Consider the following 115,343-nt stretch of genomic DNA (forward strand, 5'->3'; position numbering starts at 1 on the left):
GCTCCAACCCCAAGGCTGGACCACCCGAAAACACCCCAACGGCGACACCGAATGGATCCCACCCCCACACCTCGACCACGGCCAACCCCGCACCAACACCTACCACCACCCCACCAAACTCCTCCTCAACCCCGACAACGACAAGCCGGCATAACGACTACAGCAGGGTGATATGTTCGGGCTCCGGCTCGGCCGACTCGAGCAGTTGGGGTCCGTTATTGCGCACGCTGTTCACCAGCCGCGACACCTCACGCAACTCGATGCCGCGCACATCCGGAACCTGGGCCAGCAGCTCGGCGTCCAGCGGGGCGTCGGGATTCAACCAGGTGTCCCAGTCGCGCTCGGACAGGATCAACGGCATACGGTCGTGCACCTCGGCCAGCTCGCCGACGGCGTCGGTGGTGATGATCGTGCAACTCAGCAGCGGATCTTCTTCTTTACCGGGCTTCCATACCGACCACAGCCCGGCCATGAACAGCATGTCGCCGTCGTCGCGGTGCATGAAGAACGGTGTCTTGGCGGTCTTCTTGCCCGCGGCGTTGTCCGGATTGGGCCGCCATTCGTACCAGCCGTCCATCGGCACCAGGCAGCGCTTGCTTTTCGCCGAACCGCGGAAAGCCGGTGAGGTAGCCACCTTGTCGGCGCGGGCGTTGATCAGCAGCGGACCCTTTTTGTCCGGAGCACCGTCCGCGTCGGCTTTGACCCAAGGCGGGATCAGTCCCCAGCGCATCATCCGCACCCGGCGAGTCGCCTCGTCGTCCGGCTCGCTGTGGCGGGTCACCACCGTCGCGACCGTGGTCGTGGGGGCCACGTTGTAGTTGGGTTCCGCCGCACGCTCCGAGGTACCGGTAGCTTCGTCGATCGCCTTGATCTTCTCGGCCAGCAGGGCTGGATCCGTCGTGACCGCAAACCGTCCACACATGACTTCCATGGTGCCCGGTACCCACGACACCCGCCGACACGGCAGGATGAAGCCGTGACCACCGAGCCCTGGACGGCCCCCGTCGCGCCGACACCGGTGCACGCGACCGTGACCGTTGCGGGCTCGAAGTCGCAGACCAACCGGGCCCTGGTGCTCGCGGGCCTGTCCAGCGCGCAGGGCCAAGAACCCTCGACGATCAGCGGCGCGCTGCGCAGCCGCGATACCGACCTGATGATCGGCGCGCTCACCGCGCTGGGATTGCGGGTGGACGGGGACGGCTCCGAACTGACGGTCAGCGGCCGCCTCGACCCCGGCCCCGACGCACGTGTGGATTGTGGTCTGGCCGGCACCGTCTTGCGATTCGTGCCGTCGTTGGCGGCGTTGGCCGACGCCGCGGTGGAGTTTGACGGCGACGAACAGGCCCGCGCCCGGCCGATCGCGCCGCTGCTGGACGCACTGCGAGACCTGGGCGTTCCGATCGAGGGAACGGGCCTGCCGTTCCGGGTGCGGGGCGGTGGATCGGTCGCGGGCGGCACCGTGGCCATCGACGCTTCGGCGTCGTCGCAGTTCGTGTCCGGCCTGCTGTTGTGCGGCGCGTCGTTCAGCAATGGCCTGACCGTGCAACACACCGGCACGTCGCTACCGTCGGCGCCGCATATCGCGATGACGACCGTGATGCTGCGCCAAGCCGGTGTCGACATCGATGATTCGGTGCCCAACCGTTGGCAGGTGCACCCCGGCACCGTCGCGGCCCGGCACTGGGACGTCGAACCCGATCTAACCAACGCCGTTCCGTTCCTGGCGGCCGCCGTCGTCAGCGGCGGCAGCGTGCGCATCACCGGCTGGCCGGCGACCAGCGTGCAACCCGCGGGTGACATCCTCGACGTCTTGGGAAAGCTGAATGCCGTTGTCACCCAAATGGATTCATCGCTGGAAGTACAGGGCTCGGCGGGTTACGACGGCTTTGATGTCGACCTACGGGCCGTCGGCGAGCTGACGCCGTCGATGGCGGCGCTGGCGGCACTGGCGACCCCGGGGTCGGTGTCACGCCTGTCCGGCGTCGCCCATCTGCGCGGACACGAGACCGACCGGCTCGCCGCGTTGAGCGCCGAGATCAACCGGCTCGGGGGCAACTGCTCCGAGACGGCCGACGGCCTGGAGATCACCTCGACGCCACTGCATGCCGGGATCTGGCGCGCATATGCCGACCATCGGATGGCGATGGCCGGCGCGATCGTCGGGTTGCGGGTCGCCGGAGTTCAGATCGACGACATCGGCGCTACCTCCAAGACGCTGCCGGAGTTCCCGCAGCTGTGGGCACGCATGCTGGAGTCCAGCGTTTGAGGCCTGGCGACTACGACGAGTCCGACGTCAAAGTCCGATCCGGCCGGGGTTCACGACCCCGGACCAAAACCCGTCCCGAGCACGCCGACGCCGAGGCCGCCATGGTGGTCAGCGTCGACCGGGGCCGCTGGGGGTGCGTGCTGGGTGGCCAACCCGATTGCCGGGTCACCGCCATGCGGGCCCGAGAGCTGGGCCGCACCCCGATCGTGGTCGGCGACGAAGTCGACGTGGTGGGCGATCTGTCCGGCCGGCCGGACACCTTGGCCCGCATCGTGCGGCGTGGACCACGGCGAACAGTGTTGCGGCGCACCGCCGATGACACCGATCCCACCGAGCGGGTGGTTGTCGCCAACGCCGATCAACTGCTCATCGTGGTGGCACTTGCCGACCCGCCGCCACGGACCGGTCTGGTCGACCGGGCGCTGATCGCCGCTTACGCCGGCGGGTTGACGCCGATTCTGTGCCTGACCAAGACCGACCTCGCCCCGCCCGAGCCGTTCGCCAAGCAGTTCGCGGATCTGGACTTGACGGTGGTCACCGCGGGCCGTGACGATCCCCTGCTGGCGGTGGCGGACCTGCTCGCCGGCAAGATCACCGTTCTGCTGGGACATTCCGGTGTCGGCAAGTCGACATTGGTGAATCGTCTTGTGCCAGAGGCTGGCCGGGCCGTCGGAGAGGTCACCGATATCGGCAGGGGCCGGCACACCTCGACGCAGTCGGTGGCGCTGCCCCTGACGCCGAGGGCCGCGGGTTCGGGCTGGGTGATCGACACACCGGGCATCCGCTCGTTCGGACTGGCGCACATCCGGCCCGATGACGTGATGCTGGCCTTCTCGGATCTGGCTGAGACGGTGCAGGATTGCCCGCGCGGCTGCGGCCACATGGGACCACCGGCGGACCCGGAGTGCGCGCTGGACACACTCTCGGGCCCCGCCGTCCGCCGCGTCGAAGCGGCCCGGCGGTTGCTGGCAGCGCTCAGGGAGACTTAGTCAGCCGCATTCCGAGTTCGTCGGGCGGCACCAGATGGCCCTCGGTGCACCGGACTTCGACGCTGGCCTCGGCGCCGCAGTCCAGATGTGTCAGCCGCAGCCTATTGTGGCCCGGCAAATGGTGCCTTCCCCACTCGAAAAGCGCCCAGACTACCGGCATGAAGCCTTTGCCGGCTTCGGTCAGCACGTATTCCTCGCGGCTGCGCTGTCCCGGCTCCTGATAGGGCTGGCGCGCCAATAGGCCTAGGTCGACCAGCTCGACCAGTCGTGCGGACGTGGCCGCCTTGGTGATGCCGACCCGGCGGGCGAAGTCGTCGAACCGGGTGGTGCCGTAGTACGCCTCGCGCATGATCAGCATCGCGGATTTGGTGCCGACCACCGCCATCGCCTTCTCGATCGCACACTCACCGACCGCCGACCATTTCTCCCGGTCCCTAAGGGCACCCTGCAGAAATGTCATCTAAATCACCTCCCATCTGGGTTGATTTTAGTATACCTAGGCGTTTTGCTGGGTATACCGAGACGTACCCAGGACTCAAGGAGGAGTCATGACCGCATTCCAAGGCCGCGACGCGGTGATCGTCGGCGCCGTCCGCACCCCCATCGGCAAGGGCAAGGCCAGCGGCGCGCTGCACGGCGTGCTGCCCGTTGACCTGTTGGCGCACAGCCTGCGCGAACTCGTGGCCCGCACCGGTGTGGACCCGGCACAGATCGACGACGTCATCGCCGGTGCAGTCACGCAGGTCGGCGATCAGGCGGTCAACATCGCGCGCAACGCGTTGCTGGGCGCGGGTTTCCCCGAGTCGGTTCCCGGCGTCACGATCGACCGCCAGTGCGGCAGCAGTCAGCAGGCCATTAGCTTCGCGGCCCAGGGCGTGATCGCGGGTGCCTACGACATCGTGATCGCCGCGGGCGTGGAATCGATGAGCCGCGTACCGATGGGCACCCAGGTATTGCCGGGCAGCGACCCGTTTGGCGAGGGTATGGGTGCCCGCTACCCAGAAGGCCTTGTGCCGCAGGGCATCAGCGCCGAGCTGATCGCCGCGAAGTGGGGTTTCTCGCGCACTCAGCTCGACGAGTTCTCCGCCGGCAGCCACGACAAGGCCGCCCGCGCCACCAAAGACGGGCTGTTCGAGAACGAGCTGACTCCGGTCGCCGGGCTGCACACCGACGAGATCATCCGCCCCGCCACCACCGTGGAAACGCTGGCGACGCTGAAGCCGGCGTTCTACAGCGAGAAGATGGAAACGCGCTTCCCGCAAATCAATTGGGAGATCACGCCGGGTAACTCATCGCCGTTGTCCGACGGCAGCGCCGCGGTGCTGATCACCACCAGTGAGGTCGCCAAGAAGCTAGGCCTGCGTCCGCTGGCCCGCATCCACACCACGACTGTGGTAGGCGACGACCCGCTCTACATGCTGACGGGCGTCATCCCGGCGACCCAGAACGTACTACAGCGGGCCGGCCTGACGTTGGCCGACATCGACCTGTTCGAGGTCAACGAGGCCTTTGCGCCCGTGGTTCTCGCCTGGGCTCATAACACCGGGGCCGATCTGGCCAAGACGAACGTCAACGGTGGGGCCATCGCGATCGGACACCCGTTGGGCGCCAGCGGTGCCCGCATCATGACCACGATGGTCAACGCCTTGGAACAGCGCGGCGGTCGCTACGGTCTGCAGACGATGTGTGAGGGCGGCGGCATGGCCAACGCCACCATCATCGAGCGACTGGGCTAGCATCTTTGCCGCCAAGACTTGCATTGGCTATGGGTACCAGCCTATTTGGCTGACTTCTGCTCGAGATGCGCTATCTCGTTGCCCCACACCGATTGTGCACCCGCATCGCCAATCCGATAGGTCTGGATCATCGTTGCGATGCCCACGGTGATGCTAAGAATTGCGATGGACACGTTGATAACTCGGTGACGCGGTCCGGATCGCCGCTCAACACGACGCAGCGCGAGTAGGCCCGCCGCAACGATCAATAAGGCAACTGTGAAATAGATCATGGTGGAACCCAGTTCGGCGTGCTGACGCAGGACCGCGGAGGGGTTGTGTCTCAAGTCATAGAGCCATCCGCCGGCATTCGTTGTGATCGGCGTCAGGACCACTGTCGCAGCGGCGAGGATGCCGGTGAACCAGACCAGGTGTCCGCGTCTAGCGGCGGGCCACAGAGCGCAGATGATCTCCAGGAGTGCCGTCAACGGCGCAAGCACGACGAGAAAATGCACGAATAGCAAATGCGCTGGCAGGCCATGAATCACCGTCATAGAAATCCTTTTCTGAGGGTGCAACACCGCGAGCCCCGAGGGGCTTGCGCTTCTCTGTTGCACCAGCTGGAACCGGCATCGTGCGACCGGGAGGCCGCGATCATAACGTCCTCCTAACCGGCCGAGGCAAGGCTAACTACAGCCCTGGCCTGCGAGTTTGATGAGGCTTCGCTTGCTGGCGCACCCGACAAATATGCGCTTGGCTGGGCGGCATGAGCGACGACCGACAACGCCCGGTGAAGCCGACTCACGGCGAAGTAGACGCGGCGGCGGCCGGGGAACCGACACACACCGACGAGCCGCACGCCGACCACAGCTCCAGCCGCCTGAATAAGCTGCGCGCTGCAGTGCTGGGTGCCAATGACGGCATCGTCTCGGTTGCCGCCCTCGTGATCGGCGTGGCCGGTACCACCTCACAACGGGGCCCGATCTTCACTGCCGGACTGGCGGCCCTGGTAGGCGGCGCAGTCTCGATGGCACTGGGCGAATTTGTTTCGGTCTCAAGCCAGCGCGACAGCGAAACGGCCCAGCTGCTCATCGAACGCAACGAATTGCAACAGGTACCCGACGCCGAATTGGCTGAGCTAGCCGCTATCTACCAAAGCCGAGGTTTATCAGCTCGAACCGCGGCGCGGGTAGCCGAAGAGCTCACCGCGCACGATCCGCTGACCGCCCACGCTCACGCCGAGCTCAACATTGATCCCGACGATTTGGCCAATCCTTGGCAGGCTGCGGCTGCCTCAGCGGCCTCGTTCATCGTCGGTGCGCTGCTGCCACTCGTCGCTATCCTATTGCCTCCCAACGCATGGCGGGTTCCGGTGACCTTTATCGCCGTGCTCGCCGCGCTGGCGCTCACCGGGGTGCTCAGCGTCCGGATCGGTGGCGGCAACGCATGGCGGGCGGTCCTGCGCGTCGTGCTCGGCGGCGCAGTGGGACTGGGGTTCACCTACGGCATCGGATGTCTTTTCGGCACCGCGGTCCACTAGTGCCGCACCCCTAACAATATTGGTGCCCGGCAACCTCTTTGGCGCTGGCGCGGATCAGCGCCGAGTCGAATCAGAGCCAGCCGGTGCGGGCGGCGGCCGGCTCAGCAGGAGCGGGAGCTAGCTTGCCGTCCCGCACGCCGTCGAGCATCCGTTTGACCGCGGCGACGATCTCCGGTGCCGCCGCAGCGAGTCCCGTGAGATCGGCTTCGGTGACTTCATCGGTGTCGACACCCGCCCGGGCCAGCACGGCGGCCGGGTCGGCCAGCTCACCCGCCAGCCAGGCGACCGGGTCGGCCGACAACTCGGGAACGAAGTTTCGGCGTCCGGGCTCCCAGCCGTTGAACCGAGGGTGGTGATGGGCCTGGTCGAGCGTCCCGGGCGGGCTCCCGGTGGACCCGAATAGATCCACCCGCCACACCGGGCGGTTGAACGCAATCGGGATGCCCGCATAGATCGACCCGTGCGGCTCGGCCTTATCGACCAGGCGGAGTTCCAGCCTGACTCCCCGTTCCGGGGTTTCTTGACCTTCGTTGGAGGTCGGGTCGACGAAAAACATGTCCTCGACGACTACACCCATGGATTCGAATCCGAACACCGCGAGCATCGCGCACCTTTCTTCGTACCTCCTCAAAGGGTACACCTATTCCGTCGCCAGCCGGGACCGGCCAATCGTCGCCCCGGTGTCCGGGACATAGACAGAGTGGGGCGACGACTCGCGCCGAAACCAGCGACCGAATTGCCTGGCACCGCCGACCAACTCGGTATGAACCCGGCAGCGTCGCGGTCCCGGGATTCGACGCGCGGTGCGGCCGCGTTGCTTGACCTTGGTACCCTACGGGGGTACCGTTCGCCGCATGCTCAAAGGTGCAGCCCGCTCTTGAACGGCGACCCCACGCTGCGGTGGATCGTTACCGTACTCTTCGGCGTCAGTGTTGCGACCTACATCTATACCCTTGTCGCGCAACGTGACCGATCAACGAGCACCGTCAGCCACGTATTGCACCTGGCGATGGCGACGGCCATGATCCTGATGGCCTGGAGCATCGACATGGCCGTCCCGGTAATCGTGCCGATGATCTTCTTCGTTTTAACGGGTGCCTGGTTTGTGCGCGCCGCCGGACAAATCTCCTCAACGGTCGGCGTGCGATTGACCAACTCCTACTACGCCGTGATGACGGCGGCGATGGTGTGGATGTACGCGGTGATGAGCGGCTACCTACCACGCCAGACCACTCACCCACCATCGGATTCGCTGGCCATGAACATGCCCGAGATGGAAATGCCCGGACACGAACTATCCAGCGCACCAGCCGGATCCGGGTGGATCACCACCGTCAACTGGATCGCGGCCCTCGGGTTCGCGGTCGTGGCGCTGTTTTGGTCATGCCGTTGCGCAGCCCGGCGGAAGTCCACGCATTTGGAACCGCTCTATCAAGCGTGCGCTGCCGCCGGCACCGCGATGATGCTCTTTGCGCAGTTGTAGGCGTAAGGGCTCAGGCCGCCAGGTCGTCGGCGTCCTTGAGTAGCTGCTCGATTTTCTTCATGGCGCGCTTGTTGTGGCGCCAACCCCGAACGGTCGCGATCGCGGTCTTGAGGCCGCGGCGGCGACCGGTCTCCGGATCAGTACCGGCGAAATCGACGTCCAGTTCGGCGAACATCCGCTCGCTGCGGGTCTCCGGCGCGTCGTCGGCGTTGTCGCGCAAGTACTTGTCGGGCAGCGACAGTTTGGCTATCGTGCGCCACGTCTTGCCGTATTGCACCAGGAATGAGCCTGTGGTGTAAGGCAAGTCGTACTTGTCGCAGACCTGGCGCACCCGCACCGAGATCTCGTGCAGCCGGTTGCTCGGCAGATCGGGGTACAGGTGGTGCTCGATCTGGTGGCACAGGTTGCCGCTCATGAAGCGCAGCAGCCACCCGCCTTCGAAGTTGGCACTGCCCAGCATCTGGCGCAGGTACCACTGGCCCTTCGTCTCGCCGATCATGTCGGTCTTGGTGAATTTCTCTGCGCCATCAGGGAAATGGCCGCAGAAGATCACGGCGTTGGCCCACACATTGCGGATTACGTTGGCAACCGCGTTGGCCTTCAACGTGGACTTGTACGTCGCGCCGGGTGACAACGAGGTCAGCGCCGGGAACGCCACGTAGTCCTTCAGCAGCTGCCTGCTGGCCTTGGCGAAGAACTCCTCGGTTCGCTCCCGAGCTTCGTCCTGATCCATCCGCTTCTTGAAGATCTTGCCGATCTCGACGTGCTGCAAGCCGACGCCCCATTCGAAGCCGATCGCCAGCATCGCGTTGTAGAACACGTTGAAGAGGTTGAAGCGCTTCCAGCGCTGATCGCGGGTGACGCGCAACAGGCCGTAGCCGACATCGTCATCCATCCCGAGGATGTTGGTGTACTTGTGGTGCACGAAGTTGTGGGTGTAGCGCCAGTGCTTGGACGACCCGCTCATGTCCCACTCCCACGTCGAGGAGTGAATCTCCGGGTCGTTCATCCAGTCCCACTGGCCGTGCATGACGTTGTGGCCGATCTCCATGTTCTCGATGATCTTGGCCACGCCCAGGGTCACGGTGCCGGCCCACCACGCAGAGCGCCGCGAACCCGCGGCCAGCAGCACACGGCCGGTTACCTCCAGCGCGCGCTGGGCTGCGATGGTGCGACGGATGTAGCGGGCGTCCTGCGCGCCGCGTGAGTCTTCAACGTCCTGGCGGATAGCATCCAGCTCAACGCCCAGGGCTTCGATATCAGAGTCCGACAGATGTGCGAATACGTCGACGTCTGTGATCGCCATCGTTCTCACCTCCCGGCGGTCGATTCATGGTCCGTACCTACGCTATCGTAACCTACGACTGCGTAGGTTACCAATGAGTAGCATCTAAATGTCGAGCACGCAATCGCCGGACGCGGCGGAAATGCAGGTCTGCACCCGACTACCGGGTTCGTGTTCCTGCCCGGTCCGCAGATCACGCACGTGACCTTCCAGCAGCGGCACCACGCACGACTGGCAGATACCCATCCGGCAGCCGAAGGGCATCTGGATTCCTGCGCCCTCTCCCGCATCCATCAGCGATGTCGCGGCATCGGCGGCCACCGTCCGACCGGCTCGGGCGAAGGTCACCGTTCCGCCGGCTCCGGCGGGTGCAGCCCTGGACACGGCGAATCGTTCGAGGTGCAGCCGGTCGCTAATGCCCGCGGCTGCCCAGACCTTCTCGGCCTGGGTGAGCATGCCCTCCGGCCCGCAGGCCCAGGTTTGACGTTCGCGCCAGTCCGGCACCTCGTCGTCGAGCAAGGCGAGGTCGAGCCTGCCCTGCGCCCGGGTCTCGCGTACCCGCAACCGGTAGCTGGGATGGGTGGACGCCAGGTCTGTCAATTCGGCGCCGAACATCACATCCGATTCTGTCGGCGCCGAATGAACGTGTTGGATGTCGCTAATTTGGTTGCGGCGCACCAATGTTCGCAACATCGACATCACCGGAGTGATTCCCGATCCGGCGGTGAGGAAAAGAATCGACGGCGGGGCAGGGTCGGGCAGCACGAAGTTGCCCTGCGGTGCGGCCAGCCGCACGATCGTCCCTGCCTCGACGCCGGCCACCAGGTGAGTGGACAAGAAGCCCTCCGGCATCGCCTTCACGCTGATCGTGACCGTGCGCTCGGGCCCCGACCCGGACTGCGCGACAGGGCTCGACGTCAGCGAGTACGACCGCCAGCGCCAGCGCCCGTCCACCAGCAATCCGATCCCGATGTACTGGCCAGGCTCATAGTCGAAGCTGAAGCCCCAGCCGGGTTTGATCACCAGGGTCGCCGAGTCCTCCGTCTCCCGGCGGACCTGCAGAATGCGGCCCCGCAACTCCCGCGCCGACCACAGCGGGTTGGCCAGATGTAGATAGTCGTCGGGCAGCAGCGGCGTCGTGATGCGCGCGGCGATCTTGCGCAGCGCGTGCCAGCCGGGATGCCGCTCGGCCCCCACCACCATGGGGCGCTTGGTATCGACGACATGCGCGGTGATCGATTGGTATTTCCGACCCATAGGAAGCTCCTGCTCAGGCTGCGGGCGCTTAGCTTCCGCTCGACTTCTCGGAGGGCATTCGCGCCCGTCACACAAGGCTACGGTACCGTAAGTTACGGTATCCTATCCAGGCTCGCGGCACCGGACTGCGTCACACCGTCGACGCGTCGTGGTGCTCACAACAGGTCCAGCAGAAACGGCAGCTCCTGGTTCGCGTACCAGGCCAATTCGTGGTCTTGTGCGTCGCCGACGATCAAGTCGGCATCCTCATCCCCCAGGTCGGCGGCATCAATGGCCTCAATCGCCTGTGCGACGGCCTCCTCGGCGGCATCGTTGTCGACATAGGCGGCGATCACCCGGTCCAGCGGGACGGGCCCGGCGAGTCTGACCACCGCATCGTCGAGATCGGGACGGAACGTAGCTCCGTCGACTTCGGCCGCCAGCACCGCGCGCCGCGGCCTTACCGTCTGGTCCTCGCCAGCGGCCAGCAGGCGCAGCGAGGCCAGCGCCGCCTCACGCAGCGCCACGTCGGCGAGCTCATCGTCATCGCCCTGGGCATAGGCCTCCCGCAGCGTCGGGGTCACCGCGAACGCGGTGCCGTTGACGGGTAGCAGCGAGCCATCGGCGACGAGCTGCTGCAACATCGCCAGCGTGGCCGGAATGTAAACCTGGATCGAGGCAGCGTCCATCGCTAGCGCTCGACCAAGGTGGCCGCGTAGTCGTCGACGTACTTCGACAGCTCGCGCGCCGGACGCTGGTAGTTACCGGTTATCACCGGCCGTTGCGGCAAGTCGACCTTCGGCTCTTCGACGTCGTGGTAGGAGATGCTGGAAAGCAGGTGGTGGATCATGTTCAGCCGCGCATGTTTCTTGATATCGGATTCCACTACGTACCAAGGACTTACCGGAGTATCGGTGTGCACCATCATCTCGTCTTTGGCGCGCGAATAGTCCTCCCATCGATATACCGATTCCAGGTCCATCGTGGACAGTTTCCAGCGCCGGACAGGGTCGTTGCGGCGCGCCCTGAAACGGCGCAGCTGCTCGGCCTCGGAAACCGAAAACCAGTACTTACGCAGCAGAATCCCCTCGTCGATCAGCATTTGCTCGAATATCGGCGTCTGCCGCAAAAACAGCGCATGCTCTTGCGGCGTGCAGAATCCCATCACCTTCTCGATGCCGGCGCGGTTGTACCACGATCGGTCGAACAGCACGATCTCGCCCTTGGTGGGCAAATGGGCGATGTACCGCTGGTAGTACCACTGTCCGCGTTCCCGATCGGTGGGAACGGGCAACGCGGCGATGTGGGCGGTGCGGGGGCTGAGGTATTCGGTGATCCGCTTGATCGCGCCACCCTTGCCCGCGGCGTCCCGGCCTTCGAAGAGGATCACGATTCGCGCGCCGGAATGCCGTACCCACTCCTGTAACTTCACCAATTCTGTTTGTAGCCGGAACAATTCGGCCTCATAGACGGCATCGGAGATCTTGGCTGCGCCTTGTGCGGACGATTTCTTTTTCTTCGCCTTTGCCGGCGTGCCGTCTTTCGAGGTGCTCACATCAACGAATGGTAGATCCACATACGGCAATTTTCATCGCCGGCAGCTACCGGGACGCTTCGAGAAGTTCCTCAAGTGCTTGGTTCAACAACGCCGGCAGCAGGTTGACGTCGCTCATCGCATCGCGGTCGGCGTTGATTCCGAAATACAGCGTGCCGTTGTAGGACGTCACACCGATGGCCACCGCCTGATTGTGCAGCAGCGGCGGCACCGCGTACGTCTCCAGCAGTTTGGTGCCGGCGACGTACATCTGCGACTGAGCGCCGGGCGCATTCGTGATCAGCAAATTGAACAAGCGCGCCGAGAAGCTGGTGGCGACCCGGATGCCCATGGCATGCAGGGTGGGAGGCGCAAAGCCCGACAACGTGACGATGGTCCTGGCGTCGACCAGGCGGGAGGCGGACGGATTCGATTCGGTGGCGTGCGCGATCTGCGACAGCCGCACCACGGCGTTTCCCTCGCCCACCGGCAGGTCGACCAGGAACGGGCTGACCTGGCTGATCATCTGGCCCGGGCCAGTCGAGTCGTGTTGACCCTCGGCATAGATCGAAAGCGGCGCCATCGCCCGGATAGTCGCGCTCGACGACACCGCTTCCCCGCGCGACATCAGCCAGTTACCCAAGGCGCCGGTCACGACGGCCAGCACCACATCGTTGATGTCGCAGTCGTAGCGCGCGCGCACCGCGCGGTAGTCCTCGAGTCTCCCGCGGGCGACGGTAAACCGTCGATGGCGCGAAACGGTGGCGTTGAGTGGGCTACTGGGCGCGGTCCCACGCGCGACCGTGCGGGCGATGTCGTAGACCCGGCGACCCACGTTGACCAATTCGCCGTAGTTCGTCGCCAATCCGGCCATCGCGGATCCGACGGCCTGCATCTGCGCGCCAGGCCCTACCACCCAGTCGGTGACCGCCCCGACCAGCAGCCGGGTCGAGCCGGGTTCCCGTTCGGGGATCCAGATGTCTTCGGGAAAGGGCGCCGGCTGCCGCGTCCGGTCGGCGATCACGTGGCCGATCTCCAGCGCGGTCATCCCGTTGATCAGTGCCTGGTGCGACTTGGTGTACAGGGCGACGCGGTTCCCGGCGAGGCCCTCGACCAGGTACATCTCCCACAGCGGCCGCGTCTTGTCCAGCGGCCGTGCGGCCAGCCGGGCAATCAGCTCGTGCAGCTGCTCATCGCTGCCCGGCGACGGCAGCGCCGAGCGCCGCACGTGGTAGGTGATGTCGAAATCGCCGTCGTCGATCCACCCCGGCCTGGCCATGCCGACCCGCACTTCGCGGACCTTCTGGCGGTAACGCGGAATTTGCGGCAGCCGCTGTTCGACGGCGGCTAGCAGTGTCTCGTGGCTCAGCCCGGCGCGCGGACGCTGCAGGATGGACAGCGATCCGACGTACATTGGGGTGGCGCTGTTCTCCAGCCGATAGAAGGAAGCGTCCGATGGGGACAACCGGGTCACCATTGCGGGCCTGGCCTCCTAGGTCAATCCTTCGCGTTCCCCATGCTCTCGCCCACGGTAATCGTCCGCTAGGGCGCAACACGGCGCGGGTACACGCGATGTCGAATTATGCGATGATGATTGGCAATTGAAGATCAATTGTCTGTCACTCTCCTGCAGACTGCTCGTTCATCGACGACTTGGAGAGTGCGTGTCGACTATCAGCCCCGAAAGCCCGCCCGCCCGTGATGCTTTCGCCGTCGTGCCCGTCGTCGAGTACGAACCGCCACCCAGCGTCTCCGGGTGCCAGCAGTCGACCGTGTCGCGCCGAACCGGCGCCACGCCGCGCCGCCCCTATAGCGGGCGAGCGGTCAGGCCAGGCGAGCCGACGGCGGCGGCCCGGTCCGCCGCAATGCGCCAGGCCGCGATCTTCGCCGACGCCGCGCTGCGCCGGGTGCTGGAAGTCATCGACCACCGCCGTCCGGTCACCCAGCTCCGGGGACTGCTGGTACCCGGCCTGGTCGACTCAGTGCTGTCGGTCAGCCACTGTGCGTCCGGACGCCAGGGTGCCGCGGTGCTGCGCAGGATGCGGCTGCAACCCGCCGGGCACCGGGTTCCGGAGAACGCGGCAGAGGTGTTCGGCTCGTACAGCCGCGGGGATCGCAGCCATGCCATCGCCGCGCGGGTGGAGAAGCTGCCGCTTAGCGGCGGTACCCGCTGGCAGGTGGTGGCCCTGCACATCGGTTGAGCGCTAAGCCAGCGATCCGGCTCCCACCCGCGGCGGGCCGCCGGAGAATCGGGCCAGTACCGGACCCAGGATCGCCATCACGAACACGTACGCCGTTGCCAGCGCGGCCACCGTGGGGAGCGCGGTGCCGACCAATCCGATGATGATCAAGGAGAATTCACCCCGCGCGACGAGCGCGGTGCCGGCTCGCAACTGCCCGCGCCAGGCCACGCCGTCGCGCCGGGCGGCGACCATTCCGGTGGCTACCTTCGTCGCAGCGGTGACGACGGCGAGGACCAGTGCCGCCGGAAGCATCGGAAGTAGTTCTTTCGGGTCCACCTGCAGACCGATCGCCACGAAGAAAATCGCGGCGAAAAGGTCACGGAGCGGCCCCAGCACCTTGCGCGCCCGCTTCGCGGTGTCACCGGTCAGGGTGAGCCCGACCAGGAATGCGCCGACGGCCGCCGAGGCGTGCAGCGACTCCGCCAGCGCCGCCACCATCAGCGTGATTCCCAGCACCCGCAGCAGCAGCTGCTCGGAGTCGGCGTGTGCCATCAGCCGGCCCATGTGATGACCCCAGTAATACGACGCGAAGAACGCAGCGAAGAGAGCACCGATCGCGACGACCATTCCGGCTACCGCCTCCAGCCCGGTGCCGCCGGCTGCGAGCACGGCGAACAGCGGCAGGTACGCGGCCATCGCGAAGTCCTCGAGTACCAGCACCGAGAGCACGGCCGGCGTTTCGCGGTTACCCAGCCGGTGCAGGTCCTCGAGCAGGCGCGCGATCACACCCGAGGAGGAGATGTAGGTGACGCCGGCCAGCGCCAGGATCGCGACGCCGTTGAACCCGAGCAGCCATCCCACCACCGCCCCGGGCGTGGCGTTGAGCACCACATCGACGCCGGCCGACGGCAGATGGTGGCGCAAGCTGGCGGCGAATTCGGTCGCGGAGAACTCCAGTCCCAGGGTCAGCAGCAGCAGCACGACGCCCAGCGGTGCGCCCGTCATGATGAAGTCGCCGGCGGCGGCCACCGGCCAGATGCCGCCTTTGCCCAGCGAAAGACCCGCCATCAGGTAGACGGGGATCGGCGACAATGCGAATCGTCGCGAGACGGCGCCCATGATCGCCAGCGCGGCCAGGAGAGCGCCGAGCTGAAACAGCAGCGCCCCCGAAACCTGCACTGGCTCAGCCTTTGTCGATGATCTGCTCGACTGCGGCGATGCCTTCGTCGGTGCCAATGACAATCAAAACGTCGCGCTCCCGCAGCATCTCGGCGGGACCCGGTGAGGCAAGCACGTCTTCGTCGCGCACGATCGCGACGATCGACGCCCCGGTCCGGGTGCGAGCCTGGGTGTCACCCAGAGGCCGGTCGACGAACGGGCTGCCCGGCTCGATGTCCACCTGCCCGGCCTCGAGGCCGGGCACTTCGCGGGTCAGCTCGGTGAATCGCTCGGCAATGCGGGGAGCGCCCAGGATCTGGGCCACGGTATCGGCCTCTTCGTCGGTGAGGTGGAACAGCGGCCGGGCCTGGTCGGGATCATCGGAACCATACAGAACGAAGTCGAAGTCGCCGCCGCGCCGCGCGACGATGCCAATCCGGTCGCCCTGGTGGCTGACGAACTCGTATCGCAGACCGACGCCCGGCAGCAACACCTCCTTGACATCCATATCCGCAACATACCGGGAATGCGCAACGAAAATCCGCACGGATCGCGGCGATACAGACCGATCTCATATGCCCCCGCAAGCGGGTGGCCGCATCTGGAACGGATCGCGACGCTGCTCGAGGGTTAGTGCTGACCCGCGGCCGCATTCGGGTGCCTGCGCGTCCCCGGCACCAGCGCCGGCACCTCGGCGCGGTAGGCACGGTATTGATCGCCGAGTGCCTCGACCAGGTCGTGCTCTTCCAGCCGCAAAGCGATCAGGATGTAACCCGTTGTGGCGACGCTGAACAGCAGGTGCCCGACCGTCATCACCGGTGTCGCCCAGAACCCGATCAGGAAACCCAGCATCAGCGGGTGGCGCACCAACCGGTACAGGTACCTAACACGAAAGTCCAAGTTGCGGTACGGCTTTCCACGCCAGGCCAGGTACACCTGGCGCAGCCCGAACAGGTCGAAGTGGCTGACCATGAAAGACGAGAAGAACACTGTGACCCAACCGAGCCAGAACAACACCCATCCCAACACCCGTGCCGCCGGCAGGCTTACGTCCCAAACGATGCCAGGCAGCATCCGCCACTGCCAGTAGAGCAGCAGCAGCGCCGCACTTGCCAGCGCCACGTAGGTGCTGCGCTCGATCGAGACGGGCACAATCCGGGTCCACAATTTCTTGAACGCGGGCCGTGCCATGACGCTGTGCTGAATTGCGAAGACACCAAGCAGCGCAACGTCGATCAGCACCGCCAGGCCCACCGGCGACGAGAGCGCGTGGTCGACACTGCGTGGCACCCAGATGTTGCCCACGAATCCGATCGCGTACCCGAACGACACCAAGAACAGCAGATAGGCTACTGCGCCATAACAGACCGTCAAATATCGACTCATGGGATCGATTGTCCGCCGAATTCCGGGTAAGGGAATGGGGCGATTGCCTCAATTCCCGTCGAGAGCGGTCATGTGATCGACAACCCCTGTTGTAACGCATACATGCTGGCGCCGATGCGATTTGAGACGCCGATCTTCGCGTACGTTCGCTCGACATGGTTGCGGGCGGTCTTCTCGCTGATCACCAGCGTCGCCGCGATCTCCTTGTTGGACGCCCCGCGAGCGACCAGGCAGAGCACCTCGATCTCGCGTGGGGTGAGCCCGTCCGGCCGCGACTTCGGCCTTTGCGCCGACTGTCCCGCCGCATGCAGCACCGCTTCGACGGCGACGGGGTCGAGGTCACCGGCACGGACCCGCTCGTGCAGCCGCTGCGTCGCCGCGCCGGGTGTTAGCTCGCCTCGGTAGGGTCTTGGCTCGCAACCAGATTGGTAGCAGACCGCCGCTGCCAGGATGCGGTCGGGCAGGCTCAGCGCGGTCCCGGCAAGCCCGCGTGGGTATCCCGAACCGTTCAGGCATTCATGGTGGTTGCCGGCGACTTCCGCCAGCCGCCCGAGGCCGCGGACCTGGTTGAGGATCCGCACGGTGAGATAGGGATGCAGCCGCACCCGCTCGAATTCGCCCGCGGTCAACGACCCCGGTTTGGACCAGATTTGATTCGACACACCGATGCGACCCAAGTCATGGACGTGGCCCGCGCGTCGGGTCAGGGCCGCCGAGCCGTCATCGAGGCCGGCCGCGAGAGCCGCGTCGCCGGCAAGCGCGGCCACCGCACGTGAATGCCCAAGGGTGAATGGGCATTTGAGGTCGACGAAGTCTCCGAACGCAACTAGGAGTGCGTCCAGCGCCTTGTCGTCAAGCCGCTGGCGGCGATCGGGTGCCTCCTGCAATGCGGCCGCCCATGCATCGCCGGGGGCCGGGCCGGCCAAGATCGCCTCGGCAGATTGGACGAACGTGTCGACGACCTTCGGGTCGAACTGGCCGGCCCGGCGGCTGCGAGCCATGGCCACGGCACCCTCGACCCCGTATGCGCGGTGGTGCACCTCGATCATCTCGGCGAGCTGAGCGACCCGCATCTGTATCGGGATGTCGCCGCCGTGCGCGCCGGTGGGCAGCCCGCCACCGTCGTAACGCTCGAAAGCGAACGCCAGCGACGCCTGGACGTCGGGGCCCAGCCCGATTCGATCCGCCAGCAGCGCCGCGGAGGTGCAGTGCGAATGGATCAACCGGGACAACTGGCCGCGCGCGTCGGCGAACAGTGTTGCCATCATGACCAGCCGCTGCGTCAACGGCTGACCGCGACCGATGTTGCCCATCAGGAACCGCCAGTACGGCAGCCCCGACCAGTCCACCAGGTACGAGTCATGCCGCACCGCGATGTCGTCGCCGAACCACCGCGCATATTCATGGGAGTCGGCATGACACCCGATCCACATGATCAACGTCGTGTAGTAGACGCAATCCCGTTGCGCGTCGCTAAGTCCCAGTCGATTAGCGAGCCGGGTCGCGATCATTGCCGAGCGCAACATGTGCTCGGCGGGCTGCCCCAGGCCAAGGTCGATTGCCACCGACAGCGCCGCCAGCAGCTCCGCCCGGCTGGGCGCCTCGCCCGCCGCCGACTCGGTGATGTGCGACGCCATCGGCTCATTGTCCCCTTCAGTTGCGTCCGGGTCAGCAAATCGAAATTGTGCGTTCCACGGCGCGATGGCGGCGCGGGTCGAAAGTGTCCAGACGACCACCCCCGACGACGAAAAACCCGCGTTGCGGGGCCCAGAAGTCGCCCAGGCGGGCTTGCATGCCCAGCGGCTCGACTGGGCCGAGGCCCTCGCCGCGCCACACCGCGCGCGACCGGGTGACGGCCCAGAATCGTTTGGGGGCGATCATGAATCGCTGTCCGTTCGGGGCTCTGCCGGATAGCCGAACCCGCCCGGCGCCCAGCATCGGTCCGGCGACCCGCGACAGAGCGCGCAGGGTCGCCCGGTTGGTCCATGTCCGTTCGGGTAGCCGGGACGCGATCCCGCTGATCAACCGTGTTGACGCGGCGGTCCCGAGATCGAGATGCCATTCGAGCAAGCCCTCAATGCCGACGTACAGCAACCACGGGCTAACCCACGCGACGTCGATGTCGCACTGCACCGCGTGGCTTGGCGTGGCAGAGCTGAAGTAGCGGGAGCAACTGAGCTCTCCGGGGCTTGTCGCGTAAAACGTCCACACCCCGGCGGGGTCGCGATGCCACACCGACCGGTAGCCCGGCGCGAACGACGCCGTGGGTATACAGCGCAGCGCGAGGTAGTGCCCGCTGGCAAAGGGAAGCCCCAAAACTCCGAAGCCGGCGAATCTTTCGTCGTCGCCGGGGGGCAACGCGGGATCATGCAGGACGGCCGAAGCAGCATCGGCGGGAGTGTGCAACGTGGTCATGCAGCGATGTTGCGTGGCGGGGCCACGCCGGCGCATGAGGCTTATGCCTCAAATCAACGGCGAGCTAGCGCTTCTTGACCGACTTCGGCGGCTTGGCGCCCCGGCCTTGTTGGCGTGCGGCAGCGCGGCGCTCGCGCCGGCTGGCGCCGGCAGGCACTCCGGCCGGAGTCTTCTGCGTGCCGCCGCCGTTGCGCTGGACTTCCGCCGAACCGTCTTCTGCCGGACCGGAATACGTCAGAGCAGGCGCATCGTTGTCAATGCCTTTGGCACGCAACGTACTTGCAGCCTGCTCGCGCGGCGCGGTGGGCGCAGCTTCCTCCCGCTGTTCATCGGCAGCGGCCGTCGACGTCCCCAATTCCGCTAGCCCGGACGGGGTTTCCACCGGAGCGACCTGGGGAGAAGGCACCGCCTCCACGGTCACGTTGAACAAGAAGCCGACCGACTCCTCCTTCATGCCGTCGAGCATCGCCATGAACATGTCATAGCCCTCGCGCTGGTATTCGACCAGCGGGTCGCGCTGCGCCATCGCGCGCAGCCCGATGCCCTCCTTGAGGTAGTCCATCTCGTAGAGGTGCTCACGCCACTTGCGGTCGATGACATTCAGCAAGACATTGCGTTCCAGCTGCCGCATCGCACCCTCGCCGGCGATTTCCTCCAGCTCGGCTTCCCTTGTGGCATAAGCCTGTTCGGCGTCTTTAACCAGCGCATCGAACAGCTCGTCACGGGTGAGATCGTCATGCTCGGAGTCGGCGTCTCGACGGGTCAGGCTCTCGTGCGCGATCCCGACCGGGTACAGCGTCTTGAGCGCCGACCACAACGCGTCAAGGTCCCAATCCTCGGCGTAGCCTTCGGCGGTCGCGCCGTCGACATACGCGGTGATCACATCGCGGACCATGTCGAACGCCTGCTCCTGCAGATTCTCGCCTTCGAGAATCCGCCGGCGTTCGGCGTAGATCACCATCCGCTGCTGGTTCATTACCTCGTCGTACTTCAGAACGTTCTTGCGGACCTCGAAGTTCTGCTGCTCGACCTGTGTCTGGGCGCTCTTGATGGCGCGGGTGACCATCTTGGCTTCGATCGGCACATCGTCAGGCAGGTTCAGCCGGGTCAGCAGGGACTCCAGCGCCGCACCGTTGAACCGTCGCATCAGCTCGTCGCCCAGCGACAGATAGAAGCGGGATTCGCCAGGGTCGCCCTGCCGGCCGGAGCGGCCGCGCAACTGGTTGTCGATACGCCGCGACTCGTGACGCTCGGTGCCCAGCACGTACAGGCCGCCGGCTTCGATCACTTCCTCGGCCTCTTTGCTGGCCTCTTCCTTGACCCGGGGCAGCTCCTCGTGCCAGGCCGCGTCGTACTCCTCGGGCGTCTCCACCGGATCGAGGCCCTGCTCACGCAGTCGCTGGTCGGCGAGGAAGTCGACGTTGCCGCCCAGCACGATGTCGGTACCGCGGCCGGCCATGTTGGTGGCGACGGTGATGCCGCCCCGGCGGCCGGCCACCGCGATGATGCCGGCTTCCTGCTCGTGGTACTTCGCATTGAGCACGTTGTGCGGGATGCGGCGCTTGGTGAACTGACGCGACAGGTACTCCGAGCGCTCGACGCTGGTAGTACCGATCAGGACCGGCTGGCCCTTCTCGTAACGTTCCGAAACGTCGTCGACGACCGCGATGTACTTGGCTTCCTCGGTCTTGTAGATCAGGTCGGACTGATCCTCGCGGATCATCTCCTTGTTGGTCGGGATGCCGACCACGCCCAGCTTATAGATCTCGTGCAGCTCGGCGGCCTCGGTCTGGGCGGTACCGGTCATGCCCGCGAGCTTGTCGTAGAGCCGGAAGTAGTTCTGCAGCGTGATCGTGGCCAGCGTCTGGTTCTCGGCCTTGATCTCGACGTGCTCCTTGGCCTCGATGGCCTGGTGCATGCCTTCGTTGTAACGACGGCCGACCAGGACGCGACCGGTGAACTCGTCGACGATCAGCACTTCGCCGTCGCGGACGATGTAGTCCTTGTCGCGGTTGAACAGCTCTTTGGCCTTCAGCGCGTTGTTCAGGTAGCTGACCAGCGGCGAGTTCGCGGCCTCGTAGAGGTTGTCGATGCCGAGCTGGTCCTCGACGAACTCCACCCCGAGCTCGTGCACACCGACAGTGCGCTTACGCAGGTCAACCTCGTAGTGGGTGTCCTTGTCCATCAACGGGGCCAACCGGGCGAACTCGAGGTACCAGTTGGACGCACCGTCGGCGGGCCCGGAAATGATCAGCGGCGTGCGGGCCTCGTCGATCAGGATGGAGTCCACCTCGTCGACGATGGCGAAGGTGTGCCCACGCTGCACCAGGTCGTCCAGCGAGTGCGCCATGTTGTCGCGCAGGTAGTCGAAGCCGAACTCGTTGTTGGTGCCGTAGGTGACGTCGGCGTTGTAGGCCACCCGACGCTCGTCGGGTGTCATGTTGGCCAGGATCACCCCGACCTGCAGACCGAGGAAGCGGTGCACCCGGCCCATCCACTCGCTGTCACGTTTGGCCAGGTAATCGTTGACCGTGACGACGTGCACGCCGTTGCCGGCCAGCGCATTGAGGTAGGCGGGCAACACACAGGTCAGGGTCTTTCCCTCACCGGTCTTCATCTCGGCGACGTTGCCCAGGTGCAGGGCCGCGGCACCCATCACCTGCACGTCGAAGGGGCGCTGGTCCAGCACCCGCCAGGCGGCCTCGCGGGCCACCGCGAACGCCTCGGGCAGCAGGTCATCGAGGACTTCGCCGTCCTCGAGGCGCCTGCGGAACTCGTCGGTCTTGGCTCGCAGCTCGGCGTCGGTGAGTTTTTCGACGTCGTCGGACAAGGTGTTGACATAGTCGGCCACCCGCTTGAGGCGCTTGACCATGCGACCTTCACCGAGGCGCAGCAGCTTTTCCAGCACAGCTATGTCCCCTGTTGGTAGGAGTCGTCTTCGTTAAAGCGACTCCCATGGTAGGGGACGACGCCGTGGTGACCGCCGTAGCGGCGATCGCCAGCGCGGCACCGCCGGGTGCAGCGGGTCGCCGTCCGAGGACCCGTCAGGACAGCCGGATCAGTCCGTAGTCATATGCGTGGCGGCGGTAGACCACCGACGGTCGCTCGCTCTGCTTGTCGTAGAACAAGAAGAAGTCATGTCCGACAAGTTCCATCTCGTAGAGCGCGTCGTCAACCGACATCGGGGTGGCCTGGTGTTCTTTGGTGCGCACCACCCGCCCCGGCTGGTGGTCGTCGTCGCCGGTGTCGTGTTGGTGTGCGTCGGCGGACGCGGTGTTACCGAAAGTCTTCTCGCGCGGTGGGACCACCGCGGTGGCCTCGGCCAGTGACACAGGGGTCTTTTCGCCGTAATGGACCTTGCGGCGATCCTTGCCGCGGCGCAGCCGGCTCTCCAGCCGGACCACCGCGGATTCGAGTGCGGCATAGAAGCTGTCGGCGCACGCCTCGCCACGAACTACCGGCCCACGGCCCCGCGCGGTGATCTCCACGCGCTGACAGGACTTACGTTGGCGACGGTTGCGTTCATGCTTGAGTTCGACGTCGAAGAGGTAGATGGTCTTGTCGAATCGTTCCGCACGGGCGAGTTTCTGCGAGACGTAGATGCGGAAGTGATCGGGAATCTCGACATTGCGGCCTTTGAAGACGACCTCGGCGGTGGCTGTCGGTTCCTGCGCGTCGATGCCTACCGGCGGTTCGTCCAGTAGCTGAGTGGAATCCACGGTGAGTCTTGACATACGTGACAACTCATTTCTCTTTTCACGTCGCACGCGCCTGCGTGCCGGATCATTTGAATGAGCGCCGACGGGGTTAGCGCGGTTGCGGCCGCAGGCAGCCCGCCGGTGCAAGGTGTCGAATGCTCACCCCCTCCGCACTTGGCGTCTCAACCTGGGAAATCACGACCCGTGAGTCGGAACCGGTGAGTCCCGAAGAGTTCTTGAACATTGTCCTCGACGTTAGCTCGTGTTCGCCCTGCCGTGCCACCAATTTGATGAACCCGTAGCGAGTTCTTCACGTCTTCTTGGCTATTTCACTGGTTTACGGCGAGATCGGCGATTCAGGCGACGGCGATCGCCAGCACCGCGGTCACCCGGACCCCGGCGGCGGACAGCACCCGGACCGATTCGCGCGCCGTGGCGCCGGTCGTGACGATGTCGTCAACGAGCAGGACCTCGGTGAGCGGCCGCCGGCCCCGCAGCAGCACCCGGCCCGCGACGTTGCGCTCGCGCTCGGCGGTCCCCAGACCCACCGAGTCACGAGTGAGCGCCCGCATGCGTAGGGCCGACACCACGGCGACGTCCGGGTGCCGGGCCATCGCGAGCGTTGCCAACCGGGTGACGGGATCGCCGCCGCGCCGGCGTGCCACCGAACGCCGGGTCGGCGCGGGCACGATCGTCAACGGCGTTGCGACGATCCCCCAGGCCAGCAACCGATGTACGCCGACTGCCAGCGCTTGGGCCAGCGGCGCGACCAGGTCGCCGCGCCCGTGCTCCTTCATCCCGAGGATCGCCTGACGACGGGCACCGGCGTAGCGCCCGAGCGCGAACACCGGTGCTTGCGCGTCGACTCGCGGACTGACCAGGTGCGGTTCGTCGGGCTTGACGACGAACTCCATGGCGCACGCGCCGCACCAGCGGGTCGACGGAGCCCCGCAGCCGCCGCATTCGGTCGGCAGGATCAAATCAAGCACGCCGCCATTGTCGCCACCGGGGCTGACAGCTGACCCGCTAGTGGTTCGCCTTCTCGATGATGGACTGCAGCATCTTGTGCGTGGACCGGGCGCGATTCGCCGACAAGTCGAACTTCTCGCTGATCGCCTGATAGATCCCGTTGGCGCTCGCGCGCAGCCGCTCGCCTTCACGGGTCAGACCGACGATGACACTGCGCTCGTCGTCGGGGCTACGGGTCCGCCGGAGGAACCCGCGCTTTTCGAGTCGCTTCAGCAACGGGGTCATCGTCCCGTAGTCGAGTTGCAGGAGTTCGACCAGCTCGCCGACGGTCCGGTCGTCCTGCTCCCACAATGCCGCCAGCACAAGGTATTGCGGATACGTCAAGCCAAGAGGCTCGAGCAGCGGGCGGTACGTGGCGGTGATCGCCCGCGATGCCGCGTGCAACGCGAAGCAGACCATGTCGTTGAGCCGTACCTCGTCGGTCTTGGGCGATGGTGCGGCGTTCATAGCTGCACATTCTAGCCAAAGTCACTAGGGATTCGAGTGACTCGTAGCCAAGGCTTCTGCGACGGTGTTCCACGCCACATTGCCTGGTATCCAATCCCCTGGTACGCAGGGTATCTGGTGCACTAGTTACTTTCAGGAGCCCCTGTTGGCCCGGCCGCCGGGGGGCTCACCTTGCCCTACTCGGGCGATGACAAATCTGCGGCGGCATCTACAGCGGCGCTGTCGTGATCGTCGGGGATGTCGATCATCACCTGACCGTCGCGCACCACTACAGGGTAGGTTCTGAGCGCGGTGAGGGCGGGAAGGCACAGCGGACGGCCGTCGCGAATATCGAAGCGCGCCTGGTGAAGTGGGCAGACTACCTGGTAGCCCTCGAGTTCGCCATCCTCGCCCAACGACCACTGTTCGTGACTGCAGGAGTCCTGAGTGGCGTAGAACTCACCTGCAACGCGAAAGATCGCGACATTCCGCGCACCAAGCGCCGGTCGGCCGTCACCATCAGCGAGTTCATCTGTGCTGCAGGCTAATACAAGCATGCTTTGCGCCAATCCTCCGTCTGTACCGCGCCTTCAGAGGATGATGCTGATCTTGCCGTGGGGGTCCAACACGTCGTGATCCAGCGTGGCTTTGCGGCGCTGGATCTTGAAACCTTCAGCGGTAGCGGCCAAGACGTAGTGATATCGACCCACATAGCTCACCTCAACGCCACGCTGTATCCGAAAGACGACGAAATTGGCAGCGACGCTCAGCTCGTCGTCAGTACGAGAAATGATGCGCACGTTGGTGATCAGTCGTCGTGTCCTGGAATGCGGGAACTCGGCGTGCGCGGTCGGCTTTCGTAAGCGGATCACCCTTTGCTCGAGCATCGGGCGTAGATCACGGATCAGCGCAAAGCTTTCCTCGAGCGCCTCGTCGGGGCGGTCGGTTGCCGGCACCTCATACACACAGTCCATCGTGAACAGATCCAGCCACTCCCCCAAGCGCCATTCGTCGAGCAGCGCTGCTTCGTGATACAGGAAGTCCTCGACATCTGCGCGGGAGACCAGCGCAAGCGCCACGCTGGTCATCGCACACCGCTTGCCGCGGATCGCTGCTCTACGCCGAGGTAGGAGGTGTCATACCGCGGCCCTTCGGGGCGTGCGGGTTGACCGGTTAGCGCGGTATTCCACTGCCGCCAAAAGGCTCGCATCTGCAATTCGTCGACGACGGTGGGCTCAGCGGCGCCCATTCCCCGCGAAACATCGGACCACTGAACCTCTTTCACCGCAGAGAATCCGCGCTGACACTGCTCGAGTCCTTCGACATCGTCCGGAGTCGCCAGGCCCGCAGGCCCCCAGAAACTCATTGCGTTGTCTAAGCGGTAGGACAACACATCGGCGGGTACATCGGCGGGAATCAATTGCCAGCCGGTGATTTCGGTTCGGTCGGACGCAGTGGGGAACATGGTGCGCACCTGGATGCCGAAGTTTAGGTCGATCACGGCCATGTTCGGAAACACGATCAGGTTTCGGCTGGTATTGAGCATCCGCTTCGTGTGAGATTCGCCCAGCCGGGCGACAAAATCGGCGCGTCGTTGCGAGATGGCGGACAGAATCTTCTCGGACGCGATCGGCATGCCGAGTTCGGGGCCTTCGATCACGGCGTGGCCATTCCCCAGCGACACCGCCCGGCCGTTGCCCTGTTCGGCCGCCAATCCCGGGGTGACCCCCATGCTGAGCATCATTTCGAAATATGTCTGGTGAACACTGAACGCGTGATAGCCGTCGCAACTGTTTTCCATCAGGAGCTTCCAGTTGGCGTTCATCGAATAATAGTGGGTCCCCGACACGATCTGCATACCGGCCAAAGACTGGTCTGCCACCAGATCGAACACGTAACGCGCGTCGGCAAGATAGGTCTGCAGCTCGGGAGCGTCCGGGCCATAGGTGACGAACGTAAAACCACGGTAACTTTCGCAACGGGGGCGGCACAGTCCATGGTCCGCCTTGCGAAAGCCCGCACTGTAGGCATCGTCGCCGGGCACGCTGATCAGTGCACCGGTGTCGTCGTAGGCCCACCCGTGGTAGAAGCAGGTGAAGACCTTCCGGTTGCCCCGAGGTTCGCGACACACTTCGGCGCCGCGATGTCGACAGGTGTTGAGCATGACGCGGATCTGACCGTGTCGGTCGCGGCTGTAGATTACCTCCCTGCCCCCAACCCTGCGGGTCTGAAAATCGTTGGGATGAGGCACTTCTGACTCATGTCCGACATAAAGCCAGCAGCGATTGAAGATCCGATCCTGTTCGAGCTCAACTATCTCCGGGGAGGTGAATACTGAACGATGAACCCGAAATATTCCTTCGCAGAAATCATCGATCACCAAGGGATCGGTTGTGCCGAATGCCGTCTGGTGAACATCAGGGCTGCGCATAATATTCTTCTTTCCGTCACGCAGGATGGCCGCCGGGTGACCGACATCCACACCACGTGTTTAGGGATTGATATCTCGACCAACATTGTTAGCCAACAGGTTTCGATGGGGTGAATATCACCGGCATTGACTCCGGACCAGAAATGAAATTTGTCGGCCGCAAGGGCAATTCGTCCGCACTGGCCAAGCGCAGGTCGGGCAGACGTTGCAACACCCGGCCGAGCATGAGGGACAGTTCCAGGCGCGCCAGTTGATTGCCCAGACAAAAGTGCGTGCCGAATCCGAATGCCAAGTGATTGTTGGGTTTACGGTCGATGCGGAAGTTCTCCGGATCGCCGAAGGTGGTCTCGTCGAAGTTAGCCGACTCGAACAACAGCATGATTTTTTCGCCAGCATGCAACGAAGTGCCATGAAACTCGGTATCCACAGCCATCGTGCGGCACATGTTCTTTATCGGCGTGGTCCAGCGCAACATTTCCTCTATCGCGCCGGGCAACAGTTGTGGGCCCGCGCACAGCTTCTCCCACTGGTCGCGATGCCGCAACAGCTGCTCGGTTCCGCCGGACAAAGTGTGCCGGGTGGTCTCGTCGCCGCCGATCAGAATCAGCAATGACTCGTAAACGATCTCGTCGTCGGACAGCTTGTGCCCGTCGACTTCGGCATTCACTAGGACACTTAACAGGTCATCCGTTGGGCGTGTCCTGCGCTTGGCGACGGTGTCCAATGCGTAGGCCGCGTATCCGGCGAATGCGTCCGCCACCGTTTGTAGTGCCGCCTCGCTGCCGTCCGCACTCGGCCGACCGACCATATCCTCGGACCACTTCAGCAGCGTCTCGTGGTCCTCGGGTAACACGCCCAGCATGTCGCCGATTACCGCCATTGGGAGCGGCGCGGCGATATCACGTACGAAGTCACACTGGCCCGACTCGCAGATCACATCGATCAACTTGTCGCATAGCCGAATGATCGCTGATCCCTTCTCCTGTAGTCGTTTACGGGTGAAGCCTGCGTTGACGAGCTTGCGGCGCAGCAGATGTTCGGGATCATCCATGTCGATCATGTAAGGCATTGGCGCAAGGTTGGGCCGGATTCCGCCGCTATTGGAAAACAGGGCCGGATTACGTTCGGCATCGACAACAGCCTGATACGTCGCCGCGGCCGCCAAGCCATTGCGGTCACGGAAGATAGGCTGGTGCTCGCGCATCCAGCGATAGGCCTGACGTGCGAATCCACCCGCATAGAAGCAACCATCGGCCAGATCGATATCTAAGACTTTGGTCATGCTCTATCCCCCAACCCTGCGCAATTCGCCAGACGGTGTTCGGACTTGATCTCCTGCGCAGCGCGCTCGCCGATGACCACGCACGGCGCCATGGTGTTGCTCGCGGTGATTCTGGGCATCACGGATGCGTCGGCGACGCGCAGGTTTTCCACGCCGTAGACCTTCAGGGTGCCGTCGACCACAGAGAACGCGTCGCGTCCCATCTTGGCAGAGCCGACGTAGTGCCAGTAGGACAGTGCGCCGTCGCGCAGATATGTCAGCAAATCGTCGCCCGCCAGGTCGCCGGGCATCACCTCACGCTTCGTGTGGGGCCGCAGCGGCGCTGAGTTTCCGATTTCCCGCAGCTGCTCAACGCATCTCACGATAAGCCGCAGGTCGTCGGAGTCCGACAGCGCGTTGTGCACGACCTTGACGGCACAGTCGGGATCCGGGCTGATCAATTGGACCCTGCCACGGCTTTGGGGGTGAGTAGGCCCACCGAAAAATCCCCAGCCGGCGTCGGGCAGGCCGAATCGCGCGACACTCTCCGGACTACCGATCGTCAGCGCGCCTTGGCACGCAAAGAGATCGGGCTCCTCGCCGCCGGCCTCACTCGGCCAGAACAGCACCGTGTCGCCGGTGTGGTGGGCAGGGCCACCGTCCGACCGTTGCCACAGGCAGCTGATCGCGACATGGTCGTGAAAGTTGCGGCCCACACCCGGCAGATGCTGTTCGACCGGGATCCCCCAGGGCCGGAGTTGGTGTTGGTCTCCTACCCCCGAAAGCATCAGAGTCTTCGGCGTGTGGATTGCGCCCATTGACAGGACTACCTCTGTGCCTGCGAGGAATTGGCGCAGTTCGTCTTCATAACGGACCTCGACGCCGATGGCTCGCTGGTGTTGGATGATCACGCGCCGGACGCACGCATGCGTCAAGACGGTCAGATTCGGCCGGTCCATATACGGATAGGTGTAAGACTTAAAGACCGATGCGCGCTTGTTCCCGCGAGTACGAAGATCCATGATCGCCGCACCGCCCCTGCCCTCCATCATCTTTCCGTTCGGATTGTCAAAAGTGACCACACCCACCGATCTGGCGGCTTCCAGCACTGCCGGACCGACGGGGTGTGGATCGCGTTTCGGTTCCACGTGGACGGGGCCGCCGCTGCCCCGGCGATCATCGGGGGTGCCCTGCCAATCTTCTATGTGCCGGTAGATGTCCAGGACCGACTCGTAGCCCCAAGCGCTGCAACCCGACGCATCGGCGAAGAAGTCCCAATCCGCCTTGTGGCCGCGTGCCCACGTCATCGCGTTGATGCTCGAGCCCCCACCCAGTACTTTGCCCATGGACAGCAACAGCGAGCGCCCATTGAGATGGTGGTTCGACTCGGCCGGAAAGGCCCAATCCGTCTCGCTGCCGAGGTTCGTCTGCCACAGGCTGACCTCGGTGACGCCGGGCACGTCGTCACTGCCGCCCGCCTCCACCAGCAGCACACTGGCCGCCGGGTCTTCGGCCAAACGCCGAGCAACGACGGATCCCGAAGATCCCGCACCGCATACCACGAAGTCGTAGTGCGGCGCGAGGTCGGCGGTCAGTCGCCGCTGGTTCTCCCGGATCCGCCGGTCCAGGTCATTGTCGACGTCGGTGGCTGACTCAATCGACACCCGTTGCCCCCCTGTCTAATTCACGCGACCCAGTGAGACAGTCGACGGCAGCGTGTTCGCCGGCACGGATTCCGGAAAACACGCAGTCGGCCAGCGACAGCCCGCTGACGTAGGAGTTGGCACAGATACCTACCGCGGTGCGGCCGGCGGCATAGAGCCCGCGAATCGGAGACCCCGACTCGTTCAATACCTGGCCGCTGGCGCCATCCACCCGCAAGCCGCCCAAGGTCATTCCCGGGACGAAATACGCCAGCGAGGGTCGAACCGAGATGTCGAGGCCGTAATAGGGCCCGCATCTCAGCGGACGGCACATTGAGGGTGTCTTGCGCGCCGGGTCTTCGCGGCCGGAGTCCGCCGCATCATTGTAGGCAGCCACGGTGCCCGTCAGCCCTGTCGCCGAAATTCCCAGCGCGGCAGCAAGTTCAGGCAGCGTGGCTGCCTTACGGAATGCGGTAGCGAAGACAGTGCTCATCTGGATTCGTTGCAACGGCGACGTCTGCGTCGACAACTGGGCACGCGCCCGCTTGAACATGACCGAATCGAGAATCAGATATCCGCGCCCACCGAACTTTTGCACCATGATGCCGGCGTGGGTGGCACCGTACAGGTCTTCGCTGGCGATGCGTTCGCCGCTGAGTCCGACGATGATGCCCTCCTGCATCGCCGCGGGCGGGCTCAGGAATCGCCAGGCGGCCACGCTGTGCAGATACCCGGTCGCACCGCCGACCCCCGTCCCGAGCATGATGCCGCTGCCGTCGTCGGTTTCTGTCCCCAGGGGCGATATGCCGGCGAAGGATGGCGCATAGCGAAGCAACATGTCGCGGTTGAATGTGAATCCACCGGCAGCCAAGATCACGTTCGGCGCCACTAGTATCAGCTCACTGGTGCGCTGCCACAATCGCGCCGCGCCCGTGGGAAGCGCGCGGGCAACACTGGGTGCCCAGTTCGTCAGCCAGTCGCGCAGCCGAGTGGTGCGCCAATAGTGCTGCAGTAAAAGCGGATTGCAATCAGTGACGGTATGACAACGCAGCCCCGCTACCCGACCGTCGGCCATCACCAGTTCCTCGGCGCGAGTCATGGGCAAGAACTCCACGCCCAACCCCTCGGCGGATCGGCGCAGCGCCCGATACAGAGCGCGACCAGAACCCATGCCTTTGGCAACCTGCCGGTGCCCGCGTGGAGCCGGTGCGGCGTTCAGACGGTAGGGAAAGGCCCGTTCATTGCCGGAGAAGTAAAGATAGTGCCGATCGGTGGGATAGGACGTCTTGTAGTCACACAACGAGGCGGCGAACCGCGCACCGTGACGCTCGAGCCACGAAAGCCGTTGCACACTCCCGTCACAGAACGTGCGCAAAGTTTCGTCGTCAACCGCGCCGGCCACCTCCTGCCGGAGATAATTGAACATGTTGACGGGGGTATCTTCGAAACCGGCGGCTCGCTGGTAGCGAGTACCGCCGCCCGAATACACCACTCCCCCAGACAAAGCCGTGGCTCCCCCGCCCAGCGACCGGTCTACGACAAGTACCCGGGCACCGCGCTCGGCCGCCGCGATTGCCGCGCATGCGCCGGCCGCGCCGAATCCCACAATTACCACGTCGAATTCGTTGTCCTCAGGAACGATCACCTCGGCTCCGATCCCTCAGTGGCCGGCGCTCATGCCGCCGTCGATGTGGAGGATTTCGCCGGTGACAAAGGAGATTATCTCCAGATACAGCGCACCGTGCACGATGTCGTCGACGGCGCCGGTTCCGCGTGAGGCGCCCGTGCTGATCTCGACGTTCTGGTCACCGGAACCCATAGTCAGTACCTTTCTGCGCAGCGCCCGAAGTATCCGGCGGTCAGCCCGCCAGCTCTTGCACAATGTCGGTGGCCGAACCCGTTCGCACATTGCGGAATTCCGCGCCCGTCCACATGCCGACGCCATGTGGGTCGCCCAGCTTGACCGCGGCCGCCTGGATGGGGCCGGTAATCATGGCGGCCTGAGGAAACCCGAATACCGCATGAGCGTCATGCCTGTCGATGAAGCCATTGCGCAACGCACGTGCATACCGTCCGGTGAACGCTCGCGTCACCACGGTTTCGGTGAATTCCGCGTCGCGCAATGCCGCGCGGTGCACCGGGTTGGTTCCGGCTTCGTCCGCCAGCAAAAACGCGGTGCCGAGCTGGACCGCGGCGGCGCCGATACCGCGCACCCGCCGCACGGCCGCGGCAGTCCCCAGTCCCCCGGCCGCGACGACAGGACAGTCAAAGCAGGCGACCAGCGCCGACACCAGGTCATCGAGAGTATCGCCAGGCGGCGTGGCGAGCGGATCAAACGTGGCCCGATGCCCGCCCGCATCGGGACCCTGCGCTACCACTGCGTCCACACCAAAGCTGACCGCAATCAACGCTTCTCGCACGGTTGTCACCGTGGCCAGCGTCAGGATGCCGGCATCAGTGAGTCGACGGCATGCCGCTTCGGTCGGCGAACCAAAGGTGAAGGAGACCACTTCTGGTCGCAGATCGCACACCACATCGAGCTTCGCCGCATACTCGTCGTCATCATCATGCGGTTCACCTAGCGCCACACCGTAATGTTCAGCCTCGTCCTCGAGCATGGCCGCGAACGCACCCAGCTCCCCGATGGTCGCCACCGGCGCATGGGGCACAAACAAATTCACTCCCAGTGGGCCTGAGGTCAGCCTGCGAGCCGCCAGGATCGAATCGGCCAATTCTTCGGCGGACAGCATGCCCCCCGCAAGAAAGCCCAGGCCGCCGCCGTTGGACACCGCGGCGGCCAATGCGGGTGTCGAAACTCCACCCGCCATCGGCGCACCGAGTACACGAACACTCAAATCCCCCAGCGCAAATCGGTCAAACACCACAAACCTCCCCCATACTTACCTGCCGCACCTGACTAAGAGCGTGACCGTCGACAATGACGATGCTGCTGTCATCCAGACGGATCCACCCGTTGGCCTCGAATCCACGCAACGTCGCGCAGATCGTCTCCGGATCGACGCCGGCAAGATCAGAGAGATCGCCCGCCGTGAGATCGTGCACCACCCGCACGACATCGCCGTCCTGTTGGCCAAATTGTTTCTTCAACAACAACAGCCGACTTGCGACACGGCTCTGTGCGTCGGCGAACGCGAGGTCGAACAAACTGTCGGTCATTGCCTTTAGCCGGCGGGCGAACAGGCGTAGCACCTGATCGCAAACCTCCGGCTGTTCGACCATCCACTGCAGAAGTCGATCGCGGTCAATCGGCACCGCCACAACATCGGTAAGGGTGATCATGCTCATCTCTTGCGGACCCGCATCGAAAAGTGAGTCAGTTCCCAATATTTCGGACGGGCCCAGTAGCTTCAGCACGATCCCGCGACCGTCGGGTCGCTGGTAGAAAACTTTGACTTTTCCGGAGACGATCACGTAAACGTAACGCCCGAAGCTGCTTTGGCTCTCCAAATTCTGTCCCGGTGGGAAGCGCGCGGGCTTCAGCTGCGTGGATAATTCGGTGACCACTTCGGGACTGGTTCTGCTGAATATTCCGGATGCGGCCAGTGCCCGGTGCACCTCGTCATGCTCCGAGAGTTGCAGCGCTGGTGCTGTCTCGGCTTCGGCCGACGCGGCGGCACCGAACGCACTTCCGTTGTCCCGCTTTCTGTCCAGCGTCAGCCCGATCGGGCTTGCCGTCTCCCACCCCAACAGCGCCACCGCCATCAACATGGGCGTAAGAGCAATCGCAGCCGGACTCGTCACACCGTTAACGCTATGTAGGCCAGGGTAAATCGGGTAGCCACCGCACGCGACGTGCTGGACAGATTGCGTACCGAACCCAGCTCAGGCACACACCCGGGCATCAGCCGTGCCCCGCGGCAGCCGCGGACAGGTCCGAGCCATCACACGCAGGATTTAGGCCAAAATACGCAAAAGTGAGAATTGTGCACGTGACCTCTGCTATTGGCGAGCGTAGCCTGGCAATCGGATGACCGATTCACCGAGAGCTGTCGTACCGGATAGCGCCGCATGGATGACTGCGAAAACGCTCGACGAGTTCGCCATCCTGTGTTGCAAAGAACACCCCCACCTCACACTGTTGAGCAACCCGGATTCGTTTGCGCTGACCCAGCGCGCGGGTGGCGTCGGTCCGGTCACCCTTTCCGAACTTGTGGTCAGGTCCGACGTGGCCTTGGATTGCGGTGAGCACTGCAGCGGTTACCGCGTGAATGTGATGCGATCGGGACGTTTTGAGTCGACGCACCGGGGTTCGGCCCAGCACGCGGGTCGGGGCACCGTCGCCGTGTACCGGCCGGAAGGCCACACCGCAGCACGATGGGCGGCCGGCACCCAGATGTTGGGGGTGAAGCTCGACCGCAACGCTGTCGACAATGCGCTGAGCGATGCGCTGGGCCGGCAGGTGACGTCGCAAGTCGACTTCGCACCCAATGTGGCGATGACGACCCCGGCCGGCCGCGGCTGGATCAGCATGCTGTTGCTCTTCTACGAACAAATCTCCCGCCCCGACAGCCTGTTCAATCAACCGCTGGTCGGATTGCCGTTCGCGGACGGCTTGATCCGTGGATTCCTGCTCGCTGCCGACCACCCCGATCGCGAGGCCGTCGCGGCAGCTGCACCGCGACCGGCGCCTCGCACAATTCGCGCCGCCCTCGACATCATCGAGGCGGAGGCGCATCTGCCGCTGACGATATCCGCGCTTGCGACGCGTACCCACGTCAGCGTTCGCTCCCTGCAACAGGGCTTTCGCGACCATCTGGATGTTTCTCCGATGGCGTATCTGCGTGAGGTCCGGCTGCGCCGGGCACACCAGGCCCTGCTCGACTCGGATCCCTCGTCGGTCACCGTCTCCTCAATAGCATTCCGCTGGGGCTTCACCAATCCGGGCCGATTTGCGACTGCGCATGCCGAGCGTTACGGCGAGCCGCCTTCAGAAACACTGCGCCGCAGAGAGTTCCGCGCGTCCAGAGACCGGTATTGACCGTGCGCCCGGCCGTCGCTAAGCACTGCGGCGCAGCGCCTCGGACGGCGATTCCCGATAGCGAGCCGTGTGGGCGGCGGCGAACCTGCCGAGATTGGTGAAACCCCACCTGCACGCGACCGAGGCAACGGTCACCCTGGACGGGTCGGACTCGACCAAGGCCTGGTGCGCACGCCGCAGCCGGACCTCACGCAGATACGCCATCGGTGTGACACCGAGGTGATGGCGGAACCCTTGCTGCAGCGTGCGGACGCTGACGCAACTGCGCTCGGCCAGGAGCGAGACCGTCAACGGCTGATCGGCTTCGGCCTCGATGACGTCGATCGCGGCTCGGATCGCCCGCGGCTCGGGCTCGGCCGCCTCGCCTTCCAACGCCGCGCGGTAGGAGTGGTCGGTGGCCAGCAGCAGACCATGGACCAAGCTCTCGACGAAGGGCATGCCAACCATCGGCTGGTGCACCGGGCTGCCGGGCTGGAACAGCAGTTCGGCAAACAGCGACACCATGCTGATCCAGCTGCGCACGGCTTGAGTCGAGGTCACCATGATGGGGTCGCAGTCGATCTGCGTAGTGACGGAGCGCCCCAGCGCGGCCGCGAGAGCATCCTCTACGGCATGCCGATCGATCATCACGGCCAGCAGCCGGCCGGTGTAGCGAGAGATGGCGGCTTTGCCCTCAGGCCGATACACCACCACCGAATCCGGTTTCGAGACGAAGGAAAGTGCGCTACCTCTTGCGGACAAGGATGTCGCAACCGGCAGGGTGACGTGATAGTGCGGACGAATATCACCGCCATTCACCCACACGTCATTGTGAAAAACTACGTCCAGCAAGGTAATCGGACCGAGTCGACGCACTCGGTGTGTGAATGAAAACGAGTCTGCGTCCTCGATCGGTCCGATGTCGGGCCACCAGCAGGGCGATGACTCCGGCTGGTTTTTGCGCAGCTCGGCGAACTCGTCCAATGAGCGCACGGCGATCCAGGCCCTGTTGTCTGCCGTCACCGTGGTACCTCCTACTCACTACTGAAACGCTGTGTCGAAATTCCTACTAGCTGGGTAACAAGACCTATCGCCGACGAACGATTCTGACGTTGACCCGTTCATCGGCGGTGAAGCGTTGGAATGCCCTGCGGCGCAGGGTCTCCGTCGGCGTCTCGCGGTAGCGCGCGGAGTGGGCCGCGGCGAACCTGCCGAGGTTGGTGAAGCCCCATCGGTACGCAACCGACGCAACGGTCACCGTCGAGGGATCCGACCTCAGCAGCGACTGGTGTGCTCTGCGCAGCCGGACCTCGCGCAGATATGCCATCGGCGAGGTGTCCAGGTGACGCTGAAATCCTTGCTGAAGCGTGCGGACGCTGATGTGCGCACGGGTGGCGATCGAGGTCAACGTCAAGGGCAAATGCGCTTCTTCTTCGATGATTTCGATCGCGGACCGAATCGCACGGGGTGCAAACAGCCGTACGTCCTTGGCGAGGGCTTCGCGATGCGGGTGATCAGCGGCAAGCAGAAAGCCACGCACCAAGCTGTCGACGAACGGAAGTCCCACCAACGGCTGATACAGCACGCTGTCGGGCTGAAAGACTTGATCTTTGAACAGCGCCACCATGTTGATCCAGCTTCGGGTCGCTGAAGCACCGGTTGGCATGACGGGCGTGAAATCGGGCTGGGACATCACCTGCCAGCCGAGTGCATCGCTGAGCGCGTCGTCGACGGCGCAACCATAGATCTTGAAAGAGATCAATCGGCTTCCAGCGCTCCATCGCGCCGCGGCCCGACCCTGTGGGGGGTATACGGCGACAGCGCCGGGCCCGCCCAAGAAAGAAAGACCCCGGTACGCGCCCTCGGAGCGTCCCGAGCACAGCACGATGATTCGATAGGAGCCGCACAGCTCGCCCGCATCCATCGACAGTTCGGACCCGATCGCGATTTCGGACACCGTCGCTGCACCGATTCGCGCCTCCCGATGAGACATTGCGAACGACTCGGGATCGGTCAACATGCTCATGTGACGCCGGCCGCAGCACACCGTGGCAAAGTCGTCAAAACTCTTCGCCGACTTCCAGATGTGCGTATCCGAAGGGTCCGCCGTCGGTGATTCCGTCACTCGGTCGCCTTCCTCCTCCAATCCACTGACACCCCTTACGCCCCCGCGCAACAACAAGCTAACGTTGTGCAGCGTCGTCTCGCCATTCCGTGCTGGTGGCCGTGCGCAAACCGGCTAAACCACTGCGCAATTAGGCTAGCCGAGCCAAAGGCAGATCTTTGCGGTCTAGCGTGGGAGCATGCCGATCGACCCCCTTGCCGAGACTGGAAGCGTGCCGATGATCTGTGCCGAATCTGTTCCTGTTCAGCGCTTTTCGAATCATCAGCTGACCGCGTTGGATGCTCGACTCGACGGTGACATCGTGCACTGTCAGCATCCGGACTATCAGCGAGCGCGCCGCATCTGGAACGCCATGATCGACCGTCACCCCGCGGTGATCGTCCGCTGTCAAACCGATGACGATGTCGTGACCGCAATCGAATTCGCGCGTGAGCACGGCGCTGCGCTGACCGTCAAGGGCGGCGGCCACAGCGTCGCCGGCCACTCCATGATCGACGGCGGCGTGGTCATCGATCTCGGCCCGATGCGCCGGGTCAGCGTCGACCCCGAGGCACGCACGGTACGGGTGGGTGGGGGCTGCCTGCTAGCCGATATGGATCGGGCGACGCAGATCCACGGCCTGGCAACACCGGCCGGCGTGATGTCAGAAACCGGGGTCGCGGGACTGGCACTGGGCGGCGGCGTCGGGTGGCTCACTCGTAAATATGGCCTCACCTGCGATAATCTGCTTTCCGCTCGGGTGGCGTTGGCCGATGGCAGTGTGGTCAACGCCAGCGCGAACGAGAATGCGGACCTGTTTTGGAGTCTGCGCGGCGCGGGAACCAACTTCGGTGTCGTAACCGAGTTCGAATTCACAACACACGTTGTCGCCCAACACCTTCCAGTTGGCACCGCAATGTATCGCCTGGACAATGCGGCCGATGCCATCGCACACTACGACCAGCTGATGCGCCGCGCTCCCGACGACCTGAAGGTTGTGGTCTATCTACGGCGCGCATTCGCCGAGCCGGGAGTGCCAGACGAGCTGGTCGACGCCCCGGTGTGCGTGATGGTAAGCGTGTGGACCGGCGATGCCGAGGATGCGCGATCGGTCAACCAGGAACTTCTGCGCGGTGCGCCGCCGGTGTTCTCGGGCATCCAGGCAATGCCTTTCATCGAGCTGCAGTCGGCCAACGATGCCTTGTTCGGCCCTGGCGCGTGCAACTACACAAAGGGTGGCTATCTCGGTGCGATGACCGATGACTGCATCGATTCGTTGGTCGAATCGGCGCGCCGGCTGCCTTCGGCGATTTCGGTGCTGGAGATCTCTTACCAACACGGCGCCCAGGGCCGGCTAGCCGAGGACGACACCGCGTTTCCGGATCGCCATGCCGACCATTTCCTCAATGTGCTCACCCGATGGCATCCGGATGACGAACGCGGGCCTTATATCGATTGGGCACGAAGGACTTTCGAAACGACATCCGCCTGGCACAGCGGCGGGATCTATTCGAATTTTCTGGCCTATGACGACGAGGCGCGGGTGCCCGAGGCCTACCGCAACGGGAAGTACGAGCGGCTGGCCACGATCAAGGCCAAGTACGACCCGGGTAATATCTTCAACAGCAACCCAAACATACCTCCCGCCAACGTGATTGAACGGAATAGCTGACATGCACTTGGGCATGATTCCGGATGACCCGGCGGAATGGAAGGCGCTGGCCTCACGACAACTACCGTTGCCATTCTTCGAAACCCACTTCGCACTGGGGCTTGCGCGCGCGATCATGGCGGCAACCAAGCTCGGAGTGTTCGAGTCGCTGAGCCGGCAGGCAGCCACACCAGCCGAAATCGCCGAACGGTGCGCCACCGACACCGTCGCAACCCAGAAGCTGCTGGTTGCCCTGACCGGGGCTGACTACCTGCTCTACCGCGATGGCCGGTACGCGTTGACGCCGAACGCGCGCACCTGGCTGCTGACGGGGAGTCCCTCCTCGATCGTCGACGCGGTGCTCTTCGCATTCGATGAATGGGAGCTCATGACGCACGTCGACGAGTATGTGCGCACCGGCATCCCCCTCGAGCTGCACCAGACCATGACCGGCGTGCAGTGGGACCATTACCAGCGATCCATGCGGGCACTAGCCGGCCTGACGGCGCACGAAGTCGCGCAGCTCATCCCGGTGCCGGGCGGCGCTACCGACATGATCGACGTCGGCGGATCGCACGGCCGCTACTCGGTTGCGCTGTGCCGGCGTCATTCCCGGCTGCGTTCGGTGGTCCTGGACTTGACCCCCGCCGTCCGTGTTTCGGCGCCGCTGTTAGCCACCGAGAAGATGGGTGCTCGCGTCGTCCACCTCGAGGCCGACGCGCTGACGCATGATTTCGGAGCCGAGTCCTACGACGTGGTGCTGCTGTGCAATCTTGCACACCACCTCAGTGCGGCAGAGAACGCGCTGTTGTTTCAGCGGCTGGGAAAGGCGCTGCGGCCGCACGGTGTCTTTGCGGTGATCGAACCCATCCGACTCGAAAGTGGTCATGGTGCGAGTCAATTCGCAGCACTGAACGAGCTGTACTTTGGCGTGACCAGCCACTCTGGGACCTGGACCGCGCAGGATACCGCGCAATGGCAGCGGGACGCGGGACTGCGGCCCGCGGCCGAACCGGTCATGCTCAGCGGTGGCGATGTCGGCTTGCAGATCGCGACGAAGATCTAACGTCTAGCCCGGCAGCACCGGAACGGCGCCGCCCACCATCAAGCCCGGCACGTCCGACCACGTCTGCTGGCTTTCGGCGGCAGACGCCGAATACTGCAGCACGCCTTGCGGAGCGGCAACGTAGACGGTCGACGGGTTGGCCGCGATCGCGGTCAGCGGAATCTGCAAACCGTGCGCCGGTGCATCGGAGTTGACCCCGTCGAGGTTCACGTAGGAGACCGGATGAGCGACGTCATTGCGAGTCACCACCATGTCGTCGCCGGTTCGCCAGTACAGGGACACCACCGTGTTGCCGAGTCCAAAACCCAACCGCCGCGGGTAGGTCAGCGCATACTGCCCGGCCTGTGTCTGCTCGATACCGGCGAGGATGACCTCGCCCCCGATCACCATCGCGGCGCGCGTGCCGTCCCGGGACAGTTGAAGGTCGGTGATCGGCCCCGGGAATTTGCTCCCCACCGCCCCGGAATCCACCGGGATGCGTGCGGGTTGCCCGGATGCCGGTTCCTGAATGGCCCGCAGCACGTTATTGCCGTCCACCACCACCCAGACCGCGTCGTCCAGCGACCAGCTGGGTCTCGACAGGCTGTGCCCGTCGGCGGATTGCACCGCCTCGCCGCCCAGATCACCGATCCACAGTGATTCCGCCATGTCCGGGGCGCCACGGTGCAAGGTCACGACGGACGCCACCTGCCGCCCGCTGCGAGACAGCGCGGCCAGCGTCTGATCGCCCATCCGGCCGAACGCACCGGGCACTGTGGCGGACCGCTGTCCGTCCAGGCCCACCAGCGAACCATTGATCAGGGCGTGCATCCCCGCGCCGGCGCCGTCGGCCACGCCGGGGTCGGTGGCCGCGACGTCGGAGGTGGTCCACCCTTCGGCGAACCTGTCATCCAGCGGTGCCCCGTCGGCGTTGATCACGTACGGACCCCGGATGTCGGCTCGGGCCAGCGTCCAAATGATCTGCGCGGCAAGCAATTGCCTACTGTGTGGATCGGTGGTCGAGAGCTTCTGCAAATCGATGCGCGCACCGCCGTAACCGCGCCCGATGCCGTTCTTGCCGCCGTCAGCCCGGGTCACCGGCCCGCGCAGCCGCAGCGGCGGGGCGAGCAGGTTGCGGACCGTATGCGCCATCTCCGGGCGCGGCCCGGCCACCAGCTTGGACATCAGTTCGGTGGCCAGCTGATCGTGGTCGGCGACCGCGACATAGCGCGGGTCGGGCACCACCGTCTTACCGGTCGGGTCCGCGAAATACAACGTGTTGCGCTTGTAGGTCGCCTGAAACTGTTGCCAGTCCAGGAAAACTCCGTTGGGCAGCTTGTCGATTCGCCAGCCGCCGGATGTCTTGACCAACTCGATTGGGCCCGGGTCCGGCAGCACGCCCTCGGCAGTTTCGAACACCCCGATATCGGACAGCGAACCCAGAATGTCTGCCCGCATGGTCGCCGAAACCCGTTCGGCACCACGGGTTTCGACAAACACGACGTGGTCGATCAGCAGTGCGCTACCGGCATCGTCCCAGGCGTTGGATGCCGACTGAGTGAGGAACTGCCGCGCCGCCAAATGCCGGTTGGCCGGATCGGCCGTGGCCTTGAGGAATTCGCGCAGCAACACGTCGGGATCCATGCCCGGGGTCGGCTTGGGCAGATTCGACGGGGCGGGTCGCTCGACGGTGCCGATGGCTTGCGGCGCCGACGACCTGGGTACGCCCGCACAGCCGGCGAGCAGTACCGCCAGCAGCGCGATGAATAGGCGCCTCATCACACGCTCCTGTCGGCGTGTTCGTGCTGGCGCGGACGCTGGATGCCCGATTGCTGGCCGGGCGCACCGGGCGGCGGCGTCGGCTGTGGGATCGGCTTCATCGGCAACGGGCTGGTGGTGACCTTATGGCCGCGGATCAGCGGAAGCGTCAGCCGGAAGCAGGCGCCCTGACCGGGCTCGCCCCACGCCTCCAGTCGGCCCTGGTGCAGGCGTGCATCCTCGACGCTGATCGCCAGACCCAGCCCGGTCCCGCCGGACCGCCGCACCCGTGACGGGTCCGACCGCCAGAACCGGCTGAACACCAGCTTCTCCTCGCCGGGCCGCAGCCCCACGCCGTAGTCGCGAACCGTGACGGCGACGGTGTCCTCGTCGGCACCCATCCGGATCCGCACCGGTTTGTGCTCGGCGTGGTCGATGGCGTTGGCGATCAGGTTGCGCAGGATCCGTTCCACCCGCCGCGGATCGACCTCGGCGATCACCCCTTCGGCGGGCATGTCTACCTGCAGCTCTATGCCGGCGTCCTCGGCCAGGTGGCCGACGTTGCCGAGCGCGCTGCCCACCGTGGTGCGCAAATCGACTGCCTCCACGGACAGCTCGGCGACACCGGCGTCGTGCCGGGAGATCTCCAGCAGGTCGTTGAGCAGCGTCTCGAAGCGGTCCAGCTCGCTGACCATCAGCTCGGTCGATCGCCGCAGCGTCGGGTCCAGGTCGTCGCTGTGGTCGTAGATCAGGTCTGCGGCCATCCGCACCGTAGTCAGCGGGGTGCGCAGCTCGTGGCTGACATCGGACGTGAATCGGCGCTGCAAGTTGCCGAATTCCTCAAGCTGGGTGATCTGCCGGGACAAGCTCTCCGCCATGTCGTTGAACGACAGGGCGAGCCGGGCCATGTCGTCTTCACCACGCACCGGCATGCGTTCGGACAGATGCCCCTCGGAGAAACGTTCGGCGATCCGCGACGCCGACCGCACCGGCACCACCACCTGCCGCGACACCAGCAGCGCGATCCCGGCCAGCAACACCAGCAGCACCGCGCCGCCGGTGATCATCGTGCCGCGCACCAGTGTGATCGTGGCTTGCTCGCTGGTAAGCGGGAAGATCAGGTACAGCTCCAGGTTGGCCACCTGCGACGACGCCGGTGTGCCGACGATCAGCGCCGGCCCCGAAAAGCCTTCGGTGTGCACCGTGGCGTACTGGTAAGCCGCCTGCCCGGCCTTGACGAAGCCCCGCAGCGAGGCAGGCACCTGATCCACCGGTCCGGCGGTAGTCGCGGCGCGCGGGCCGTCGCCCGGCACCATCAACACCACATCGAACGCGCCGGCAAGACCGGGACCGGAAGACGGATCGGTTTTCGAGGTCAACGTGTTGCGGGCGAGCTGCAGGCTGCTGTCCAGCGAGCGCGATTCCTCACCATTGACGATTCCGCCGACAGTGTTGCGCGCCCGTTCGATCTGCTCGATGCCCGCCTTGACCTTGACGTCAAGAACCCGGTTGGTGACCTGGCTGGTCAACACGAAGCCGAGCGCCAAAATCACCGCCAAAGACAGACCCAGAGTCAACGCCACGACCCGCAGCTGCAACGAACGGCGCCAGGCAATGCCGACGGTTCGACTCAACGCACTCATGCCCCGAGTCATGGGGCCGGTGCGTCCCCAGCGGTGACCGTGAATGCGTCGCCGCGACCCCCAGATCAATGGCGGCGCTCCGGATCGTGACGCTCGCCGGCTCTGCCTACGCGCCGCTTCTCCTGATCGCTGCGCTCTGCATCGTCGCCGGCGCGGATCACGGAGGTCCGGCCTTGTAACCCACTCCTCGAACGGTCAACACCACGGTCGGGTTCTCAGGGTCTTTCTCGACCTTGGCCCGCAGACGCTGAACGTGCACATTCACCAAGCGGGTATCCGCCGGGTGCCGGTATCCCCACACCTGTTCGAGCAGCACATCACGAGTAAACACCTGGCGCGGTTTGCGTGCCAGCGCTACCAGCAGGTCGAACTCGAGCGGTGTCAGGGAGATCTGCTCGCCGTTGCGAGTCACCTTGTGCGCGGGCACGTCGATCTCGACATCGGCGATGGAGAGCATCTCGGCGGGCTCGTCGTCGTTGCGCCGCAGCCGCGCCCGCACCCGGGCGACCAGCTCCTTGGGCTTGAACGGCTTCATGATGTAGTCGTCGGCACCCGACTCCAAGCCCAGCACCACATCCACGGTGTCGGTCTTGGCCGTCAACATCACAATCGGAACGCCGGAATCGGCGCGCAATACCCGGCACACGTCGATGCCATTCATGCCGGGCAACATCAGGTCCAGCAGCACCAAATCGGGTCGCAGCTCACGCACCGCGGTCAGAGCCTGCGTGCCATCACCGATGACCGCAGTGTCGAAGCCCTCCCCACGAAGAACGATGGTCAACATCTCCGCAAGCGAAGCGTCGTCGTCGACGACCAAAATCCTTTGCCTCATGGAGTCCATGGTGTCACCAGATCGGGACAAAACTCGGGCGCCACACGGGCGTTTCTTAATCGATAGGGCCAAATCGTGACAATTTTGTGCTAATCGGCCACCAAATCGGCGGCCAGGCGACCCGGATCGACGTCCGCGTCGACCACCAGCCATCGCCCGCCCCAGCCCGCGTCGGCCAGTCCGGCGTACACCGCGCGGGTGCGCTGCTGCAGTCCATCGTCACGTTCGTAGCTGTCGCGCGGCCGGCCCGGATCGGACTCGGCCCGGCGTTTGGCCCGTTCCCCCGCCAGCTCCGCGGGTACCGCGAGCAGCACCTGCCGATCCGGCGCGGGCAGCCCAAGCCGCCGATACTCGAGGGCGTGCACCCAGGCCGCCGCGTCTCCCGCCGCGTCCTGGTGCAGGCGCGCGGCGCTATAGGCCGCGTTGGAGGCGACGTAGCGATCGAGAATCAGCACGTCATGGTTGCCCGACAAGGCTTCGATGTCCGCGATCGCGGCGGCGCGGTCCAGCGCGAAGAGCATCGCCATCGCATACACCGACGACGAGAGGTCCCCGTGCTCACCATGTAGCGCTTCGGCCGCGACGTCAGCGGTCACCGACCGCCCGTAGCGCGGGAAAGCCATGGTGGCGACCGTCTTGCCGGCAGCTTCAAAGGCCTGACGCAGCCCTTCGGTCAGCGTCCGCTTGCCGGAGCCGTCGACACCCTCGATCGCGATCAGCACGCCGCGAGGTCGCGAATCAGTAGCGGTAGTGGTCCGGCTTGAACGGGCCCTCGACGTCGACGCCGAGGTATTCGGCCTGGTCCTTGGTCAGCTTGGTCAGCTGACCGCCGAGCGCCTCGACGTGGATGCGGGCCACCTTCTCGTCGAGGTGCTTGGGCAGTCGGTACACCTCGTTGTCGTACTCGTCGTTCTTTGTCCACAGCTCGATCTGGGCGATCGTCTGGTTGGCGAAGCTGTTGCTCATCACGAACGACGGGTGTCCGGTGGCGTTGCCCAGGTTCAGCAGCCGGCCCTCGGAGAGCACGATGATCGACTTGCCGGAATCCCCGAAGGTCCACAGGTCGACCTGCGGCTTGATGTTGAGCCTCGTCGCTCCCGAGCGCTCCAGCGCGGCCATGTCGATCTCGTTGTCGAAGTGACCGATGTTGCCCAGGATGGCGTGGTCTTTCATCGCCTTCATGTGATCCAGCGAGATGATGTCCTTGTTGCCGGTCGAGGTGATGACGATGTCCGCGTCGCCGATGGCCTGCTCGACGGTCACCACATCGAAGCCCTCCATCAGCGCCTGCAGCGCGTTGATCGGGTCGATCTCGGTGACGGACACCCGCGCGCCCTGGCCCTTGGCAGCCTCGGCGCAGCCCTTGCCGACGTCGCCGTAACCGCAGATCAGCACGGCTTTGCCGCCGATCAGCGCGTCGGTGCCGCGGTTGATGCCGTCGAGCAGCGAGTGCCGGGTGCCGTACTTGTTGTCGAACTTGGACTTGGTCACCGAGTCGTTGACGTTGATCGCCGGGAACGCCAGATCGCCGGCCGCCGCGAACTGGTAGAGGCGCAGCACACCGGTGGTGGTCTCTTCGGTCACGCCCTTGACCGACTCGGAAATCTTGGTCCACTTGGTCTTGTCGGACTCGAAGCGGCTCCGCAGCACGCCCAGGAAGACTTTCCATTCGGCGGAGTCGTCGTCCTCGGCGGGCGGGACCACGCCGGCCTTCTCGTACTGCGCACCGCGCAGCACCATCATGGTGGCGTCACCACCGTCGTCCAGGATCATGTTGGCGGGCTCGCCCTCCCAGGTAAGCATCTGCTCGGCGCACCACCAGTACTCCTCGAGCGACTCGCCCTTCCAGGCGAACACCGGGACACCCTTGGGCTCTTCGGGCGTGCCGTGCTTGCCGACGACGATCGCCGCGGCCGCGTGGTCCTGGGTCGAGAAGATGTTGCACGAAGCCCAGCGCACCTCGGCGCCCAGCGAGGTCAGCGTTTCGATCAGCACCGCGGTCTGCACGGTCATGTGCAGCGAGCCCGAGATACGAGCGCCCTTCAGCGGTTGCACCTCGGCGTACTCGCGGCGTAGCTCCATCAGGCCGGGCATCTCGTACTCGGCAAGGTCGAGCTCCTTGCGGCCGAATTCCGCAAGCGACAGATCGGCGATCTTGAAGTCGATGCCGTTACGAACGTCGGGCGTCAGAGTCATGGCGTGTCTGTTCCTTACTGCGGTTCAAGGGGGCTCAAAGGTATGAGCGACGACCAGGTGGCTTTAGTTAGCATGGGTACGCTCTTCCGCCACTGTAGTCGGCGTCAGAAAGCCCGCCAGGTCAGGGGATGTTGATGACGCCGTGACGCTCCGCAAAAGGCGTCATCAAACGGGCCAAGTCGCGGGCGACATCATGGTCGGCCTCGGGCGGCATTGACACATAACTCAACGCCAGCCGCACGATCGCACGCGCCAGCACACCGGCATCCTCGTCGCTAGTGGCCACCCAGCTGTGGGTGAAGGCCGAGCTCAACCGCTCCGAGGCCCGGGTGATGATCGGCCCGCTGTCGGTGGTGATGATCTGCAGCAGATCGGGCTTGGCGACTCCGCTGAGCAGCGAGATCACCAGCGGGTCGGCCGCAGACTCGGTGAAGAAGGACCGAAACCCCTGCAGAAACGCTTCGTAGATCTGGCCGACGTTGGCCTCGATAGCGGAGTGCACCGCGTCGACCAAACGATCAGCCAGGCGCAGGGCGTATCCGTGCGCCAGACCTTGCCGTGAACCGAACTCGTTGTAGATGGTCTGCCGACTGATGCCGGCCGCCTTGGCCACGTCGGAAAGCGTGATGGCGGACCAGTCCCGGGTCAGCAGCAAGTCGCGCATCGCGTCCAGCACCGAGTCGCGCAGCAGCACGCGCGACGCCTCGGCGTAAGGAATCCGCTTCACAGGCGCGACAATAGCTCCTATCACTGCGCCGCTCCTCCTCATCACTTAGTTCTGCATCGTCGCTGGCGGCTACGGCCGCGCCACTTCCACCATCTCGAAGTCGGATTTTGCGGCGCCGCAGTCCGGGCAGCTCCAGTCGTCGGGGATGTCGTCCCAGCGGGTGCCGGGGGCGATGCCGTCTTCGGGCCAGCCCTTGGCCTCGTCGTACTCGAATCCGCACTGCACGCAGATAAAGAGCTTGAAGTCGTTCACTGGTTCACTCCTATGGTTTCGAAATCAACCTTCTCGAGCACCGCACAATCGGGGCAGCACCAGTCGTCGGGAATGTCACCGAAGGGCGTGCCCGCGGAAAAGCCTTCGCGGGGGCAGCCTTTCGCTTCGTCGTAGGTGTAGTCGCAGCAGGGGCAGCGGTAGGCGGTCATGCCGGCACGCCGTACTTCGCGAGCACTCGCTCGCGCTTGCGCGGGTGGATGTTGACCTTGGTGATGTCGCCGTCGTAGTGCGCCAGCACCCGGTGGTCCATCACCTTGCGCCACACCGGCGGGAAGTAGGTCAGCCCGATCATCGACGCGTACCCGCTGGGCAGGTTAGGCGAGCCCGCCATGCTGCGCAACGTCTGGTAACGCCGGGTGGGGTTGGCGTGGTGATCGCTGTGCCGCTGTAGGTGGTACAGGAACAGGTTGGTGACGATGTGGTCGGAGTTCCAGCTGTGCACCGGGGCACAACGCTCGTAGCGGCCGTTCGCGTTCTTCTGTCGTAGCAGGCCGTAATGCTCGAGGTAGTTGACGGTTTCCAGCAGGGAGAAGCCGAAGATCGCCTGAATGACGATGAACGGAATCACCCCCACGCCGAAGCCGGCGATCAGCGCGCCGAACAGCAGCACCGACATGGCCCAGGCATTGAGCACGTCGTTGGACGCGTACGTCCTGGGGTCCCACGGGCTGCGGCCGAGCCGGCGAATCCGCTGCGCCTCGAGGTGAACCGACGAGCGCAGGCTGCCGAACACGCTGCGGGGTAGGAACTCCCAGAAGGTCTCGCCGAAGCGGGCCGACGCCGGGTCCTCGGGGGTGGAGACGCGCACGTGGTGACCGCGGTTGTGCTCGATGTAGAAGTGACCGTAGGCCGTCTGCGCCAGGGTGATCTTGGACAGCCAGCGCTCCAGCGAGTCCTTCTTATGCCCCATCTCGTGCGCGGTGTTGATGCCGACGCCGCCGAGCACACCGACCGAGAGCGCGACGCCGACCTTGCCGATCCAGCCCAAGCCGCCGTCAAAACCCAGCCATCCCAGGTCCGAAGCGGTGAACAGGTAGGCGCCCACCACCACGGACAGGTACTGGAACGGGATGTAGATGTAAGTGCAGTAGCGGTAGTACTTGTCGTTCTCCAGCCGCTCCATCACCTCATCGGGAGGGTTCTGCCCGTCGGGGCCGAAACGCAGATCCAGGATCGGCAGCAGGACGTACAGCAGGATCGGCCCGATCCACAGCGGCACCTGGGCCGCGCCATGCCAGCCGCCCTGGTTCAGTCCCCAGACGATCGGCAGCATCACGAACAACGCCGTCGGCGGGATCAGGCCCATCAACCACAGGTAACGCTTCTTGTCGCGCCATTCGGTTACCCCGGGCTCTTGGGCCGCCTGGATCTGGATGGTCATATGCCAAACCTCCTTGTGAGTCATACCACGCTGAAGTTGACAATACTGCTATCTGCGTCTTGTGTCTAGACACGGATGGTATCTTTGTAAAGACAATGGTTACACCAGCTGCTCCGCCTGCCGGCGGCCCTGCACCGAGTGGCGGTATCCGTAACCGGCATAAATCGCGGCCCCCGCCAGCAGCCACACCCCGAAGCGCACCCAGGTCAACGCGGTCAGGTTCACCATCAGCCAGGCACACGCGCAGATCGAGGCCATCGGAAGCGCCGGCACCCAGGGCGCACGGAATCCGCGCTCCAGATCCGGCCGGGTCCGGCGCAGCACGATCACTCCGGCGGACACCAGCACGAACGCGAACAACGTCCCGACGTTGACCATCTCCTCGAGCTTGCTGATCGGGAAGATCGACGCGGTCGCCGCGACCACCAGCGCGACGAGCACGGTGATCCGCACCGGCGTCCCGCGCGAACTCGTCTTGGCCAACGACCGCGGCAACAACCCGTCGCGCGCCATCGCGAACAGGACCCGGCAGCCCCCGAGAACGAGAACCATCACCACGGTGGTCAGCCCCGCCAGTGCGCCGATCGCGATGATCTTGCTCGCCCAATCAAGCCCATTCGCGGTGAACGCGGTGGCCAGGTTCGCCGGCTTGCCGCCGGGCATGGTCTTGAGCTGGGTGTAGGAAACCATGCCGGACAACACGACAGAGACCGCGATGTAAAGGACGGTCACGACCGCCAGCGACGTCAGGATCCCTCGTGGCACGTCACGTTGCGGTCCTTTGGTCTCCTCGGCCATCGTCGCGACGATGTCGAACCCGACGAACGCGAAGAACACGATCGAGGCGCCGGCCAGCACGCCGTACCACCCGTAATGGCTGCTTTGCGCCCCGGTCAACAGCGACAGCACCGACTGGTTGATGCCAGTGGCTTCGTGCCCGGCTTCCGGCTTGGGGATGAATGGTGAGTAGTTGGAACCCTTGATGTAGAAGATGCCGACCACCACGACGAACAGCACCACCGAAACCTTGATGGCGGTAATCACCGCCGAGATCCTCGACGACACCTTGGTGCCCATGGCGACGAACGTCGCCACCACCGCGACGATCAGCAGCGCACCCCAATCGAAGTTGATCGAGCCCAAGTTGACTGTGCCACCGGCGAATCCAAAGACCGTCCCCAGGTAACTCGACCAGCCTTTGGACACCACGGCGGCACCGATTACCAATTCCAGCAACAGATTCCAGCCGATGATCCAGGCCAGGAACTCACCGAACGTGGCGTAGGAGAAGGTATACGCGCTGCCGGCGACCGGCAGCGTCGAGGCGAATTCGGCGTAGCACAGCGCCGCCAGCGCACAGGTGACCGCGGCGAACACGAACGAAATCCAGATCGCCGGGCCGGTGATATCACCGGCGGTCGATGCGGTCACCGTGAAAATGCCGGCCCCAATCACCACGGCGACGCCGAACACCGTCAAGTCCCACCAGGTGAGGTCTTTGCGCAGCCGGGTGTCCGGCTCGTCGGTGTCGTCGATCGACTGTTCGACCGACTTGGTGCGCCATCGGTTGGCCATCTGCCGCTCTCTCCTGAATCGTGGGAACGTCGTTGGAGCGCACGTTACTGGGTACTCCCCCGGGATGTCAGATGGCGGAGACAACATGCAGGGTCATGCGGTAGTGATCGGCGCCAGCATCGCTGGCTTGTGCGCCGCGAAGGTGCTCTCGGATTGGTATTCCCAGGTCAGCATCTATGAGCGCGACGAACTGCCGAGCACGCCGGCAAACCGCGCGACAATCCCGCAGGATCGGCATTTGCATTTGTTGATGGCGCGCGGGGCGGCGGAATTCGACACCCTGTTCCCCGGCCTGCTCAACGACATGGTGGCCGCCGGCGTCCCTATCCTGGAAAACCGGCCGGACTGCATCCACTTGGGTGCCGCGGGCCATGTGCTTGGGACGGGACACACGCTGCGCGACGAGTTCACCGCTTACGTGCCCAGCCGACCGCATCTGGAATGGCAGCTACGCAGCCGCGTCCAGGAAATCGACAATGTCACGATCGTGCGGCGCGCTGTCGCCGAACCACGATTCGACCGCGCGCGCCAGCGGGTGACGGGCGTGCTGCTAGACCCCGACGACGGGGAGCCAGAATTCGTCAGCGCAGACCTCGTTGTCGACGCGGCGGGCCGCGGCACTCGGCTGCCAGTGTGGTTGACGCAGTGGGGATATCAGCGTCCCACCGAGGAAACATTGGACATCCGCATCAACTACGCCAGTCACGAGTTCCGCATGCCGGAGGGACTGGTACCGGAGAGGGTGGTGGTAGCCGGCGCCTCTCACGACCAGTCGCTGGGAATGGGCATGCTGTGCTACGAAGGCGGCACCTGGGTGCTGACCACCTTCGGCGTGGCCGGCGCCAAGCCGCCAACGACGTTTCCCGAGATGCTTGCGCTGACGGGTACGTTGCTCCCGGCGCATTTCGCCGACGCCCTAGCGCAGGCCGAACCCGTTGGCGCGCCGGCATTTCACGCCTTCCCGGCCAGCAGATGGCGCCGCTACGACAAGCTGGACCGCTTCCCGGCCGGGATCATCCCGTTCGGCGATGCCGTCGCCAGCTTCAATCCCACCTTCGGGCAGGGCATGACGATGACGTCGCTGCAGGCCGGTCATCTGCGGCGGGCATTGCGATCCGCGAATGCCGACATCGCCGGCGAACTCAATCGGGCGACCGCCAAGACCACCTGGCCGGTGTGGATCATGAATGCCATCGGCGACGTCGCCTTTCACCACGCCGGCACGCCCGGGCCGATCCCCTGGTGGTGGCGGCCGTCGGGTGCGCTGTTCGACCAATTCCTCGGCGCCGCCGAGACCGAACCCGTTCTCGCCGAATGGTTTTTGCGCCGTTTCTCACTGCTCGACAGCCTCTATATGGTGCCGCCGCCGCGGATCATCGGCCGGACCATGGCCCACAACCTGCGGCTGTGGCTGCGCGACCGCCGGGAGTCGCGGCGGGCGGGCAAGGCCGTCACAAACCTACGGTCGCCCTGAACAACTTGGCGGGCTCGTGTGCGACCAGCCCCACCGGGCCGTCGTCGGCCGCGACCCAGGCGGCCATCCCGCGCTTGAGCTCCAGCGACCCGGACTTCCCGTGCACCGTCGCCGAACCCTCTACGCACAACAAGATCTGGGGGCCTTGAACGTCACCGTGACTCGGCGACGCGTCGACCTCGTGGCCCAGATGCTCGCCTTCCAGGGTCAGCAGCGCGACCGCGAACTCGTCGGCCGGGGTGTCGTAGATCAGCCCGAGCCCCTCGCGGTGCAGCTGCGGCCGCAGCTGCGCCTCGGCGGTGGGCGCGAAGTCCAGCACCCGCAATAACTCGGGCACATCGACGTGCTTGGGGGTCATGCCACCGCGTAACACGTTGTCGGAGTTGGCCATAACCTCGATCGCGAACCCACGCAAATAGGTGTGCAGGTTGCCGGCCGGAATGAAGAGCGCCTCGCCCGCGGCCAGGCTGATCCGGTTGAGCAACAACGACGCCAGCACTCCGGCGTCTCCGGGGTAGCGTTCGCCGAGTTCGAGCACCGTCCTGGCTTCGGCCGCGAATTCCGTTGCGCCGGAGCTGACGTACTGGATGGCCCCGTCGATCACCGAGGACACCAGCACATCGACGTCGGGCTGCGGCGCGGTAATCCAGGTGGTGAACAACGCACGCAGACCGTCGGCGTCGGACTGGTCGTTCAGTAATTCGATGTAGGGGTCGAGGTCGGTGACCGCCAGCGCCCGCAGCAGCTCGATCGTTCGGGACGCCTGACGAAAACCGGCGAGCGCCTCGAACGAGTGCAACGCCACCAACAACTCGGGCTTGTGCGAGGTATCGCGGTAGTTGCGGACCGGCGAGGCGACCGGGATGCCCAATTTTTCCTCGCGCAGATAACCCTCGATGGCCTGTTCGGCACTCGGGTGCGCCTGTAGCGAGAGCGGTTCGTCGGCAGCGAGCACCTTCACCAGGAACGGCAGCACGTCGCCGAACCGGTCGCGCGACGCGGTGCCGAGCTGTCCCTCCGGATCGGCGGCCACCGCCTCCAACAGCGAAAGTTCGCCCTTGTCGGTTTCCAGCCAGGCCGGGTCGCCCGGATGCGCGCCGAACCAGAGCTCGGCCTCGGGGTGAGCCGCGGGCACCGGGCGCCCGGTGAATTCGGCGATAGCGGTACGCGACCCCCATGCGTAGGTCCGTACGGCACCGCGAAGCACATCCACTTGTCTATCTATCCCCGCACCAGTCGCAAGTAAACGGCGGCCATCTCCAGCCGAACGGCCAATACTGCCAGTTGCTGCTCGGCGCGCCCGGCACCGGTCGGTTCGCGCGGAGCAGCAGGGGCGGTCACGGCGTCGGACGTGTTGGACACATCGGGCACATCCTCGGCCGCGACCAAGTAGACGTCGTCGAGCCCGGCAATCCGAGCGGCCGCCACCGTGCGGTCGCCGGACAACGTCAGCACCAGCACCCGTAGTCGCTGCGGCAACGGTCCGTCGAGCTCTTCGTCGTGGAAAAGCGCATCGACCGACGACGGGGATCCGGCCAACCCGGAGCCGACCTCGGCGGGCTCGCGCAGTGCCACAACCGCGTCCGCCAGCCCGGTGGCGGCGACCACCTGGCGCGCGATCCGCAGCAGGGCCGAACTGCCGTGCCGGGCCAGCGCGAGCGTCGCCGCACAGTCACCGGCCAGCGCAACCCGGTGATCGGACAGGCGTGCGGCAATTGTCTTGGCTGGGTTGGTGAATAGCTCGCGGGACGCACTGTTGCGCAGTGCCTCGGCGTCCAGCTCATCGGCGAGCGCCGGCACATCGATATCCAGTCGGGGATCCACCGTTTGCAACGTGGCCAATCCGGCGGCCAGATACCGGCACAATCCGAACTCGTCGGGAACCCACAGCCGCGGCGCCAGCACCGCGGCGCGGCCAGCGGTGGCGTCGCGCAGCGGACCCTCGTACGGCGCGACGACGACCACCCGGGCACCGCGGCGCACCCCGGTCGCGGCGGCACTGACCAGGGCTGGATCGCCTGGGTCGTCGCCCGCGACGATCAGCACGTCGAGCGGACCCGCCCACGGCGGGGCCTCGCTGACGACCGCGATCGGCGCCGACGCCGCGCCGCCCTGCGTCGCGGCCAGCATCGCCCCGGCCGTCTCGGCGGTCCCCCGGCCGGCCACCCAGATGACGCTGCGCGGGCGGTCGCCGGTGCGCAGGGAGTTCAGTTCGCCTTCATCGACCGCCGCGGCGACGGCGCGCACCTGCGCTCCCGCCGACGAAACGGACCGCAACAAGCCCTGTCCGTCGGCGGCGAGCAGACCGTCGATGTCTTCTAGATCGATCGCGCGGGTGGCGTTCACGGCACACCCTCGTTGCGCTGCACCTGGCCGATTATCTCGGTGCTGATCTCGGCAATCATCGCTTCGACATCCTCGGCGGTGCGCCCCTCGGCGTTGAGCCGCAGCAACGGCTCGGTGTTCGAGGTGCGCAGGTTGAACCAGCTGCCGTCGCCCAAATCCACCGTCACCCCGTCCAGGTGATCGATGGAGTGAATCCGGCTGCCGAACGACTTCAACACGGCGTCCACGCACAATGCGGCGTCGTCCACCTTGAAATTGATCTCGCCGGAGGATTCGTAGCGGTGGTAGTCCGCGGTCAGCTCCGAGAGCGGCCGGTCCTGCTCACCGAGGGCGGCCAGCACGTACAGCGCGGCCAGCATGCCCGAGTCGGCGCCCCAGAAATCACGGAAGTAGTAGTGCGCCGAATGTTCACCGCCGAAGATCGCACCGGTTTCGGCCATCAGCGTCTTGATATAGGAGTGTCCGACGCGCGAGCGCAGCGGTGTGCCGCCGCGCTCGGCGACCAGTTCGGGCACCGCGCGAGACGTGATCAGATTGTGGATGACGGTGGCGCCGATCTCCCGGCCGAGTTCGCGGGCGGCCACCAGGCTGGTCACCGTCGACGGCGAGACCGGCATCCCGCGCTCGTCGACCACGAAGCACCGGTCGGCGTCGCCGTCGAAGGCCAGCCCGATATCGGCGCCGGTTTCGCGCACATAAAACTGCAGATCCAGCAGGTTGGCCGCGTCCAGCGGGTTGGCTTCGTGATTGGGAAACGAACCGTCAAGCTCAAAGTACAACGGCAGCAACGTGATTGAGCCGATCGCGCCAAGCACCGCCGGTGCCGTGTGCCCGGCCATGCCGTTGCCCGCGTCCACCGCCACCCGCAGCGGGCGCAATCCGGAGGTCTGGACCAGCGAACGCAGGAACTCGCCGTAGTCGGCGAGCACGTCACGATCGCCGATGGTCCCGGGCTTCCCGTCGTAAGCCCCGACCCCGGCGATCAGGTCTTCGGTGATCACTTTCAGCCCGCTGTCCGCGCCGACCGGCAAGGCGGCGGCCCGGCAGAGCTTGATGCCGTTGTAGGCGGCGGGGTTGTGGCTGGCGGTGAACATCGCGCCGGGGCAGTCCAGCAACCCCGAGGCGAAATACAGCTGATCGGTGGACGCTAACCCGATGCGCACCACGTCCAGGCCCTGGTTGGTCACCCCGGTCGCGAAGGCAGCGGCAAGCGACGGCGAACTGTCGCGCATGTCGTATCCGATCGCCACACGTTGGGCACCCTCGCCGCGCATCAACGCGGCGAACGCGGCCCCGATGTCGGCGACCAGCGACTCGTCGATCTCTTCGCCAACCAGCCCCCGGATGTCATAAGCCTTGATGACACGGTGGACAGTCGCGGCGGGCCGAGACATGCGGGGCCTCCTTGACGCCATAGATTGATTTGCCTCTTGGCGTCAGCCTATCGGCCCGCAGAAGTTACGGTTCCAAACGGTTTAGAAGAAACCCCGCCGCGCTAGTCGGACGGATCGGGCAGCACCCGCAGATGCCCGCGACGGCGTCCGGAGCGTTTTTCGGACGGCGCGAGCAGATGGCTGCTGGGCGCGGTGGCCTGAGCTCCGGCGTGCTGGACGTGTTGATCGGAAAAGCCGTTCAGCGGCATGCCGGTTCCGCCGGCGTACGACACCGCCGTCTCCCCCTGACCGCCTTCGCGCACGGCATCGGCAAGGGCGACCAAATCGTCTTCGTCGGGATTCGTGGGCTCCGAATTCAGGGGTCCGGCGTGCCGCACCAGCTCCCATCCGCGGGGCGCGGTGATCCGGCCGGCGTGGCCGACGCACAAATCCCACGAATGCGGCTCGCGCGCGGTCGCGAGTGGTCCTACAACTGCCGTCGAGTCCGAGTAGACGAACGTCAGGGTCGCCACGGCGTAATGCGGGCACCCGGGCCGGCAGCAGCGACGGGGAACGTTCACGTCGCAAAGGCTATCGTGCGGAAACGCCCCCGAAGCGCCGGACACGCGCATCCGTTCGTCGCACGATGTTCAACCGTTACCATCGGCGCGTGGGTGATTGGCGCAGTTTCCCGCGCAACGGGCGGCCGTCAGGCCGAACGTCTGGGCACCGGGCAACTCGGCGGGGGCGCGATATGCGCGGCCCTTTGCTGCCGACGACGGTGCCCGGATGGCGCAGTCGGGCCGAGCGATTCGACATGGCGGTGCTGGAGGCTTACGAACCCATCGAGCGGCGCTGGCAATCGCGAGTGGCCGAACTTGATGTGGCAGTCGATGAAATTCCCCGCATCGCGGCCAAGGATCCGGAAAGCGTGCAGTGGCCGCCCGAGGTCGTCGCCGACGGACCCATCGCACTGGCCCGGTTGATCCCGGCCGGGGTGGATGTCCGAGGCAATTCGACAAGGGCGCGAATTGTGCTGTTTCGCAAACCGATCGAACGGCGCGCTAAAGACACCGTCGAACTTGGCGAATTATTGCATGAGATTCTGGTGGCTCAGGTCGCCATTTATCTCGACGTTGAACCAACGGTTATCGACCCGACGATCGAGGACGAATAAAACCGATAAGGGTTTGTCGCCTCAGATGATGCCGCGCTTGAGGCGGCGGCGCTCGCGCTCGGAGAGACCACCCCAGATGCCGAAGCGCTCGTCATGCGCCAGGGCGTACTCGAGGCACTCGTGACGTACCTCGCAGCCCAGGCAGATCTTCTTGGCCTCGCGGGTCGACCCCCCCTTCTCCGGGAAGAAGGCCTCCGGGTCGGTCTGCGCGCACAGCGCGCGGTCCTGCCACTGGTCCGGAGTGAGTTCGGATTCCGGCAACGGCAACGGCTCGGGCTCGAATGCGACTGGCGCATCGGGAACCACAGTCAAGTGCGGCCGGAAAATCGGCGCCGGCGAGGAGCTGATCGCGGCGTGCTCAGTGCTTGGCATGACGCCCCGTAGGTGCTCGTAAGACATGCGTCGTACGCCTCCTCAGCTTCGTGTTTGAGAGAGTGGTTGTTTCCCGCTGTTCTGATGTAACAGACAATTCGAACAAGTGATCGAATCTCGGTCTGCGACACCGGAACCGGCCGGCCAACCGGGAAATGACACTGATGTGATTAGACACGGGTTAATCTGCCGGGTCAAGCGTTTCGGCGTATTTCCATACCATCTCGTGATCAAATTCCGGCGTTTCTGTTATTCCGGCCCTTCGGCGTGTCCATCACAACCGCTCCCAACTGTTGGATGTGGTCGTCGATTTCGGACCTTCGGTGGCCGGTACTGTCGTGCGATGTGAAGGTCACCGTTCTGGTCGGCGGGGTCGGCGGCGCCCGATTCCTGCTGGGTGTTCAACAGTTACTCGGGCTGGGTCAGTTCAGCGCCGAGGGACGAGCAACCGGCCACGAGCTGACTGCCGTCGTCAACATTGGCGACGATGCCTGGATCCATGGGGTCCGGATTTGTCCTGATTTGGACACCTGCATGTATACCTTAGGTGGAGGCGTCGACCCCGAGCGGGGATGGGGTCACCGGGACGAGACCTGGCATGCCAAAGAGGAATTGGCGCGTTATGGTGTTCAGCCGGATTGGTTCCAACTGGGTGACCGCGATCTGGGAACCCATCTCGTACGCACCCAGATGCTCATCGCCGGCTACCCGCTGTCAGCGGTCACCACGGCGCTCTGCGACCGGTGGCAACCGGGCGCGCAACTGGTACCCGCCAGCGACAACCGCTGCGAAACACACGTGGTGATCACCGATCCCGCCGACAGCAGCCGGCGCGCGATCCACTTCCAGGAATGGTGGGTGCGCTATCGGGCCAACGTGAGCACCCACAGCTTCGCGTTCGTCGGCGCCGAAACGGCCAGCGCGACAACTGAAGCGGTCCAGGCCATCGGCGACGCCGACATTATCTTGCTGGCTCCGTCAAATCCGGTGGTGAGCGTCGGCGCGATCCTGGCCGTCCCGGGCATTCGCGGCGCACTGCGGGCGGCTTCCGCACCGGTCGTCGGCTACTCGCCGATCATCGGCGGAAAGCCATTGCGTGGCATGGCCGATGCCTGCCTCGAGGTGATCGGGGTCGATTCCACCGCCGAAGCCGTCGGTAGGTACTACGGCGCGCGCGCGGCCACCGGGATATTGGATTGCTGGCTCGTACACGAAGGCGATCACGCGGAAATCGAAGGCGTCGCGGTGCGCTCGGTGCCGCTGCTGATGAGCGACCCCAAGGCGACCGCCGAAATGGTCTCCGCCGGATTCGACATTGCGGGCGTGCTGCCATGACCCCTACGCCGAAAGAGCATGGCACCGCCGCGGCGATCGAGATCCTGCCCGTCACCGGGCTTCCCGAATTCCGCCCCGGCGACGATCTCGGTGCCGCGATCGCCGCCGCCGTGCCATGGCTGCGAGACAACGACGTCGTGGTGGTCACCAGCAAGGTGGTGTCCAAGTGCGAGGGCCGGTTGGTCGCCGCGCCCGAGAATCCCGAGGAGCGCGATGAGCTCCGGCGCAAGCTGGTCGACGACGAGGCGGTGCGGGTGCTGGCCCGCAAGGGCCGGACGCTGATCACCGAGAACCGGCTCGGGCTGGTCCAGGCCGCCGCCGGTGTCGACGGATCCAATGTCGGCCGAACCGAACTCGCGCTGCTGCCCATCGACCCCGACGCCAGCGCGGCGGCGCTGCGGACCGCATTGCGCGACAAGCTCGGTGTCGGCGTCGCGGTGGTGATCACCGACACCATGGGCCGGGCCTGGCGCAACGGCCAGATCGACGCCGCGGTCGGTGCAGCGGGTTTGGCTGTGCTGCACGGCTATTCCGGTGCGGTCGACGAGCATGGCAACGAGCTGGTGGTCACCGAGATCGCGGTGGCCGACGAAGTCGCCGCGGCTGCCGATCTGGTCAAGGGCAAGCTGACCGCCATGCCGGTGGCCGTCGTCCGCGGCCTGCGCGTCGTCGATGACGGCACCACGGCACGGCATTTGCTGCGATCCGGTCCCGACGATCTGTTCTGGCTCGGCACCGCCGAAGCCATCGAGATGGGCCGCCAACAGGCCCAGCTGTTGCGCAGATCGGTGCGCCGGTTCTCTGACGAGCCGGTGCCGCCGGATTTGATCGAGGCCGCCGTCGCCGAGGCCCTGACCGCACCGGCCCCGCATCACACCCGCCCGGTGCGGTTCGTGTGGCTGCGCACTGCGGCCACCCGGACCCGACTGCTCGACCGCATGCAGGACAAGTGGCGCGCCGACCTCGCCGGTGACGGCAGGGCCGCCGCCTCGATCGACCGGCGGGTGGCACGCGGCCAGATCCTCTACGACGCACCCGAGGTGGTCATCCCGATGCTGGTGCTCGACGGGGCACACACTTATACCGACGCCGAGCGCACCGATGCCGAGCACACGATGTTCACTGTCGCCGTCGGCGCGGCCGTGCAGGCTCTGCTGGTCGCGCTGGCCGTTCGGGGGGTGGGCAGCTGCTGGATCGGCTCGACGATCTTTGCCGCCGATTTGGTGCGGGCCGAGCTGGAATTGCCGCCCGATTGGGAGCCGTTGGGCGCCATCGCGATCGGTTACGAATCCGAAGAAGCACGGGCCGCCGGGTTGCGCGATCCCGTGAATCCCGGGGATCTCCTGATCGACAAGTGATACTGAGCCGGTGAAGACGTTCGCGGGCAAGGCGGCCGTATCGGCCGACAAGGTCCGCGGCGGCTACTACACACCGACATCGGTGGCGCGATTTCTGGCCCGCTGGGTCCGCGAGGCCGGCCCCCGGATTGTCGAACCCTCCTGCGGCGACGGCGCAATCCTGCGTGAGCTGGCCGAGCTGAGCAACCAGGCACACGGCGTGGAACTCGTCGACAGCGAGGCGGCGAAGTCGCGAGCGTTCGCTCCGGTGGACGCGGCGAACCTGTTCGTCTGGCTGACCGAGATCCCGTCCGTCGACCGCGACGGGGTCGCGGGCAACCCGCCCTACATTCGATTCGGCAACTGGGCATCCGAGCAACGAGAGCCGGCGCTCGACCTGATGCGACGCGAAGGTCTGCGCCCCAGCAGGTTGACCAATGCCTGGGTTCCTTTCGTCGTAGCAAGCACCGCATTGGTGCGCGATGGTGGACGAGTGGGTTTGGTATTGCCCGCCGAATTGCTGCAAGTCGGTTATGCCGCGCAATTGCGCGAATTTCTGCTCACCCGCTATCGCGAAATCACCCTGATCACATTTGAACGTCTGGTGTTCGACGGCATCCTGCAGGAAGTCGTGTTGTTCTGCGGGGTGACCGGTGCGGGCCCCGCGCGGATTCGCACAGTCAATCTCACCGACGCCGATGCACTCGAGGACGCTGACCTCGATGTGGATTCCGCTCCCGCGCTGCTGCACGAACAGGAGAAGTGGACCAAATACTTTTTGGACCCTGCCGCGATCGGACTGCTGCGCACCCTCAAGGGATCCGACACGATGACGCGGCTCGGGTCCATCGCCGATGTCGACGTCGGCATCGTGACAGGCCGCAACAGCTTCTTCACCTTCACCAACGCACAAGCCCACGAGCTGGGACTGCGGCCGCACTGCGTCCCGCTCGTCTCGCGCAGCAGACAGCTGAGCGGCCTGGTCTACGACACCGATTGCCGGGCAAGCGATGTCGCGGCCGGGCACCGGACCTGGCTGCTCAACGCCCCGGACACCCCGGCCGATTCCGCTCTGGCCGCCCACATCGATGCGGGTGAGGCCGACGGCGTCCACCGCGGCTACAAGTGCTCGATCCGGACGCCGTGGTGGCGTACTCCGTCGCTATGGGTCCCCGACCTGTTCCTGCTGCGCCAGATTCACCTGGCCCCGCGCCTGACGGTCAACGCCGCCGGCGCGACGAGCACCGACACCGTGCATCGGGTGCGGCTCATCGGCTCCCGCGAAAGCCGGGTCGACCCGGCGGCGTTTGCCGCGGTGTTCCACAACAGCGCGACGTTCGCCTTCGCCGAGGTGATGGGCCGTAGTTACGGTGGAGGAATCTTGGAACTGGAGCCGCGCGAAGCCGAGCAGCTGCCCATTCCCGCACCGGCGCATGCCGGCGCGGGACTCGCCGAAGATGTCGATCTCCTGTTGAAAGCCAACGAAATCGAGAAGGCACTCGACACCGTCGACCGTCATGTCCTGATCGACGGGCTCGGCTGGTCGCCGGATGTCGTCGCGCAGTGCCGAGCGGCATGGCAGACGCTGCGCGATCGCCGAACCCGGCGCAGCGCGCGATGAGCATCCGCGACTCGGCGATCTCGCTCCTCACCGACTGGCAGGCGCCCGACCCGGCGCAGGACTCGCTGCGGCATGCCGTGCTGGCCTTCGTGCACGGCCGCCCCGACGCGTGCCTGCGCGAGTGCGAAGCCGGCCACGTCACGGCGTCGGCGATCGTGCTCGATCACACCGGTACCCGGGTGCTGCTGACGCTGCATCGCCGGCTGCGCCGCTGGGTGCAGCTCGGCGGCCATTGCGACGATGACGACTCAGACATCGTGGCCGCGGCGCTGCGCGAGGCCGTCGAGGAATCCGGTATCGCCGATCTGCGCATCGCACCGGATCTGGCCGCGATTCACGTCCATCCGCTCACCTGCTCGCTGGGCGTCCCGACCCGCCATCTCGACCTGCAATTCGTGGCGCACGCGCCGACGGGCGCGCAGATCGCGATCAGCGACGAATCCGAGGACTTGCGCTGGTGGCCGGCCGACACGTTGCCGCCCGGGACCGATTACGCGCTCGCCCACCTGGTTTCGCGGGCGACGTCTTCCTGACCCGCGCGGCGTGACTGCAGCGTCACGTTCGGCGCCCAACGTGACTGCAGCGTCACGTTCGGCGAAAAGAGGGTCACACATCCGACGAGTAGCGGATCCCACCGTCGGGAATGGAGACGCCGGGCCACACCCGGGCGCCGCGCAGCAGCTCACAGCGGGCACCGATATCGGCGCCATCGCCGATCACACCGTCGCGGATCAGGGCGCGCGGCCCGATGCGGGCCCCGAAGCCGATGATCGAGCGTTCGATCACGCTGCCGGCCTCGATCTTGGCGCCCTCGAAAATCACCGCGCCGTCCAGCCGCACCCCGGGACCGATCTCGGCGCCGCGCCCGACGACAGTGCCGCCGATCACCACCGCGCCAGGCGACACCGCCGCGCCGTCGTGCACCAGCTGCTCGCCCCGATGTCCCTGCAGCGCCGGGGACGTGACGATGCCGCGCACCAGGTCCGACGATCCGCGGACAAAGTCGTCCGGGGTGCCCATGTCGCGCCAATAGGTGGCGTCGACGTAGCCGCAGAACTTGACGTCGGGGTCCGACAGCAGCGACGGGAACACCTCGCGCTCGACCGACACCGGCCGGCCACGCGGAATCCGGTCGATGATCTCGCGCTCGAAGACGTAGGTACCGGCGTTGATCTGATCGGTCGGCGGATCCTCGGTCTTCTCCAGAAAAGCCATCACCCGGTTGTTCTCGTCGGTCGGCACGCAACCGAACGCGCGCGGATCGCCAACCCGAACCAGGTGCAGCGTGACGTCGGCTTGGTTGGCCCGGTGCGCCTGGACCAGCTGACCGAGGTCAGCACCCGAGAGCACGTCACCGTTGAACACCAACGCGGTGTCATGGCGCAGCTTGTCGGCGATGTTGGCGATGCCGCCGCCGGTCCCCAGCGGTTCGGATTCGGTGACGTAATCGATCTGAAGACCAAGCGCGGACCCGTCACCGAACTCCGCTTCGAACACCCCGGCCTTGTATGAGGTGCTCAGGATCACGTGGTCGACGCCCGCAGCGGCGACCCGCGACAACATATGCGTCAGAAACGGCACCCCGGCCGTCGGCAGCATCGGCTTGGGCGCCGACAGCGTCAGCGGCCGCAGCCGAGTGCCTTTACCGCCGACCAGGATCACCGCATCCACTGGAAGAGTCGCCAATTCAGTGCCGCCCTTCTGCCAGCTTCTCGGTTCGCTCCCGGCGCGAGTTGCGCACCATCAGAGCCGACCGCAGCGCCAGCGATGCCCGCAGCGTCCAGCGCAGCGGAGCCAGCCACCATCCGGAATGCCGATCGGCCAGGAAGATATAGGTGCTCCGGTGGTGCGCGGCCAGATGGCCTGCCGGATCGCGCCCGGTGGAGTGGCCCTTGTGGTGCAGCACTTCTGCCGACGGCACGTAGACGTTGAGCCAGCCGGCTTTGCCGAGCCGGTCGCCGAGGTCGACGTCTTCCATATACATGAAGTAGCGCTCGTCGAATCCGCCGATCTGACCGAACGCCGAGCGGCGCAGCAGTAGACATGAGCCCGATAGCCAGCCCACCGGCCGCTCGCTGGGCTCGAGCCGCTCCTGGCGGTAAGCCGCGGTCCAGGGATTGCGTTTCCAGAACGGCCCGAGCACCGCGTGCATGCCGCCGCGGATCAGGCTGGGCAGGTGACGTGCCGACGGATACACCGATCCGTCGGGGTCGTGGATCAGCGGGCCCAGCGCGCCGGCCTGCGGCCAGCGGGTGGCCGCCTCCAGCAGCGCGTCGATGCTGTTCGGGCCCCACTGGATGTCCGGGTTGGCCACCAGCACCCAGTCGTCGATCTCGCCGCGGTCGGAGAGGTGCTCGATTGCACGATTGACCGCGGTTCCGTACCCGAGGTTGGCTCCGATGTTGAACAACCGCACGTTCGGATAGCGCTCCACCGCCGCCTGTGGGGTGCCGTCGGTGGAACCGTTGTCAGCCATCAGAACGCTGACCGGGCGCTCGGTCGCCAGCGACAGCGAAGCCAGAAAACGTTCGAGGTGGTGGCCCGGCGAGTAGGTCACCGTCACGACCGGCAGGACGTCAGTCACGCGTAGAGATTATCGGTCGTTCGGCCGGGACTGGACCCTGCGACGCGGCCAGCGCGGCGACAAGTGCAGGGCGCCACGGCCTTAGCGGCGCCATGCCCGCCGCCGCCGATTGCCGGCCGGACAGCGCGGAGTAGGTCGGCCGGGGTGCGGGGCGGGGAAATTCGTCGGTGCCGACCGGGTTCACCCGCTCGGGGTCGGCGCCGCACTCCTCGAAGACCGCGCGGGCCAGCCCGAATCGGGAGACGACGCCCTCGTTGGCGGCGTGCAGGATCGGTCCGGGCACGCCGTCATCGGCCACCTGCAGCAGGGCCTCGGCCAAGTCGGCGACGTAGGTCGGCGAGCCGACCTGGTCGTCGACGACCTTGATCGGACCGTCGCCGGCCGCGAGCTTGCGCATGATCGCGACGAAGTCGCTGCCGGTGCCGCCGGTATAGACCCAGGCGGTCCGGACGACGACGGCCTCGGGCAGCGCCGCCAGCACGGCCACCTCGCCGGCTCGCTTGCTGCACGCGTAAACGCCGCGCGGCGAGGTCTCGTCGCTGGGTTCATAGGGACGAGGCTGCGCGCCACCGAAATCGCCGGCGAATACGAAGTCCGTCGAGACGTGGATCAGCCTGGCGCCGGCCCGCGCGCATGCCCGCGCAATGTGTTCGGGCGCCGCTTCGTTGACCGCGTACGCCCTCGCTTCGTCGCTCTCGGCGCCGTCGACATTGGTGTACGCGCCGCAGTTAATAACGACATCGCCGCTTGTCACAATCGCCTCGGCGGCGGCCGGGTCGGTGATGTCCCACTGCGCGGACGTCAACGCGAGGACACTGCGCCCCTGGTCAACGGCCTGCGCCGCCAGGCAGCCGCCCAACTGCCCACCGGCTCCGGTGACGACGATCCTGGCTGACATGGTTCGAGTCTGGCATGTCCCGGAAAGCTCGGGCCACGCCGCTGCTGGCTACCCGAGAAGCAGCTGTTCCGCAAGTAACCTAATGTGATGCCTGTGCAACGTGTGGTTCGTGTTGTTGCCACTGTGCTAGCTGTCGCCGTCGTGCTCGGCACCGGCGTGGCCTGGAACAACGTCCGGGCATTTGAAGACGGCATCTTCCACATGTCCGCGCCATCGCTGGGCAAGGGCGGCGACGACGGCGCGATCGACATCCTGCTGGTCGGCCTGGACAGTCGCACGGACGCCCATGGCAATGCGTTGACACCCGAGGAACTGGCCACGCTGAAGGCTGGTGACGAGGAAGCCACCAATACCGACACCATCATCCTGGTCCGGATCCCGAACAACGGGAAGTCGGCCACCGCGATCTCGATTCCGCGCGACTCGTATGTCACAGCCCCCGGCCTGGGCAAGACGAAGATCAACGGCGTGTACGGACAAACCCGCGAGGCCAAGCGAGCCAACCTGGTCAAGGCCGGTGATTCGGCCGAGGACGCCGCCGTCCAGGGAACCGAAGCCGGTCGCGAGGCCTTGATCAAGACCGTCGCCGACCTCACCGGCGTCACCGTCGACCACTACGCCGAAATTGGGCTGCTCGGTTTCGCGCTGATCACCGATGCGCTCGGCGGCGTCAATGTGTGCCTCAAAGACGCTGTGTACGAACCGCTTTCGGGTGCCGACTTCCCAGCCGGCCCGCAGAAGCTGGACGGCTCGGACGCGCTCAGCTTTGTGCGCCAGCGCCACGACCTGCCGCGCGGCGACCTGGACCGGGTGGTGCGCCAGCAAGTAGTGATGGCCTCACTGGCCCACCGGGTGATCTCCGGCCAGACGCTGTCCAGCCCCGGCACGCTCAAGCGGCTGGAGTCCGCCGTGCAGCGTTCGGTGGTGATCTCCCAGGGTTGGGACGTCATGGATTTCGTCCAGCAGCTGCAAAAGCTGGCCGGCGGCAACGTCGCGTTTGCCACCGTCCCGGTGCTCGACGGAGCCGGCTGGAGCGACGACGGCATGCAAAGCGTGGTCCGGGTGGACCCGCATCAGGTGCAGGACTGGGTCGCCGGCCTGCTGCACGACCAGGATCAGGGCAAGACCGAGCAACTGGCCTACACCCCCGCCAAGACCACCGCCACCGTCGTCAACGACACCGACATCAACGGATTGGCCGCCGCAGTGTCAGACGTGTTGAGCTCCAAAGGATTTACCGCCGGGACCGTCGGCAACAACGACGGCAGTCACGTCAAATCCAGCCAGATTCGCGCCAATAAACCCGACGATGTCGGCGCACAGGAAGTGTCCAAGGAACTGGGCGGGTTGCCTGTCGTCTCCGACGCGTCGCTGGCACCGGGAGCGGTCCGGGTGGTGCTGGCCAACGACTACACCGGGCCGGGCTCCGGCCTGTCCGGCACCACCGTGGCACCGGCCCGGGTGACCAATCAGTCGGCCACCGATCCGAATGTTCCTGCGCCCTCGCCGATCCTGACGGCTGGCGGCGACAAGCCGGAGTGCATCAACTGACCACCGTGAGTGCGGCGATCCTCGATCCGATGTTGCGGGCCGACCCGGTCGGTCCGCGCATTACCTACTACGACGACGCCACCGGCGAGCGGATCGAATTGTCCGCGGTGACGCTGGCCAATTGGGCTGCCAAGACCGGCAATCTATTACGCGACGAACTGGGTGCGGGTCCGACCAGCCGGGTGGCGATTCTGCTGCCGGCGCACTGGCAGACCGCCGCGGTCTTGTTCGGGGTGTGGTGGATCGGCGCGCAAGCCGTACTGGACGAGGCCGGACCGGCCGACCTCGCGCTGTGCACCGCCGAACGGATGGATGAGGCCGACGCGATCGTCGAGCCCGGTGGCGAGGTCGCGGTGTTGTCGCTGGATCCGTTCGGCCGCCCGGTGCCCGACCTACCGATCGGCGTGACCGATTACGCCACCGCGGTGCGGGTGCACGCAGACCAGATAGTCCCCGAACGCCACCCCGGTGCGGCGCTGGCCGGCCGCTCCGTCGACGAGATCCTGACCGACTGTGCAAACTCGGCGGCGGCGCAGGGTTTGACGTCCAAAGATCGCGTGCTTTCCAGCGCCTCGTGGCCCGGCCCCGCCGAGTTGGTCGACGGCCTGCTGGCAATCATGGCCGTCGGTGCGTCGCTGGTGCAGGTGGCGAATCCGGATCCGGCGGCGCTGCAGCGCCGAGTCGAGACCGAGAAGGTCTCCCGCGTCCTCTGACAATACATATTGATATAGCAATACTTCGATGTTAACGTCGAACAAGCATGGGCTGAACACGGCGACAACAAGCAGGTCACCTGGCTCGCTTCGGTAGCCGCTAGATAGCCTACTGATAATGATTGCCATTAACGTACTTGGTTGACGCTACGGCGAACGGGGAGAAAGGTTCAAGCAATGGCGGCATACGGGTTATTGGTAAAGGCGGCGGGCACGGTATTCACCGGCCTGGTCGGCGTGACGGCCTACGAGGTAGTCCGCAAAGCCGCGGCGAAGGCGCCGCTGCATCAGACCGCGGTGGTGACCGCGGAGCTCGGATTGCGCGGGACGCGCAAGGCCGAGACGGCCGCGGAGTCGGCACGACTCAAAATCGCCGACGTAATGGCCGAGGCCCGCGAGCGCATCGGCGAGGAGGCGCCCACCCCAACCGTCGGCGACGCCCACGATCACGAGCACTGATCGCCCGAACATGAGCCTCGCGATCGTTGAAGACATCGCGCCTGCCGAAGACCCTGCCCTGGAAGTACTTTCGGATGCGGCCGGCCGCATGCGGGTCGCGGTCCCCTGGGTTCGCTCTGACTCTCGCCGCGCCGTCGCGGTCGAGGAGGCCGTGGCCAAGCAGAACGGCGTGCGCGCCGTGCACGCCTACCCGCGTACCGGATCGGTTGTCGTTTGGTATTCACCGCGCCGCTGTGAACGCTCCGAGGTAATGGCGGCAATCAACGGTGCCGAATACGTTGCCGCAGAACTGATTCCGGTGCGTGCGCCACATTCGTCGGAGATCCGCAACTCCGAGGTGCTGCGCATGGTCATCGGCGGGGTTGCCCTGAGCCTGCTCGGCGTGCGCCGTTACGTGTTCGGCCGACCACCACTGCTGGGCCCGAGCGGCCGAATGGTTGCCACCGGCGTCACGATCTTCACCGGATACCCGTTTTTGCGCGGCGCCTTGAGTTCGCTGCGGTCCGGCAAGGCCGGCACCGACGCGCTGGTCTCGGCCGCGACGGTGGCGAGTTTGATACTGCGCGAGAATGTGGTTGCGCTCACCGTGCTGTGGCTGCTCAACATCGGTGAGTATCTACAAGATCTGACGCTGCGACGGACTCGGCGGGCCATCTCGGAGCTGCTGCGCGGCAGCCAGGACACGGCGTGGATTCGGCTCGCGGCGCCTGCTGGGAGCCCTAGCCCCTGGACGGAAATCCAGGTGCAGATCGACAGCGTCGAGATCGGTGACGAGGTGGTGGTGCACGACCACGTCGCCATCCCGGTGGACGGCGAAGTCGTCGACGGCGAGGCCGTCGTCAACCAGTCCGCGATCACCGGTGAAAACCTCCCGGTCAGCGTCGGCGTGGGCACCCACGTGCATGCCGGTTCGGTCGTGGTGCGCGGACGCGTCGTGGTGCGCGCCGAGGCTGTCGGCAACCAGACCACCATCGGCCGCATCATCACCCGCGTCGAGGAGGCTCAGTACGACCGGGCACCTATCCAGACGGTCGGCGAAAACTTCTCTCGCCGTTTCGTTCCCACGTCGTTCATCGTTTCGGCGCTCACGCTGGCGGTCACCGGCGACGTCCGGCGTGCGATGACCATGCTGCTGATCGCCTGCCCTTGCGCAGTGGGTTTGGCCACCCCGACCGCGATCAGCGCCGCGATCGGCAACGGCGCGCGCCGCGGCATCCTGATCAAGGGCGGCTCCCACCTCGAGCAGGCGGGCCGGGTCGACGCGATCGTGTTCGACAAGACCGGCACACTCACGGTTGGACGGCCGGTAGTCACGAATATCGTTGCCATGCATAAGGATTGGCAGCCCGAGCAAGTGCTGGCGTATGCGGCCAGCTCGGAGATTCACTCCCGGCATCCGCTGGCCGAAGCAGTGATCCGGTCCACCGAAGAACGCCACATCAGTATTCCACCGCACGAGGAGTGTGAGGTGCTGGTAGGCCTGGGCATGCGGACCTGGGCGGACGGGCGCACCCTGCTGCTGGGCAGCCCGTCGCTGCTGAAGGCCGAAAAGGTCAGGGTGTCGAAGAAGGCGACGGAGTGGGTTGAGAAGCTGCGACGCCAGGCCGAGACCCCGCTGCTACTGGCGGTGGACGGCAAGCTGGTGGGGCTGATCAGTCTGCGCGACGAGGTTCGGCCCGAGGCCCCCCAGGTGTTGACGAAGTTGCGCGCCAACGGGATTCGTCGCATCGTGATGCTGACCGGCGACCATCCGGACATCGCCCAGGTGGTTGCCGACGAGCTGGGGATCGACGAGTGGCGCGCCGAGGTGATGCCTGAGGACAAGCTCGAGGTGGTGCGCGAGCTGCAGGGTGAGGGCTACATCGTCGGCATGGTCGGCGACGGCATCAACGACGCCCCGGCACTGGCGGCCGCCGACATCGGGATCGCGATGGGGTTGGCCGGTACCGACGTCGCCGTCGAAACCGCCGACGTCGCGCTGGCCAACGACGATCTGCATCGCCTGCTCGACGTCCGCGACCTGGGCGCCCGGGCGGTCGAGGTGATCCGGGAGAACTACGGCATGTCGATCGCCGTCAACGCCGCCGGGCTGATCATCGGCGCGGGAGGGGCCCTGTCCCCCGTGCTGGCCGCGATCCTGCACAACGCGTCGTCGGTTGCGGTGGTGGCCAACAGCTCGCGGCTGATCCGCTACCGGCTGGACTGAGAGAGACCGGGTCAGCGCACAATGCCATCCTCGCCTGAGCGACTCAGGGCACCAGTTTGACGGCCCGGTCGTTGCCGCGATCGGCGACGTAGACGTTCCCGGTCTTGTCGACCGCCACCCCCAGCGGGGTGTTGAGTCCGGTGAACGGCAGCACCGTCGGGATGTTCGACCCGGCCGCCAACTTCATCACCTGATTGCTGTCGTGCTCGGTAACGAACACGTCGCCGGCGTTGTTCACCGCGACACCCCAGGGCACGCTGACGCCGGTGAACGGCAGCACAGTCTGGGCATTCGACCCGGCCGCCAACTTCACCACCCTGCTGTTGTCGGTGTCGGTGACGTAGACGTTGCCCGAGGTGTCGACCGCCACCCCATCCGGGTTCTTGAGACCGGTGAACGGCAGCACGGTCTGGGCGTTGGACCCGGCCGCCAACTTCAGCACCCTGCTGTTGCCCCGGTCGACGACGTACACACCGCCCTGCGGGTCCACCGCCACCCCTTCGGGGTAGTTGAGGCCGGTGAACGGCAGCACCACCTGGTTGTCCGACCCGGCTGTCAGCTTCACCACCCGGTTGTTGAAGTCAGCGACGTACACCGTGCCGGTATCGTCCACCGCCAGCCCCTGCGGCTGGTAAAGGCCGTTGAACGGCAGCACCGTCGAAGTACTCGACCCCGCCGGCAACTCCACCACCCGCCCGTACATGCCCTCACTGGTGACGTACACGTTGCCGGCCTGATCAACCGCGACCCCGCCCGGCGAGAGCCGGAAATCGATACCGGCGAACGGCAAGGTGGTCTGCCCGGACGCCTCCTTCGACGGCGAGCTGTGGGATCCGCGTACTTCGACGGTGACGATGACAACCGCGGCCACCAACACGGCCGCGACGGCGGCGGCGATGATCAATAGCTTGCGCTTTCGGTTGGCCGCGCCCCCGGCGCGCCAGTGGTCCGCCGGGGGCGCAGCGGGCGGCTGGTGGTACGGCGGCTGGACCGCGGGGCCGACGGACGACCACTGCTCGGGTTGGCGACGCCCGCCGGCACCGCCGCCGTCGGCGATCATCGGACGCACCATCGTCTCGGCGTAATCGCTTGCGCCGGAGGCGTGCTTGCCGTGCTCCAAAATCGCGAAGGCCTGGTGCTGATCGGACGCGGTCAAAGCGTTGTGGGCGTCGGCGGCCAGATCTCCGGCGCTGCGATAGCGCTCCTGGGGGTTCTTGGCCATGCCGCGGGCGATCACCTGATCCAACGACACCGGCACCCGCCCGGGTAGCTGCTGGCTGGGCCGAGGCACGGGCTCGAGCAGGTGTGAGGCGATCAACCGTTCGACGCTGTCGGACTGATACGGCGGCACCCCCGTCAGGCACTCACCCAAAACGCAGGCCAGGGAGTAGATGTCGGCGCGGTAGGTGACCTCATCGCTGGTGAACCGCTCCGGGGCCATGTACTTGTAGGTCCCGATCGCCGTCCCGGTCGCGGTAAGGCCGGGATCGCTTGCGGCGCGGGCGATCCCGAAGTCCACCAGATAGGCGAAGTCGTTGTTGGCGATCAGGATGTTTTCCGGCTTGACATCGCGGTGCGTCACGCCGCCGGCGTGCGCGGCGTCCAGCGCGGCCGCGATCTGACTCACGATGGCCACCGCCCGCGGCGGGGACAGGGGCCCGTAGCGCTTCAACAGGGTGGCCAGGTCGCTGCCCTCGATCAGGCGCATGTCCAGATACAGGCGGCCGTCGATCTCGCCGTAGTCGTGGATCGGCACCACGTGCGGCTCGGTCAGCCGACCCGCGGCGTCGGCCTCGCGTTGCATCCGCGCGCGAAAGAGCGGGTCGCCGGAGTACTGATTGGAGATCAGCTTCAACGCCACGACCCGGTGCTTGCGCGTGTCTTCGGCCTCGTAGACCTCGCCCATCCCGCCGCGGCCCAGCAGCCGCAGCAGGCGATAGGGTCCGAACTGGGACCCCACCCACGAAGTTGGGCCGCTCACCGTCGGCACTCCTTTCGCCTGCTCACGCGATTGCATCTACGGCCGCCGCCAGCTTTGCCTGGAACGAGCCGGGTAGCGGAATCGATCCGTACTGCACCAGCCCATCTTGGCCCGGGCCGATTGCGGCCTGCATAAACGCCTTCACCGCCGTCCCAGTCGCGGCATCCGGGTACTTCGAGCAGACGATCTCGTAGGTCGCCAGCACTATCGGATACGCGCCGGCCTGGGTCGGCTTGTAGAACGACGACGTGTCCAGGACCAGGTCGTTGCCCTGCCCCTGGACTCTGGCGCCCGCAATCGTCTTGCCGACCGAGTCCGCAGTGATCGACACCGGGGTCGGATCCGCCGACGTGATGATCTGAGCCATGTGCAGCTGCTTGCCCACCGCGAATGACCACTCGTTGTAGGTGATCGACCCGTCGGTGTTCTGCAGCAACGCCGACGTGCCGTTGTTGCCGCTGGCGCCGTCTCCGACGCCGCCGCTGAACTTCTCGTCGGTCCCCTTGCCCCAGGCGCCGTTGCTCGCGCCGTCGAGATACTTCTGGAAGTTGGCCGTTGTCCCGGACTTGTCGCTGCGGAACACGACATGGATGGGCGTCGACGGGAAGGCGGCGCCGCCGTTGATCGCCTTGATCGCCGGGTCATCCCACCTGGTGATGGTGCCGTTGAAGATCTTCGCCGCGGTGGGCCCATCCAGGTTCAACGAGTCGATGCCGTTGACGTTGTAGGTGACGGCGATCGGACCGAAGACCGTCGGCAGGTCCCAGGCCGGGGAACCGCACCGGGCCGCCGCCCGGTCGGGCTGACCCGTCGATGGGTCCAACGGAACGTCGGAGCCGGCCAGGTCGGTGACGTTGTTCGAAAACTCCTCGACCCCGCTACCGGACCCATTCGCGTTGTAGTCCAGCGTGTAGCCCTGGCACGCGCGAACGTATGCGTAGACGAACTGCTCCATGGCGTTCTCTTGCGCGGTTGAACCGCTGGCGTGCAGCACCTTCTTGCCGCCGCAGTTCACCGGCGCCGTCTTGGCACTCGACGGAGCCGAGTTGTTGTCGTGGCCGCCGCACCCCGATAGCACCAGCCCGCCGGCGGCCAGCAGGCTCAGTGCCGCGCCAGCTCGGGTCAACCTCAAGGAGCTACCTCAGTTCAGTCGGGCCACGCGCGCGCTCAACGCGAGAGCGTCGACTACGTGCACATGAACTAATCGTGAATATACAAAACCGCGCAAAGATGGGCGGCTAATTAACAATGCCTTGGAGCCGGCTGAGACTGGGAGCGATTTTCCTCACAGACAGCACAGAATGCGGCAGTAGCATCGTGCCGTGATCGGCCACCAGCAACTCAACGCCGACACCGGTGATGCCGGTTCCACGATGGCAGCCGTGGACCTGACCTTAGGCTTCGGCGCCAAAACCGTTCTCGAGAGGGTGAGCCTCGACTTTCCGGCGCACGCCGTCACGTCGCTGCTGGGACCGACCGGTTCTGATAAGACGACCTTCCTGCGGACCCTGAATCGGATGAACGACAAAGTGTCCGGTTTCCGGCACGCCGGCGAGGTGCTGCTGGGCGGTCGCAGCGTATTCAAGTACCGCGATTTGATGGAACTCCGCCGCAGTGTCGGCATGCTGTTCCAGCGTCCCAACCCGTTCCCGATGTCGATCATGGACAACGTGGTCGCGGGCGTGCGTGCCCACAAGATGGCGCCGCGCAAGGAGTTCAAAAGCGTCGCCGAGGCTCGCCTCACCGAGGTCGGCCTCTGGGACGCAGTCAAGGACCGGCTGGGTGATTCGCCGTTCCGGCTCTCCGGCGGCCAGCAACAGTTGCTGTGCCTGGCCCGTGCGCTCGCGGTCGACCCGCAGGTGCTGCTGCTCGACGAGCCCACGTCCTCGCTGGACCCGACCACGACCGAAAAGGTCGAGGAACTCATTCGATCACTCGCCGACCGGCTGACCGTGATCATGGTGACCCACGATCTCGCCCAGGCCGCCCGCACCAGCGACCGGACCGCCTTCTTCTTCGAGGGCAGACTCGTCGAGGAGGGCCCCACCGAGCAGCTGTTCCTCGCGCCTCAGCACGAAGAAACCGTCCGCTACTTCGCCCCGTTTCGCCCCGCCAACGACTCCTCGATGGCGGCCGGGACCGACAAGGTAGGGGCGACCGACGGCTAGGGGCGCAAGGACGGCCCGCCGAATGAAGGGGGCACCGCCAAGCGGGGACACCAAGTCCCGCTCGGCGATCCTGCTGGCCCTGATGGCCGCGGCACCGCTGGCCCTTGTGGCCGCAGCCTGCGGTTCGCCGAGTCCAGCGTCGACCGCAGGCAGTGTCGCCCCTGCGCCGTCCAAGGTCGAACTTTCCGAGACCGGCAGCACGCTGCTCTACCCGCTGTTCAGCGAGTGGGGTCCGGCGTATCACCAGAAGTTCCCCAACGTCACCGTCACCACCCAGGGCAGTGGTTCGGGGGCCGGAATCTCCCAGGCCGCAACCGGAGCGGTGAACATCGGCGCCTCCGATGCCTACCTGTCCCCGGGCGACATGGCCGCACACCGGGGGCTGATGAACATCGCGCTGGCCATTTCCGCGCAGCAGGTCAACTACAACCTCCCCGGCGTGCACCAACACCTGCGGCTCAACGGCAAGGTGCTGGCCGCCATGTATCGGGGCACGATCAAGACCTGGCACGACCCGCGGATCGCCGCCATCAATCCCGGCTTGCAACTACCGGACACCCCGGTGGTTCCGCTGCACCGCTCCGACGGGTCGGGCAGCACGTTTCAGTTCACCCAGTACCTGTCCAAGCAGGACCCCGACGGCTGGGGCCGCTCGCCCGGTTTCGGCACCACGGTCGACTTCCCGGCGGTCCCCGGCGCGCTCGGCGAGAATGGCGATGGCGCCATGGTGACCGGCTGCGCGGCGAACCCCGGCTGTGTCGCCTACACCAGCGTCGGCTCGCTCGACGCCGCCGACCAGCAGGGCCTCGGCGAGGCCAAGCTGGGCAACGCCTCCGGCCAGTACCTGCTGCCCAAGGCCAAGACCATCCGGGCCGCGGCCACCGACTTCGCGTCGACGACACCGGCGAACCAGGCGATCTCGCTGATCAACGGGCCGGCCGCGGATGGGTACCCGATCATCAACTACGAGTACGCCATCGTCAACAGCACCCAGACCGACGGCGCCACCGCCCAGACGCTGCGGGCGTTTCTGCGCTGGGCCGTGACCGAGGGCAGTGCCCTCACATTCCTGGACAACATGCACTTCCAGCCCCTGCCGGATTCGGTGGTGCAGATGTCGGTCGCCCAGATCGCCAATATCAGCGGGTGAACAGCCAGGTGTCCTCGTCGGGGGCCACACCGTGAGTAACGCTAAGGAAAAGGTGAGACCGTGAAAAAATTTCGTTTGAAGAAATTGTTGGCCCTGGCGGCCACCGCGCCACTGGTGCTGGCCGCCGCTGCCTGCGGTTCGAACTCGTCGACTAGTTCGTCTGGTTCGTCGGCCCCCGGCGCCAGCGCGGGCCCGGTCGCCACGACACCGGCGACATCGCCGGTGACACTGTCGGAAACCGGTAGCACGCTGCTGTATCCGTTGTTCAACCTGTGGGGCCCAGCCTATCACGACAAGTACTCGAACGTCACGATCACCACGCAGGGCACCGGTTCGGGAACCGGGATCTCCCAGTCCGCCGCGGGAGCGGTCAACATCGGCGCCTCCGATGCCTACCTGTCCGAGGGGGACATGGCCCAGCACAAGGGGCTGATGAACATCGCGTTGGCCATCTCGGCCCAGCAGATCAACTACAACCTCCCCGGCGTCACGGAACACATCAAGCTCAACGGCAAGGTGCTGGCCGGCATGTACAACGGCTCCGTCAAGACGTGGAACGACCCACAGATCGCCGGCCTCAACCCAGGGGTGAATCTGCCCGCCACCCCCGTCGTTCCGCTGCACCGGTCCGACGGTTCCGGTGACACCTTCTTGTTCACCCAGTACCTGTCCAAGCAGGACCCCGACGGCTGGGGCAAATCACCTGCCTTCGGCACCACCGTCGACTTCCCGGCCGTGCCCGGCGCGCTCGGTGAAAACGGTAACGGCGGCATGGTGACGGGCTGTGCGGACACCCCCGGCTGCGTGGCCTACATCGGCATCAGCTTCCTCGACCAGGCCCAGCAAAAGGGTCTCGGCGAGGCGCAACTGGCCAACGCCTCGGGTAAGTACCTGATGCCCGACGCGCAGAGCATCCAAGCCGCGGCCGCCGGCTTCGCGTCGACAACACCGGCGAACCAGGCGATCTCGCTGATCAACGGGCCGGCCGCCGACGGGTACCCGATCGTCAATTACGAGTACGCCATCGTCAACAGCGGCCAGAAGGACGCCGCCACCGCCCAGACCCTGCAGGCCTTCCTGCACTGGGCGATCACCGATGGCAACGACGCCTCCTTCCTGGACAAGGTTCACTTCCAGCCACTGCCAGCCCCGGTGGTGAAGTTGTCGGACGCCCTGATCGCCAAGATCAGCGCCCAGTAGACGTGCGGCGCGCGCTGGACCGGATTCGCGGCGCGAGCCGCGCGGGTCTTGCGGTTCGTTCGCTCGGCGCGGCGGGTGCGGTGATACCGCTGCTGCTGCTCGCCTTCGTGCTGGCGACACTGCTCCTCGAGGCGCTGCCCGCGATCAGGGTCAACGGTTGGCATTTTTTCACCGCAACCGATTGGAATCCGGGCAACACGTATAGCGACGCCGTCGTCACGCACGGTGTCGCGCATCCCGCCGGCGCCTACTACGGCGCGCTGCCGCTGATCGTCGGGACCCTGGCGAGCTCGGCGATCGCCTTGGTCATCGCCGTGCCAGTCTCCATCGGCGCGGCGCTGGTGATCGTCGAGCGGTTACCCAGGCATCTCGCGTCGGCCATCGGAATGGTGCTCGAACTGCTCGCCGGAATTCCCAGCGTCATCGTCGGCCTTTGGGGCGCAATGACATTCGGGCCGTTCATTACCCACCACGTCGCCCCAGTGATCGCCCGCAACGCGCCCGACGTACCGGTGCTCGACTACTTCCGCGGAAATACCGGTAACGGCGAGGGCCTGTTGGTGTCCGGCCTGGTGCTGGCGGTGATGGTCATTCCCATCATCGCCAGCACCACCCGGGATTTGATCCGACAGGTACCGGTGCTGCCGCGCGAGGGTGCAATCGCCCTGGGCATGACCGATTGGGAGTGCGCGCGCCGGGTCACGCTGCCGTGGGTGTCCAGTGGCATCGTCGGCGCCGTGGTGCTCGGCCTGGGCCGCGCGCTGGGAGAGACGATGGCCGTGGCCATGGTGTCGGGTGCGGTGTTGGGCGCTATGCCCACCAACATCTATTCGACGATGACAACCATCGCCGCAACCGTTGTATCACAACTGGATTCGGCGATGACCGACTTCACGGACTTCGCGGTGAAGACCCTCGCCGAGGCCTCCCTGGTGCTGATGGTGATCACCCTGCTGACAAACGTGGCGGCCCGCGCACTGGTGCGCAGGGTGTCGGGTACCGCGCTACCCGTGGGACGGGGGGTGTGAGGTGAACGCAACCAGGCGCAAGGTCGCCAACGCGCTGTTCTGGATCGCCTGCGTGTGCTGTTTGGCGGTGGTCGTCGTGCCCACGCTGTGGATGCTGATCGAAGTCGTCGGCCGTGCCTTGCCGGTGTTCCACTGGCGGGTGCTGGTGACGAACACCCGCGGCAACGGCGGCGGCCTGCGCAACGCGATCATCGGCACCGTGGTGGTCGGTGTCGGCGTGATGCTGGTCGGCGGCTCGGTCAGCGTGTTGACCGGGATCTATCTGTCTGAATTCGCCCGCGGCAGAACGCGATCGATTCTGCGCGGCGCCTACGAGATGCTGTCCGGCGTCCCGTCCATCGTGCTTGGCTACGTCGGCTATCTAGCGCTCGTGGTGACGTTCCACTGGGGATTTTCCCTGGCGGCCGGGGTGCTGACGCTGTCGGCAATGAGCATTCCCTACATCGCCAAAGCCACCGAGTCCGCACTCTCTCAGGTGCCGACGTCCTACCGGGAGGGGGCCGAAGCGCTCGGGTTGCCGCTCGGTTGGACGCTGCGCAAGATCGTGCTCAAGTCGGCAATCCCCGGAATCGTCACCGGTCTGCTGGTAGCACTCGCGCTGGCGGTCGGCGAGACGGCGCCGATGCTGTACACGGCCGGCTGGTCGAATTCCGCGCCGACCGGAAAGCTCACCGACTCACCGGTCGGCTATCTGACCTACCCGATCTGGACGTTCTACAACCTGCCGTCAAAGGCGGCCCGCGACCTGTCCTACGACGCGGCGTTCCTGTTGATCGTATTCGTGCTACTGCTAATCATCGTCGGCAGGATGATCACCTGGTTCGCTCGGCGGCATTCCGAATCACGTTGAGCCGGTTCAGGATCCGGGCTGGCGCAGGGGCGGCTAAATAGCTCGCGCCGATCGTGCCCATGGCAGCAGGCCCCGCGACCGACTTTGGCTCGGCAACCAAAGCGGCCCGGCCACGGGGCCGGGGTGCCGAACGGGGCAAGACCGTATCGTTATTCTGTCTAACCATGGCACGCAGCGAGAACGACACCTGGGACCTGGCCACCAGCGTCGGAGCCACCGCCACCATGGTGGCCGCGGGACGAGCCCGCGCCACCAAGGACAAGCTGATCGACGACCCGTTCGCCGAGCCACTGGTCCGCGCCGTGGGCGTCGACTTCTTCACCCGGTGGGCCAACGGCGAAATCAGCGCGGCCGACGTCGACGAGCCCGGAGCGCCGTGGGGCATGCAACGCATGACCGACCTGCTGGCGGCGCGCACTCGCTATATCGACGCGTTCTTCGCCGACACCGCGACCGCGGGCATTCGCCAGGTCGTCATCCTGGCCGCCGGCCTGGACGCACGCGGCTATCGACTCCCGTGGGCGCCGGGGACCACGGTGTTCGAGATCGACCAGCCCGAAGTCATCGAGTTCAAGACCGCGACGATCGAAGCGCTCGGCGCCAAGCCCACCGCGCTGTCCGCCGACGGCAGCCGGCTGGTGGCCGAAATCTTTATCAATACCGGCTGCAACCAGAACGCCCTGGACGGCGCCACCCAGCGGTGGCGGGAAAACGGACTCGACGTCGCACTCGTCGATCTGGGCTTTCCCGGGGAGCGCAACGATGCGGCCACCCACCTAGGCAATCTTGGCTGGCAGCCGGTAAACACTGAGCTGAATCAGTTGTTGGCGGACAACGGATTACCGCTGCAGCCCGACGGCGAAGACGCTGCGTTCGCCAAGAACTATTACTGCACCGCAGTTTTGCACAAGGCAGGGTAAAAGGAAGGCTCCACGATGCCAAACAGCCAGCCGGCCAAGCCACTTGACGGTTACCGGGTTCTCGATTTCACGCAGAACATCGCCGGGCCGCTGGCTGGACAGATCATGGCCGACCTCGGCGCCGAAGTCATCAAGGTCGAGGCACCCGGTGGCGAGGCGGCCCGGCACATCGTCGCGGTGCTGCCCGGGCGACCACCGCTGCCTACGCTGTTCTGGCCGCACAACCGGGGCAAGAAATCGGTGGCGGTGGACCTGACCGACGACGAAGCCAAACAGCAGATACTGCGCCTGGTCGACACCGCAGACGTCGTGCTGGAGGGCTTTCGCCCCGGAGTAATGGAACGTATGGGACTGGGCCCCAACGAGTTACGCGCCCGCAACCCCAAGCTGATCTACGCGCGCCTGTCCGCGTACGGCGGCAACGGTCCGGAAGGCAGCAGGCCGGGCGTCGACCTGATGGTTGCCGCCGAGTCGGGCATGACCACCGGAATGCCCACACCGAGCGGCAAGCCGCAGATCATTCCGTTCCAGCTCGTCGACGCCGCCAGCGGCCACGTGCTGGCCCAGGCGGTGCTGGCCGCGCTGCTGCACCGCGAGCGCCACGGCGTGGCCGACGTGGTGCGCGTCGCGATGTACGACGTAGCGGTGGGCCTGCAGGCCAGCCAACTCACCATTCATCTGAACAAGCCCAGCGAGCAGCCCAAGCCGAAGCCGGACGCGGCACCAACTACCAAGAAGCGCAAGGGTGTTGGCTTTGCCACCCAGCCATCGGATGCCTTCAAGGCCGCCGACGGGTACCTGGTGATCAGCGCGTACGTGCCCAAGCACTGGGCCAAGCTGTGCGAGATCATCGGCCGGCCCGACATGCGCGACGACGAACGGTTCATCGACCAGCGTTCCCGCGCGGTGAATTACCACGAGTTGACCGAGGAACTCGAGTCGGCGCTGGCCGCCAAGACCGCCGCCGAATGGGTTGGGCTGCTGCAAGAAGGTGGCTTGATGGCTTGCCTTGCCTACACCTGGAAGCAGGTGGTCGGCACCCCGCTGTTCACCGAGAACGAACTCGCTCTCACGGTCGGCAGTGGTGCCGATGAAATCACGGTGATCCGCACGCCGGCGCGCTACTCCAGCTTCGACGCGGCGGCCGCCGATCCGCCGCCGGCTCCCGGCCAGCACAACGACACGTTCCTGGCCAAGTCCTGATTTATTGCATGGGCATTCTTTGAATTGCCCATGAAAGAGGCGGTTGTCAACGCCGGTGTAGCTGGCTTTCTTTGAGTTGTCGATGAGTTAGTGGCCGTATATCGAGGCAATTGGGCAACCGGAGAAAGGTTCCTCACACGAACTACCCGCAGGCGGCGCAATGTCCTGCCGTTCGCTGATTTGAGCTGTCTTGGCGCCAGCACCGCGTACGCTCGCATTGACACACGACGTTCTACCGGTCATAAAGAGTCGTCAAGCCGGAGGAGTCGACTTATGAACGCGCCTAGCAGCAATATCGGGGAAACGGCCAAATCCGGGTCGTTTCTGCAGAATCTGCGCCACGACGTTCCCGCCTCGCTTGTCGTATTCCTTGTGGCGCTGCCACTTTCGCTGGGCATCGCGATCGCCTCCGGGGCCCCACTGGCCGCCGGTTTGATCGCCGCCGTGGTTGGCGGCATCGTCGCCGGCGCACTCGGCGGGTCCTCGGTTCAGGTCAGTGGCCCGGCTGCCGGTCTTACGGTCGTGGTCGCCGGGCTGATCGACGATCTGGGCTTTCCGATGTTGTGCCTGATGACCATTGCCGCGGGTGCACTGCAGATCGGGTTCGGTCTGAGCCGGATGGCCCGCGCCGCGTTGGCAATTGCTCCAGTGGTCGTGCACGCGATGCTGGCGGGTATCGGTATCACCATCATGTTGCAGCAGGTTCACGTTCTGATGGGTGGATCGTCACATAGTTCGGCATGGCAAAACCTCGTTGCACTGCCCAATGGCATCCTTCATCACGAACTGCACGAAGTGATCACCGGCGGAACGGTCATCGTCATCTTGCTGCTGTGGTCACGGCTACCCGCCAAGGTCCGGATGATTCCCGCCCCGCTGGTCGCCATCGTAGCGGCGACTGTCCTGGCCACCGCGGCAGGACTGGATGCCGATCGAATCTCCTTGTCGGGCAACTTCTTCGACGCCCTCAACCTGCCCCATATCGCTGGAGCAACCCCGAAGGGCAGGCCATGGATCGACGAGACCAACGACATCGTCGTCGGCATCCTCACGATCGCGCTGATCGCCAGCGTCGAATCCCTGTTGTGCGCAGTCGGTGTCGACAAGCTGCACGATGGCCCCCGTACCAACTTCGACAAGGAGATCATCGGTCAGGGCACCGCAAACGTGGTGTCCGGATTGCTGGGCGGGCTGCCCATCACCGGTGTCATCGTGCGCAGTTCGGCCAACGTGGCCGCCGGCGGGCGCACCCGGATGTCAGCGGTGCTGCACGGTGTATGGATTCTGCTGTTTGCCTCGCTGTTCACCGAACTCGTCGAACTCATCCCCAAGGCCGCCCTGGCCGGACTGCTGATTGTGATCGGCGCCCAGCTGATCAAGCTGGCTCACATCAAACTCGCCTGGCGGACAGGCAATTTCGCGGTCTACGCCATCACGATCTTGTCAGTGGTCTTCCTCAACCTGCTCGAAGGTCTAGCCATTGGACTGGCGGTCGCGATCGGCTTCCTGCTGATCCGGGTGACGCGCGCCCCCGTCTCGGTGCAGCCGGTTGGCGGCGAGGAGTCCAAGCAGTGGCGGATCGATATTGACGGCACGCTGAGCTTTTTGCTGCTGCCCCGATTGACCAAAGCGCTCGCCTCGGTGCCCCAGGGATCCGAGGTAACCCTGAACCTCAACGCGGACTACATCGACGACTCCGTTTCCGAAACGATCGAGGATTGGCAGCGCGGCTACCAGGCGCGGGGAGGAGTCGTGGCCATCCTCGAGACGACGCCCGCGACGCTGCACAACGCGCACGCCAGTCCACCGAAGCGTCACTTCGCCTCGGACCCGATTGGACTGGTGCCGTGGCGGTCGGCCCGCGCACATCACCAAAACAATGGCGACGCTTCCATTCTCGATCGTGTCGATGAGTACCATCGCAACGGATCCGCGGTGTTACATCAGCACATTTCCGGGCTCAAGGGTTCACACGACCCGTATGCGCTATTCCTGACCTGCGCCGACTCACGTATCCTCCCCAACGTCATCACCGCGAGCGGCCCCGGCGACCTCTACACCGTGCGCAACTTCGGCAATCTGGTGCCGACCGGCGGGGGCGACCGATCGGTGGACGCCGCACTCGAATTCGCCGTCGACCAACTCGGCGTGCGTTCGGTTGTCATCTGCGGACATTCGTCATGCGCCGCCATGAAGGTGCTTCTCGACCAGAGCTCCGAACCAGCCACCACACCGATGGGCCAGTGGCTCGAATATGCGAACGAGGGTCGCGACGCCTTCCAGAATCACCATCCGGCACGCAGGACCGCGGAATCCGTCGCCTACCCGGAGGTCGACCAGCTGAGCATCGTGAACGTCGCCATCCAGCTGGAAAGGCTGACCGGCCACCCGGTCCTGGCACCCGCGATCGCTTCCGGCGATGTGCAGGTGGTCGGCATCTTCTTCGACATCGGAACCACCAGGGTGTACGAAGCGACACCCCGCGGCATCGTGTGCCCCGAGGAGCCAGTCAGGCCACCAGCTTGACCGAGACCTAGCCGTCCACACCCGGAAGGCGGACGACCTGAAGGAAGAATTCGTCGATCTGGCGCACCGCGTTGATGAATTGGTCGAGGTCGACGGGCTTGGTGACGTAGGCATTGGCGTGCAGCTTGTAGCTGCGCAGGATGTCTTCCTCTGCCGAGGAGGTGGTGAGCACCACGATCGGGATGCCAGCAAGGTCGGCGTCGGACTTCACCTTTTCCAGCAGCTGGCGACCGTCGTACTTCGGCAGGTTCAGATCCAGCAGGATCAGATCCGGCCGCGGCGCGCCCTCGAACTGACCGCGCCGGTAGAGAAAGTCCAGGCCCTCTTCCCCGTCGTGCGCGACATGCAGCCGATTCTGGAACTTGTTGTGATCCAACGCTTCTTTCGTGATGAGCTCGTCTCCGGGGTCGTCCTCGACAAGCAGGATCTCGATCGCTCGACCAGCTGGTGTCATTGGCACGCTCCTTCCAGGGCGGTTGAGCGTTCTGCATCCACGGGAACGGAAAGCGTGAACTCGAACCGGGTTCCGTCAACATAGGTCGTGTCGATCGCGACGTTGCCGTCGTGATATTCGACGATCTTTTTCACCAGCGCCAGGCCAACACCCGTTCCCGGGTAGACCTCGCGGCCGTGCAGCCGCTGGAAGATGACGAAGACCTTTTCGGTGAACTCCTCGGCAATGCCGATTCCGTTGTCCGACACGGTAAGTAACCACTGGTGAGTATCGGGGCGCAGTTCGCAATCGATGACGACCCGGGGCGATCGATCAATGTGCCGGAACTTGATCGCATTGCCAATCAGGTTCTGCCACAACATCGTCAGCAGTGTCGGATCCCCGACGATCCGCGGTAGTGGCTGGCCAGGGCGCACGATCTCGGTGTTGGACTCCTCGATCGCGACACCGAGGTTGGCCAAGGCCGCATCCAGCGTCGCGTCCAGATCGACCTCGGTCTGCTTGGCGCCCACCCGGCCGACCCTCGAGAAACTCAGCAGGTCGTTGATCAGTACCTGCATCCGTTTGGCGCCGTCGACCGCATAGTTGATGTATTCGATGCCGCGCTCGTCGAGCTGGTCGCCGTATCGTTTCTCCAGCAACTGACAGAACGAAGCGACCTTGCGCAGCGGCTCCTGCAGATCGTGTGAAGCGACATAGGCGAACTGCTCGAGTTCGGCGTTGGAGCGCTTCAATTCGATTGCCTGCTCGTCCAATCGCGCCTCCGCCGCCCGCGAGTTGTCGAGCGCCGAAACGATCCGCTGCCGCATGTTCTCGACGTCGATCGCCATGTCCCGAATGTCCTTGGGCCGCGGCGGCGGCAAGATGGATTCGGTGAAACTACCCTCGGTGATCCGCCGGCAGGATGCGGCCAGCGCCGCGAGCGGAAGGGTGATGGCGGCGCGGGTCAGCAGGCCCAGCGTGACGGCGAGACCGAAGAACACCAGCACCACGGCGCCCAGCACCCAGTCCCGCCATGCGGTGATGTCCCTCAATTCGTCAGTCGCCTGCGCGGACGCCGCGGCGAAATCGGCATTCTGGGTATCGAAAAGTCCACGCAAATGGTCGAATTCGGCCTTCGCGCGATCGGCGACCCTAGCGTTCGCGACGCCCGGAGAGTTTGGTGTCACGTTCGCGATCAGTGGCTCGGCAGAGCTGGCCCGCCAGATGGCGGCCGCCCTCTCGATCGCTTCCAGGTCATTGACCAGGTCCATGCGCTGACCGAGCAATCGCCGGATATCTTCGGCCGCTGCGTGTTCGGCGTGCTGCCCGTCGTAGTACGGCGTGAGGAACTGCCTATCGGCGGCGATTACGTAGCCTCGCACACCGGTCTCCTGGTCCCGCAACGATGCCTGCAGCTGGAACGCGGCCCGCCGCGCCGGCTGAATCTGCTCGCTGAGGCTGCGCGCCACGTCGTCGGTGCGATGCAGCAACACCCCGCCCGCGACCGCACCGGCGAGCACCAGCAAGCCCATGCTGAGCAGCACCACAAACAGCCAGCCCCGAACGGTGAGCTGAGCTCGCCAGTGCGAGTCGGTCAACATGTCGCCGTCAGCTCTACCCGGACCACGGCGATGTCATCGGTAAGTCCGCCGCGCGGCCCGGCGAGTTCCTCGGCGCCGTCGATCAGCGCGTCGACGAACGCCGGACCCTGCAAACCGTTGTGGGTACGCGCCAGTGCGAGCAAGCCGTCCTCCCCAAGTCGCTTGTTGCCGGTTCCGCAGTATCCCTCGAAGAGTCCGTCGGTGAGCAGCAACAGCCCCTGGCCCACCCGCAGTTCCAGTTCGTGCTGCGGCCAGTCGTCGGCACGCAGGCCCAGCGCCGGCCCGGCCGGCGGCTCGATCCAGTCCACCGTTCCGCCGCCTTGGCGCAACATACCCGGATGGCCGGCCCGGATCGAGCTGATGTGGCCGGTGTCGGGCGCAATCTCGAGGGACAGGACCGTCGCGAAGATCCCGGTGTCGGTTCGTTCGGCGCGCAGCACCCGGTCGAGTTGGTGCATCAATTCGGTGGCGCGTACGCCGGCGAATGTGAGTGCGCGCCAAGCGATCCGCAACGCCGCGCCCAGCGCGGCCTCGTTGGGTCCGTGCCCGGCGACATCTCCGATCAACACATGCGCGACTCGGTCCGGGGTCTGCACGACGTCGTAGAAGTCGCCGCACAGCAGCGCGTCGGCACGGCTCGGCCGGTACCGGGTCACGATCTTGACACCCGGGTTGTCCAGCAGCATCGGCGAGGGCAGCAGGCCACGTTCCAGCAACGCGTTCTCGCGGGCTCGCAGCTGAGTCGCGTGCAGATCCGCGGCGATGATCTCGACGCGCTTGCGCTCGATGGCGTAAAGGAGCGCGCGGCGCAGCATGTCGGGTTCGACTCGGCCCTTGACCAGGTAATCCTGTGCCCCGGCCGCGACCGCGGAGGCGCCGAAGTACTCGTCGTTCAAACCGGTCAGCACCACGATCGGCACCGTCGCGTCGCGTTGGGTGATGCGGTCCAGCGCCTCGATGCCGCTGGCGTCGGGCAGGTGCAGGTCCAGTAGCACGCAGTCCGGCCGTGCGGAAGCCAGCTCGCGCTCGGCATGTGCCATCGACTGTGCCCAGGTCACGCGGGTGTCGTCGACCGCGTCGGCAATCAGATCTTCGACCAGTATCGCGTCAGCCCGGTCGTCCTCGACCAAAAGCAAAGACAGTGTCTGCCAGGTCGCCGCGGGGGTGACTGGGCTAAGCATCTCGCACCCCTTGCCGCCGTCGTGCCCTCGCTCACTCGGCGTTGCGCGTGGCCGCTACATCCCCGAACGGCCTGCGCTACGTGAGCTTAGTTGTAGCGCTCGATCCTATTAGGCGGGCTGATTTTCAGGCCAACGGGTACCGGAGAAAGGTCAGCGCAGCAACGCGCGCGACATCACCACGCGCTGAATCTGATTGGTGCCCTCGTAGATCTGGGTGATTTTGGCGTCCCGCATCATCCGCTCGACGGGGAAGTCGATGGTGTAGCCGGCGCCGCCGAACAGCTGCACGGCGTCGGTAGTGACCTCCATCGCGACATCGGAGGCAAAGCATTTCGACGCCGCCGAGATGAATCCCAGATTCGACTCACCGCGTTCGGCCCGGGCGGCGGCGCTGTAGACCATCAGCCGGGCGGCTTCGACCTTCATCGCCATGTCGGCCAGCATGAACTGGACGCCCTGGAAGGTGCTGATCGACGAACCGAACTGCTTGCGGTCCTTGGTATAGGCGATCGCGGCGTCCACCGCACCCTGCGCGATGCCCACGGCCTGCGCACCGATGGTGGGACGGGTGTGGTCCAACGTGGCCAGCGCCGTCTTGAAACCGGTACCGGGATCGCCGATGATGCGGTCACCGGGGATCCGGCAGTTCTCGAAGTACAACTCGGTGGTCGGTGAGCCCTTGATGCCCAGCTTGCGTTCCTTCGGACCGGCGGTGAAGCCCTCGTCGTCCTTGTGCACCATGAACGACGAGATGCCGTTGGCGCCCTTGTCGGGATCGGTCACCGCCATCACGGTGTACCAAGTCGACTTGCCGCCGTTGGTGATCCAGGCTTTGGTGCCGTTGAGGATCCAGTCGCCCCCGTCGGCCTTGGCGCGGGTGCGCATCGCCGCCGCGTCACTGCCGGCTTCGCGCTCGCTCAGGGCGTAGGACGCCATCGCGGAGCCGTCGGCGATCGACGGCAAAACCTGTTTCTTCAGTTCGTCGGAGCCGCGCAGGATCAGGCCCATGGTGCCGAGCTTGTTGACCGCCGGGATCAGCGAAGCCGACGTGTCGACCCGGGCGACCTCCTCGATGACGATGCAGGCCGCGACCGAGTCTGCGCCCTGGCCGCCGTACTCCTCGGGCACGTGCACCGCGTTGAAACCCGAGGCGTTCAGCGCGTCCAGCGCCTCCTGCGGGAAGCGGGCGTTTTCGTCCACATCGGCGGCGTGCGGAGCGATTTCCTTTTCCGCCAGCGCCCGAATCGCGGCCCGTAATTCCTGGTGTTCCTCCGGTAATTGGAACAAATCGAAGTCGGGGTGTCCGGCCCATCCAGCCATCGTGAGATCTCCTAGCCCTCTTGCTACTCGCCGGTAACTTTACCCTGGAGCTCCTGAAGCGCCGCATCCTTGGCCCGCACGCTGTCGGCCAGCTGTTCGGCGAACGCGACGATCCGGGCCTGCAGCGCCGGGTCGGACGATCCGAGAATCCGCACCGCCAGCAAGCCGGCGTTACGGGCACCGCCGATGGAGACGGTGGCCACCGGAACACCGGCGGGCATCTGCACGATCGACAGCAGCGAGTCCATGCCGTCCAGCCGGGACAGCGGTACCGGCACCCCGATCACCGGCAGCGGCGTCACGGACGCGACCATGCCCGGCAGGTGGGCGGCTCCCCCGGCGCCCGCGATGATCACCTCGATACCGCGGTCGGCCGCGCCCCGGGCGTAGTCGAACATCACGCCCGGGGTGCGATGCGCCGAGACCACCCGCACCTCGGCGGGAATACCGAACTCAGCCAGCGCCTCGACAGCATCCTGCATCACCGACCAGTCGCTGTCGCTGCCCATGATCACCCCGACGCGGGGGTCTTCACTCATTGGCGCCGCTCCTCATGTGGATCCCATCCGTCCGCCCACTGCCCAACTGACATCCAGTGTGCCGCCAGCTCGGCGCGTTCACGCAGCTTCGGCAAGTCCGCTACGGCGGCGCCCAGGAAATTGATGTGCCCAACCTTGCGGCCCGGGCGCTCGGCCTTGCCGTACAGGTGCACCCGCGCGTCGGGCATCCGCGCGTAAAGGTGGTGCAACCGTTCGTCGACGGTCATCTCCGGCAGCTGCGCGGCACCCAGCACGTTGGCCATAACCGTCACCGGCGCGATCGCATCGGTATCGCCGAGCGGGTAATCCAGCACCGCGCGCAAATGCTGTTCGAACTGGCTGGTGCGCGCCCCGTCCATGGTCCAGTGCCCGGAGTTGTGCGGCCGCATCGCGAGTTCGTTGACCAGCAGCGCTCCCTCGATGGTCTCGAACAACTCGACGGCGAGCACACCGACCACGCCCAGTTCGGCGGCCAGCCGCAGCGCCAGCTGCTGTGCAGCGGCGGCCATGTCCCCGGGCAGTTCCGGGGCGGGCGCGATCACCAGCACGCAGATGCCGTCGTCTTGCACTGTCTGGACCACCGGCCACGCCGCGCCCTGACCGAATGGGGAGCGGGCCACCAGCGCCGACAACTCGCGGCGCAGTTCCACCTTTTCCTCGAGCACCACCGGCACGCCGTCCGCCAGGTAGGCGCGGGTGATCTCGCGGGCCTGCGTCAGGTCGCGCGCGAGCTGCACGCCGCGCCCGTCGTAACCGCCGCGGGCCGCCTTCACTACGAGCGGACCGCCAATGCGGCGCGCGAAGTCGTCCACTTCATCGAGTGCCTCGACGGAATCCAGCCCCACATAACGCGGCACTGCGGCGCCCAGCGCCTCAAGCTTGCGGCGCATCACGAGCTTGTCCTGGGCGTGCACCAAAGCCTGCGGCGGCGGCGCCACGTTGACGCCCTCGGCGACCAGCTTCTCCAGCAGTTCGGTCGGGACGTGCTCATGGTCGAAAGTCAGGGCATCGGCGCCGGCGGCGACCCGGCGCAGGTCTTCCAGATCGGTATGCGAACCGATCACCACATCCGGACTGACCTGGGCCGCAGGCTCGTCGGCGGAGGTGGCCAGCACTCGCAGGCTCTGGCCGAGTGCGATGGCGGCTTGGTGCGTCATCCGGGCTAGTTGGCCGCCGCCGACCATGGCGACCAACGGGATGGGTTTACTCGGCACGGGCATCATGGTGTCACGGCAGACAGTGTGCTGACCAAAGCGTGTTGACCGGCTGCAACGCGAAATCGTCAGGTTCCATTTTGCGCCGTTTTCGAGTCCGTCCGTACACTCACGTCTTGTGTCCTTTGCCGATGCCACGATCGCGCGCCTGCCTGCGGCCTTTCAGCCCTACGCACAGCGCCATCATGAATTCATCAAATTTGCCATCGTCGGGGGCACCACATTCATCATCGACTCGGCAATTTTCTACACCCTCAAGCTGACGATTCTGGAGACCAAGCCGGTCACGGCCAAGGTTATCGGCGGCATCGTCGCGGTCATCGCGTCCTATGTGCTGAACCGGGAGTGGAGCTTCCGTAACCGGGGCGGCCGCGAACGCCACCACGAGGCGCTGCTGTTCTTCGCGTTCAGTGGCGTGGGAGTACTGCTCAGCATGGCGCCGCTGTGGGTCTCCAGCTACGTCCTGCAGCTGCGCGAGCCGATGGTGTCGCTGACCGTGGAAAACATCGCCGACTTCATCTCCGCCTACATCATCGGCAACCTGCTGCAGATGGCATTTCGCTTCTGGGCGTTCCGGCGCTGGGTGTTCCCCGACCAGTTCGCCCGCACCCCCGACAGGGTGCTGGAATCCGCGCTCACCGCGGGCGGGATCGCCGAGGTATTCGAGGACGAGGTCGAGTCGGGCAACGTCACGCTGTTGCGCGCGTGGCGCAACCGGGCGAGCCGGACTGCTCAGCTCGGTGACTCTTCGGAACCCAGGGTGTCGAAAACTTCGTGATATAGCAGCGCGTGCACCTCGCGCAGCCGCGGAATGTTGTAGAACTCCAACGGATCTTGTGACGCCGACTCGATAATCAGCGTCCCGGTGCGAAACGGACGCTCCCAAATCCTGTCCCGGAATTCGACGCTATTGATCCGCGCCAACGGGATATCGATGCCGCTGCGGGTCAACAATCCGTGCCGATACATCACCCGGCGATTGGTGACGACGAAATGTGTGGTGAGCCAAGTCAAGAACGGCCACAGCGTCAGCCAGCCGACGATCACCAACCAGATTCCCCAGATCACGCCGTGGATGATGTTCTTGGTGGCCTGCTCCCAATGCGTGGAGTTGACGTAGCCGGAACCGAACGCCGCCAGCCCGGTCACCAGGATGAAAGTCACGACGGGCCAAATTAATCGCTTCCAATGCGGATGGCGGTGTATGACGACCTGTTCGCCGGCGGCCAGGGCGTTATCGGGATAGCTCATGTGGTGACATTAGCTCCGCAAATGCACGACGTCACCGGCGGAAACGACGACGGTCTCGTTACCGGTCTCCAGACAGAGCCGGCCGTGATCGTCGACAGCGCTGGCGGTCCCGACGATCTCCCTGCCGCCGGGCAACGCAGCGCGTACCCGGGTCCCGATGGTCAGGCTGCGCGCACGGTAGTCGGCCGCCAATTGCCAATCGGCCCCGCGCGCGGCCTGCCATGCGACGATCCGCCCGCTGAGCTCGCGCAACACCGCGCTGACCAAGGCGCCGCGGTCGGGCGCGGCCACGCCCAGGTCGAGCAGCGAGGTCGCCCCCGGCCCGTCCACCTTTTCGGGCTCCTGAGTTACGTTGAGCCCCAAGCCAATTACCACCACCGGCCGCGAGACCTCGGCGAGGATACCGGCCAGCTTGCCTTGGGAATCCCGGGAGCCGGCCAGCACATCGTTGGGCCACTTGAGGCCCAGTTCCACACCGGTGGATCCCAGCAGTGGAGCCACCGCATCGACCACCGCCACACCGGTGGCCAGCGGCAGCCAGCCCCACCCGGTGACCGGGACGTCGACGACGCTCACCGCGACCGACATGGTGATCTGCGCCCGCGGGGAAGCCGACCACGCGCGGTTGTGGCGTCCGCGGCCGGCGGTCTGATGCTCGGTGATCAGCACCGCCCCGGCGATGTCCTCGCCGGCCGCCGCACGGGCCAGCAGATCAGCGTTCGTGGAACCGGTCTGCTCGACGACATCGAGGTGCCGCCAACCCAATCCGGTCCCCACAAGCTCGTTGCGCAGTGCGGCCGCATCCAGTGCCGGCCTCAATGAGTCTCGATCCATCACCGTCCACCCTAGAGCGCCGGGATGCGTCAAAGGCGCCGGTCTCGCATGTCCATCACGGCCAGGTGGCTGAACAGCATGCTCGTCCCGATCGGGTTGCCCCCGCCCGGATACGCCAGCCCGCTGGGTGCGGCCATCGTGTTGCCCGCCGCGTACAGGCCGGGGATGGGATTGCCCGAGGTGTCCAGCACCCGCGCCGCGGGGTCGGTGCGCAAGCCGCCCTTGGTGCCTAGATCAGACAGGCCGAACGCCGCGGCGTGATATGGCGGTGAGTCGATGGGGACCAGCGGAGACGCACCGGCGGAGAACGCACGATCGAATGCTTCGTCGCCCCGGCCGAAGTCTTCGTCGACGCCGCGGGCGGCAAAACCGTTGAACCGGGCCACGGTTGCCGCCAGCGCAGCGCCCGACACCCCGATCTTGGCGGCCAGCTCTTCGAGCGTGTCCGCGGTGTGCCACAAGCCGGCGGCGACGTACTTCTCCGTCTCGACGATGCTGACGTTGGCCGCCTTCACCGGCGGCACCTCGCCTTCCCTGTCGTCGTAGATCATCCAGTACGGCAACGTGATTGAACCGTCTTGCAGCTGCGCGATGATCTCGCGACCGGCCCGGTCGTACGCCTGGGACTCGTTGACGAACCGGTTGCCGGACTGGTTCACGAAGATGCCGCCGGTGAACCACAGCGCGAACGCGGAGCGACCGTCGGGATGGGTCATACCCGGTGACCACCACGCCTGATCCAGCAGGTCGGTGTCCGCGCCGGCCGCGACGCCGGCCTGCAGCGCCAGACCGCGACTTCCCGGGCCGCCCATGGTGTCTCGTGCCACGCCCGGCACGCCGTATTCGCGGCGCAACTCCTCGTTGGCTTCGAAGCCGCCGGCGGCCAGCAACACGCCGCGCCGGGTGCGGATCGCGCGGCGCTCGCCGGCGGTCTCGACGATCACTCCCGTGACGGCCCCGTCGGACACCACCAGCTCGACCAGCGCGGTGTCACGCTGCAGCGACGCGGTCGGGTACTGCTCGATGGCCTTGAGGAATCGCGCGATCAGGGCTCGGCCACCGACGTAGTAGTCGGACGGCGTTTCGGCACCGAGCCAATCGGTGTCCAGCGGCCCGCGGATCGCGTCGCGCAGCTCGGGAGCGGCGGCCACCTTCCAGGGTTTCGCGGCGATGTGGCGCTGACCGTCCAGGCGCGCCTTCGGTGCCTTGCCGTAGTAGTCGGGCCACGGCAACGGCACGAACTTCAGGATTGGGTCTTGTTCCAGGTACTCGATCAGCGGCGCGCCGCCGCGGACGAACGTCTCTTGGAGTTCGCGGGGGGTGCGGTCGCCAACCACCGCCTGGTAATAGGTGAGCGCGTCCTCGATGCTGTCGTCGGTGCCGGCCCGAACAAGCACCGGATTGCAGGGAAACCAGACGCCGCCGCCGCCGGAGTAAGCAGTCGTGCCACCGAATTTGCCGGTCGCCTCGACCAGCAGCACCTCGAGACCCTCGCGCGCCGCGGTGTACGCGCCGGTGACCCCGCCGCCTCCCGACCCCGCAACCAGTACGTCGCACTCGCGCGCCCAGCCAGCGGTTCCCAACGGGCGGGCGTCCATCAGCGGAGACTACCGCGCCGCTAAGCTCGACTCCCATGACGAGCGTTACCGACCACACTGCGGAACCCGCTGCCGAGCACACCATCGACATCCACACCACCGCGGGCAAGCTGGCCGAACTGCACAAGCGCAGGGAAGAGTCGCTGCACCCGGTCGGCGAAGAGGCCGTCGAGAAGGTGCACGCCAAGGGCAAGCTGACCGCCCGCGAGCGCATCCTGGCCCTGCTCGACGAGGATTCGTTCGTGGAGCTCGACGCCCTGGCCAAGCATCGCAGCACCAACTTCGGCCTGGAAGCCAACCGCCCGCTGGGCGACGGCGTGATCACCGGCTACGGCACCATCGACGGCCGCGACGTGTGCATCTTCAGCCAGGACGCCACCGTGTTCGGCGGCAGCCTCGGCGAGGTGTACGGCGAGAAGATCGTCAAGGTCCAGGAGCTGGCCATCAAAACCGGTCGTCCGCTGATCGGCATCAACGACGGCGCCGGCGCCCGGATCCAGGAGGGCGTCGTCTCGCTCGGCCTGTACAGCCGCATCTTCCGCAACAACATCCTGGCGTCGGGTGTCATCCCGCAGATTTCGCTGATCATGGGTGCCGCCGCCGGCGGGCACGTGTACTCCCCGGCCCTGACCGACTTCGTGGTGATGGTCGACCAGACCAGCCAGATGTTCATCACCGGAACCGACGTCATCAAGACGGTCACCGGCGAGGACGTCACGATGGAGGAGCTCGGTGGCGCCCACACCCACATGGCCAAATCGGGCACGTTGCACTACGTCGCCTCCGGTGAGCAGGACGCCTTCGACTGGGTCCGCGACCTGCTCGGCTACCTGCCGCCCAACAACTTCACCGACCCGCCGCGCTACGCGGTCGCGGCGCCGCAAGGTCCAATCGAAGAGAACCTCACCGACGAGGACCTCGAGCTGGACACCCTGATCCCGGACTCACCCAACCAGCCCTACGACATGCACGAGGTCATCACCCGGATCCTCGACGACGACGAATTTCTGGAAGTCCAGGGCGGTTACGCGCAGAACATCGTTGTCGGGTTCGGTCGCATCGACGGCCGGCCGGTCGGGATCGTGGCCAACCAGCCCACCCAATTCGCGGGCTGCCTGGACATCAACGCCTCGGAGAAAGCCGCCCGGTTCGTGCGGACCTGCGACTGCTTCAACATCCCGATCATCATGCTGGTGGACGTCCCAGGCTTCCTACCGGGCACCGGCCAGGAATACAACGGCATCATCCGGCGTGGCGCCAAGCTGCTGTACGCCTACGGCGAAGCCACCGTCCCCAAGATCACCGTCATCACCCGCAAGGCCTACGGCGGCGCCTACTGCGTGATGGGTTCCAAGGACATGGGCTGCGACGTCAACCTGGCCTGGCCTACCGCGCAGATCGCGGTGATGGGAGCCTCCGGTGCCGTCGGCTTCGTGTACCGCCAGCAGCTCAAGCAGGCCGCTTCCGAAGGCAAGGACGTCGATGAGCTGCGGCTGCAGTTGCAGCAGGAGTACGAGGACACGTTGGTCAACCCGTACGTCGCCGCCGAACGCGGATACGTCGACTCGGTTATCCCGCCATCGCACACCCGCGGTTACATCGCCACGGCGCTGCGCCTGATGGAACGCAAGATCTCGCACCTGCCGCCCAAGAAGCACGGGAACATTCCATTGTGAGTCGAGTGAGCGGAACGACGAAGTGAGTGACGGGAACGAGACGAATGGTTCAGCCCCGGTGAGCGACGCCGAAGCTACCGACACCGCGCAGCCGCACGAGCCGCACATCAAGATCCTGCGGGGCCGCCCCACCGACGCGGAGATCGCCGCGCTGATCGCGGTGCTCAGCAGCTCCGAGGGCACGCCCGCGCAGCCGCCGACCGAGAGCACCCGCTGGGGCCTTCCGGTCGACAAGTTGCGCTTCTCGATGTCCAACTACCAGCGACTCACGATGCAGCAAATAGCCCATCTGAAGCATTGACCCGAGTTGTGCTCGGGTCGGCGTCGGCCGGCCGTCTCAAAGTGCTGCGCCAGGCGGGCATCGAACCACTGGTCCTCGTCTCCGGTGTCGATGAAGATCGCCTGATCGCCGATCTGGGACCGAAAGCCCCACCCGGCGACGTGGTTTGTGCGCTAGCCCGGGCCAAGGCCGAGCAGGTGGCAAGCGAGCTGGACCGCTCTGTCGCGGCAGATTGTGTTGTCATCGGCTGTGATTCGATGCTCTACCTCGATGACCAACTGTGCGGCAAGCCGGAGTCCATCGCCGCCGCGCGCCAACTCTGGCAGTCGATGGCCGGACGCTGCGGCCAATTATACACCGGCCACTGCGTAATCCGGTTGTTGGACAACGCAATTGTGTATTCCGAGGCGCAAACATCAATCACCACAGTGCATTTCGGAAGACCGGAAGACGATGACCTAGAGGCCTACCTGGCCGACGGGGAATCATTGCGGGTGGCCGGCGGCTTCACCCTGGACGGCCTGGGCGGATGGTTCATCGACGGTGTCGACGGCGACCCGTCGGCCGTGGTGGGAATCGGGCTGCCGCTGACCCGCTCGCTGCTGCGCCGTGCGGGCCTGTCCATCGCGACGTTGTGGGCGGGAAACGTCGACCAAAGCCTCGACACGTAATCCATTGCGACCCAACGCGGCGGATCGTCGCAGCCGGTTATGTGTCGCGCAGGCTTGGCTTCTGCCAAACCGAGACATGGCGAGTGCTTTCGTGTTCGAACGGTCGGCGTTGCCAGTCCGCCCAACGCTGGGTGAGCGTTAGACCGGCTATCCGGGCCATCAGGTCGAGCTCAGCGGGCCAGACATAGCGAAAGGGAATCGACCGGAAACGGCCGTCTTGGCGGACATAGTTGGAACTCATCGCCTGTGTTGCGCAGTCATACCAGTCGTAGGCCCAACGGTCGTTTTCGACCGCAAACGGGACGGCCTGTTGGCCCGGGGGTAACAGCCTCAAGGCAGGGACACCGACCTCGATGACAAAACTGCCGCCCGGCTTCAGGTGTCGGGCCGCATTGTTGAAGCAAGCGACCTGTGCGTCTTGGGTTGTGAGGTTAGAGATCGTGTTGAAGACGAGGTAGACGAGACTGAACTCGCCAGGCGCACCAGCGGTGGCGAAGTCGCCGATGGTGGTGCCGACGGCTACGCCGCCCGGCTTGATCCGTAAACGAGCCACCATCGCCGCGGACATATCGATACCGTGGACTTCGACACCGCGCGCCACCAGCGGAACTGCGACGCGCCCTGTGCCAACACCGAATTCGAGTGCTCTGCCACCGCCTGCGAGCTGGCCGAGGAAGTCGACCGTGGGTTCGACGACGCCCTCGTCGAACATCTCGGAGACATCGGTGTCATAGGTTGCCGCGATCTCCGCGCCGAAGTAACCGTCGTCGCTCATCGAGCGTGCATGGTACGCGACGGCCATCCGTCCACTGAGCCGCAGCGAGTGGGTGAACAGTCCGATCTCGACGCCACCGGTAGGGTCTACGACGTGCCACTTCCTCCCGATTCAAGCCCGACGCTGTCGGCTTACGCCCACCCCGAACGACTAGTCACCGCCGACTGGTTGTCCGGCCACATGGGTTCGCCCGGTCTGGCAATCGTCGAATCCGACGAGGACGTGCTGCTCTACGACGTCGGGCATATCCCCGGCGCGGTCAAGATTGACTGGCACACCGACCTCAACGACCCGCGAGTCCGCGACTACATCTCCGGTGAGCAGTTCGCGGAACTGATGGACCGCAAGGGCATCGCCCGCGACGACACCGTGGTGATCTACGGCGACAAAAGCAACTGGTGGGCGGCCTACGCGCTGTGGGTGTTCACGTTGTTCGGCCACCCCGATGTGCGGCTGCTCAACGGCGGGCGTGACCTGTGGCTGTCGGACCGCCGCGACACCAGCCTGGAGGTGCCGACCAACACCTCGACCGGCTATCCGGTCGTCGCGCGCAATGACGCACCGATCCGCGCCTACAAGGACGACGTGCTGGACATCCTCGGCAGCCAGCCGCTGATCGACGTGCGCTCGCCCGACGAGTACACCGGCAAGCGCACGCACATGCCCGACTACCCCGAGGAGGGCGCGCTGCGCGCCGGCCACATCCCCACCGCCCGGTCCATCCCGTGGGGCAAGGCGGTCGACGAGAGCGGCCGGTTCCGCAGTCGCGAAGAGCTCGAAGAGCTCTACGGCTTCCTGGCGCCGGACGACAAGACCGTCGTCTACTGCCGCATCGGCGAGCGATCCAGCCACACCTGGTTCGTGCTCACCCACCTGCTGGGCAAGGCCGGGGTCCGCAACTACGACGGGTCGTGGACCGAGTGGGGTAACACCGTGCGGGTGCCGATCGTCGCGGGCGAGAGCCCGGGAGTAGTACCGGCCTGATGACTCTGCCCGCACCGCTGGCCGAGGTGGTGTCCGACTTCGCCGAAGTTCAGGGCTCCGACAAGCTGAAGCTGCTGCTGGAGTTCGCCGACGACCTGCCGGAGCTGCCCGACGACCTCGCCGAGGCGGCGATGGAGCCGGTTCCCGAGTGCCAATCGCCACTGTTCCTGCATGTCGACGCGGACGACCCGAATCGGGTGCGGTTGTATTTCAGCGCTCCCGCCGAAGCGCCGACCACCCGCGGATTTGCCGCGATTCTGGCCGCCGGCCTCGACGAGCAACCCGCCGCCGACATCCTGGCGGTGCCCGAAGATTTTTACAGCGAGCTGGGCCTGGCGGCTCTGATCAGCCCGCTGCGGTTGCGCGGCATGTCGGCGATGCTGGCCCGGATCAAGCGGCGGCTGCGCGAGTCCGGTCCCGAAACTCGCTGAGCGGAGACCGGTTACCGGCGCCCCCGGCGCGCCGCCTAAACTTCCCCCGATAAGACTTGTAAGAAATTCTCTTAGAGACGACGAAGACGGAACACAGGAGGCGCAGGTGCCCAGTCACGCCAGCTCGAGGATCTCCAAGGTGCTCGTCGCAAACCGCAGCGAAATCGCTGTCCGGGTGATCCGCGCAGCCCGCGACGCGGGCCTGTCCAGCGTGGCGGTGTACGCCGAGCCCGACGCCGACGCACCCCATGTGCGTCTGGCGGATGAGGCCTTCGCCTTGGGTGGCCAGACCTCCGCAGAGTCCTACTTGGACTTTGGCAAACTTCTCGACGCGGCAGCCAAATCCGGCGCCAACGCGATTCACCCCGGTTACGGATTCCTGTCAGAGAACGCCGAATTCGCCCAGGCGGTGCTCGACGCGAACCTGATCTGGATCGGGCCCAGCCCACAGTCGATCCGTGACCTCGGTGACAAGGTCACCGCCCGCCACATCGCCGCCCGCGCGCAAGCCCCGCTGGTGCCCGGCACCCCCGACCCGGTCAAGGACGCCGACGAGGTGGTGGCCTTCGCCAAGGAGTACGGCGTGCCGATCGCCATCAAGGCGGCTTTCGGTGGCGGTGGCCGCGGCATGAAGGTGGCCCGCAGCATCGAAGAGATCCCCGAGCTGTTCGAGTCGGCCACCCGTGAGGCCGTCGCCGCGTTCGGTCGCGGCGAGTGCTTCGTCGAGCGCTACCTGGACAAGCCGCGCCACGTCGAGGCCCAGGTGATCGCCGATCAGCACGGCAACGTCGTCGTCGCCGGCACCCGCGACTGCTCACTGCAGCGCCGCTTCCAGAAGCTGGTCGAAGAGGCGCCGGCGCCGTTCCTCACCGACGCACAGCGCAAGGAGATCCACGAGTCGGCCAAGCGAATCTGCAAGGAAGCCCACTACTACGGCGCGGGCACCGTCGAGTACCTGGTCGGCCAGGACGGCCTGATCTCGTTCCTGGAGGTCAACACCCGTCTACAGGTCGAGCACCCGGTCACCGAGGAGACCGCCGGCATTGACCTGGTGCGACAACAGTTCAAGATCGCCAACGGCGAGAAGCTCGACATCACCGAAGACCCGACGCCGCGCGGTCACGCGATCGAGTTCCGGATCAACGGCGAGGACGCCGGACGAGGCTTTTTGCCCGCTCCCGGCCCGGTCACCCGCTACGACATCCCCACCGGGCCCGGTGTCCGGCTGGACTCCGGCGTGGAGGCCGGCTCGGTGATCGGCGGCCAGTTCGACTCGATGCTGTCCAAGCTGATCGTGTACGGCGCCACCCGCGAGGAGGCGCTGGCGCGCTCGCGCCGGGCGCTGGACGAATTCCACGTCGAGGGCCTGGCCACGGTCATTCCGTTCCACCGCGCCGTCGTCTCGGACCCCGCGTTCATCGGTGATGACAACGGCTTCACGGTGCACACCCGCTGGATCGAGACGGAATGGGACAACACCGTCGAGCCGTTCACCGCGGGCGAGCCCCTGGACGAGGAAGACACCCAGCCCCGGCAGAAGGTGGTCGTCGAGGTCGACGGCCGTCGGCTCGAGGTGTCGCTGCCCGGTGATCTGGCGCTGTCGGGCGGCGCCGCCGATCCGGCCGGTGTCGTGCGCAAGAAGCCGAAGCCCCGCAAGCGCGGCGGCCACGGCGGCGCGGCGGCCTCCGGTGACGCAGTCACCGCGCCGATGCAGGGCACCGTCGTCAAGGTCGCGGTCTCCGAGGGTCAGCAGGTCGCCGTCGGTGACCTGGTCGTGGTCCTCGAGGCGATGAAGATGGAGAACCCGGTCACCGCGCACAAGGAGGGCACCATCACCGGTCTCGCGGTCGAGCCGGGAGCTGCCATCACTCAAGGCACGGTGCTCGCCGAGATCAAATAGCTGTTGACCGGGCTTCCTGGGAATCAGCTAGGTAAACGTTGTCGGTCTCCCCATAACCGGGGTAGGGTTCAGGTCAGGTTGAGTTCACAGCCGCCCGGACCACGTCAGCGCCGCGCGGAAGGCGAATTCCCTACCTTCAGCGTTATTTCACCGTCGGCGTAGTCACCAATCCCCGGTTGAGGGAGTGAAGCAATGACTGTGGCTCAATCTTGGCAACAATGCCGAACGGCTCAATTCAGTGCCACCTGGAGTGCGTCCGGCACGGTCATCGCGATCGATGGCGAGCTGGACGCCGCCAACGCAGATCAGCTCGCGGTCTACGTTCAGCGCAACGCCCGGCGTGCCAGGCGGGTGATCCTGGACCTGCGCGAGCTGGATTTCATTGGTACAGCAGGCTTTTCAGCGCTGCACCGCATCAATGTGGCGTGCTCGGGCGCCCAGTTGAGCTGGGCGATGGTGCCGAGCCCGGCGGTACTGCGATTGTTGCGCGTCTGCGATCCCGACGGCACCCTGCCGGTGACGACGCCGATCGAGGAACCGCTACTGGAACCGGCCGCGTGGACCGCTGGCCCGCACGCGCGGCCGCTACTCCAACTGGTCGCGCAGGCGCGTTAGCGATTTAGCCAACAGTCGCGACACGTGCATCTGCGAGATGCCGACGCGCTCGGCAATCTGTGTCTGCGTCATCGACTCAAAGAACCTGAGCACCAACACCGTTCGCTCGCGCTCGGGCAGGCCTTCCAGCAATGGGCGTAGCGACTCGCGGTCCTCGATGCGGTTGATGCTGGCATCCACGTCGCCCAGGGTGTCCGCGATGGCGCGGGCGTCCTCGTCATCGCCGCCACCACCGCCGCCGCTGTCGATGGACAGGGTGTTGTACGAACTGCCCGCCACCAGGCCCTCGACGACCTCGGCGCGGTCCATCTCCAGCTCCGCCGCGAGTTCGGTTGCGGTAGGCGCCCTCCCGAGCCGTTGCGACAGGTCGGCGGTGGCGCTGCCGAGCCGCAGGTGCAGCTCCTTGAGACGCCGCGGAACCTTGACCGACCAGCTGTTGTCGCGAAAGTGGCGGCGAACCTCGCCCATGATCGTGGGCACCGCGAAAGACACGAAGTCCGACCCGGCCTCGACGTCGAAGCGCACCACGGCGTTGACCAATCCGACCCGCGCGACCTGAACCAAGTCGTCGCGTGGTTCGCCGCGGCCCTCGAACCTGCGGGCGATGTGATCGGCCAGCGGCAGGCACCGCTCGACAATCTTGTCCCGCTGGCGCTGGAACTCCGCCGAGTCCTCGGCGACGGTCGCCAGCTCACGGAACATGTCCGGAACATCGGCGTATTCGTTTGGGCGCTTCGAGCCCGAACCGCCGTCAGCTTTCGCTGTCACCGGCTAGCGGCCGCCCGTCGCGCCGTCAGCGTGATACCGAATACGCTGCCGGTTTCATTGGGCTCGCGACCATCATGGAAAGTCTGGACGTCGTCGGCCAGCGATGTCAGCACATGCCAGCTGAAGCTGCCCGGCGACACCACGTCGTGGGTTTCGCACGCCGCGGATGCCTCGACGACTAATTCGTCTTCTCGCGGGTCGACCACCACAACCAGCGTCGCGTCCGGCGTGGCCGACCGGATCAACCGGGTGCACACCTCATCGACCGCGAGCCGTAGATCCGCGACAGCGTCGAAATCCAGGTCCTCGTAGGTGCCGATCGCACCCACCAACGTGCGCAGCATCGCTAGATTTTCCAGGCGCGCAGCAACATGCAATTCGACGGCTCTGTGGCCGCGTTGACGCTTGTCAGCGCGTAAACCAACATCGGTCATTTGGTCTCCCGGCAACGTTTGACTCACACTACCCCTCGCATTGGAGCGCGCCATTGGACGCTACAGCCCCGGCACACCCCGGACACGCGCTCGGGCGCATCGCTTTGATTGCCGGAATCACACTGGCCCATCTACGTCGGTGCTTTCATGATTCTGTCCCCCATGATGGGGTGAGCGCCGCGCGCAAATCATTGCAGGCACTCATCATGGTTCAGACCTGATACCCGCTCAACGAGGCCCGTAACCTACGAATTTCGGGCGGCCTATTCCGTCGATTAGCTGTCGGGGGACTGCCTGGCCGCCTCGGGATGTTCGAGGTACCACCGATCGAAGATCCGGCGCACCCGCCGGTGCTCGACGGCCAGCCACACCAGGCCCGCCACCGTGAGGACGATCGCTGTCACGCCCGCGGTCATGCCCTCGTGCTGATGTCCGGTGCCGAAGGCCGCAAGGCTTCCGCACACCGCGATGACGCCGGCCACCACCATCAGGTATCCGGGCCAGTGCAAGACGTCGATCAGTGATTCGCCGGCAAGTGGCCGCGTCGTGCGCAAATGGTCGACGGGGTCGCGGTAGGTGTCTCCCATGGCTGCTCCTAGGGTCGCCCCATTAACGGTAGATCTCCCGGAATGTGTTTGCCAGGCCTTTTACCCGGCCAGCACCGGACCGGCGATTGCCGGGACGCCCATCGAGACCGTGACGATCATCAGCGTCAACAAAAACCAGCCCGCGCCGTGCCATCCCCACCAGGTGCCTTCGCTGCGCCACACCCGGTAGGTCCGCACAAACGCCCACAGGCCGGCGGCCAGCAGGATCAGCGGTCCCCCGAATGCCAGCAGGGTCCGCTGCGGCGCACCGCACGCCACCGTGTCCACGCCCGTTCCCGGGCAGGTGCTGACCCATAGGGCCGCCATCACGACAAATCCGACCGCCGCGGCCGTGGCCAGGACGGCGAAACGGATGGCGGCGCGCACCTCGCCGTCGTCCTGCCCGAGGCGATCACCCGGTGATCGCTCATCTGCTTTCGGCATTTGAGAACCTCCCGCGTGGCATTTCGTCCACGACGAAGGATTAGTTACCCGTTATTCAAGACATTCACGAACCGCCGCAATGGCCACGTCGATTTCTGACCGCGACACCGTCAGCGCGGGACGGAATCGAACGCCGTCGGTCCCGGAGGGCAACACGATCACGCCGCGGTGCCACAGCCGGCGGATCAACTCGTCACGATCGGCGGTGGTCGGCAGGCTGAACGCACGCATCAGTCCGCGACCGCGCGGATCGAACACCAATGCCGGGAACTCGTCGGCAAGTTCGCACAACCGGTCGCGCAGGTAGCGGCCCTGCGCGGCGGCGCGGTCAAACAGTCCGTCGGCCTCGATCACCTCCAGGATGCGGCGTGCTCGCACCATGTCGGTCAGATTGCCGCCCCACGTCGAGTTGATCCGGGAGCTGACCGCGAAGACGTTGTCGGCGACCTCGTCGACCCGGCGGCCGGCCATCACCCCGCACACCTGTGTCTTCTTGCCGAACGCCACCACATCGGGGTGCACACCCAATTGCTGGTAGGCCCAAGGGGTTCCGGTCAACCCGCAGCCCGTCTGCACCTCGTCGAAGATCAGCAGCGCGTCGAATTCGTCGCACAGGTCGCGCATCGCGGCGAAGTACTCGGGCCGGAAGTGCCGGTCGCCGCCCTCGCCCTGGATCGGTTCGGCGATGAAGCACGCGATGTCGTGCGGATACGCCTCGAAGGCCGCGCGGGCCTGGCGCAGCGACTCGGCTTCGGCCGCGCCCATGGCCCGTTGATCTAAGCCCGGCCGGATAAAAGGCGCGTCGATGCGTGGCCAGTCGAACTTCGGGAACCGGGCCACAGTGACCGGCTTGGTGTTGGTCAGCGACAGCGTGTAGCCGCTGCGGCCGTGGAAGGCGCCGCGCAGGTGCAGCACCCGGGTGCCGAGCTCGGGAGCGATGCCGCGGCGTTCGTTGTGCCGGCTTTTCCAGTCGAAGGCGACCTTGAGCGCGTTCTCCACCGCCAGGGCGCCGCCATCGACGAAGAATAAGTGCGGCAGCGCCGGGTCGCCCAGCACCCGTGCGAAGGTTTCGACGAAGCCGGCCATCGCCGGCGTGTACACGTCGGCATTGCTCGGCTTGTTCAGCGCGGCCTCGACGAGTGCGTCACGGAATTCCTCGTCGTCGGCCAGCGCCGGGTGGTTCATCCCGAGCGCGGACGAGGCGAAGAAGGTGAACATGTCCAGATAGCGCCGGCCGTCGCGAGCGTCGACCAGATACGACCCGGATGACCGGGTCAGGTCGAGCACGAAATCGAAACCATCGACCAGCATGCTGCGCGACAGCACCTCGTGGACCCGGTCGGGTTCGGGCTGCACGCCGGTCAGCGCAAGGGAGTTCAGGACGGCAGTCATGCCAGCCATAGTAGCTGAGTTTTTACGGAATCATGACGCTACTATCGTAAATATTATGGTACGTGTTGGCGATCACTGTAAAAAGTATTGAGGATGACGGTGCTTCGGGTCTGGACATTCGCCGCGGTCCGGATTCGCTGCAGCAGATCCTCAAGCGCCCGCGCGGACCCGACGCGCACCAGCAAGACATAGCTCTCCTCGCCTGCCACCGAGTGACACGCTTCTATCTCCTCGATGTGGGCCAGGCGGGCGGGCGCATCATCGGGTTGGGAAGGATCAAGAGGAGTGATGGCCACGAACGCCGATAGCAGGTGCCCGACCGCCTCCGGGTTAATCCGCGCGGAATACCCGGCGACAACGCCGCGGGCCTCCAATCGGCGCACCCGGGACTGGACCGCCGAGATCGATAGCCCGGCGCTCGCGGCAAGCTCCGCCAGCGTCGCGCGTCCGTCGGCGACCAGCTGGCGTACCAGGATCCGGTCGATCTCGTCCAGCGACTCACTCATGGCCAGAGATTAGCCGTGAGCCACACCAAAAGACTCCTCACCTGGCAGCTGCGCGAGCGATTCGCGGCCGGGCTGTCGGCCATGTACGCCGGCGAGGTGCCCGCCTACGGCACGCTGGTCGAGGTAACCGAGCAGGTCAACTCCGATTACGTGGCCCGCAATCCGGGCGCCGAACGACTTGGTTCGTTGCGGCGGGTCACCGCCGAGCGACACGGCGCGATCCGGGTGGGCAGCCCCGCCGAACTGAGCGCGGTCGCCGAGTTGTTCGCCGCATTCGGCATGCTGCCGGTCGGCTACTACGACCTGCGTTCGGCGGCCTCCCCGATTCCGGTGGTGTCGACGGCTTTTCGGCCCATCGACACAAACGAGTTGGCGCGTAATCCGTTTCGTGTGTTCACGTCGATGCTGGCCACCCGCGACCCCCGATACTTCGATCCTGACCTGCGCACCCGCGTCGAGACGTTCGTCGCACGCCGCCAGCTATTCGACCCCGCACTGCTCGATCGGGCCCGGATCGTCGCCGCCGAGGGCGCCTGCGACGCCGAGGAGGCCGAGGCGTTCGTCGCCGCCGCGGTTTGCGCATTCGCGCTGTCACGCGAGCCGATCAACAAGTCCTGGTACGACGAGCTGTCGCGGGTGTCCGCGGTGGCCGCCGACATCGCGGGAGTGTGTTCCACCCACATCAACCACCTGACGCCGCGCGTCCTCGACATCGACGCCTTGTACCAGCGGATGAGCCGCCGCGGCATCACCATGATCGACGCGATCCAGGGCCCGCCCCGCAGCGATGGACCCGCGGTGTTATTGCGCCAGACGTCGTTTCGCGCGCTGGCCGAACCCTGCCTGTTTCGCGGCAGGGACGGCACGGTGAGCTCCGGGCATCTGCGGGTCCGCTTCGGCGAAGTAGAGGCGCGCGGTGTGGCACTGACCCCGCGCGGGCGCCAGCGTTACGACGCGGCGATGGCTTCCGGTGATCCGGCCCGGGTGTGGCGCGACTACTTCCCGTCGACCGACACCGAGATGGCCGCGCAGCGATTGGCCTATTATCGCGGCGGCGACCCGGCGGCACCCATCGTCTACGAAGATTTCTTGCCGGCTTCGGCGGCGGGCATCTTCCGCTCCAATCTGGACCGCGACACCCGGGCCGGGCGTGGCACCGACGACTCTGGATACGGCGTCGAGTGGCTCGCCGGGGCGATCGGCCACCATATCCACGACCCCTACGCTCTCTACCAGGAGGCATCGGCATGACGACCGCTGACGACTTACGCGATCGGGCACGTCAGGCCCTACAGGCAATTGGCGCCGACGGCGGCCTCGGCGAGCCCGGCGGGCACGGCCTGCCGGCCAGCACGCCGATCATCGGCGAGGTGCTTTTCACCGTCGCGCCCACGTCCGTTGAGCAGGCCGACCGCGTGCTGACGGCCGCCGCCGAGGCGTTCACGGTGTGGCGAAACACCCCGCCCCCGGTGCGCGGCGCGCTGGTGGCCCGCCTCGGCGAGCTGCTCGCCGAACACCGCAACGACCTCGCCACGCTGGTGACCCTCGAAGTCGGCAAGATCGGTTCCGAAGCCCTGGGCGAAGTGCAGGAAATGATCGACATCTGCCAGTTCGCCGTCGGCCTGTCGCGCCAGCTCTACGGCCGGACCATCGCCTCGGAGCGGCCCGGCCACCGGCTGGCCGAGACCTGGCATCCGCTGGGCGTGGTTGGGGTGATCACCGCGTTCAACTTCCCGATCGCGGTCTGGGCGTGGAACACCGCGGTGGCACTGGTGTGCGGGGACACGGTGGTGTGGAAACCCTCGGAGCTGACGCCGTTGACGGCGCTGGCGTGTCAGGCGCTGATCAGCCGGGCCGCGGCCGACGTCGGCGCGCCGCCCGCGGTGAGCGGGCTGGTGCTGGGCGATCGCGAGCTGGGCGAGCAGCTGGTCGACGACCCGCGGGTCGCGTTGTTGTCCGCGACCGGTTCGGTGCGGATGGGCCAGCAGGTCGGCCCGCGAGGGGCCGCGCGCTTCGGGCGGGTGCTGCTGGAGTTGGGCGGCAACAACGCCGCGATCGTCACGCCGTCGGCCGACCTGGACCTGGCGGTGCGCGCGATCGTCTTCGCCGCCGCCGGCACCGCCGGTCAGCGGTGCACCAGCCTGCGCCGGCTGATCGTGCATCGCTCGGTGGCGGACGTGGTGGTAGCACGGGTGGCGTCCGCGTGTGCGCAGCTGCCGATCGGCGATCCGTCGGTGCCCGGCGCGCTGATCGGCCCGCTCATTCACGAAACCGCCTACCGCGACATGGTCGGGGCGCTGGAGCAAGCCCGCGCCGAGGGCGGCGAGGTGATCGGCGGCGAGCGCCGCGACGTCCGCACCGACGAGTATCCCAGCGCCTACTACGTCGCGCCGGCCGTGGTGCGAATGCCCGCGCAAAGCGACATCGTCACGGCGGAAACGTTCGCGCCGATCCTCTATGTGCTGACCTACGACGACCTGAACGAGGCGATCGCCCTCAACAACGGCGTGCCGCAAGGACTCTCGTCGGCCATCTTCACCACCGACCTGCGCGAGGCTGAGCGCTTCCTGGACGGCTCCGACTGCGGTATCGCCAACGTCAATATCGGCACGTCGGGCGCCGAAATCGGTGGTGCGTTCGGCGGCGAGAAGCAGACCGGTGGCGGACGGGAGTCCGGGTCGGACGCGTGGAAGGCGTACATGCGGCGCGCCACCAACACCGTCAACTACTCCAGCGAGCTACCGCTGGCACAAGGTGTGGAGTTCGGATAAACGCAGTCTGAATTATGTAGTGCCCTTCGTGAGTACTATCTGACACATGCCAACGGCTAGGAGGCGGCTGTCCCCCGAGGATCGGCGCGCCGAACTGCTCGCTTTAGGTGCGGAAGTCTTCGGGAAACGGCCCTACGACGAAGTCCGCATCGACGAGATCGCCGAGCGGGCCGGGGTGTCGCGCGCCCTGATGTACCACTACTTTCCCGACAAGCGAGCGTTTTTCGCCGCGGTCGTCAAGGGCGAGGCAGACCGGCTCTACGAGACCACCAACAGAGAGCCCATGGTCGGCCTGACGATGTTCGAAGAAGCCCGGATGGGTGTGCTGGCCTACATGGCCTACCACGAGCAGAACCCAGAGGCGGCCTGGGCGGCCTACGTCGGCCTGGGCCGATCCGACCCGGTTCTGCTGGGCGTCGAGGACGACGCCAAGAACCGCCAGCTCGAACACATCATGGACCGCATCACCGAGGTGGTGGCCGCGGTTCCCGGCGCGAAGCTGGAACCCGATATCGAACGGGACCTGCGGGTCATCCTCAACGGCTGGATCGCGTTCACCTTCGAGCTGTGCCGGCAGCGCATCATGGACCCCACGACCAGCGCCGAACGCCTTGCCGACTCGTGCGCGCACACGCTGCTGGACTCGATTACCCGGGTGCCCGAGATCCCCGAGGAACTGGCCCACGCGATGGCCACCTCTCGTCTTCAACCGCAGTAGCGGACGCTTTTGTCGGTGTCTGTTGGCACCATGGCTAGGTGAGCACCGAAGCACTCGAGCGGTTTAGCGCGATCACGCGCGAGTGGTTCGGCAGCACCTTCCCCGCCCCGACCGCCGCACAGTCGGCGGCTTGGGACGCCATCGCCGATGGCAACAACACGCTCGTCATCGCACCGACCGGATCCGGCAAGACGCTGGCCGCGTTCCTGTGGGCCCTGGACTCCCTGGCCCGCCCCACCGACGCGGCCGAACGGCCGCGCGGCACGCGCGTGCTGTACGTGTCACCGCTCAAGGCGCTGGCGGTCGACGTGGAACGCAACCTGCGCACTCCGTTGGCCGGTCTGACCAGAATCGCCGACCGGCACGGTCTGCCCGCCCCCGACATCAGCGTCGGCGTCCGCTCGGGTGACACCCCGCCGGCGCGCCGCCGCCAGCTCATCGCCTCCCCGCCCGATGTGCTGATCACCACCCCCGAGTCGCTGTTCTTGATGCTGACCTCGGCCGCGCGCGAGACCCTGGCCGGCGTCGCGACGGTGATCGTCGACGAGGTACACGCCATCGCCGCCGGCAAACGCGGTGCGCACCTGGCGGTATCGCTGGAGCGCCTCGACGACCTCCGGGAAGGCCGGCCCGCCCAGCGCATCGGACTGTCGGCGACGGTGCGTCCACCCGAGGAGCTGGCGCGATTTTTGTCCGGCAACGCCCCGACCACGATCGTGGCTCCACCGTCGGCCAAGTCCTTCCAGCTCACCGTGCAGGTGCCCGTGCCCGACATGGCCAACCTGACCGACACTCCCCCGCAAGCGGGTGGTACGCCCTCCATCTGGCCCGATATCGAGGCCCGCCTGGTCGACCTGATCGAAGCCCACAGCTCGACCATCGTGTTCGCCAACTCACGACGGTTGGCCGAGCGACTTACCGCACGGCTCAACGAGATTCACGCCGAGCGTAACGGTGTCGACCTCTCGACCGAGGCCAATCGCAAGGTGCCCGGCGGGGCGCCGGCGCACATCATGGGCAGCGGCCAGACCTACGGCGCGGATACCGTGCTGGCCCGCGCACACCACGGTTCGGTCAGCAAGGAGCAACGCGCTCTGGTCGAAGAGGACCTCAAGCGCGGACTGCTCAAGGCGGTGGTGGCCACCTCGAGCCTGGAGCTGGGCATCGATATGGGCGCGGTCGACCTGGTGATCCAGGTGGAGGCGCCGCCGTCGGTGGCCAGCGGCCTGCAGCGCATCGGCCGGGCCGGCCACCAGGTAGGTGAGGTCTCCCGAGGTGTGCTGTTCCCCAAACACCGCACCGACCTGATCAGCTGCGCGGTCAGCGTGCAACGGATGCTGGCCGGGCAGATCGAGACGATGCGGATGCCCGCCAACCCGCTCGACATCCTCGCCCAGCAAACCATTGCGGCGGCCGCGCTGGAGCCGCTGGATGCCGACCGTTGGTTCGAGACAGTGCGGCGGGCCGCGCCGTTCGCGACCCTGCCGCGCAGCGTGTTCGAGGCCACCCTGGACCTTTTGAGCGGCAAATATCCGTCCACCGAATTCGCCGAGCTGCGACCGCGGCTGGTCTACGACCGCGACGCCGGCACGCTGACCGCCCGGCCCGGCGCGCAACGGCTGGCCGTCACCTCCGGCGGCGCGATCCCCGACCGCGGGATGTTCACCGTCTACCTGGCCAGCGAATCCGAAAAACCTTCGCGGGTAGGCGAACTTGACGAGGAAATGGTCTACGAGTCGCGCCCCGGTGACGTCATCTCACTGGGGGCCACCAGCTGGCGGATCACCGAGATCACCCATGACCGGGTGCTGGTGATTCCCGCGCCGGGGCTGCCGGCCCGGTTGCCGTTCTGGCACGGCGACGGCGTGGGCCGGCCCGCCGAGCTGGGCGCCGCGCTCGGCGCGTTCACCGGCGAGCTGGCCGGACTGGACCGCGATGCATTCGGAACACGTTGCACCGCATTGGGTTTCAACGAATATGCAACCGACAACCTGTGGGTGCTGCTCGACGACCAACGGACCGCTACTTCGACGGTGCCCACCGATACCACCCTGTTGGTCGAGCGATTCCGCGACGAGCTGGGCGACTGGCGGGTGATCCTGCATTCGCCGTACGGGCTACGGGTGCATGGACCGCTCGCGCTCGCGGTGGGCCGGCGGCTGGCCGAACGCTACGGCATCGACGAGAAGCCGACCGCCTCCGACGACGGCATCGTCGTGCATTTGCCCGACACTTTGGCGGAAACCCCGGCAGGTGCAGAGCTTTTCGTCTTCGACGCCGACGAGATCGACCCGATCGTCACCGCCGAAGTGGGCGGCTCGGCGCTGTTCGCATCCCGGTTCCGCGAATGCGCGGCGCGTGCGCTGCTGCTACCCCGCCGGCACCCCGGCCGCCGCTCGCCGCTGTGGCATCAGCGCCAGCGGGCGGCCCAATTGCTGGATGTGGCCCGTAAATACCCCGACTTCCCGATCGTGCTGGAGACCGTCCGGGAATGCCTGCAGGACGTCTACGACGTCCCGGCGCTGGTCGATTTGATGACCGGCATCGCAGCGCGGCGGGTGCGGGTGCTCGAGGCCGAAACCGCCAAGCCCTCACCGTTCGCGGCGTCGCTGTTGTTCGGCTACGTCGGCGCGTTTATGTACGAGGGCGATTCCCCGCTGGCCGAGCGCCGCGCCGCGGCCTTGTCGCTGGACAGCACGCTGCTCGCCGAGCTGCTCGGTCGGGTAGAACTGCGCGAATTGCTCGATCCCGAGGTTGTTGCCGCGACCGGTCGCCAGTTGCAGCATCTGACCGCCGATCGGGCCGCCCGCGATGCCGAGGCGGTCGCGGATCTGCTGCGACTGCTGGGGCCGCTGACCGAAGATGAGGTCGCCGCGCGGACTACGGCCGCCGACGGCATCGATATCGGCGGCTGGCTGGAAGGCCTGCGCGCCGCCCGGCGCGCGCTGACGGTGTCGTTCGCGGACCGCAGCTGGTGGGTAGCCATCGAGGACATCGGCCGGCTGCGCGACGGCGTCGGCGCCGCCGTCCCGCTGGGCGTCCCGACCTCGTTCACCGAGCAGGTGGCCGACCCGCTGGGCGAGCTGCTGGGCCGCTACGCGCGCACCCAGACCCCGTTCACCACGGCCGATGCCGCAGCCCGGTTCGGCCTGGGGCTGCGGGTCACGGCCGACGTGCTGAACCGGCTGGCCGGCTCGGGGTCTTCGGGAGGCCGGCTGGTGCGCGGCGACTTTGTCACGCCCGAAGTCACCCGCGGCGGGTCCGGCGGCATCGGCGGCGAGCAGTGGTGTGACGCCGAGGTGCTGCGGATTCTGCGGCGCCGGTCGCTGGCCGCGCTGCGTGCCCAGGTCGAGCCGGTCAGCACCGCCGCCTACGGGCGGTTCCTGCCCGCCTGGCATCACCTGGGCACCGCAAGCGGCACCGACGGGCTGATGTCCGTGATCGATCAGCTGGCCGGTGTCCGGATACCCGCATCGGCGCTAGAACCGCTGGTGTTGACGCCGCGGCTGGCCGACTATTCACCGGCGATGCTCGATGAGCTGCTGGCGGCCGGGGAGGTCACCTGGTCGGGCGCCGGGTCGATCTCGGGCAGTGACGGGTGGATCGCGTTGCACGCCAGCGATTCCGCTCCGTTGACCTTGACCACGCCTGACGAAATCGACTTCACCGACACCCACCGCGCGATCCTGGCAACGCTGGCCGGCAGTGGCGCCTACTTCTTCCGCCAACTGGCCCAGGACGGGATCGGCGAAACTGCGCTCAAAGATGCACTGTGGGAGCTGATCTGGGCGGGCTGGATCACCGGCGACACGTTCGCCCCGGTGCGCGCACTGCTGACGGGCACCGGAGCCCGCAACCGCTCGACGCCCGCGCACCGCACCCGCCGGCCACCGCGGCTGAGCCGCTACAGCGTCGCGCATCCGCACGCTCGGACCACCGACCCCACCGTGGCCGGCCGCTGGTCGGCGCTGCCGACCCCCGAGCCCGATTCCACACTGCGCGCCCATTACCAAGCCGAGTTGCTGCTGAACCGCCATGGCGTGCTGACCAGAGGCGCGGTCGCGTCGGAAAATGTGCCGGGGGGATTCGCCACCCTGTACAAGGTTCTGAGCACATTCGAAGAGGCCGGTAGATGTCAGCGCGGGTACTTCGTCGAGTCGCTGGGCGGCGCGCAATTCGCCGTCGCCTCGACCGTCGACCGGCTGCGCAGTTACCTCGACGGTGTGGACCGGAAGCGACCCGAATATCGAGCGGTCGTGCTGGCCGCCGCCGACCCGGCGAACCCGTACGGCGCCGCGTTGCCCTGGCCCACGTCGGAGGGGGCACGCCCCGGTCGCAAGGCTGGCGCGCTCGTCGTACTGGTCGACGGCGACCTGGCCTGGTTCCTCGAACGCGGCGGACGGTCATTGCTGACGTTCACCGACGATCCCGGCTCCAACCACGCCGCCGCTCAGGGCCTGGCCGAACTGGTCTCCGCGCGTCGCGTCGAATCGATCCTGGTCGAACGCATCAACGGGGTGCCCGCTCTGCAGCCGCTGAGCGGCGGGCCGAGTCCGGTCGCCGAGGCACTCTCAGCAGCCGGGTTCGCCCGCACCCCACGCGGAATGCGGCTGCGGTGAGCCATGCCCGAGGGTGACACGGTCTGGCATACCGCCGCCCTGCTGCGTGAGCATCTGGTCGGGCAGACGCTGATCCGCTGCGACGTCCGGGTGCCGCAATTCGCCACCGTCGACCTCGCCGGCAACGTGGTGGATGAAGTGCTCAGCCGGGGCAAGCACCTGTTCATCCGGGTGGGGCGGGCCAGCATTCACTCGCATTTGAAGATGGACGGCAGCTGGCGAGTCGGAAATCGACCGGTCCGGGTGGATCACCGGGCCCGTATCGTGCTGGAAGCCAACGATATTCGTGCCGTCGGTGTCGACCTCGGGGTGCTCGAGATCCTCGACCGCGACCACGACCAGGAAGTGGTCGCGCATTTGGGGCCCGACCTGCTGGGCCCGGATTGGGATCCCCAGGTCGCCGCCAGCAACCTCGTTGCATGCCCGGGGCGGCCGATTGCCGAGGCACTGCTAGACCAGCGGGTGATGGCCGGGGTGGGCAACGTCTACTGCAACGAGCTGTGTTTTGTCGGCGGACATCTGCCCGGCGCGCCGGTCAGCGCGATCGCCGATCCGCGACGTTTGGTCTCACGAGCCCGGGAAATGCTGTGGGCCAACCGCTTCCGTTGGAACCGCTGCACCACCGGTAATACCCGGGCGGGCAAGCAGCTGTGGGTCTACGGCCGCGCCGGGCAAAGCTGCCGTCGCTGCGGCACTTCGATCATCGTCGACGACAGCGCCCCGCGGGTGGCCTACTGGTGCCCGTCCTGTCAGCGCTGAATCTCGCGAATCGACGTCGGCTAGTCGCGGGCGTGCGCCACGAAAAACTGGGCAATCGCTTCCGATCCGTCCAGCGCGCGCGTGGTCGGACCGATAACCGCCTTGGGCAGGTACTGCTTACCGCCCGGCCAGGTGTGCCCGCCGTTGTCGATCTGATAGAAGACCACCTCGGTCGCCGCCGCACACTGCGTCGAGTCGAAGCGGTGCACGACGGTGCCGTCCCCGACGTTGGGCAGCACCTGTGCCACCGGGTCCCCCTGGCAGCCGTCGGCAGCGCGCCACTTGTCCACCATGGTCTTGACCGAGATGGAGTGACTCAGCCCGCCGCGACCGCGCACATCCCCGCCGTTGAAATGCACCAGGGGATCCGACGTTCCGTGCGCCTCCCACACCGAGACCGGCTGCGACGGGTTACATGCCACACCCGTGCCCAGCGTTCCCGCCACCGGCGCGATCGCGGAAAAAACGTCAGCGCGATCGCAAGCCAGCCGGTTGGACATGAAGCCGCCGTTGGACATGCCGGTGGCGAAGACATGCCCGGGGGCGATGTTGTAGTCGTTGCGCAGCTTTTCAGCGAGCCCGACCAGGAACTCAACGTCATTGATGTGACGCCGATCGGCGGGCGACGCCCCCCTTCCGTCGGCCCAGCTCTTGTCGTAGCCGTCGGGATAGACCACCAGCAGGTTGTTGGCGTCGGCGACGGCATCGAAGTCGGTCAGACCTCGCTGCCCTTTTCCGGTGCCGCCGCCTCCGTGCAGGCTGAGTACCAGGCCCGAGGGATCGCCGGGCGGCAGATGCAATATGTAGGTCCGGTTCATCCCGCCAGAACGGAACGTCCCGGACCGATCGCGCGCGGTGGCCGCGGAAACATGTTGCACACCGCAGCCGGCAAGACAGATCGCCAGCAGTGCCAGCGATAACCACCGTCCGTACGGCATGCCGTCAAATTACCGACCACGCGCCCGGGTCGACCAGGTCGGGCTGTTCATACCCTCACTCGCGTTGAAAACGCACATGTTCAACTGTTGGTCAGATTCCATCGCGTTGGCAACGATCGCTATATGAGCAATGATTAGGGGCGTGAAAATTGGCAAGCCCGGCCCCCGGTACGTGTCGTCGGGCACCCGAATCGTAGTTGCGATGGCCGTGTCGCTTGGTGTGCTCGGCGCAGGCTTAGCCCCTGCCGCCCGCGCCGACGCGAACGACGACAAATTCATCCAACTCCTGGTATCCGACGGCATCACCCACGAATCGGTCCCGGCAGCGATCGGCGCGGCCCGCAAGGTCTGCGAGTACCTCTCACAAGGCATGACGCCCAACGAGGTGGTTACCGACGTGATGAACAGCAGCAGCCTGCCCGACTACGATGCCGGCTATTTCGTCGGCGCGGCCATCCGCGCCTACTGCCCGCAATACATGCCGCCACCTGCGCCGCCGCAGATCTAAACAGTCGGACGGCGAGCCGTCAATCCTTAACCTCCGCCTGAGTGTAATGTTTAACATCAGGTGAACAAATGGAGGCGTACAAATGATCGCGAAGATAATTATCGGCGGTGCAGTCATTCTCGGGGCCACTGTTGGGCTTGCGGCACCGGCGAGCGCCGACGTGGTGTTCAACCAATTTTCCTGTGCCTGCGGGGCACCGCCCCCGTTCGCCAGCCCGGTGGTAGCGGATCGGATAAATCAGGGCATATTCGACGCGGAAACCCGCCAGCTGCCCTGACGATCAGCATCGAGACCTTGATAGCCGGCGACGATGACCAGGGCAGGCTCTTCGCTATAACCAGACTCCCTCAATTTCTCGGCGGCTGACGAACTCGCGACGCGACCCGGTGAGCGGGTCGTCGAACTCGAGGCGCTGGGCAAGCAATCGCAGCGGAGTGCTGAAGTCACCGGCTGGCACATCAATAATGTTGGGGTATAACGGATCTCCGATGATCGGCAGCCCCAGTGATGCCATCTGCACCCGCAATTGGTGGGTGCGCCCGGTGCGCGGGGTGAGCCGGTAGTAGCCGTGCGGCGACAACAATTCCACCAGCGTCTCCGCATTGGGCTCTCCGGGCTCGCAACCAGCCTGTAAGTGGCCGCGGCGCTTGATGATTCGGCTTGTAACCACGCGCGGCAACTGGCACGCCGGGTCGACCGCCGCATGGGCCAGGTAGGTCTTGTGTACCAAACCACGGGCAAACAGCATCTGATATGCGCCGCGGAGCTCGCGCCGGGCGGTGAACAGCAACACCCCCGCGGTCAGCCGGTCCAGCCGGTGGGCCGGGCTCAGCTCGGGCAACCCCAGCTCGTTGCGCAGCCGCACCAGCGCGGTCTGCGCGACGTGGCTGCCCCTGGGCATGGTCGCCAGAAAGTGCGGCTTGTCGACCACCACGATGTCGTCGTCGCGGTACAGCACCGGGATATCGAACGGCACCGGAACTTCATTCGGCAGGTCGCGGTAGAGGTAGACGCTGGCGCCGGCGGGCAGCACGGTCGCCGCGTCGATCACCGCACCGTCGGAGTCGACGACCTCCCCGGCCAGCACCTTGGCGCGGGCCTGTTCGCCAAACCGTGCAGTCAGCTCGGCCAGCACTGCCCCGCCATGCAGCCGGACCCGCGCGGGTCCCAATCCGTCGCGCACCGGCAGCGGGGCGGGTCTCAATTGAGCGGGACCGGCTCGAGGATCTCGGCGCGCGCTTCGGGCGCGCTGGCCCGCAACTCGTCGGCCGACACGT

110 protein-coding genes and 1 pseudogene (1 of these 111 running past the window's edge) are annotated in these 115,343 nt (G+C 65.9%); 43 read left to right on the forward strand and 68 right to left on the reverse strand.

Features of this window, described 5'->3' with window-relative positions:
• A pseudogene (locus DB708_RS27555) lies at window positions 1-154 on the forward strand (HNH endonuclease signature motif containing protein); the annotation flags it as partial.
• A 3-nt stretch (window positions 155-157) separates the two neighbouring features.
• On the opposite strand, the gene DB708_RS06670 reads toward DB708_RS27555, so the two are convergent.
• The gene (locus DB708_RS06670; protein WP_108921323.1) at window positions 158-922 is read right to left on the reverse strand and encodes an SOS response-associated peptidase; all 765 of its coding nucleotides are present in this window, start codon (window positions 920-922) and stop codon (window positions 158-160) included.
• A 54-nt stretch (window positions 923-976) separates the two neighbouring features.
• Between DB708_RS06670 and aroA the strand changes: the two genes are divergently transcribed.
• Window positions 977-2,266, forward strand: coding sequence for a 3-phosphoshikimate 1-carboxyvinyltransferase (gene aroA, locus DB708_RS06675; protein WP_108921174.1), 1,290 nt, complete (start codon window positions 977-979; stop codon window positions 2,264-2,266).
• Complete coding sequence (gene rsgA / locus DB708_RS06680) at window positions 2,263-3,255, forward strand: ribosome small subunit-dependent GTPase A (RefSeq protein WP_108921175.1); 993 nt, start codon at window positions 2,263-2,265, stop codon at window positions 3,253-3,255. The genes aroA and rsgA overlap by 4 nt, the downstream gene beginning before the upstream one ends.
• Here rsgA and DB708_RS06685 read toward each other — a convergent pair.
• A complete protein-coding gene (locus tag DB708_RS06685; protein ID WP_108921176.1) occupies window positions 3,242-3,715 on the reverse strand; it encodes a winged helix-turn-helix transcriptional regulator in 474 nt (157 codons plus the stop codon). The two genes, rsgA and DB708_RS06685, sit on opposite strands and share 14 nt — an antisense overlap.
• 88 nt (window positions 3,716-3,803) lie before the next feature.
• Here DB708_RS06685 and DB708_RS06690 point away from each other — a divergent pair, with 88 nt between their 5' ends.
• Window positions 3,804-4,991: a thiolase family protein gene (locus tag DB708_RS06690; RefSeq protein ID WP_108921177.1), complete on the forward strand. Its 1,188-nt coding sequence runs from the start codon at window positions 3,804-3,806 to the stop codon at window positions 4,989-4,991.
• Between the two features lie 41 nt (window positions 4,992-5,032).
• Here DB708_RS06690 and DB708_RS06695 read toward each other — a convergent pair whose 3' ends face one another.
• A complete protein-coding gene (locus DB708_RS06695; protein WP_108921178.1) occupies window positions 5,033-5,524 on the reverse strand; it encodes a DUF2231 domain-containing protein in 492 nt (163 codons plus the stop codon).
• A 212-nt stretch (window positions 5,525-5,736) separates the two neighbouring features.
• Between DB708_RS06695 and DB708_RS06700 the strand changes: the two genes are divergently transcribed.
• Entirely contained in the window at window positions 5,737-6,510 is a 774-nt protein-coding gene (locus tag DB708_RS06700; protein WP_108921179.1) for a VIT1/CCC1 transporter family protein, read from the forward strand.
• A gap of 70 nt (window positions 6,511-6,580) precedes the next feature.
• Here the strand turns inward: DB708_RS06700 and DB708_RS06705 are convergent, their stop codons facing one another.
• Entirely contained in the window at window positions 6,581-7,114 is a 534-nt protein-coding gene (locus DB708_RS06705) for a hypothetical protein (protein WP_108921180.1), read from the reverse strand.
• A gap of 273 nt (window positions 7,115-7,387) precedes the next feature.
• Here DB708_RS06705 and DB708_RS06710 point away from each other — a divergent pair, with 273 nt between their 5' ends.
• Window positions 7,388-7,993 (forward strand): DUF5134 domain-containing protein, encoded by a 606-nt coding sequence (locus DB708_RS06710; protein ID WP_235616660.1) that lies wholly within the window; start codon window positions 7,388-7,390, stop codon window positions 7,991-7,993.
• A 10-nt stretch (window positions 7,994-8,003) separates the two neighbouring features.
• Here DB708_RS06710 and DB708_RS06715 read toward each other — a convergent pair whose 3' ends face one another.
• The 5 genes from DB708_RS06715 to DB708_RS27425 all read right to left on the reverse strand — a co-directional run bounded on the left by DB708_RS06715 (window position 8,004) and on the right by DB708_RS27425 (window position 13,525).
• Entirely contained in the window at window positions 8,004-9,299 is a 1,296-nt protein-coding gene (locus DB708_RS06715) for a fatty acid desaturase family protein (RefSeq protein ID WP_108921182.1), read from the reverse strand.
• Window positions 9,300-9,383: 84 nt separating this feature from the next.
• A complete protein-coding gene (locus DB708_RS06720; protein WP_108921183.1) occupies window positions 9,384-10,535 on the reverse strand; it encodes a ferredoxin reductase in 1,152 nt (383 codons plus the stop codon).
• Between the two features lie 155 nt (window positions 10,536-10,690).
• Window positions 10,691-11,203 carry a DUF6912 family protein gene (locus tag DB708_RS06725; protein ID WP_108921184.1) on the reverse strand — a complete coding sequence of 171 codons (513 nt, stop codon included), beginning with the start codon at window positions 11,201-11,203 and terminating at the stop codon, window positions 10,691-10,693.
• A 2-nt stretch (window positions 11,204-11,205) separates the two neighbouring features.
• A complete protein-coding gene (gene ppk2, locus DB708_RS06730; protein ID WP_201263440.1) occupies window positions 11,206-12,069 on the reverse strand; it encodes a polyphosphate kinase 2 in 864 nt (287 codons plus the stop codon).
• Between the two features lie 46 nt (window positions 12,070-12,115).
• On the reverse strand, window positions 12,116-13,525 hold the full coding sequence (locus DB708_RS27425) for a WS/DGAT/MGAT family O-acyltransferase (protein WP_108921186.1): 1,410 nt from the start codon (window positions 13,523-13,525) through the stop codon (window positions 12,116-12,118).
• 238 nt (window positions 13,526-13,763) lie between these two features.
• Here DB708_RS27425 and DB708_RS06740 point away from each other — a divergent pair, with 238 nt between their 5' ends.
• Window positions 13,764-14,249 carry an Rv3235 family protein gene (locus DB708_RS06740; RefSeq protein ID WP_108921324.1) on the forward strand — a complete coding sequence of 162 codons (486 nt, stop codon included), beginning with the start codon at window positions 13,764-13,766 and terminating at the stop codon, window positions 14,247-14,249.
• Window positions 14,250-14,252: 3 nt separating this feature from the next.
• On the opposite strand, the gene DB708_RS06745 is transcribed toward DB708_RS06740, so the two are convergent.
• From DB708_RS06745 to DB708_RS06830, 18 genes are all read right to left on the reverse strand, one after another.
• Window positions 14,253-15,410: a cation:proton antiporter gene (locus DB708_RS06745; protein ID WP_108921187.1), complete on the reverse strand. Its 1,158-nt coding sequence runs from the start codon at window positions 15,408-15,410 to the stop codon at window positions 14,253-14,255.
• A gap of 4 nt (window positions 15,411-15,414) precedes the next feature.
• Entirely contained in the window at window positions 15,415-15,897 is a 483-nt protein-coding gene (locus DB708_RS06750; RefSeq protein ID WP_108921188.1) for a cation:proton antiporter regulatory subunit, read from the reverse strand.
• Between the two features lie 122 nt (window positions 15,898-16,019).
• Complete coding sequence (mddA, locus tag DB708_RS06755) at window positions 16,020-16,775, reverse strand: methanethiol S-methyltransferase (RefSeq protein ID WP_108921189.1); 756 nt, start codon at window positions 16,773-16,775, stop codon at window positions 16,020-16,022.
• A 68-nt stretch (window positions 16,776-16,843) separates the two neighbouring features.
• Window positions 16,844-18,412 carry an HD domain-containing phosphohydrolase gene (locus DB708_RS06760; protein ID WP_108921190.1) on the reverse strand — a complete coding sequence of 523 codons (1,569 nt, stop codon included), beginning with the start codon at window positions 18,410-18,412 and terminating at the stop codon, window positions 16,844-16,846.
• Window positions 18,413-18,443: 31 nt separating this feature from the next.
• On the reverse strand, window positions 18,444-19,190 hold the full coding sequence (locus DB708_RS06765; RefSeq protein ID WP_108921191.1) for a hypothetical protein: 747 nt from the start codon (window positions 19,188-19,190) through the stop codon (window positions 18,444-18,446).
• A 64-nt stretch (window positions 19,191-19,254) separates the two neighbouring features.
• The gene (secA, locus tag DB708_RS06770; protein ID WP_108921192.1) at window positions 19,255-22,098 is read right to left on the reverse strand and encodes a preprotein translocase subunit SecA; all 2,844 of its coding nucleotides are present in this window, start codon (window positions 22,096-22,098) and stop codon (window positions 19,255-19,257) included.
• A 136-nt stretch (window positions 22,099-22,234) separates the two neighbouring features.
• Entirely contained in the window at window positions 22,235-22,909 is a 675-nt protein-coding gene (hpf, locus tag DB708_RS06775; RefSeq protein WP_409347566.1) for a ribosome hibernation-promoting factor, HPF/YfiA family, read from the reverse strand.
• A 335-nt stretch (window positions 22,910-23,244) separates the two neighbouring features.
• Window positions 23,245-23,877, reverse strand: a complete 633-nt coding sequence (locus DB708_RS06780; protein WP_108921194.1) for a ComF family protein — start codon at window positions 23,875-23,877, stop codon at window positions 23,245-23,247.
• 37 nt (window positions 23,878-23,914) lie between these two features.
• Window positions 23,915-24,364, reverse strand: coding sequence for a MarR family winged helix-turn-helix transcriptional regulator (locus tag DB708_RS06785; RefSeq protein ID WP_108921195.1), 450 nt, complete (start codon window positions 24,362-24,364; stop codon window positions 23,915-23,917).
• Between the two features lie 176 nt (window positions 24,365-24,540).
• Window positions 24,541-24,912, reverse strand: coding sequence for a non-heme iron oxygenase ferredoxin subunit (locus tag DB708_RS06790; RefSeq protein ID WP_235616662.1), 372 nt, complete (start codon window positions 24,910-24,912; stop codon window positions 24,541-24,543).
• 21 nt (window positions 24,913-24,933) lie between these two features.
• A complete protein-coding gene (locus tag DB708_RS06795) occupies window positions 24,934-25,431 on the reverse strand; it encodes an aromatic-ring-hydroxylating dioxygenase subunit beta (protein WP_108921197.1) in 498 nt (165 codons plus the stop codon).
• Complete coding sequence (locus tag DB708_RS06800) at window positions 25,428-26,825, reverse strand: aromatic ring-hydroxylating oxygenase subunit alpha (RefSeq protein WP_235616663.1); 1,398 nt, start codon at window positions 26,823-26,825, stop codon at window positions 25,428-25,430. The genes DB708_RS06795 and DB708_RS06800 overlap by 4 nt, the downstream gene beginning before the upstream one ends.
• 37 nt (window positions 26,826-26,862) lie before the next feature.
• On the reverse strand, window positions 26,863-28,056 hold the full coding sequence (locus DB708_RS06805; protein ID WP_108921198.1) for a cytochrome P450: 1,194 nt from the start codon (window positions 28,054-28,056) through the stop codon (window positions 26,863-26,865).
• Window positions 28,053-29,630, reverse strand: coding sequence for a GMC family oxidoreductase (locus DB708_RS06810; RefSeq protein ID WP_108921326.1), 1,578 nt, complete (start codon window positions 29,628-29,630; stop codon window positions 28,053-28,055). Before DB708_RS06810 ends, DB708_RS06805 begins: the two co-directional genes overlap by 4 nt.
• Window positions 29,631-29,688: 58 nt before the next feature.
• Window positions 29,689-31,323: an FAD-binding protein gene (locus tag DB708_RS06815; RefSeq protein WP_235616664.1), complete on the reverse strand. Its 1,635-nt coding sequence runs from the start codon at window positions 31,321-31,323 to the stop codon at window positions 29,689-29,691.
• Window positions 31,324-31,338: 15 nt separating this feature from the next.
• Complete coding sequence (locus tag DB708_RS06820) at window positions 31,339-31,497, reverse strand: hypothetical protein (RefSeq protein ID WP_201263441.1); 159 nt, start codon at window positions 31,495-31,497, stop codon at window positions 31,339-31,341.
• Between the two features lie 40 nt (window positions 31,498-31,537).
• Window positions 31,538-32,560, reverse strand: a complete 1,023-nt coding sequence (locus tag DB708_RS06825; RefSeq protein WP_261859471.1) for a nitronate monooxygenase — start codon at window positions 32,558-32,560, stop codon at window positions 31,538-31,540.
• Window positions 32,553-33,440: a Crp/Fnr family transcriptional regulator gene (locus DB708_RS06830; protein ID WP_133250986.1), complete on the reverse strand. Its 888-nt coding sequence runs from the start codon at window positions 33,438-33,440 to the stop codon at window positions 32,553-32,555. The genes DB708_RS06825 and DB708_RS06830 overlap by 8 nt, the downstream gene beginning before the upstream one ends.
• A gap of 271 nt (window positions 33,441-33,711) precedes the next feature.
• On the opposite strand from DB708_RS06830, the gene DB708_RS06835 reads away from it, so the two are divergent.
• Entirely contained in the window at window positions 33,712-34,677 is a 966-nt protein-coding gene (locus DB708_RS06835) for an AraC family transcriptional regulator (RefSeq protein WP_165839755.1), read from the forward strand.
• Between the two features lie 18 nt (window positions 34,678-34,695).
• Here the strand turns inward: DB708_RS06835 and DB708_RS06840 are convergent, their stop codons facing one another.
• Complete coding sequence (locus tag DB708_RS06840; protein ID WP_108921202.1) at window positions 34,696-35,679, reverse strand: AraC family transcriptional regulator; 984 nt, start codon at window positions 35,677-35,679, stop codon at window positions 34,696-34,698.
• Window positions 35,680-35,743: 64 nt separating this feature from the next.
• Window positions 35,744-36,781 (reverse strand): AraC family transcriptional regulator, encoded by a 1,038-nt coding sequence (locus tag DB708_RS06845; RefSeq protein ID WP_133250987.1) that lies wholly within the window; start codon window positions 36,779-36,781, stop codon window positions 35,744-35,746.
• 178 nt (window positions 36,782-36,959) lie between these two features.
• Here DB708_RS06845 and DB708_RS06850 point away from each other — a divergent pair, with 178 nt between their 5' ends.
• Together DB708_RS06850 and DB708_RS06855 are read left to right on the forward strand one after the other, a co-directional pair.
• Window positions 36,960-38,432: an FAD-binding oxidoreductase gene (locus DB708_RS06850; protein WP_108921204.1), complete on the forward strand. Its 1,473-nt coding sequence runs from the start codon at window positions 36,960-36,962 to the stop codon at window positions 38,430-38,432.
• 1 nt (window position 38,433) lies between these two features.
• The gene (locus DB708_RS06855) at window positions 38,434-39,477 is read left to right on the forward strand and encodes a class I SAM-dependent methyltransferase (protein ID WP_108921205.1); all 1,044 of its coding nucleotides are present in this window, start codon (window positions 38,434-38,436) and stop codon (window positions 39,475-39,477) included.
• A gap of 3 nt (window positions 39,478-39,480) precedes the next feature.
• Here DB708_RS06855 and lpqB read toward each other — a convergent pair whose 3' ends face one another.
• The 10 genes from lpqB to DB708_RS06905 all read right to left on the reverse strand — a co-directional run bounded on the left by lpqB (window position 39,481) and on the right by DB708_RS06905 (window position 49,844).
• Window positions 39,481-41,235 carry an MtrAB system accessory lipoprotein LpqB gene (gene lpqB / locus DB708_RS06860; protein ID WP_108921206.1) on the reverse strand — a complete coding sequence of 585 codons (1,755 nt, stop codon included), beginning with the start codon at window positions 41,233-41,235 and terminating at the stop codon, window positions 39,481-39,483.
• Window positions 41,235-42,926: an MtrAB system histidine kinase MtrB gene (gene mtrB, locus DB708_RS06865; RefSeq protein WP_108921207.1), complete on the reverse strand. Its 1,692-nt coding sequence runs from the start codon at window positions 42,924-42,926 to the stop codon at window positions 41,235-41,237. Before mtrB ends, lpqB begins: the two co-directional genes overlap by 1 nt.
• Window positions 42,927-43,014: 88 nt before the next feature.
• The gene (gene mtrA / locus DB708_RS06870; protein WP_007168097.1) at window positions 43,015-43,701 is read right to left on the reverse strand and encodes a two-component system response regulator MtrA; all 687 of its coding nucleotides are present in this window, start codon (window positions 43,699-43,701) and stop codon (window positions 43,015-43,017) included.
• Between the two features lie 80 nt (window positions 43,702-43,781).
• The gene (locus DB708_RS06875) at window positions 43,782-44,414 is read right to left on the reverse strand and encodes a dTMP kinase (RefSeq protein ID WP_108921208.1); all 633 of its coding nucleotides are present in this window, start codon (window positions 44,412-44,414) and stop codon (window positions 43,782-43,784) included.
• Window positions 44,415-44,430: 16 nt separating this feature from the next.
• Window positions 44,431-45,888: an adenosylhomocysteinase gene (gene ahcY, locus DB708_RS06880; RefSeq protein WP_108921209.1), complete on the reverse strand. Its 1,458-nt coding sequence runs from the start codon at window positions 45,886-45,888 to the stop codon at window positions 44,431-44,433.
• 121 nt (window positions 45,889-46,009) lie between these two features.
• Window positions 46,010-46,657, reverse strand: a complete 648-nt coding sequence (alkX, locus tag DB708_RS06885; RefSeq protein ID WP_108921210.1) for a TetR family transcriptional regulator AlkX — start codon at window positions 46,655-46,657, stop codon at window positions 46,010-46,012.
• 27 nt (window positions 46,658-46,684) lie between these two features.
• Window positions 46,685-46,867 carry a rubredoxin gene (locus DB708_RS06890; RefSeq protein ID WP_108921211.1) on the reverse strand — a complete coding sequence of 61 codons (183 nt, stop codon included), beginning with the start codon at window positions 46,865-46,867 and terminating at the stop codon, window positions 46,685-46,687.
• Window positions 46,864-47,037 carry a rubredoxin gene (locus DB708_RS06895; RefSeq protein ID WP_108921212.1) on the reverse strand — a complete coding sequence of 58 codons (174 nt, stop codon included), beginning with the start codon at window positions 47,035-47,037 and terminating at the stop codon, window positions 46,864-46,866. Before DB708_RS06895 ends, DB708_RS06890 begins: the two co-directional genes overlap by 4 nt.
• Window positions 47,034-48,269, reverse strand: coding sequence for an alkane 1-monooxygenase (locus tag DB708_RS06900; protein WP_108921213.1), 1,236 nt, complete (start codon window positions 48,267-48,269; stop codon window positions 47,034-47,036). Before DB708_RS06900 ends, DB708_RS06895 begins: the two co-directional genes overlap by 4 nt.
• Window positions 48,270-48,368: 99 nt before the next feature.
• Window positions 48,369-49,844: an amino acid permease gene (locus tag DB708_RS06905; protein ID WP_108921214.1), complete on the reverse strand. Its 1,476-nt coding sequence runs from the start codon at window positions 49,842-49,844 to the stop codon at window positions 48,369-48,371.
• 64 nt (window positions 49,845-49,908) lie between these two features.
• On the opposite strand from DB708_RS06905, the gene DB708_RS06910 reads away from it, so the two are divergent.
• The gene (locus DB708_RS06910; protein WP_165839756.1) at window positions 49,909-51,318 is read left to right on the forward strand and encodes an FAD-dependent oxidoreductase; all 1,410 of its coding nucleotides are present in this window, start codon (window positions 49,909-49,911) and stop codon (window positions 51,316-51,318) included.
• Here DB708_RS06910 and manA read toward each other — a convergent pair.
• The 4 genes from manA to DB708_RS06930 all read right to left on the reverse strand — a co-directional run bounded on the left by manA (window position 51,296) and on the right by DB708_RS06930 (window position 55,618).
• Window positions 51,296-52,531: a mannose-6-phosphate isomerase, class I gene (manA, locus tag DB708_RS06915; protein WP_108921215.1), complete on the reverse strand. Its 1,236-nt coding sequence runs from the start codon at window positions 52,529-52,531 to the stop codon at window positions 51,296-51,298. The genes DB708_RS06910 and manA overlap by 23 nt on opposite strands.
• A gap of 8 nt (window positions 52,532-52,539) precedes the next feature.
• Window positions 52,540-53,664: a TobH protein gene (locus tag DB708_RS06920; RefSeq protein ID WP_108921216.1), complete on the reverse strand. Its 1,125-nt coding sequence runs from the start codon at window positions 53,662-53,664 to the stop codon at window positions 52,540-52,542.
• A complete protein-coding gene (locus DB708_RS06925; protein WP_108921217.1) occupies window positions 53,661-55,058 on the reverse strand; it encodes a phosphomannomutase/phosphoglucomutase in 1,398 nt (465 codons plus the stop codon). The genes DB708_RS06920 and DB708_RS06925 overlap by 4 nt, the downstream gene beginning before the upstream one ends.
• Before the next feature lie 101 nt (window positions 55,059-55,159).
• On the reverse strand, window positions 55,160-55,618 hold the full coding sequence (locus DB708_RS06930; protein WP_201263442.1) for a DUF3499 domain-containing protein: 459 nt from the start codon (window positions 55,616-55,618) through the stop codon (window positions 55,160-55,162).
• Window positions 55,619-55,791: 173 nt separating this feature from the next.
• Between DB708_RS06930 and DB708_RS06935 the strand changes: the two genes are divergently transcribed.
• The gene (locus DB708_RS06935) at window positions 55,792-56,214 is read left to right on the forward strand and encodes a metallopeptidase family protein (RefSeq protein WP_108921219.1); all 423 of its coding nucleotides are present in this window, start codon (window positions 55,792-55,794) and stop codon (window positions 56,212-56,214) included.
• Between the two features lie 21 nt (window positions 56,215-56,235).
• Here the strand turns inward: DB708_RS06935 and DB708_RS06940 are convergent, their stop codons facing one another.
• Window positions 56,236-56,613, reverse strand: coding sequence for a WhiB family transcriptional regulator (locus DB708_RS06940; RefSeq protein WP_308203175.1), 378 nt, complete (start codon window positions 56,611-56,613; stop codon window positions 56,236-56,238).
• 318 nt (window positions 56,614-56,931) lie between these two features.
• Between DB708_RS06940 and cofD the strand changes: the two genes are divergently transcribed.
• Genes cofD through DB708_RS06965 form a run of 4 tightly spaced genes read left to right on the forward strand, consistent with a single transcriptional unit; the run spans window position 56,932 to window position 61,412 of the window.
• Window positions 56,932-57,921, forward strand: a complete 990-nt coding sequence (gene cofD / locus DB708_RS06950) for a 2-phospho-L-lactate transferase (RefSeq protein ID WP_108921221.1) — start codon at window positions 56,932-56,934, stop codon at window positions 57,919-57,921.
• Window positions 57,918-59,279, forward strand: a complete 1,362-nt coding sequence (locus DB708_RS06955) for a coenzyme F420-0:L-glutamate ligase (protein ID WP_108921222.1) — start codon at window positions 57,918-57,920, stop codon at window positions 59,277-59,279. Before cofD ends, DB708_RS06955 begins: the two co-directional genes overlap by 4 nt.
• A gap of 10 nt (window positions 59,280-59,289) precedes the next feature.
• Entirely contained in the window at window positions 59,290-60,879 is a 1,590-nt protein-coding gene (locus tag DB708_RS06960) for an Eco57I restriction-modification methylase domain-containing protein (RefSeq protein ID WP_108921223.1), read from the forward strand.
• Window positions 60,876-61,412 carry an NUDIX domain-containing protein gene (locus DB708_RS06965; RefSeq protein WP_108921330.1) on the forward strand — a complete coding sequence of 179 codons (537 nt, stop codon included), beginning with the start codon at window positions 60,876-60,878 and terminating at the stop codon, window positions 61,410-61,412. The genes DB708_RS06960 and DB708_RS06965 overlap by 4 nt, the downstream gene beginning before the upstream one ends.
• Window positions 61,413-61,485: 73 nt before the next feature.
• Here the strand turns inward: DB708_RS06965 and manB are convergent, their stop codons facing one another.
• From manB to rfbD, 3 genes are read right to left on the reverse strand one after another with little or no spacing between them, the layout of a single operon-like run.
• Complete coding sequence (gene manB / locus DB708_RS06970) at window positions 61,486-62,565, reverse strand: mannose-1-phosphate guanylyltransferase (protein ID WP_108921224.1); 1,080 nt, start codon at window positions 62,563-62,565, stop codon at window positions 61,486-61,488.
• A gap of 1 nt (window position 62,566) precedes the next feature.
• On the reverse strand, window positions 62,567-63,463 hold the full coding sequence (locus DB708_RS06975; protein WP_108921225.1) for a glycosyltransferase family 2 protein: 897 nt from the start codon (window positions 63,461-63,463) through the stop codon (window positions 62,567-62,569).
• On the reverse strand, window positions 63,456-64,361 hold the full coding sequence (gene rfbD, locus DB708_RS06980) for a dTDP-4-dehydrorhamnose reductase (protein WP_108921226.1): 906 nt from the start codon (window positions 64,359-64,361) through the stop codon (window positions 63,456-63,458). The genes DB708_RS06975 and rfbD overlap by 8 nt, the downstream gene beginning before the upstream one ends.
• Window positions 64,362-64,445: 84 nt before the next feature.
• On the opposite strand from rfbD, the gene DB708_RS06985 reads away from it, so the two are divergent.
• The 4 genes from DB708_RS06985 (at window position 64,446) to ctpC (ending at window position 69,290) form a co-directional block, all read left to right on the forward strand.
• Complete coding sequence (locus DB708_RS06985; protein ID WP_409347564.1) at window positions 64,446-65,912, forward strand: LCP family protein; 1,467 nt, start codon at window positions 64,446-64,448, stop codon at window positions 65,910-65,912.
• The gene (locus tag DB708_RS06990) at window positions 65,900-66,625 is read left to right on the forward strand and encodes a TIGR03089 family protein (RefSeq protein ID WP_201263443.1); all 726 of its coding nucleotides are present in this window, start codon (window positions 65,900-65,902) and stop codon (window positions 66,623-66,625) included. Before DB708_RS06985 ends, DB708_RS06990 begins: the two co-directional genes overlap by 13 nt.
• A 177-nt stretch (window positions 66,626-66,802) precedes the next feature.
• The gene (locus DB708_RS06995) at window positions 66,803-67,084 is read left to right on the forward strand and encodes a DUF1490 family protein (RefSeq protein ID WP_108921228.1); all 282 of its coding nucleotides are present in this window, start codon (window positions 66,803-66,805) and stop codon (window positions 67,082-67,084) included.
• A 10-nt stretch (window positions 67,085-67,094) separates the two neighbouring features.
• Window positions 67,095-69,290, forward strand: a complete 2,196-nt coding sequence (gene ctpC / locus DB708_RS07000; RefSeq protein ID WP_108921229.1) for a manganese-exporting P-type ATPase CtpC — start codon at window positions 67,095-67,097, stop codon at window positions 69,288-69,290.
• 43 nt (window positions 69,291-69,333) lie between these two features.
• Here the strand turns inward: ctpC and DB708_RS07005 are convergent, their stop codons facing one another.
• Entirely contained in the window at window positions 69,334-71,271 is a 1,938-nt protein-coding gene (locus tag DB708_RS07005; RefSeq protein ID WP_409347565.1) for a serine/threonine-protein kinase PknD, read from the reverse strand.
• A gap of 22 nt (window positions 71,272-71,293) precedes the next feature.
• Window positions 71,294-72,403, reverse strand: a complete 1,110-nt coding sequence (gene pstS / locus DB708_RS07010) for a phosphate ABC transporter substrate-binding protein PstS (protein ID WP_108921231.1) — start codon at window positions 72,401-72,403, stop codon at window positions 71,294-71,296.
• A gap of 241 nt (window positions 72,404-72,644) precedes the next feature.
• Here pstS (DB708_RS07010) and DB708_RS07015 point away from each other — a divergent pair, with 241 nt between their 5' ends.
• The 8 genes from DB708_RS07015 (at window position 72,645) to DB708_RS07050 (ending at window position 82,316) form a co-directional block, all read left to right on the forward strand.
• A complete protein-coding gene (locus tag DB708_RS07015) occupies window positions 72,645-73,439 on the forward strand; it encodes an ATP-binding cassette domain-containing protein (protein WP_108921332.1) in 795 nt (264 codons plus the stop codon).
• A 22-nt stretch (window positions 73,440-73,461) separates the two neighbouring features.
• On the forward strand, window positions 73,462-74,589 hold the full coding sequence (gene pstS, locus DB708_RS07020; protein WP_201263445.1) for a phosphate ABC transporter substrate-binding protein PstS: 1,128 nt from the start codon (window positions 73,462-73,464) through the stop codon (window positions 74,587-74,589).
• 60 nt (window positions 74,590-74,649) lie between these two features.
• A complete protein-coding gene (pstS, locus tag DB708_RS07025; RefSeq protein WP_108921232.1) occupies window positions 74,650-75,789 on the forward strand; it encodes a phosphate ABC transporter substrate-binding protein PstS in 1,140 nt (379 codons plus the stop codon).
• 14 nt (window positions 75,790-75,803) lie between these two features.
• Entirely contained in the window at window positions 75,804-76,817 is a 1,014-nt protein-coding gene (pstC, locus tag DB708_RS07030) for a phosphate ABC transporter permease subunit PstC (protein WP_108921334.1), read from the forward strand.
• A 1-nt stretch (window position 76,818) separates the two neighbouring features.
• Window positions 76,819-77,667, forward strand: coding sequence for a phosphate ABC transporter permease PstA (gene pstA, locus DB708_RS07035; RefSeq protein ID WP_108921233.1), 849 nt, complete (start codon window positions 76,819-76,821; stop codon window positions 77,665-77,667).
• A 164-nt stretch (window positions 77,668-77,831) separates the two neighbouring features.
• The gene (locus tag DB708_RS07040) at window positions 77,832-78,587 is read left to right on the forward strand and encodes a class I SAM-dependent methyltransferase (protein WP_108921234.1); all 756 of its coding nucleotides are present in this window, start codon (window positions 77,832-77,834) and stop codon (window positions 78,585-78,587) included.
• Between the two features lie 15 nt (window positions 78,588-78,602).
• The gene (locus DB708_RS07045) at window positions 78,603-79,790 is read left to right on the forward strand and encodes a CoA transferase (protein WP_108921235.1); all 1,188 of its coding nucleotides are present in this window, start codon (window positions 78,603-78,605) and stop codon (window positions 79,788-79,790) included.
• A gap of 273 nt (window positions 79,791-80,063) precedes the next feature.
• Window positions 80,064-82,316 (forward strand): SulP family inorganic anion transporter, encoded by a 2,253-nt coding sequence (locus DB708_RS07050; RefSeq protein WP_108921236.1) that lies wholly within the window; start codon window positions 80,064-80,066, stop codon window positions 82,314-82,316.
• Window positions 82,317-82,323: 7 nt separating this feature from the next.
• On the opposite strand, the gene DB708_RS07055 is transcribed toward DB708_RS07050, so the two are convergent.
• From DB708_RS07055 to DB708_RS07080, 6 genes are all read right to left on the reverse strand, one after another.
• A complete protein-coding gene (locus DB708_RS07055; protein ID WP_108921237.1) occupies window positions 82,324-82,770 on the reverse strand; it encodes a response regulator in 447 nt (148 codons plus the stop codon).
• Window positions 82,767-84,353 carry a sensor histidine kinase gene (locus DB708_RS07060; RefSeq protein ID WP_108921238.1) on the reverse strand — a complete coding sequence of 529 codons (1,587 nt, stop codon included), beginning with the start codon at window positions 84,351-84,353 and terminating at the stop codon, window positions 82,767-82,769. Before DB708_RS07060 ends, DB708_RS07055 begins: the two co-directional genes overlap by 4 nt.
• On the reverse strand, window positions 84,347-85,534 hold the full coding sequence (locus DB708_RS07065; protein WP_108921239.1) for a PP2C family protein-serine/threonine phosphatase: 1,188 nt from the start codon (window positions 85,532-85,534) through the stop codon (window positions 84,347-84,349). Before DB708_RS07065 ends, DB708_RS07060 begins: the two co-directional genes overlap by 7 nt.
• Before the next feature lie 150 nt (window positions 85,535-85,684).
• Window positions 85,685-86,854: an acyl-CoA dehydrogenase gene (locus tag DB708_RS07070; protein ID WP_108921240.1), complete on the reverse strand. Its 1,170-nt coding sequence runs from the start codon at window positions 86,852-86,854 to the stop codon at window positions 85,685-85,687.
• 23 nt (window positions 86,855-86,877) lie between these two features.
• Entirely contained in the window at window positions 86,878-87,393 is a 516-nt protein-coding gene (gene purE, locus DB708_RS07075; protein WP_108921241.1) for a 5-(carboxyamino)imidazole ribonucleotide mutase, read from the reverse strand.
• Window positions 87,390-88,616, reverse strand: a complete 1,227-nt coding sequence (locus DB708_RS07080; RefSeq protein ID WP_108921242.1) for a 5-(carboxyamino)imidazole ribonucleotide synthase — start codon at window positions 88,614-88,616, stop codon at window positions 87,390-87,392. The genes purE and DB708_RS07080 overlap by 4 nt, the downstream gene beginning before the upstream one ends.
• A 109-nt stretch (window positions 88,617-88,725) precedes the next feature.
• Between DB708_RS07080 and DB708_RS07085 the strand changes: the two genes are divergently transcribed.
• A complete protein-coding gene (locus tag DB708_RS07085; RefSeq protein WP_108921243.1) occupies window positions 88,726-89,385 on the forward strand; it encodes a GtrA family protein in 660 nt (219 codons plus the stop codon).
• On the opposite strand, the gene DB708_RS07090 is transcribed toward DB708_RS07085, so the two are convergent.
• The 3 genes from DB708_RS07090 to DB708_RS07100 are packed head-to-tail and all read right to left on the reverse strand — an operon-like array spanning window position 89,340 to window position 92,290.
• On the reverse strand, window positions 89,340-89,858 hold the full coding sequence (locus DB708_RS07090; protein ID WP_108921244.1) for a PH domain-containing protein: 519 nt from the start codon (window positions 89,856-89,858) through the stop codon (window positions 89,340-89,342). The genes DB708_RS07085 and DB708_RS07090 overlap by 46 nt on opposite strands.
• A gap of 9 nt (window positions 89,859-89,867) precedes the next feature.
• A complete protein-coding gene (locus DB708_RS07095) occupies window positions 89,868-90,695 on the reverse strand; it encodes a biotin--[acetyl-CoA-carboxylase] ligase (protein ID WP_108921245.1) in 828 nt (275 codons plus the stop codon).
• Between the two features lie 26 nt (window positions 90,696-90,721).
• Window positions 90,722-92,290, reverse strand: a complete 1,569-nt coding sequence (locus DB708_RS07100; protein WP_108921246.1) for an FAD-binding protein — start codon at window positions 92,288-92,290, stop codon at window positions 90,722-90,724.
• A 35-nt stretch (window positions 92,291-92,325) separates the two neighbouring features.
• Here DB708_RS07100 and DB708_RS07105 point away from each other — a divergent pair, with 35 nt between their 5' ends.
• Genes DB708_RS07105 through DB708_RS07115 form a run of 3 tightly spaced genes read left to right on the forward strand, consistent with a single transcriptional unit; the run spans window position 92,326 to window position 94,917 of the window.
• Window positions 92,326-93,966: an acyl-CoA carboxylase subunit beta gene (locus tag DB708_RS07105; protein ID WP_108921247.1), complete on the forward strand. Its 1,641-nt coding sequence runs from the start codon at window positions 92,326-92,328 to the stop codon at window positions 93,964-93,966.
• A gap of 58 nt (window positions 93,967-94,024) precedes the next feature.
• Window positions 94,025-94,267: an acyl-CoA carboxylase subunit epsilon gene (locus DB708_RS07110; protein WP_235616665.1), complete on the forward strand. Its 243-nt coding sequence runs from the start codon at window positions 94,025-94,027 to the stop codon at window positions 94,265-94,267.
• The gene (locus DB708_RS07115; RefSeq protein WP_108921249.1) at window positions 94,264-94,917 is read left to right on the forward strand and encodes a Maf family protein; all 654 of its coding nucleotides are present in this window, start codon (window positions 94,264-94,266) and stop codon (window positions 94,915-94,917) included. Before DB708_RS07110 ends, DB708_RS07115 begins: the two co-directional genes overlap by 4 nt.
• 37 nt (window positions 94,918-94,954) lie before the next feature.
• Here the strand turns inward: DB708_RS07115 and DB708_RS07120 are convergent, their stop codons facing one another.
• Window positions 94,955-95,692: a class I SAM-dependent DNA methyltransferase gene (locus tag DB708_RS07120; RefSeq protein WP_108921335.1), complete on the reverse strand. Its 738-nt coding sequence runs from the start codon at window positions 95,690-95,692 to the stop codon at window positions 94,955-94,957.
• Between the two features lie 93 nt (window positions 95,693-95,785).
• Here DB708_RS07120 and DB708_RS07125 point away from each other — a divergent pair, with 93 nt between their 5' ends.
• The 4 genes from DB708_RS07125 (at window position 95,786) to DB708_RS07140 (ending at window position 99,622) form a co-directional block, all read left to right on the forward strand.
• Window positions 95,786-96,676: a sulfurtransferase gene (locus DB708_RS07125; protein ID WP_108921336.1), complete on the forward strand. Its 891-nt coding sequence runs from the start codon at window positions 95,786-95,788 to the stop codon at window positions 96,674-96,676.
• On the forward strand, window positions 96,676-97,107 hold the full coding sequence (locus DB708_RS07130; RefSeq protein ID WP_108921250.1) for a SufE family protein: 432 nt from the start codon (window positions 96,676-96,678) through the stop codon (window positions 97,105-97,107). The genes DB708_RS07125 and DB708_RS07130 overlap by 1 nt, the downstream gene beginning before the upstream one ends.
• 106 nt (window positions 97,108-97,213) lie before the next feature.
• On the forward strand, window positions 97,214-99,007 hold the full coding sequence (locus DB708_RS07135; RefSeq protein WP_108921251.1) for an acetyl/propionyl/methylcrotonyl-CoA carboxylase subunit alpha: 1,794 nt from the start codon (window positions 97,214-97,216) through the stop codon (window positions 99,005-99,007).
• A 192-nt stretch (window positions 99,008-99,199) separates the two neighbouring features.
• Entirely contained in the window at window positions 99,200-99,622 is a 423-nt protein-coding gene (locus DB708_RS07140; RefSeq protein ID WP_108921252.1) for an STAS domain-containing protein, read from the forward strand.
• Here the strand turns inward: DB708_RS07140 and DB708_RS07145 are convergent.
• From DB708_RS07145 to DB708_RS07170, 6 genes are all read right to left on the reverse strand, one after another.
• Entirely contained in the window at window positions 99,593-100,390 is a 798-nt protein-coding gene (locus DB708_RS07145) for an RNA polymerase sigma factor SigF (protein ID WP_108921253.1), read from the reverse strand. The two genes, DB708_RS07140 and DB708_RS07145, sit on opposite strands and share 30 nt — an antisense overlap.
• The gene (locus DB708_RS07150; protein ID WP_108921254.1) at window positions 100,387-100,824 is read right to left on the reverse strand and encodes an ATP-binding protein; all 438 of its coding nucleotides are present in this window, start codon (window positions 100,822-100,824) and stop codon (window positions 100,387-100,389) included. Before DB708_RS07150 ends, DB708_RS07145 begins: the two co-directional genes overlap by 4 nt.
• A 275-nt stretch (window positions 100,825-101,099) precedes the next feature.
• Window positions 101,100-101,411 (reverse strand): protein UsfY, encoded by a 312-nt coding sequence (gene usfY / locus DB708_RS07155; RefSeq protein ID WP_108921255.1) that lies wholly within the window; start codon window positions 101,409-101,411, stop codon window positions 101,100-101,102.
• A 60-nt stretch (window positions 101,412-101,471) separates the two neighbouring features.
• A complete protein-coding gene (locus DB708_RS07160; protein WP_108921256.1) occupies window positions 101,472-101,855 on the reverse strand; it encodes a hypothetical protein in 384 nt (127 codons plus the stop codon).
• Window positions 101,856-101,906: 51 nt separating this feature from the next.
• Window positions 101,907-103,247, reverse strand: coding sequence for an L-lysine 6-transaminase (gene lat / locus DB708_RS07165; protein ID WP_108921337.1), 1,341 nt, complete (start codon window positions 103,245-103,247; stop codon window positions 101,907-101,909).
• 53 nt (window positions 103,248-103,300) lie between these two features.
• Window positions 103,301-103,753, reverse strand: coding sequence for an Lrp/AsnC family transcriptional regulator (locus tag DB708_RS07170; RefSeq protein ID WP_108921257.1), 453 nt, complete (start codon window positions 103,751-103,753; stop codon window positions 103,301-103,303).
• A 15-nt stretch (window positions 103,754-103,768) separates the two neighbouring features.
• Here DB708_RS07170 and hglS point away from each other — a divergent pair, with 15 nt between their 5' ends.
• The 5 genes from hglS to nei2 are packed head-to-tail and all read left to right on the forward strand — an operon-like array spanning window position 103,769 to window position 112,620.
• The gene (hglS, locus tag DB708_RS07175) at window positions 103,769-105,004 is read left to right on the forward strand and encodes a 2-oxoadipate dioxygenase/decarboxylase (RefSeq protein ID WP_108921258.1); all 1,236 of its coding nucleotides are present in this window, start codon (window positions 103,769-103,771) and stop codon (window positions 105,002-105,004) included.
• Window positions 105,001-106,524: an L-piperidine-6-carboxylate dehydrogenase gene (gene amaB, locus DB708_RS07180; RefSeq protein ID WP_108921259.1), complete on the forward strand. Its 1,524-nt coding sequence runs from the start codon at window positions 105,001-105,003 to the stop codon at window positions 106,522-106,524. Before hglS ends, amaB begins: the two co-directional genes overlap by 4 nt.
• 46 nt (window positions 106,525-106,570) lie before the next feature.
• Window positions 106,571-107,242, forward strand: a complete 672-nt coding sequence (locus tag DB708_RS07185) for a TetR/AcrR family transcriptional regulator (RefSeq protein ID WP_108921260.1) — start codon at window positions 106,571-106,573, stop codon at window positions 107,240-107,242.
• 38 nt (window positions 107,243-107,280) lie between these two features.
• Window positions 107,281-111,861 carry an ATP-dependent helicase gene (locus DB708_RS07190; protein ID WP_108921261.1) on the forward strand — a complete coding sequence of 1,527 codons (4,581 nt, stop codon included), beginning with the start codon at window positions 107,281-107,283 and terminating at the stop codon, window positions 111,859-111,861.
• A gap of 3 nt (window positions 111,862-111,864) precedes the next feature.
• On the forward strand, window positions 111,865-112,620 hold the full coding sequence (nei2, locus tag DB708_RS07195) for an endonuclease VIII Nei2 (protein ID WP_108921262.1): 756 nt from the start codon (window positions 111,865-111,867) through the stop codon (window positions 112,618-112,620).
• A gap of 20 nt (window positions 112,621-112,640) precedes the next feature.
• Here nei2 and DB708_RS07200 read toward each other — a convergent pair whose 3' ends face one another.
• Complete coding sequence (locus DB708_RS07200) at window positions 112,641-113,558, reverse strand: CE1 family esterase (protein WP_108921263.1); 918 nt, start codon at window positions 113,556-113,558, stop codon at window positions 112,641-112,643.
• Between the two features lie 142 nt (window positions 113,559-113,700).
• Here DB708_RS07200 and DB708_RS07205 point away from each other — a divergent pair, with 142 nt between their 5' ends.
• Both DB708_RS07205 and DB708_RS07210 read left to right on the forward strand, forming a co-directional pair.
• A complete protein-coding gene (locus DB708_RS07205) occupies window positions 113,701-114,066 on the forward strand; it encodes a DUF732 domain-containing protein (RefSeq protein ID WP_235616666.1) in 366 nt (121 codons plus the stop codon).
• 82 nt (window positions 114,067-114,148) lie between these two features.
• On the forward strand, window positions 114,149-114,343 hold the full coding sequence (locus DB708_RS07210) for a hypothetical protein (protein WP_108921264.1): 195 nt from the start codon (window positions 114,149-114,151) through the stop codon (window positions 114,341-114,343).
• A gap of 54 nt (window positions 114,344-114,397) precedes the next feature.
• On the opposite strand, the gene DB708_RS07215 is transcribed toward DB708_RS07210, so the two are convergent.
• Together DB708_RS07215 and DB708_RS07220 are read right to left on the reverse strand one after the other, a co-directional pair.
• Window positions 114,398-115,270, reverse strand: coding sequence for a pseudouridine synthase (locus DB708_RS07215; protein ID WP_108921265.1), 873 nt, complete (start codon window positions 115,268-115,270; stop codon window positions 114,398-114,400).
• Window positions 115,267-115,343, reverse strand: the final stretch of a protein-coding gene (locus tag DB708_RS07220) for a glycerol-3-phosphate dehydrogenase/oxidase (RefSeq protein WP_108921266.1). Its footprint extends 1,630 nt past the window's final position; 77 of the gene's 1,707 nt are visible here — the last part of the coding sequence; its start codon lies beyond the right edge, outside the window; the stop codon is at window positions 115,267-115,269. Before DB708_RS07220 ends, DB708_RS07215 begins: the two co-directional genes overlap by 4 nt.

The organism is Mycobacterium montefiorense (assembly GCF_003112775.1).
GTDB lineage: Bacteria > Actinomycetota > Actinomycetes > Mycobacteriales > Mycobacteriaceae > Mycobacterium > Mycobacterium montefiorense.

What these genes read in the sequence shown, in the direction of transcription:
- DB708_RS06670 (WP_108921323.1), bottom strand. Translation starts at nt 922, where the DNA reads ATGTGTGGACGGTTTGCGGTCACGACGGATCCAGCCCTGCTGGCCGAG.
- DB708_RS06685 (WP_108921176.1), bottom strand. Translation starts at nt 3,715, where the DNA reads ATGACATTTCTGCAGGGTGCCCTTAGGGACCGGGAGAAATGGTCGGCG.
- DB708_RS06690 (WP_108921177.1), top strand. Translation starts at nt 3,804, where the DNA reads ATGACCGCATTCCAAGGCCGCGACGCGGTGATCGTCGGCGCCGTCCGC.
- DB708_RS06695 (WP_108921178.1), bottom strand. Translation starts at nt 5,524, where the DNA reads ATGACGGTGATTCATGGCCTGCCAGCGCATTTGCTATTCGTGCATTTT.
- DB708_RS06700 (WP_108921179.1), top strand. Translation starts at nt 5,737, where the DNA reads ATGAGCGACGACCGACAACGCCCGGTGAAGCCGACTCACGGCGAAGTA.
- DB708_RS06705 (WP_108921180.1), bottom strand. Translation starts at nt 7,114, where the DNA reads ATGCTCGCGGTGTTCGGATTCGAATCCATGGGTGTAGTCGTCGAGGAC.
- DB708_RS06715 (WP_108921182.1), bottom strand. Translation starts at nt 9,299, where the DNA reads ATGGCGATCACAGACGTCGACGTATTCGCACATCTGTCGGACTCTGAT.
- DB708_RS06720 (WP_108921183.1), bottom strand. Translation starts at nt 10,535, where the DNA reads ATGGGTCGGAAATACCAATCGATCACCGCGCATGTCGTCGATACCAAG.
- DB708_RS06725 (WP_108921184.1), bottom strand. Translation starts at nt 11,203, where the DNA reads ATGGACGCTGCCTCGATCCAGGTTTACATTCCGGCCACGCTGGCGATG.
- DB708_RS27425 (WP_108921186.1), bottom strand. Translation starts at nt 13,525, where the DNA reads ATGGTGACCCGGTTGTCCCCATCGGACGCTTCCTTCTATCGGCTGGAG.
- DB708_RS06750 (WP_108921188.1), bottom strand. Translation starts at nt 15,897, where the DNA reads ATGGATGTCAAGGAGGTGTTGCTGCCGGGCGTCGGTCTGCGATACGAG.
- mddA (WP_108921189.1), bottom strand. Translation starts at nt 16,775, where the DNA reads ATGAGTCGATATTTGACGGTCTGTTATGGCGCAGTAGCCTATCTGCTG.
- DB708_RS06760 (WP_108921190.1), bottom strand. Translation starts at nt 18,412, where the DNA reads ATGGCGTCGCACATCACCGAGTCGGCGGCGGGCGAGGCGCCCAGCCGG.
- DB708_RS06765 (WP_108921191.1), bottom strand. Translation starts at nt 19,190, where the DNA reads ATGACCACGTTGCACACTCCCGCCGATGCTGCTTCGGCCGTCCTGCAT.
- DB708_RS06785 (WP_108921195.1), bottom strand. Translation starts at nt 24,364, where the DNA reads ATGAACGCCGCACCATCGCCCAAGACCGACGAGGTACGGCTCAACGAC.
- DB708_RS06795 (WP_108921197.1), bottom strand. Translation starts at nt 25,431, where the DNA reads ATGACCAGCGTGGCGCTTGCGCTGGTCTCCCGCGCAGATGTCGAGGAC.
- DB708_RS06805 (WP_108921198.1), bottom strand. Translation starts at nt 28,056, where the DNA reads ATGACCAAAGTCTTAGATATCGATCTGGCCGATGGTTGCTTCTATGCG.
- DB708_RS06820 (WP_201263441.1), bottom strand. Translation starts at nt 31,497, where the DNA reads ATGGGTTCCGGTGACCAGAACGTCGAGATCAGCACGGGCGCCTCACGC.
- DB708_RS06835 (WP_165839755.1), top strand. Translation starts at nt 33,712, where the DNA reads ATGACTGCGAAAACGCTCGACGAGTTCGCCATCCTGTGTTGCAAAGAA.
- DB708_RS06850 (WP_108921204.1), top strand. Translation starts at nt 36,960, where the DNA reads ATGCCGATCGACCCCCTTGCCGAGACTGGAAGCGTGCCGATGATCTGT.
- DB708_RS06855 (WP_108921205.1), top strand. Translation starts at nt 38,434, where the DNA reads ATGCACTTGGGCATGATTCCGGATGACCCGGCGGAATGGAAGGCGCTG.
- lpqB (WP_108921206.1), bottom strand. Translation starts at nt 41,235, where the DNA reads ATGAGGCGCCTATTCATCGCGCTGCTGGCGGTACTGCTCGCCGGCTGT.
- mtrA (WP_007168097.1), bottom strand. Translation starts at nt 43,701, where the DNA reads ATGGACTCCATGAGGCAAAGGATTTTGGTCGTCGACGACGACGCTTCG.
- ahcY (WP_108921209.1), bottom strand. Translation starts at nt 45,888, where the DNA reads ATGACTCTGACGCCCGACGTTCGTAACGGCATCGACTTCAAGATCGCC.
- alkX (WP_108921210.1), bottom strand. Translation starts at nt 46,657, where the DNA reads ATGAGGAGGAGCGGCGCAGTGATAGGAGCTATTGTCGCGCCTGTGAAG.
- DB708_RS06895 (WP_108921212.1), bottom strand. Translation starts at nt 47,037, where the DNA reads ATGACCGCCTACCGCTGCCCCTGCTGCGACTACACCTACGACGAAGCG.
- DB708_RS06900 (WP_108921213.1), bottom strand. Translation starts at nt 48,269, where the DNA reads ATGACCATCCAGATCCAGGCGGCCCAAGAGCCCGGGGTAACCGAATGG.
- DB708_RS06905 (WP_108921214.1), bottom strand. Translation starts at nt 49,844, where the DNA reads ATGGCCAACCGATGGCGCACCAAGTCGGTCGAACAGTCGATCGACGAC.
- DB708_RS06910 (WP_165839756.1), top strand. Translation starts at nt 49,909, where the DNA reads ATGTCAGATGGCGGAGACAACATGCAGGGTCATGCGGTAGTGATCGGC.
- DB708_RS06925 (WP_108921217.1), bottom strand. Translation starts at nt 55,058, where the DNA reads ATGTCTCGGCCCGCCGCGACTGTCCACCGTGTCATCAAGGCTTATGAC.
- DB708_RS06935 (WP_108921219.1), top strand. Translation starts at nt 55,792, where the DNA reads ATGCGCGGCCCTTTGCTGCCGACGACGGTGCCCGGATGGCGCAGTCGG.
- DB708_RS06940 (WP_308203175.1), bottom strand. Translation starts at nt 56,613, where the DNA reads ATGTCTTACGAGCACCTACGGGGCGTCATGCCAAGCACTGAGCACGCC.
- DB708_RS06955 (WP_108921222.1), top strand. Translation starts at nt 57,918, where the DNA reads ATGACCCCTACGCCGAAAGAGCATGGCACCGCCGCGGCGATCGAGATC.
- DB708_RS06965 (WP_108921330.1), top strand. Translation starts at nt 60,876, where the DNA reads ATGAGCATCCGCGACTCGGCGATCTCGCTCCTCACCGACTGGCAGGCG.
- rfbD (WP_108921226.1), bottom strand. Translation starts at nt 64,361, where the DNA reads ATGTCAGCCAGGATCGTCGTCACCGGAGCCGGTGGGCAGTTGGGCGGC.
- DB708_RS06995 (WP_108921228.1), top strand. Translation starts at nt 66,803, where the DNA reads ATGGCGGCATACGGGTTATTGGTAAAGGCGGCGGGCACGGTATTCACC.
- ctpC (WP_108921229.1), top strand. Translation starts at nt 67,095, where the DNA reads ATGAGCCTCGCGATCGTTGAAGACATCGCGCCTGCCGAAGACCCTGCC.
- DB708_RS07015 (WP_108921332.1), top strand. Translation starts at nt 72,645, where the DNA reads ATGGCAGCCGTGGACCTGACCTTAGGCTTCGGCGCCAAAACCGTTCTC.
- pstS (WP_201263445.1), top strand. Translation starts at nt 73,462, where the DNA reads ATGAAGGGGGCACCGCCAAGCGGGGACACCAAGTCCCGCTCGGCGATC.
- DB708_RS07040 (WP_108921234.1), top strand. Translation starts at nt 77,832, where the DNA reads ATGGCACGCAGCGAGAACGACACCTGGGACCTGGCCACCAGCGTCGGA.
- DB708_RS07045 (WP_108921235.1), top strand. Translation starts at nt 78,603, where the DNA reads ATGCCAAACAGCCAGCCGGCCAAGCCACTTGACGGTTACCGGGTTCTC.
- DB708_RS07050 (WP_108921236.1), top strand. Translation starts at nt 80,064, where the DNA reads ATGAACGCGCCTAGCAGCAATATCGGGGAAACGGCCAAATCCGGGTCG.
- DB708_RS07055 (WP_108921237.1), bottom strand. Translation starts at nt 82,770, where the DNA reads ATGACACCAGCTGGTCGAGCGATCGAGATCCTGCTTGTCGAGGACGAC.
- DB708_RS07060 (WP_108921238.1), bottom strand. Translation starts at nt 84,353, where the DNA reads ATGTTGACCGACTCGCACTGGCGAGCTCAGCTCACCGTTCGGGGCTGG.
- DB708_RS07065 (WP_108921239.1), bottom strand. Translation starts at nt 85,534, where the DNA reads ATGCTTAGCCCAGTCACCCCCGCGGCGACCTGGCAGACACTGTCTTTG.
- DB708_RS07070 (WP_108921240.1), bottom strand. Translation starts at nt 86,854, where the DNA reads ATGGCTGGATGGGCCGGACACCCCGACTTCGATTTGTTCCAATTACCG.
- purE (WP_108921241.1), bottom strand. Translation starts at nt 87,393, where the DNA reads ATGAGTGAAGACCCCCGCGTCGGGGTGATCATGGGCAGCGACAGCGAC.
- DB708_RS07080 (WP_108921242.1), bottom strand. Translation starts at nt 88,616, where the DNA reads ATGATGCCCGTGCCGAGTAAACCCATCCCGTTGGTCGCCATGGTCGGC.
- DB708_RS07090 (WP_108921244.1), bottom strand. Translation starts at nt 89,858, where the DNA reads ATGAGCTATCCCGATAACGCCCTGGCCGCCGGCGAACAGGTCGTCATA.
- DB708_RS07100 (WP_108921246.1), bottom strand. Translation starts at nt 92,290, where the DNA reads ATGGACGCCCGCCCGTTGGGAACCGCTGGCTGGGCGCGCGAGTGCGAC.
- DB708_RS07105 (WP_108921247.1), top strand. Translation starts at nt 92,326, where the DNA reads ATGACGAGCGTTACCGACCACACTGCGGAACCCGCTGCCGAGCACACC.
- DB708_RS07120 (WP_108921335.1), bottom strand. Translation starts at nt 95,692, where the DNA reads ATGAGCGACGACGGTTACTTCGGCGCGGAGATCGCGGCAACCTATGAC.
- DB708_RS07130 (WP_108921250.1), top strand. Translation starts at nt 96,676, where the DNA reads ATGACTCTGCCCGCACCGCTGGCCGAGGTGGTGTCCGACTTCGCCGAA.
- DB708_RS07140 (WP_108921252.1), top strand. Translation starts at nt 99,200, where the DNA reads ATGACTGTGGCTCAATCTTGGCAACAATGCCGAACGGCTCAATTCAGT.
- DB708_RS07150 (WP_108921254.1), bottom strand. Translation starts at nt 100,824, where the DNA reads ATGACCGATGTTGGTTTACGCGCTGACAAGCGTCAACGCGGCCACAGA.
- usfY (WP_108921255.1), bottom strand. Translation starts at nt 101,411, where the DNA reads ATGGGAGACACCTACCGCGACCCCGTCGACCATTTGCGCACGACGCGG.
- DB708_RS07160 (WP_108921256.1), bottom strand. Translation starts at nt 101,855, where the DNA reads ATGCCGAAAGCAGATGAGCGATCACCGGGTGATCGCCTCGGGCAGGAC.
- lat (WP_108921337.1), bottom strand. Translation starts at nt 103,247, where the DNA reads ATGACTGCCGTCCTGAACTCCCTTGCGCTGACCGGCGTGCAGCCCGAA.
- DB708_RS07170 (WP_108921257.1), bottom strand. Translation starts at nt 103,753, where the DNA reads ATGAGTGAGTCGCTGGACGAGATCGACCGGATCCTGGTACGCCAGCTG.
- amaB (WP_108921259.1), top strand. Translation starts at nt 105,001, where the DNA reads ATGACGACCGCTGACGACTTACGCGATCGGGCACGTCAGGCCCTACAG.
- DB708_RS07185 (WP_108921260.1), top strand. Translation starts at nt 106,571, where the DNA reads ATGCCAACGGCTAGGAGGCGGCTGTCCCCCGAGGATCGGCGCGCCGAA.
- nei2 (WP_108921262.1), top strand. Translation starts at nt 111,865, where the DNA reads ATGCCCGAGGGTGACACGGTCTGGCATACCGCCGCCCTGCTGCGTGAG.
- DB708_RS07200 (WP_108921263.1), bottom strand. Translation starts at nt 113,558, where the DNA reads ATGCCGTACGGACGGTGGTTATCGCTGGCACTGCTGGCGATCTGTCTT.
- DB708_RS07210 (WP_108921264.1), top strand. Translation starts at nt 114,149, where the DNA reads ATGATCGCGAAGATAATTATCGGCGGTGCAGTCATTCTCGGGGCCACT.